Here is a 115,343-nt window from a genome sequence, read left to right as displayed (position 1 = left end):
ATGTAACTATACTAAATGACGCCATGTTTGAATACTACTTATTAGCGTTAGAGGTTGAGCAATTCTAGGCGATTATAAGTACATAGAAAAAGAGACTCAGCTAAAGATCTTTTCTTCACCGAGTCTCTTTCATTGTTATCTATAAATTAACGATTTTTTGAGCTTCTTGTAATTGGATTGTACGAACAGATCTGGGTAAAAAGCTACGTATCTCATCTTCGTTGTAACCTACTTGTAGACGTTTTTCATCAAGTATAATAGGTCTTTTTATGATTGTAGGATTTTTTTGGATAAGGCTATATAAATCACTTATGGATAACTGATCAATATTTACATCTATCTCTTGAAACACCTTGGAACGTGTTGAAATAATTTCATCTGTTCCATCCTCAGTCAGGCGAAGGATTTCTTTAATCTCGTCTAAGGTTAATGGATCAGAAATAATATTTCGTTCTGTAAACGGGATATTATATTCTTGTAGCCATGCTTTTGCTTTCCTACAAGATGTACAGCTTGGTGTAATAAAAAGTTTTACCATTGCCCGTTCCTCCTTATCTTTTGCCGAAAAAGTACTTAATCTATCTAAAAAACTGATGAAACTCTTTGTATCGAGAATCATGTGTAATGGAAAGCTATATTATTAATTGATATATCTTTAATTAAAGATAATTTTATTACAAATATTGCTTTCAGTCAACCTACTACGCGACTAGGTCATTAGGAATTAATATAGCCTATGAAGAGAAAACCTCACTAATTTGAAGTTTCCCTTCTTCCCTTATAATACATCGTTATTATTTTGATGTGCTTCTTGAACTTGTTGACGAATATCATGTAACTCTTCATATGCCTGTTGAAATTGTGGATTCTCGGTAGCTTCTATCCCAGCCTGTTCACTTGCGTTTTGCAATATCTCGTCTGCTTGCAGAAGTAGTTCATTTGCTTGATGTATAAGTTCGGGGTCTGACCCCTGTGCTTCCAAAACGGCTCGTTGAGCATCTTTTATTTGCTTACTTGCCTGCTGTAATTGTTGATGTAGATTATGTGACATATTTACCTCCCATAATTTTGGTTGAATTATAGGAGTATTTTGCCTTAGATTTTTGGGATTATGTATGTAGACTGCATTTAGATCGCTTTTCCACCACCAAACGTGCGTTTTGCATTTGATGATGTTGTGAAATCCTAAAATCACCGGATATGATTTATATTCTCCTTTCTTTTCCGCTTTCAGATAGTAATACAATATCATATTTAAAATGGTAAAACATGGTGCAAATGTATCTTTGTTTTTAACTTTTTTCCTCCTAAAGTACTGATTTACAGGTGCAGTAGATTATATTCGATCATAAAACAATATCTACTAGTATTATTCCGATTATCCTTCCTCTTTTTCATAAAAAACCCCTTCCACACCAAATGTAGAAGGGGTTCCTATTCTAATTTATAACCTAGCAATTTTTCATTCAGAGATTTTGGTGACTTACTTTAAATCCTTCTTCAAAATCCCCAACATAGCTGCTGTTATTATCGCACCAATCACAACCGCTAATAGATAAAACAATGGATTTCCTTCAATTATTGGGAGTACGAATATGCCACCGTGTGGTGCTGGTAACCCAATTCCGAATAACATGGAAAGCGCTCCGGCTACCGCTGAACCGGCAACAACAGACGGAATTACTCGTCCTGGATCAGCTGCTGCAAATGGAATAGCACCTTCCGTTATGAAGGATGCACCCATAATGAAGTTAGTTTTTCCTGCATCTCTTTCTTGCTTCGTGAATTTTCTAGAGAATAAAACAGTAGCTAATGCGATTCCAAGTGGAGGAACCATTCCCCCTGCCATGATGGCAGCATGTGGTCCGAGAATGCCATCTGCGATCATAGCAATACCAAATGTATAAGCAGCTTTGTTAATTGGCCCACCCATATCGATTGCCATCATTCCTCCTAGGATTAACCCAAGTATTACCGCATTTCCTGTTCCCATACCTGATAACCAATCACTTAACAGTGAATTAAATCCACCTACTGGTTTTTCAACAACAAAGAACATAATCATACCTGTTATAAAAATACTTAATAACGGATACAGTAAAACAGCTTTAATACCTTCCAGTGATTGTGGTAAATTTTTCAATAACTCTTTCAACCCTACAACAATATATCCGGCTAAGAAACCAGCAATAATACCACCAATAAATCCAGAATCACCTTGTGCTGCCATAAATCCACCGACCATACCTGGTGCTAAACCTGGTCGATCCGCTATACTCATGGCGATAAAACCTGCTAAGACAGGAATCATTAATCCAAATGCATTTCCGCCACCAATGGTATTCAGCGCCTCAGCAAATTTGTTATATCCTTCTTTTCCAGGTATATGTGACTCAATTCCAAACAAGAATCCGATTGCTATTAATATACCACCACCTACAACAAATGGAAGCATGTTCGAAACACCGTTCATTAAGTGTTTATAAAATGCGTTTTGTCCTTTACCTCCTTCAATAGAGGAATCAGATGATTTTTCTCCACCTCGATAAATAGGTGCACTACCACTTATAATTTTGTTAATAAGTTCTTCTGGCTTACGAATTCCATCAGCTACTGCAGTTTGAATTACCGGCTTGCCATTAAAACGGTCCATATCAACCTTTGTATCAGCAGCTACTATAATCCCATCTGCTTCCTTGATTTCCTTATCAGTAAGGACGTTTTTTGCTCCACCTGAACCACGTGTTTCAACTTTAATATCTACACCTATTTCTTTCGCTTTTGCTTTTAGAGCATCTGCTGCCATGTAGGTGTGGGCAATTCCTGTTGGACATGCTGTTACGGCCAGGATTTTTTTGCCTTTTACTACTTCTGCACTTCCTTCCTCATCCTCTAATCTTTCTTTTTCCTTTTGATCGATTAGTGATAAAATTTCCTCCGCAGAAGTAGCATCTAATAATTGTTGTCTAAATGATACATCCATTAACATGGAAGATAATCTAGCTAGTGAATCTAAATGATCATTATTCGCACCTTCACTTGCCGCGATCATAAAGAATAAATGACTCGGCTGTTGATCTAGTGCTCCGTAGTCCACACCTGTTTTCGATTTTCCGAATACAATCGCAGGAGTTTTTACCGCATTTGTTTTTGCATGGGGGATTGCTACACCTTCCCCAATTCCTGTTGTCCCTTGTTCTTCTCTTGCCCAAATTGCTTTTTTGAATTCTTCTTTGTCTTTTAATCTACTAGCAGCGTCTAGTTTTTCTACTAGTTCATCGATAACATCTGACTTAGATGAAGCTTGTAAGTCGACGATGATTGTGTCTTGTTTTAGTAATTCTGTAATTTTCATCTCGTTTTCCTCCCCTTTACTCCGTAATTAAAACCTTTGACACCAATTTCTCCACTTCGGAATTTTTACATAGGTCATTCGAAAATGCTGTTGCGCTTCCAGATGCTACACCGTATTTAAATGCTTTTAAGAAGTTATGTTCGTTTATATAGGATGCAAGGAACCCACCTACTAATGAGTCTCCAGCACCTACAGAACTTTTTAACGTCCCGATTGGATTTTCGGCTTCTGCAGTGTGTTGATTGTTTATAAACACCGCACCTTCACTTCCCATGGAGACTATTACATTTGTTGCACCTAATTGAATAAGCTCCTTCGCACCTTCCATTGCTTCTTGTTTGGTATTGATTTCCACTCCTAATATTTCGCTTAGTTCGGCTTGATTCGGTTTGATTAAGAATGGACGATATTTCAATAATTTTTTTAATGAGCGATTTGGTATATCCAGAACAAGTGATACACCTTTTTCACTACAAATGGACGATAATGTTTCGTAAAAATCAAATGAGATAGACGGAGGTAAGCTGCCAGAAAGAACGAAGTAATCATTTTCATTCAATTGTTTTACCTTGTCTATGAGTTGGTTTTGCTCATCCACAGATATTGTAGCTCCACTACCATTAACTTCTGTTTCTCCATCCATAGTTTTTATTTTCATATTCATCCGAGTTGGTTCATTATGGATGACAAAATCAGTTTTAACTCCTTCTTCATGTAGCTTTTCAAGGATGAAAGTCCCCGTGAATCCTCCAATAAACCCTAATGCGATAGAGTCTACATCTAAGTTCCTTAGGACACGTGAAACATTGATTCCTTTCCCCCCCGGGTAAAACGCTGTATTCTCCACACGATTTAGGGATCCGAGATCTAGTTGTTTGGTTTCAATTTGATAGTCGACAGATGGATTCAATGTGCATGTATATATCATTTTTCTACAACCTCAATACTTGTTTTTTCTCTAAAGTCTGTTAAAGTTTCTTGATCTGTTTCATTTGTAATAATAACGGCATCCTCAAGTTCAGCAATTTTTGTAAATGTCACTTCGTGAAACTTCGTATGATCGGCCAATGCATAAACTTGTTGACCTTGCTTGATAGCTATTTCTTTTAATGCTGCCTCTTCAGGATCTGGCGTTGTATAACCATAATTCAGATGAATGCCATTGATCCCAATAAAGGTTTTATCAAATCGGAATTTCCGTAAGCTTTCAATGGCTAATTGTCCGATTAATGCTTCCGTTCTCGGTTTAACGAAGCCTCCTAGTAGATACGTATGAATTCCTCTTTCTAGTAAGGGCTTTAAGTGATTCGGACCATTCGTTACAACGGTAATGTCCTTTGCTTTTATATATGGAATCATTTGATATGTCGTTGTACCCGCATCTAAATAAATACAGTCGTTATCTTTTATGAGACTTGCTGCATATTTAGCAACTAGTTTCTTTTCAGATAGGTTTTTTGTTGATTTTTCCAAAACACTTGGCTCTTCCCTTTTCTGATGTAAAAGGGATGCCCCACCATGCACTCGTTTTAATTTGTTTTTCTTTTCTAATTCACTTAGATCACGACGTATCGTTGATTCGGATGAATGTAACTCCTCAACTAGCTCATGGATTCGCACTATATTGTTTTGCTCTAATAATTGTAGGATGATTCGATGTCTTTCTGCTGTTATCAATTACAACACCTCCATTAATAGTTCAGCTATGGATGTTAATGCATCTATATTTTGTTCCAGATCTTACTTACATAATATATAAAACGCTTCCAACAGTCAATCATAAACAATCATTTTCTTTCATAGTTAATCATAAACAATCAAAAATAATCACTAGGTGCCTGTCACCGGTCGAGTTTTGTCGAATGGTTGGAGTGAGTTTTATCTTGTATTACAAGGTATTATTTTGTATACTTGGAGTATATCTTGTATTGCAAGGTATATATTTCGGTCATTACCCTTGTATTACAAGGCATGTAAAGAGGTGAACGCTTGGTGTCAACGACTCAGATGCTTAAAGGTATTTTGGATGGATGTTTGTTAGCAATTATTAAAGATAAAGAGGTTTATGGTTACGAGCTTGCTGAAAAGCTTGAAGGATATGGGTTTGATTCCTTTAGCGAAGGCACAATTTATCCATTGCTCATGCGTATGCAGAAAGAAGAATTGGTAACTGCTTCTTTAAAAAAGTCGACTGCTGGTCCAAGAAGAAAATATTATTCCCTTACGCCAAAGGGAGAAAAAGAGTTAGAAAAGTTCAAGGAACGGTGGAGTTATTTAGAGACTAATGTGAATCGCGTGTTGAAAAACGAATCACATACATCAACACTATTAAAGGGGGAAGTTTTCGATGAATAATGAAGTAAACCTATCTGATAAAAGTAAAAGATTTCTAGATGACTTACGTATCTATTTATTTTCAAGTGGTAAAAAATCAGAGGAAATTGATGAAATAGCTACTGAACTTGAAATTCACCTTGCAGAAGCAGAGAAAAATGGTAAACCTATTGAAAAAATAATAGGCAATTCACCTAAAGAGTATATGCAAATGGTATCTAATGAAATGGTAATCGATTATCGTGCATGGGTGAAGTATATTTTTATTATCATCATTGGTTCTTTTTCTTTTGCTATTTATCGAGGTCTGTTGGAGGGAACACTATCCTATTCGATACTAGAGATCATCGGACATTCTTTCATTGTACTAGTATCATTGGGTATACTATTTGGTGCCTTTAAATATGTATCAGGTAACAATTTTTCAACGGTAAAGCAAATTTTAATATTAACTATTCCTGGTGGATTACCAATTATATTATTTCTTGGTTTAATATTTGCCAATCAAGTAGTTGAAACTCCAACAATTGACTTCGGGGTCCTAGGCACTATTATTATTACTAGCTTGATTACACTGTTCTTAATCGGCGTTTCCATTTGGGCGAGGACCCCGATCATAATTATTATGATAGCTCTAGTAATCATTCCTGAATATTTGTTATCATTTACAGCATTCCGAATAGACACACAAGCAATTATCAGTTCCATCCTAACATTCATCGGAATAGGTATCTTTTTAGCACTCTCATTGAGGAAAAAATAATGTCGGAATGTCGGTGCCAGGCACCTGTAAAAATATTACAGGTGCCTGGCACTTTACCGAGCTGTAAAGGTAAATGTTGATAGGGGTTTCATTTCTTGTTTTTGGATGTGGTCTTTCAGTATGGATACTTCAGATTTAATGAGTGATGCTAATTTCTCTGGCATGTCATTAAGGTGATTCAATTCTGTTTCAAATTCAGATAGAACTTGTCCGACTTCCCATTCGCCATCTTGAAGTTTAGGGGAGTAAATTGAATCCTCGTTTTCTATTTTCCACCCGGCCTCTGATGCTAGTTTTCTAATATCACTTGGTGTGAAAAGAGTTCGTACATTTGCCTCACTAGTTTGTTTGAAAGACTCATATTGCGCTTGTATGAGGACCGCCAATACATGTGGATATTGCTCAATCGTATTAATATTCGTATCCCACTCTGCGAAACATAGCTGTTTTCCCCATTTTCTTATCTTCTTTAAGATGGATAAAAGCGCTTCATGTGATTCTAAATACCACGAGCAATGAGATAGGACAATATAATCAAAGGAATTGATGGGAAATTCTACTTCTGATGCTAATATATCTATCTCAAACTCCATTTTAACTTGTTTCCCTAGCGCTGATCGCATAATATAATCCGCTGATTCACCTAATGTAATAGGCGCACCATATGCCCGGGAGCCAATATCCACCCCATGCACAAAGCCATTTTCCTTAACAAAATGTGCTAGTACTGCCGTCGTATCACCTTGTCCACAACCTATTTCTAATACTCTAGCACCAGCTTTTACCCCCCAAAATTCAGCAAGTTTTACACGGTGTTCCGTTTGTATTCGTTGTATATCAGACATATCATTATTTGACGCCATACATGTAACAATCTCATCAACCATCAAATTCCCCCTTACAAAACGTTAAGAATATTTTAGCATAATAGAGTGCCTGTCACTCGTCGAATTTTGTCATATTCTATCTCGAGGTAGAAAATTTGAATAATTTCATAATAGGGATACAATTATTTTATCTGAAACTTTTCATAGAATAACATCGTATTTGGTTGTAGGGGGAATTAAGTATGAGAGTTACAACAAAAGAGCTATTTACAATTCCAAATATCTTATCATATTTGAGACTTATTTTAATTCCGGTATTTATTTACTTTTACATAACAGCAACAGATGTAAGCGACTATTATATAGCAGCACTTATTATTCTATTGTCCGGGTTAACCGATATGTTTGATGGATTAATAGCACGAAGGTTCAATCAAGTAACAGATCTGGGTAAAGTAGTAGATCCAATCGCTGACAAATTAACGCAAATGGCCATTATTATTTGTCTCGTATTTCACTATCCACATATTTGGATTCTGATTGTATTATTTGTCATCAAAGAGCTATTCATGGGGATAAACGGACTAGTGCTTTTGAAAAAGGGAAAGAAACTTGATGGTGCTATGTGGTTCGGAAAAGTATCTACTGCAGTTTTTTATGCAGCAACATTTCTACTAATCGCAATTCCGGAGATCAATCCTAGTACAGCTGCAATATTAATGGTAACTACTGGAGTTTTTCTTGGTCTGTCATTTATTTTATATATCCCAGAGTTTTTAAAGTTGTATCGACATGCTTCATAGCAGTTGTATATGAACAGGTCACCACAGTGTTGGGACCTGTTTTTTGATTGTCTAGGAAATTATAAAATTTAATACTTGTGGATACTTCTTGGCAGGAACAGCCACGTCCAGCTCCGACGGACAGGACGTCCTAGTGTCGATGACGCCACAGGATAAGGAATTCTTCTGTGAGTAACATCGCACGCAGAAAAAGTGATTTTCTTTTTCAAGGACGTGGCGTTTTCATCGACCAGCGCCCAGCGACTAGCGCAACTTCCCTCACCTCCGTACGATAACAGTTCGACATAGTCGAACATCCTAAATCCAAGATTAAAGGAAGGCCGACTAAAATCGGGCTTTGCGCCCAACGTCGGCATACCCCTATGAAGGGGCATGTTTCCTTTATCTCCTACGGGGAATGTTCAATTAAAACCACCACTTTGCGTGGCAACATTGAACCACCAGCGTTACGCTGGCGCAGTTCGTACGTCGCTACGACGCACAGGACGTGCTAGTACAGGCGTTGCCACAGGAAGTGGTGTTTTTAGCCTGTAAGGGCGCTTACGCTTTTGTTCTTGTTCAAATGGACTTAAGCGTTGGTACAACCGTATCCTTAGACAAAGGCGTCAGGAACAGTACTACGTTTTTTTGTTCTTAATGGAGATCTCTTGAATACACTATTACTAGTTTGAACTTGAGGGGGATTTTGATGAAGATATTACGACTTGGTCACGCTATGTATGCGCTAAAAAGCAATGGTGGGAAGACCTATTTAATTGACCCATTTATTGATATGAATCCAGGGTTTCCACCAGACTTAGACAATCCATCATTTTATAAATCTATTGATGGTGTATTTTTAACACATGGACATTTTGATCATACTAGCGGGTTACCGAAAGTCCTTGAGCACAATCCCGATGTGATGGTTGTTACTCAATATGAATTAGCTATGATTTTATTACAGCAAGGAGTTAAAAATGTGATGCCCATTAATTTAGGTGGATCTATATCGTTCGATGATATGGAGGCAACCATGGTACAGGCGAAACATACTTCTTCCTATGGAGAGACTGAAGGTACACCAGTTTATGCAGGAGAGTCCGCAGGTTATATCTTTGACTTTATGGATGATTACACGCTTTATCATTCCGGAGATACAGCCTTAATGTATGATATGAAGCTCATTCAAGATGTTTTTCAACCAGACATTGCCATTCTATCTTCATCGGGGCATTTTACAATGGGTCCTAAGGAAGCTACCTATGCAGTGAAACAGCTATTAAATGTTACATATGTTATCCCCAGCCACACCTTTCCGTCAAAGGAAACGGCGACCTCTGTAGAAACGCTTGATAATTTGTTACAAGCATTCCCAGTAGTTGACACGATGATTGATAAGGATAATGATTTAGAACAATTACTAGCTGATTATGAGGGTACAGAAGTAATTTCTATTGGATATGGAGAAGAAAAGACCTTCGACAAAAAATGACAAAAACCGGGAGGTGACAGGCACCCCCCGGTTTTTGGTTAATACATGATTCCTTCTCGTGTGTGGGTTTCGGCGAAGAAGGTTGGGTCTGGGTCAAAGTAATCTTCGTTGTAGTTGAAATGGAATTGGCCATCTTGGATATAGCCTGCTCCCCAGGTTGGATCCATTTCAATCCAATCTTCATCTACGTTGACTTCCACCCACGCATGGCGTTCTCCCGCATACCCTTCTACATAATGTGCCTCCATTCCAACGGCTCGTAACAACGCAGTTGCCAGAAAAGCATAGTCCTGACAAATGCCAATCCCTGATTCTAACGTAGATAAGGCACTATCACCAATATTAAAAATGTCATTTTCAGCTTTTTCCACATCATAGGCTACATGATGGGAAACAAATTCAAATACCGCTTTAGCCTTATCACGTTCATTACTAACTCCCGCCGTAATTTCTTCTGCTTTTTGAATGATTGCCGGGTGGTCCGACTCAATTCCTCTAGAAGGAAGCAAGTCACGCTGATCTGATATATCTGTGACATGGTGATTTACTTTAGCTACCGATTGGAAATAGAACATGGATTGATCATGCTGTTCCATACTAGGTATATTCACAACTACTTCATAATCCCCGGGTCCAAATCGGAAATAGGCACTACCATCAAATTGATAATTTTCAACTGGGATGAGATATCCAGCCTCCAAATTTTCATCCATATAGTTCATCATAACGATAATATGTGTTATTTGGTCTGCTCCAGGTATCGATGGGTCTATTTCTCCTGCAACTCGATATTCCTCTTGATCCCAATTTTCCGCTGTTTTCCATGTAGGCTCATATAATGTTACACCATGTTCAATATACGTTCTATACGTTTCCATCTCTGCAAATGCCGTGTCCGTTTCGTTCTCTACATAAAATGTAGCTGCATCATAATATAATTCATCCGTTTCATTAAACAGTTGTACACGAATATAGTGGATTCCTTCTCCGAAATATAAAGGAATATCCCCAGAGAATTCATGCTGACTTACAGGTAGTATGACCTGTCTTGCCTCTTGATCCTTTTCGACTTGCACGAGAACCATATCTCCCATATATGATTCTGGCAATTCTCCCTCTATAAGTACACTATCTGTCGTTTTACTTAAACCTACTTCTGGAGAATTCAATTTAAAATTATTGGTTACACCATATTGCGTGTATTCTACTTCCCTTTGAACTTTCTTGTCCGTGTTAGTTACGCTAAAAGAAGCAACTTCATAAAAGCTACCTTCTTCTGTTTCCTTATTACTTGGTACCCGGATACTAACATCGTATTCTCCTGCGCCATAATGCATAGATATTTCCTTGGAAAATTCCATATCTGCAATAGAAACATAGTAATTAAACTCGTTTTGTTGTAGTTCTTCTATTTCCTGCTTCGGATTGATAACAATCCACAATAAATCACCGGTCAGATCATCTCCCTTTTCCACCTTACCCCGAATCTCAATGGTTGTTTGTATATCTTGCACACTATTGGTCGGCGTAACGAGTGAAAACCCTACTTCTTCTGCATAGGAGCTATATTGAATTTCAGGTATATCCTCTTCAACATCTGCTATAACTTCTTTTCCATCATCTTCATTCATATCATCTGTGGTAGCATCGTTATTACTACATCCAGAGATGACATAAAAAATAATAATCAAAGGTATCATTAACTTGAATATTCGCTTCATGAGCCCCACTCCGTTCAAGTTTTTTATTACTTTTAGAATACTATATTATGAGGTTAATAGCATTATGTAAATGAAAGCTATATTGGATTCACGCAAAAAAAGATTGCGCATATTGCCGAGGAAATGTATTAAAAAGCTAAAAAGCACCATAAAAAAACGCGAAATGAATTTTTTCATTTCACATTTTTATAAACAATCTAGTTAGGACATCTGTCAAATAAACTGAAACCAAATTGGCAATGTTATTAAACTTAGCAACGTACTAATGAGCGTTGTAGAAGAAACAAGATCTGGCTCGACATTGTATTTAACAGAAAACATCGTCGTATTTGCAGCAGTTGGCATGGCAGCAATAATAATAACTACGGAAGCTAATAACGTTCCATTTAACCCCATTAGATAAATGATTCCAATGGCAAGTAAAGGAGATACGAAGAGTCTTAAGAATACCAAAGAACTAACGGATTTAAAGGATATGCTCCGAAAGGCAATTGTAGATAACTGAATACCTAATACAATCATGATTAATGGAATTGCAGCATCTGCAAGGAAAGAAACTGTATTCTCGATTGATACTGGTAAACCGATATCCAACATTCGAGTCATTGCCCCTAATACGATAGCCGGTATGATAGGGATTTTGATCGTTTTTATGAATGCTTCCTTTTTAGAAACATTTTCATCAGCACCACTTGCCGCTATGTATAAACCAATTGTATTCATATAAACAGACATAATAACCATGATCATCATTGCATATACAAAGCCATCATCACCTATAGCAAATAGAACAACTGGTAAACCATAGTTCCCTCCATTCATGAATACACCTGCAAGGAGCATAGCGTGCTTTTTCTTCTTTTGGTACTTTAATATACTTTCGCAAGAATAACAATCAAAATATATGTACAAAACACCACTGATGAGATTGCTATAAAAACATATAGAAATTCCATTGTTATCGTATTTGTATAGAAAGTATGAAACGCAAGAAAAGGGTACAACACATTCAGCGCAATGTATGACAGCGAATTTATATCAAGTTTTTTAAGTCTTCCAACGACAAACCCTAAAATAAATATTGAAAAAATAGGCACTAAAATAGCTATAAATCCGATGTCCTTACCCCCTTTCATAATAAACAAAACTTATCAACTAAACCAGGGCAGTATCCCCGGTAGCAAATAAGTTTGTTTGTAAAAATTATCTTTTTGTTTGTGCTTTAAATGTCCTCTTTAAGCCATTGTTTTCTTTTTCTTTCTGTACTTGTTCCATAAAGGTACTACTAAGGCAATTAGTGCTAACCCTAATAATACAGCACTAATCGGACGTGTTAAGAATATGCTAAAGTCTCCATTAGCCATTTGTAATCCTCTTCGAAATTCTTCTTCTGCAATTGGACCAAGAACTAATCCTAGTATCACTGCAGCGATAGGAAACTTCATTTTATCTAAATAATAGCCGATTAGACCAAATAAGATCATAATCCAAATATCAAAAATGGAATTTCGAACTGCGTATGTCCCAATAATACAAAAGATAACAATCGCCGGGCCAAGTGTATAATAAGGCACTTTCATTATCTTAGAAAACAGTCCTATAAAAGGCTTAGAGAATGCAAGAATAAGAACATTAACTACTAATAAGGAGATAAAGATAGTATAAACTACCCCAGGTGAATTACTAATCAACATGGGACCTGGTTGTAACCCATGCATAACAAATGCCCCTAAAATAACCGCAGTTGTTGCACTACCAGGAATACCAAGTGAAAGTAATGGCACCATAGCACCCATTGCAGCAGCATTATTAGCAGACTCAGGTGCAGCTATTCCCTCTGGCACGCCTGTACCAAAATCCTTAGCGTTTTTGGACCATCGTGTTGCTTCACTATAGCTCACCATCGCCGCTGTAGTTGCTCCAACTCCTGGTAAAATACCGATAGAAATCCCTAATATGGATGAACGAAAAATAGTTCCTTTGATTTGGTTCACTATTTTACTATCAAATATCTTCGTTTTAAATTTTTCCATTTTTTGTTGAATCGTATGGTCTTCTTTACTTTTTCGAAGTACCTCGGACACAGCAAATAAACCGATTAAAACAGGAATAAGATCAATACCACTTAGTAATTCTAATGAATCAAAAGTAAATCTTTCTGTCCCTGTTAATGGATCCATTCCAATCGTTGCAATGAAGAGTCCTAACCCTACTCCAATAAAACCTTTAATTAAATCGCCGCCACTTAGTGATACAACAACAGTTAGACCTAGTACCGCTAACGAGAAGTATTCCGGAGACGAAAAATTTAAAGCAAATGATGCGAGCAAGGGGGTTAAAAATATTAAACATAACGTACCAAAAACACCACCGGTAACTGAACTCAAAATACCTATACCTAGAGCTTGTCCCGGTTTACCTTTTTGTGCCATTGGGTACCCATCAAGAACTGTTGCAACAGCTTCTGGTGTTCCAGGAGTACGGAAAAGCACAGCACTTATTAATCCGGAAAACACGGAAGATGCATAGATTGTAGTAAGAAGAATAAATGCAGGGATAGCATCTAATCCGTAGGAAATTGGAAGTAAAATAATAACAAGCATTGTCCCACTTATCCCTGGCAATGCGCCACCTAAGAAACCAATCAGTGTTGCAGCAAATAATATTAGTAATGGAATTGGTTGTAATAAATTTTCAAGTCCCATTAATAATCCATCAATCATGACTTATACTCCTTTCTCTACGTTTTCTTAATAAATCCAGAAACTTACAGTACGGAAAATACCTACTCCTCTTGGGAAAGGAATACCCAACACATAGATAAATAACAGTATAAAGATAATGTAACTTACCAGAGTTGTCATAAATAGTTGTACCTTTTTACGCATACCTAGTAACCACGCTAAAAAGAAAAACAAAAATGGCGTTACAAATAAAAAACCAACGATCGGAAGAAGAATAACATATACAATAATCGCCACTAAAATATACCAGTGACTTCCATTAATACTTTCATTAACTCTTCCTTTTACTTGTGGTAACTCCACATCCTCGTTGGAATCCATCCCACTTTTTTGCTTATCCTGTACACTTTTTTTATGTTCACGAACTGTTTTTATTATTTGAAGAATACCCAAAATGAGCATGAAGATTAAAATGATTTTTGGCCATTCTGCAGGTCCAACTACAGTCGAAGATCTAGCTTCTGGAATTTGTAATGATACAATTAAGAAAAACACAGAAAATAGAATCGTAATAATCCCCAATACCAAATTTGATTTCATTCTGTATTTCCTCCTATAAAAGAGGAGGACTCATTCATCCTCCTCTTCAATTTTAATGATTAGTAACTATTCAATTTCAGCAAGTATTTCTTCGTATTTCTTAATATCTTCTTCTAACTTCTTCGTGAAATCTTCTGATCCCATCCAACCGTCACGAAGATCTAAATAAGAGTTTGCAGCGTACTCTTTATACTCTTCTGTTTCCATTGCTTTTTTTGCAGATTCTTCTAATAGGTCAACAACTTCTTGTGGAGCATCCGCATGAATCATTAGATAACGTTCCACTCCATCAACTAAATCCCATCCATTTTCTACAGTTGTTGGTACATCTGGGAAATCTTCTAAACGCTCTTCAGCAAAGAATACTAGCGGTTGGAATTCTCCTTCTTCAATATAGGAAACCGTTGGACCAACTTCTTCTAGAATAACGTCAATATGTCCACCTAGAAGGTCTGAATGCATGTTACCTGCACCTTCTGCAGGGATATAGTTCATATCTACGCCAGCTTCCTTAATAAATCTACGTGCAGTGATTTCATCAATACCCATAGTTCCTACTGCAGCAATACGAACTTCACCTGGATTTTCTTTTGCATACGCAACTAATTCTTCAATACTTTCAAATGTTCCTTTTTTCACCTGTAAAGCATACGTATCACTCTGAATACGAGCAATAGGTTTCACTTTATCTAGTCCAAACTTGTTTGTTCCTGCAGCCGTTGTAACCGCGTAAGCTGAATCTCCTACTAATGTGTATCCATCAGCATCTTCCTTCATCGCATTTTGCATTGCGATAACACCTGATCCACCTTCTTGGTTAATGATGTTGAAATTTCCATCAATATCTTCTGACATCAATTCAGTAATAGTACGAACAAAAGTATCAGTACCACCACCAGGACCATGACCAACATATACTTCAATATCGCGTTCTGGATACTTTTCAGATGATGTATCATCAGTTCCACCAGTATCGTTAGAACATGCACTCATAATAATTAGTAATAATGCCGTCATACTTATTAATAAATAATTTTTCTTTAACATTTTAAATTCCCCCTAAGATTAATTGTTTGTTACTTTTCCTTGTTTTGCATTGGTGTTCATTCGGACAACCATCTTAATTGCCTCTTTAGTTGCTCCAGGATCTGCAATTCCTTTTCCTGCAATATCAAAAGCAGTGCCATGTGCTGGTGTAGTAAGTGTGATCGGTAGACCGCCACTCATTGTCACCCCACGATTAAATCCTAATAGTTTCATACCAGTTTGGGCTTGGTCATGATACATTGCTAGTAAACAGTCGAAAGGATCTTTATCCAATCGTAGAAATAGCGTATCTGCAGGATATGGACCTTGCACATTTACTCCATCCTCTTGCATTTCTTTAATAGCAGGGATGATATAATCTATCTCCTCATTACCTAGCATTCCACCTTCACCAGCATGTGGATTTAGAGCAGAAACAACGATCTTCGGATTCTCTATTCCAGCTTCTTTTAAAGTCTTGTTCGCAAATTGAATTCGCTGGACAATTCTCTCTTTTGTTACGTGTTCGCTTACATTTTTCAAAGGTATATGAGAGGTTGCTCGAGTAACCCAAAGATCCTGCATAACATTAATTTCACTAAATCCTTCTTCACAATCTAGTAGATCAGCAAAGAAGTGTAATTCATCTTGGAAATGATGTCCACCTCTATGCAAGGCTTCTTTATTTAATGGTCCATAAATAACACCATCAATTTTCTTTTCTTTAGCTAGATTTAAAACGTACTTCAATGTTTCACCTGTTACTTTACCAGATTCATTTGATAGCGTACCCAACTCATATTCACTAGTTTCTAAGTTTCCTAGATCAATAAAGTAAATCGAACTGTTCTTTTTTTCTACTTGATCAATATGGTCAACTTCTTTTGCATCTAATTCAAGACCCGCAATGGATTGACCTTGTTCGAATACACGCTTATCTCCAACAATTACCCATGTTGCTAAGTCACGAATTTCCGTATCTTGGAATGATTTAACTATTAACTCTGGACCAATCCCAGTTGCGTCACCTAACGTAACGCCAATGATAGGGGTTTCATTTTTCAACATTATTACCTCCGTAAAATTGTGTTAATGTGTTCCTATTGCAAAAATGGTATTCCAAACTTAACACGGTTTCTTCAGCATCTACTTAAGCCTTTCCACCAAATAACATTTGGATTTTGCTACTATACTCTTTAACAACTCCAGGCTCAATATTGGAATCTGTGACTATCCCTTTTATTTCTGTTAAGTCACACACACTTGAGAAAGCCTTTACATTAAACTTGCTATGATCTGCTAATACCCAGGTTTTCTCTGAGGCATTTACCATTAATTGTTTAATTAAGGATTTATCAAATGTAGGAGCCGTTACTCCCCGCTCTAGATCAATAGCATGTGCCCCTAGAAAGAATATATCTGCATGAATTACGCTAAGCATATTTTGTGTTGCTGCACCATATAAAGCACCAATTCCTTGTTGTAATTCACCTCCGGTTACGATCACTTTATTTGAACTATCTAATAGTTCATTCGCAATAGTGATATCGTTAGTGACAACCGTTAGATCGCTTCTGTCTTTGAGCAACTTCGCAAGCTCTAAAGTAGTAGTGCCCGAATCCAAAATAATAGTGGAATTTTCCTTAACTAAGGATAAAGCTTTTCGCGCAACCGCTTTCTTTTCTGCGTTATTTTTACTGATTTTGGACGAATATGGAACTTCTTCTGTTAAAGAATCTACCGATACCGCCCCACCGTGGGTTCGGATAACCTTTCCTTTTCTTTCTAACTCTGTTAAATCTCTTCGTATAGTCATCGAAGATACATTTAACATCTTAGATATTTCTTCAATATCTACTTTTTTGTTTCTGGTCACTTGTTTTTCTAACCATTTTTTTCTTTCAAGGGGTAGCATAAAGGATCAACTCACTCACAATATTTGTTATCTTTAAACATCCATTGTGTTATATTATGTTCGATTAGTTTGAATATGTCAATATTTTTTATTAAAAAATTAGTGAGACTTCTCAAAAATTATAAATTTCAATTGAATATTTCTATTTAGCAGTTAATGAAACCCTTTTATACCAATAGTTTATATCGCTTCTCCGTCTATATAAATCTTTTTATCAATCAAACATAAGTCTCTTGTTAAAATTAAACAACCAGAGTTAAAAATGCACAATATGAATAAAAGACATCAAAAAGACCGCATTGGATTTAATCCAAAACGGTCTTAAAATGAAGGTGGGGCATAACTAAAATTTTCAACACTAGAGACGAACGAGTATACGTTAAGTAGTTTAGAATGTTACTTTTCCAACGGTAAGATCTTCATTCTTAGTTGATGTAAAATGCGCAGTAACATATTACTCTGAATACCGCTACAGAAATACACTACGCTTTCCGCGGGCTCGCACTGAGCCTCCTCACTCGCAAAGAACGCTCGCTGTGGGGTCTCAGCGTCTTCGCTTTCCCGCAGGAGTCTCCGTGTATTTCCTTCGCTATGATCGGTCCTGTATTCAGTGATTGGAGCGTAGGGCAGTTGACTCCTTGAAAATAAAAACCAATTTTCTGCGTGCGATGCAATGCTACCGTAGCTTTTCTTGGGCCTGCGATTACTCGACCCACCGAAAACAATTGTCATGCGGGAACAGCACGAGCCTAAAGACCCGCAGATGCGCCTGCGTCTTCCAGTTTCGCTCCGAAGCATGCTTCCTCGGCGCAAGGGAACAAAGAAGCGTAATTCAAGAAGTTCCCTTGCGGAAAGCGACTGTCCGAAGCGGATATCACGTTGCTGTGCTGTTAATGCGCAGTTTATGTATGGTTAACAACAAAGTACAAAAACAACAAAAAGAAAAATCCAAACTAATTCAATTTCTACTGAAGAATTTCGAATCATAGTTTGGATTTTTCTTTGACTAAAACACTTTTGTCCCAGCTTTTCAAAATATATCAATCTATTTTGTTACTTCCTCTTCACATCAGCCTATATCGATTTTTCGGCCTACCTTTTTTTCCGTATAGTGTTTCGATTTCAACCTCACCTTTACCCTCCAAATAATTTAAATATCGGTGAACGGTTTGATATGCAATGGGTAGCGCATTTTGTATTTCATCAATGGTCGTAGCTTCTTCACGTTGTAAGAGAAAATTTTTAATGGACATCAGTGTTTCATGCTTAATTCCCTTTTCCACAAATGCATTTTGTGGATGATCTGTCAATTTACCAACTTTTAAATTTAATCTAATTCTTGAGATAAGATCTGGTGCTTTAATCGGCTTCAACGCAAAATCAGTAGCCCCTGCTTCTATAAAGGAATTTGCGACTTCTTGCCGCTCATCAATGGTTAAAATAATAATTGGTATATGTGAATTATGTATGCGCATCTCCTTGGTTGTCTTCATTCCATCCCAATCAGGAATATGGTAATCAAGTAAAACGAGGTCAGGTGTCATTTTTTGTAATAGTTCAACCGCTTCTCTACCAGTAGAAGCCTCGATAACCTCCCAGCTAGCGTACGTACATATTTCCTTTAGCGTAAATCGAATCGATTCGTTATCATCCACGATTAAGATTGTCGTACTCATTAACTTTTTCACCTTCTTTATGGATTGGAAGTAGAATATTCATTTGCGTGTAACTCCCTGGAATGCTATTCACTGATATCTCTCCACCATGATTTTCGACAATACGTTTAACAAAAGATAATCCAAGACCAGATGAATTTCTTGTGCTGAACCCATCCCGCCATATATTTTCTAAATGAGATGATCGTATCCCTGGCCCATTATCCTCAATTCTAAACAAAACTCGATGACTTATATTTTTGACATGAATATGAATATATCCTTTTTTTCCAGCAAAAGATGTAATGGCATTTTCTAGTAGATTGGAAATCGCCCTTGAAAATCGAATTTTATTAATAAACAATAAGGGTAAGTTTTCTTCTATCTCAATTCTCAATTTAATTTGTTGCTCATTCAAGCTGAGATGACTTATAACGTATTCTACTAATTCATCTACTGAGATATATCGCTTTATATCTTCATACAGAATCTCCGATATCATATCATTCATTTTTTGAATCGCTTGGCTTAATCGACTGAAATAAGCAGGAGGTGTCTGCTCGTCTTTAACATGTTGCATTTTCATCTCAAGTAATGAAATAAGTCCTTCTAAGGTCACCAATGGGGTTTTTAAATCATGTACTAGCATATTGATTTCTTGGTAAACCGTTGATTCTACCAGCGCAATTTGAGTTTCCTTTAATTCTTCCTCACGCTCTTGGTACTTTTTAAAAGTATGAAGTTGTTTGTTCACTAAATGAATAAGAAATGTCAAAATAATAGCGATTACCAAAAAGACCAGAAAAAATATTGTTGATAGCGTGTTAAGTAAATTATTATTAGTTAAATAGTGATCAGCTATTTTTATACTTAATGCTAGATCATTGGAGCCAAATCCAAAACGAGTTAGAGCAGGGATTAAATGAATCCAATGAACCGCTACTAGTGTTAGAAATAGAATAATAGAAAAAATGATATAAAAATGCTTCTGTTTCGGAATATAAAGCTGTAGAAGCAAGACAATGCCAAGTATAATCATATGCCCCAAATAGGAAAAGTTTTCATTGTAAACGTAATTGTATAAAAGAATCACTAGTATAGTGAGAGTAATAAATATGAAAGGAAAACTTAAACTATCCAGATCCTTGGCCAAAGCAGATGCGACAAGCATTGCTCCAAAATAAATAAAAAAGAAAAGGAGGACATATTTAGCAATATACGCAAAGGATGTAACTACGAGCCTTCCACTATCTAGCTGTAATATACTGCCTTGGATATAATCCATAATAAAGACGGACCATTCATCTACAAAGGATGGAAATGCTAATCCGTAAGTGATCAAGCTGAACCCCACGAAGATTATGATGGAATTCCTATTCTCTTTCAACATGGTATCCCCCCAAACTTCCTGCCATAGAAAAGAATGTTAACGGAAAACTGAGTTTAATGGAGTATGTATGTCATCGAGTTGATTCACTAGTGTAGTTGGAACATGGTGCCTTTTAAGTAATTTAAATAGTTTTTCGGTTTGTTTCGTTGTGTCCAACCCAATAAAATACGTTGCATGTGGAATCGTAAGTTCAGCTAGTTTCCAAGTTTGGTCATCTTCCCGTAGTGCTCCGGAAAGATTAATCAAAACGACTGGTATTTCCCTTCTATCAGCTTCCAGCATCAATTGTTTTACACGAGTCATCTCTTCTTGAAAGGACCTTGTTGTTTGAGCCAAGCCATTTGTACTATAACCAATTGCAATGACGACAGTCCGATAGTCATATAAATCGGTTGCTAAAGCACGTGGTCGATAATCCGCTTCGAGGTTAAGATCCTCTGAGATGGTTTGCATAATTGCAGACTCAACAGCTTGTCCTGCAGATGTGATTAGAATTTTTTCATCCCCAATCGGCGCGGGTAAATTTGGGTAGGTGTTTATGTTGGAAGCATTCGTCTGACCTAATGCAATCACCAGTAAGATGATAGCAAAAAACAGACAAATTAATACGGGTAGATATTTCTTCAAGAAAATAAACACCTCCTAATTTTTACATCAAAAAAAGGATAAAGCTTTTGCTTTATCCTCTATGATACTATAAATTTATCAGAAATGTCATTATTCTTTCAATCTTGGATCTAAGGCATCTCGCAATCCATCTCCAAATAAGTTAAATCCTAATACAACGAAGAAGATTGCTAATCCCGGAAATGTTATAACCCATGGAGCAATTTGCAATGCATTACGTCCATCACTTAGCATCGCTCCCCATTCTGGTGTGGGTGGCTGAGCCCCTAATCCAAGAAAGCTTAAACCGGCAGCATCAAGAATGGCTGTACCAATACCCAATGTTGTTTGGACAATAATCGGCGCCAAACTATTCGGTAACACATGACTCATTAATATCCTTCCATGCTTTCCACCGATTGATCTAGCAGCTTCAACAAACTCTGTTTCCTTAACAGACAAAACAGCTGAACGAACAATTCTAGCAAATTGGGGAATTCCAACTATGCCAACTGCAATCATAGCATTTCGTAAGTTTGGCCCTAAAACTGCCACAAGTGCGATTGCTAAAAGAATACTAGGAAATGCCATCATAACATCAATAATTCGCATGATGATTTGATCAATCCAGCGACCGAAATAACCGGCAACAGCACCTAACGTAACACCAATAATCATGGAGATTCCTACAGCAATGACCCCAATTTGGATGGATATACGCGTTCCATAAACAATTCGGCTAAAGATATCCCGACCTAATTCATCGGTGCCAAGGAGATGCTCTCCAGATGGGGGCTGATATCGATTAGTAATCAATTGTGTTGTTGGATCATGTGTTGCAATAAATGGTGCTAATAAAGCTGTTATAAATAAAATCAGAATAATACACAGCCCGATTAATGATGTTTTGCTTTTTACAATACGTAAAAACGCATCAAGCCATAAACCCCTCGGCTTTTTTATTGGTTTGGTTATTTCCACCGTGTTCGGGTTTGGAGTAGGATTTGGTTGAAGTGACAAAAGGCGCACATCCTTTCTATAGTCTTCCTGCATTTAGTTTGTCTAGCTGTGTAGGCTAGCTCACTCCGTTTTCCTGCGATTATTCATACTTTATTCGCGGATCAGCATATTTGTATAAGATGTCCGTTATTAAATTAACGAGAACAAATATCAATGCAATTATTAAAATCGTGCTCTGTACGACTGGATAGTCACGTCCAAGTACAGCTAAATATACATATCGACCGATTCCAGGCCAAGAAAAGATTGTTTCTGTTAACACAGCTCCACCTAGTAATAAGCCAAATTGCAATCCAATAACTGTCAATACAGGTAGGGATGCATTTTTTAAGGCGTGTTGAAAAATGATAATTGGCTTTTTCAATCCCTTTGCATTTGCTGTTCGAATATAATCTTGCTTCATGACTTCCAGCATACTTGATCTTGTCATACGAGCGATAATAGCCATAGGTATCGTTCCAAGTGCTATCCCAGGCATTAGTAAATGTATAAACACATCTTTAAATGCTGCCCAATTCCAAGTCAATATACTATCTAACAAATAAAAATTGGTGATCGTATGTAATTCCATTCCAGTTGTTAATCGCCCAGAAGGAGGTAAAAAATTTAATGTAACGGAGAAGAGCAAAATCATCATCAACCCTAACCAAAATATAGGCATGGACACCCCAAACAGCGCACCAGTCATACTAATATTATCGAACCACGAGTATTGTTTTACAGCAGCAATAACTCCAGCTAGTACACCTATTACAATTGCTAAGATCATAGCAAAAATTGTCAATTCAACTGTTGCTGGTAACTTTTGTAACAACTCTGTCGCAATGCTTTCTTTTGATTGGATTGATTCCCCCAAATCACCTCGAACGATATCACTTAGAAATCTACCATATTGCAATATATACGGGTCATTAAGACCTAATTCTTGACGTAACGCTTCTAATTGATCTTCAGTTGCCTTTTCGCCAAGCATACTTCGAGCTGGATCTCCAGGGATTAAATGAATGAGAGAAAAGGTAAGTATGGAGACACCAATTAGCACGGGGATTAGCATCAATAGTCTTCTAACAATGTATTTTAGCATGGTTGCATTCCTCCGTTTAGCAGGAAATCATGAGGATGCCCACGGATTTTTGTATCCCATTTTGGACATCCACATTCATTCTCCATTTAAAAATCTATTCTTGAATATCTAATAGGTTAAAAGGTTCACTTCCAGTTGGATGTGGCACATAATCCACAACACCGCTCTTGGCAGCTAATGGTGGTGTTGTATGTGCGATTGGGAACCATGGTGCATCTTCGTGAATCAATTCTTGCGCGTCTAGATATAGCTCTGTACGTTTGTCTTGATCCATTTCAACTTGTGCAGCTTTTAATAAGTCATGGACTTCATCACTCTTATAAAAAGCAATGTTTCCTGCAGAACCTACTTTTGCATTATCTTTATCTAACAACACATACATAAAGTTATCAGGGTCACCGTTATCGCCAGTCCAGCCTAAGAATGCCATATCATGTTCGCCATTTTCAGTAACGGATAAATGCGTATCCCAATCACTTTCAACAATTTCTACATTGATGTTTACAGCTTTTAACATTTCTTGAATAGCTTGAGCAGTTACTTTTGGTTGCGGCATATAAGGTCTTGGATTTGAGAATGTATTAAGTGTAATTTCAAACCCATCTGCATACCCAGCTTCAGCAAGCAATGCTTTTGCCTCTTCAACATCATAGCCATAATCTTCTACATCATCGTTATATCCCCATAAAGAAGGTGGTATTGGGTTTTTAGCCGCTTTTCCAATCCCCTCGTACAAGGTAATCAATTCATCTTTATCAATTGCCAAATTGATCGCCTGACGTACTAACTTATCAGACATCGGCCCTTCCTTATCCGTATTAAATGCCATATACGCTACGTTCATAGAAGGTCTGCGAATAATTTGTAGGTTTTCTTCACCTTCTGCTATCTGAATGTCCTGTGGGTTTAATCCCATCATTAAATCAATCGTTCCTGACTGTAATTCTAAGAATCTTGCTCCATTATCAGGAATTACACGGAAAACTACTTCATCTACTTTCGCTACTTCTCCAAAATAGTCCTCATTTTTTGTAACGGTAATGGTATCATCTGGTATCCATTCTTCAAATACAAATGGACCAGTACCAACAGGATTTTTAAAGTAATCTTCTCCATGTTCTTCAACAGCTGTTGGACTAGCAATTCCAAATGGTGGCATTGCTAATGTTTGAAGAAACGGCGCATTTGGTTCTGAAAGGGTAAATTGAACCTCATAATCTCCTATTGCTTCAACCTTCTCAATAATTCCACCTAGGTCATCTTCAGAAGCACCAAACATGTAACCATAGTAAATATATTCTGCTGAGGTTGCCCAGCGTTCGAAGTTAAACACAACGTCTTCAGCTGTAAAATCTGTTCCATCATGGAATTTCACATCATCACGAAGCGTAAATGTCCAGACAGTACCATCATCACTTGGCTCCCATTCCGTCGCAAGTGCCGGTTTAACATCTGTGCTCTCTTCTTCGTAGCGAACTAATGTATCATAAATTTGGTTCGTTACATAGATGGATTCTCCATCCGTCACTTTTGACGGATCTAATTGAATAGAATCTGCACCCCGTCCGAAAACAAGTGTCTTCTTCTCACCAGTTTCTTCTACGCCATTATCATCACCACTGTCAGTAGTTTCGCCATCATCGTCAGTAGTATCGTTACCTGAATCTTCACTACATGCACTAATTACCAAGATGATTGATAATAATAATGTCATTAAAAAAAATAAATTACGTTTTTTCAACTTAATTCCCCCTTGTTTTTGGTTAATGAAAAAATATTAGCTTAAATTAGCAGTGGCTTCTGGGCCAACCACCTCCTTAACAAAATGACAGGCTGCAATTTGTCCATTTTCTGAAACTTTTTTAAGAGCAGGTTTCTGCACGCGACAGATTTCTTCAGCAAATGGACATCTCGTGTGAAACTTGCAACCTTCTGGTGGGTTCGCTGGTGAAGGTAAGTCGCCTTTTAATATAATTCGCTGCTTTTCTTGTTGTGGATTAGCTTCTGGAACCGCCGATAGTAACGCCTGTGTGTATGGATGTTTCGGATTTTGGTACACTTCATGGGCATCACCAACCTCGACAATCGAACCTAAATACATTACCGCAACACGATCACTAATATGATGGACAACACTTAAGTCATGTGCGATAAACACATATGTAAGATCAAACTCTTTTTGTAAATCTTCCATTAAATTAATAACCTGCGCTTGAATGGATACATCAAGAGCAGAAACAGGTTCATCACAAATGACTAATTCAGGCTCTAATGCCAATGCTCTAGCAATTCCGATCCGTTGGCGTTGTCCCCCACTAAATTCATGGGGATATCGGTGTTTATGGTAGGAGCTTAGTCCAACAACATTTAGTAGCCGATCCAAGGTTTTCTTTCGCTTTTCTTTCGGTATACCAAATATCTTCATTGGCTCTGTAATCGTCTTTTCGATCGTTTTTCTTGGGTTTAAGGATGCATATGGATCCTGAAAGATAATTTGCATGTCTTTTCGCAGCTTACGTAACTTTTCACCACGTAACTCCGTTATATCCTCACCCTTAAAAATAATTTGCCCAGCAGTTGGTTCAAGCAACCGAAGAGCAAGCCTTCCAGCAGTTGACTTTCCGCAACCACTTTCACCAACAAGTCCTAGGGTTTCACCAGACTTTACAGATAATGAAATCCCATCTACAGCCTTTAAAACAGGCTTTTCCCTTGATAGCAACTTTTCACTTTTTAACGGAAAGTGCTTTTTTATATTCTTCAATTCTAATAATGTACTCATGGTGTTACCGCCTTTTCGGTTTCTTCATATAATAAACAGCGAACGAAATGGTCATCCTCGACTTCTTTAAAGTTAGGATCAATTGTTAGGCAGCTATCCATTGCATGCTTACATCTTGGTGCGAAGCTACATCCCTTTGGTAAGTCACTTAAATTAGGCGGAAATCCTTCAATCGCTTCCAGCTTTATTTTCTCTGGAGTTATTTTGGGAATTGAATTCATTAATCCCAGCGTGTAAGGGTGTTTCCCATGATCAAAAAGTTTTTTCGTTTCCGTATACTCTACAGGTTTCCCGGCATACATAACCATTACGCGATCACATACCTCTGTGACAACACCTAAATCATGAGTAATCATTATCACAGCCATGTCCATTTCCTGTTGCATCTTTTTGAATAATTCAAGTATTTGCGCCTGAATCGTTACATCCAGTGCAGTTGTTGGTTCATCCGCAATAAGCACCGAAGGATTACAGGATAAAGCCATGGCAATCATGACACGTTGTCGCATCCCACCACTAAACTCGTGCGGATAATTTTTTAACCGATTTTTTGGATCGGGAATCCCAACTAGATTTAGTAATTCCAATGCCCGGTTCCTTGCTTGATTTTTTGAAATACTTTCATGCGCAAGAATAGTCTCTATCATCTGCTTTTCAACCGTGAACACAGGATTTAAAGATGTCATTGGATCCTGAAATACCATTGAAATCTCTTTTCCTCGGATTTTCCGCATCTGCTTTTCCGACTTATGAACAAGGTTTTCCCCTTTGAAGAGAATTTCACCATCAACAATTTTTCCAGGAGGAGATGGGACTAATCCTAAAATCGACATGGCAGTTATGCTCTTTCCCGAACCGGATTCCCCAACAATACCTAATGTTTCACCTGGTTTAATATCAAAATTAACACCATCTACCGCTTTGACAACGCCTGCCTTGGTAAAAAAATGTGTATGTAAATTCTTCACTTCCAGGAGCGGTGATTCTGATTCCATATGTATCCTCCTTTGATGGGTATTCTGAACTAATAGACTTTTTAGAATTAACTATATTATACATATATTTTAAACTATTATGTTTTTTTCTCATTTTTCTCTTAAAAAAAATAAAAACGCCATGTAATAAAAGAAACCGCATTGAAGTATTAATCAACGCGGTCTCTGGAGATATGGAATCTCCCTCATTATATGAACTATATTTTATCGCTAACTTTCACAGGATCACACAATAACACATCTACTTCTTGCGGATTCTCCCAATCATTATATATTTCTAATGACCAATAATTTGTCAATCTTTCCTGTCCGTTTTTTACATTCCATTGATGTATCTGAGCATATGCTCCAAAAATACCCGATGCCTGACCGGTGTAAGGTAAAATCGCATATGTTTGTTCTGGAATGGTGAGTGAAGTCATGTCTGTAGGAACATCTTCTAGCTTTGTCACTTCAAACCCTACCCAATAACCATCCTCATCATCCGTACTCTCCGCTGCTTTAAAAGCTCCAATTTGCTTTATCGGTTGAACGAGATGGTTGATTTCATGTAACCGCTCTGTTACTTCCTTTGCAGCTTTAGGAATTTTTTCTGCGTATTGATCACCTGGACATTGAACCCGAAAACCTACTATAATTAATTCCTGTAATTTATTTGTGACTATGTCTGATATTGTATTATTCGACACTTCAATTACTCCCTTCAAAATCCCTACACTATTTATTTATTGCAACATAAACTCCAATCTCATTATCCCATTCTTCTGGCTTATATCGCTCATCCCATAATTCAAAATCATATCCGAGAGGCATACAGCGATTTTCTACCATCCACTTCCCATACAAGTAATCGTAAGTTTTGTATAAATCTGTTTCAAATCCTTTGTGAGTCACATTTACATATGTTCCCTCAGGTACAGTGTGAAGTATTCCTCCCTCAGGCACCTCTCCTGGTTCATATACCTCATAACCAATAATCTGCGTGAATTTATCCTCAAAAGGGTTGAAGTACTCTCTCATTGGATAAACCTGAATAAGATAAACGTGGTCCCCTTTTCTATTGGGAATCCATTCCGCATTTGACTGTAACCTATCTAACGTTTTACCGCTTAAATTATTTGCCTCAATTTCTTTTAAATTCGCTACGAAATGATACCCAATTACATGAAAAGATGGTTTTTTAACTATTCTTGGCTCCACTCATATCAACTCCTATGAAAATATGAAAGACATACTGACACATCGTTACCAGTTTTCCATCTGAACCTTCAATATTAGGTACGTCATCCTTGGGAATTTATTCGAGTGAATATACTTTTCTATTCGTTAACCGGTATATAAACGCCCATAGCAAAAGGTTCTTTTGACGAACATTTATATGCAGTAAAATATGTTTCTATGTGCATTTTTAGATCGGTTATCTTTCAATATCTTCCCACACATGAAATTTATTTCCACTGATATCTTTAAAAGTAAACTTTAGTCCACATGGTCCGTCATCAAAAATCGGTTCCAGTTCTACATTATGCGCTTGTAGATTTTGATACACCAATTGGATGTCATCCACCTCAAATGTCATCGAAAACATCTCATAATTTTCTCCATCCCATTGATCAGTGAAAAAATTAGGAGTAAATTCATTTTTCGTTTCCAGCAAAAACAACCACTCACCTTCACCTAACACCATAATAGAACCATCATCTTTAAATCGTTTTAAGCCTAATACTTTTTCATACCACTCCGCTGATTCCTCCAAGCTTTTGACTGGAATATAATTACAGTGAACTTTTTTTAATAGGGGTGTTCTAACATTGGATTGAACCTTTTCCATCTCGTTACTTCTCCTCCATTACTCCTTAAATATTGTCCAGTGGTTCCCGTCTGGTCACACGATCCCCACATTCATGTGGACTTACATTACTAATGACTTCTAAATTAATTCATCTATATTACTACTTAATAAACTAGTAAATCCATTTTTCCGAGTGATAGGCCTTCATGAAACCAAGTAACCTCTCTAAAATCTTAATTCCTTGGGATTCAGCTTCTTGAGCACGTCTTAAAAGTCGAATTGCTCGATCAGCTACTTCAGGATCTTGTGGATTTCCCCCTTGTGGGAATGGAAACATGAGACGTAATTCTACCAGTGAGTCAGCTACAACGGAATAATGTTTAGAGGCTTCGGCAGCTAATTTCCGTACACTTCGTTCCACAACATTCTCACCATCCCATTTTTCCATTAATTCCTGTAAAAATTTCACCGCAAACTCCCGTGCATCAGAAACAACCGCTGCATTATACGCATTACCTGATGGATCAGCAGATCGTTTTTCCATCACATTTATCCATGCATCATAGCCCGAAAGTCCAATCGCATAGTTATCTTTAAACATATGTGTCCATTCATTCCCTCGAGTATGGTCTACTATCATATCTAGGGCCATTCGAAGCATCTCATACTTAGAATGGGGTAACTTTTCACTAATTGTTGTAGCGAAAAGAACAAAATTTACATCTGCGAATTTTTCATAGGATACAACACCATCCTGTGATACATCTTTTGCAAAGAACTCCTGTGTTTCATCATCATAGCCATAAATTAAACCAAACTCGGGTATAAATAAATCATAGCAAATTGCCGGATAGCCACGATCTATGGAATCCTGAATTAATGCGATCGTCTTCTCCAATTTATCTGGTACAATAGGGGTTTCTGAATCAGCTAGACAACTTATATATCCAAGATTACATAGGTTTCTTCGTAAAACATATCCACCGGGAAATGATGTGGGACCTGCAGCATTTACTTGAATTGGATCGATATTGATGCGAAATGCATGTCCCGTTAATCCCATTACATCGACTAGTGAAAAGTCATTATTTTCGTTGTAACTAATTGCACCATAAATTGCCCCAGCAGCAGATGTCCAGGTTCTAGTCCAGTCTTTTTTCTCCACTTTCACTTTATTTCATCTCCTACAAATTATAATATGGGAGGGGTTTTAAGAATTTTTCGTTTCGACAACCCTCGTTCTGAGCGATTGCGAACATATTCTTTTAAGGAAACTCGTATACGTTCTTTTTGAACCTTTGACCTTGAACGTGAGAGCGTGTTATATACATTTGCTGTCGTAATGCCGAATAATGCAGCTATTTCAGAAGGTGGTATTTCTCCAAAGAAATGCGCTTCGAAAATTTCTCGTTCTCGTTTGCTCAGGCAATGTAACAGCGCTTGGATACTTTGTAATATTTCCATTCGCATAATATGCTCACTCGGATCGTTTTTCTCCGCTTTTTCTTGGGCAGTATTGGAAAGAAAGAATAAAATGCGATCGATGTCCCCCCAGTCCATTTGACCTGTCTGACCATTCTCAAAATAGGGATCTGATTCAAATCCACTAAAAGGCTTTTCCTTCCCATACTGTCCACCTCTACGCAATTTCGTATAGGCCTGATTTCTTACAATTTGCTGTAACCAAGGTAAAAACTTCTTGGTATCCATTAACGTACCTAACTTTAAAAAGGCGCGTATTAAAGCATCCTGTACAATATCTTCAGCCATGAAAGCGTCATTCGTTATTGAACTTGCCCATCCAAGCACTTTTGCTCGATGGATACGAACCAATTCGCTAAAAGCATCTTGATCTCCGGCTCTCGCACGTTCGACTAACTCGGAATTTTCTTTTTTATCTTTAATTATTTGCACGCAAACAGGACCTCCTTACCCTCCTTATATGTAGATGCCATGTTTTATAAAAATCTATCATGAAAAAGAAATTTTTTTAAAATATTTGAGAATGTAATTATTTTAATATTCATTCTATCACAAATAACTTTTTAGAAAGACTTCAACAAAACACAAAAGGTGACAGGCACTTGTAAATTTTTTACAAGTGCCTGTCACCTTTATTTTTGTTTTTATTTATTTTCGTAGTTTGGCTACTTCGTCGGCTACGAATTGGACGTTGGTTCCGACTACAACTTGGATGTTGTGTTTGTCGATAACGTTAATTCCTGGTACGCCTGTAGCTTTAATTTTATCTTGATCTACTTTATCCATATCTTTTACTTCTAATCGTAAACGTGTAACACAGTTATCAACAGATGTTACATTTTCGTCTCCACCTAAGCCATCATAAATTTGAGCTGCCATAGAAGCAAATTTTTCCTTTCGATCACTTGGTGTATCGCCAGTTGCTTCTTCTGCTACATCATCATCTTCACGACCTGGTGTTTTCAAGTTGAACTTCACAATCAAGAAACGGAACAAGAAGTAGTATATTACCGCAAATACTAAACCTTGCACAACTAACATCAATGGCTGGTTAGCTAGCGGCAATCTTGAACTTAAGAAAAAGTCTACAAATCCTGCACTAAATCCAAACCCTGCTGTCCATTGGAATGTGGCTGCAATAAATAAGGAAATACCTGTTAATGCCGCATGCACTACATACAATGCTGGTGCTAAGAACATAAATGAGAATTCCAGTGGTTCTGTAACCCCAGTAAAGAATGCCGCAAACGATGCTGCAAGTAATAATGATGCAGCTTGTTTTTTACGCTTTGTTTTTGCTGTATGATACATTGCTAACGCTGCACCAGGTAGACCAAACATCATGATCGGGAAGAACCCTGCTTGGTACATTCCTGTTACACCTTTTTCACCTGTTCCAGCCCAGAAGTTACCGATATCATTAATACCTGCAACATCAAACCAAAACACAGAATTCAACGCATGGTGTAAACCTGTTGGAATTAATAAACGGTTAAAGAAACCGTATAAACCAGCGCCCGTTGCACCTAATTGAGCAATACCTTCTGCAAATGACACAAGACCACCATATACGAATGGCCATACAAAAAATAGAATTACTGAAGCAATTAGCATAGAAACTGCTGTCATAATTGGTACAAGTCGCTTACCACTAAAAAACGCTAGCGCATCTGGTAATTGCACCTGGCTAAAACGATTAAACATATTCGCAGCAACAATACCGGAAAGAATTCCAATAAAGGCATTTTCTATATTTCCGAATGCTGCATTTACACTTTCTGCTTCAATTCCTTGGAACATCGCTACAGATTCCGTAGATAAAACCGTTGTTACCACTAAGAACCCTACCAAACCACTTAAAGCAGCAGATCCATCTCTCTCCTTTGCCATTCCAAGTGCTACACCGACGGCAAATAAAATTGCTATATGGTCTATGATGGATTTCCCAGCTGTAATTAAGAAAGCTGCTATAATATTTCCTTCTCCCCAACCTGATGGGTCAATCCAATAACCAATCCCCATTAAGATCGCTGCTGCTGGTAATACCGCAACAGGAAGCATTAATGAGCGACCAAGACGTTGTAAATATTTCATCATCATAAATTCCTCCTATCATTTTTGTTAACTCTCGTACTTCCAATCTTAAGTAACTAGGCTTCACGATCCACTTGTACCTTCCTTACGTATCTACTCTGTTCGATTCTTTTACCTATATTAAATTAAAAATGCATTACACTTAGTATTTTCTCAATCGTTCAATGTGAAGGGTAATATAACCGAGTTCATCCTCAGGTAATTCAATACCATGTAAAGAGGACAGCTCCTTCCTTACTTCCATTGCACAGCGATACGCAAGCTCGAATTTTTTCTTAATCATTTCCAACATTTCTGCATCCATTGTATGTGCTTCATAATGTTGCATTCTCGTCAATGCGAAACGAAGGTGAGTAATTAGACGTTCATATGCTAAATCTTCTTCATTCATCTTGATGTCTAGATAGTTTTCGATCGTGTCTACCATATCTCTTAAAATTGCTGTTTGCCTTACCGTTTCGTGTAAATCACCTCCTTTAATTTTCATTGTATGAATATGAAGTGCGATAAAGGCAGCCTCATCGACAGGCATTTCAATATCTAGCTTTTTACTTATATGCCGGATAGCCCACAGACCAATATCAAACTCTTTTTTATACAACACCTTTATTTCCTGTAGAAGTTTATTTTTTAAATGAATCCCTTGACTTTCTCTTTCGATAGCAAAAGAAAGATGGTCTGTTAAAGCTATCGCAATATGGTCGTTAAGCCTTACTCCTAAATGCTCTTCCGCGTAGGATATAATTTCTTCCGATAGCATTAAATGTTCTTCTGGAATACGGAGTATTAGCTGTTGAAGCTTTTCATTCTCCTTTAAAACAAAGAGCTTTTCAATCTTGTCCCGATTAACAATATCATTCTTCGTTTTATTAAAAGCTACACCTGCTCCTATAGCTATTTTCTCCTGATCATCATCAATTATAATGACGGCATTATTATTTAATATCTTCTTAATTTTCACTTAGACCCTCATCCTTATGACCCCCAGATAGGGGAGCTTAACTTTCGTAGGTAAGTAAGACCGTATCACCTGCTTCACTTGCTTGATTCTGTGTTACAGTGTACGCCCTATTACTTGTATTACTATTTGTGATAACAATTGGTGTAATAATATCTTTAGCATGTTCTTTTACATATGATAAATCGACTTGCATCATCGTTTGTCCCACAGAAACATGATCTCCTACGTTCACTTGTACGGAAAAACCTTCCCCATCTAATGAAACCGTTTCTAAACCAACATGTATTAGTATTTCCGTACCATCCTCTGCTCGCACTCCAATGGCATGCTTTGTCGGAGCAACTTGTACAACTTCACCGTTTACTGGAGCAACTACTTCCCCACTACTTGGCTTAATTGCGACACCTTCCCCCATCATTTTTTGGCTGAAAACGGGATCTGGAACTTTCTCAAGCGCTACAATTTCTCCGGTAATTGGTGCATATATCTCACTATCTTTTGACTTCTTAAATAATTTATTAAACATACCTTACTCTCCTGTCTTCTTGATGATGTCCTATAATTCTTTCGTATTAGTGTTATTATTGATTTAAATGCTTACTTTTACCCTAAAAAACTTTACAAAATAAATAAGTTTTATACAACAAAAAAGGCATGGAGGTACATAAGGATGACAAAACGTCTCCTTCATCGTACCACCATGCCTAATCGAATTAGTAACATGTGATCAATATTTTATTGAATACATCGTACCATTTTCCTATAAAAAAATCAATACATCCCCGGAATCGCTTACACCTACTGTTTCTCAGGATTTCTTATCTTATAAATTAACATCGCAACCAATGTCGCTGGTAGATTGAACAAATTTCCTTGTAAATTATATTGAAGCTGTTGTTGTTCAAAACTCATTTCTTCATTTATTTCATTATGATGTTTCCCTAACTTCCGAGACTCTTCTTTAGTAGCCGCTATATTCTGATACTGGGTTGGAATTAATATAGCCCAATATATTACTAGAACCGAAGCAATAACAATGCCTAACACTAAATATTACCTCCTTTTAACAGTTTATAATGTTTTCACGCAACAATAAATAACCACCAAAATTACCTATACGTAACTTTGGTGGCTTTACCTATTATTGTTGTGCAGCTGCATATGCTAATGACTTGCTAGGGAGAGACTTCCCCAATTTATTTTGGATAAAAAATGCTGCATCCTGAATTTTCTTCTCATCAATTCCGGTCTTAATTCCCATGCCATGAAGAAGATAAAGGATGTCATTTGTCGCTACATTCCCTGCGGCACCTGGAGCATACGGACATCCACCCAGCCCACCGATCGAGCTATCAAAACGAGTAATACCGTAATCCATTGATGATAAGATATTAGCGATAGCCATTCCTCTTGTATCATGGAAATGCATAATGATTTTTTCTTTTGGATATCGTTGAAGTACCGCCTCAAGCAACTGCTCAACTTGAGATGGTACTGCAGTGCCGATCGTATCACCTAGTGATAGGTCATCGACTCCGAATTCTATTAATCGTTCACAAACTCGGATTACTGCATCTGGACTTACTTTTCCTTCGTATGGACAATCAAAAACAGTGGAAACATATCCAGTTACATGCTTACCTTCTTTTTTCGCTTCCTTAATCACTTCACCCAATATCGGATACGTATCATCAATGGACTTATTAATGTTTTTCTTATTATGTGTTTCACTCGCTGACATAAAAACCGATGCACCATCTATACCAGCTTTAAGTGCTAAATCTAACCCTTTCATATTGGGAACAAGTGCAGAGTATTGAACTTCTGGATTTCGTTTGATCTTTTGCCCAACTTCATGTGCATCAGATAGTTGCGGTACCCACTTCGGATGAACAAATGATGAAAATTCAATTTCCTTAACTCCTGATTCCGATAGCATGTTAATCCAGGCCACCTTATCAGCAGTCGGTACAAGATTTTTTTCATTCTGTAAACCATCTCTCGGTCCAACTTCTTTTATCTGCACAGCTTCTGGCCAACGTTTCATTTTATCCCCTCCCACTTATGTTTGGATGCGCTTTCATATGTCGAGTAACCACTTAATACTTCTATATTCTATTCCAGCATCGCAAAATAGGTTTATGGTATTAGCTTTATTTATATCTATATATATTCAATCAAGTTTCTTTTCATTCAACTTTGTTGAATACAATATATAATAAATATTCACACAATGTCAACTAGATTGTGTGAATCAGTTTGGATATATGCAATATAGTGTCATTCTACGTATTTACTTCTTTTAATGCATCATAATATTTCTCATGTGTTGGTACTACATTTTCTTCGATACACTTTTCAATAAGATTTCTTAAACGAAGATTTTGTTGAAACATCTGTTCATTAACCTCTTGTAAGTAATCCAATTTATCCGTACTTGAAGATGAATGATTCATAGATGAAAGTCCCATTACTTTTTCAATCGTGATATCCAACTCTTTTCGTAGTTCTTTAACTTGGGCATAAAGTGTACTATTTTTCACTTCCACTTGTTTTAATCGCTTTTCTAATAATTTCTTTCTTCTATCCAAGATTAATCACCCCTTCTTTCTACATCATATGGAAGATAAATTATTATATAACTTTCTTATATACAGGCACCTATATTACAGTGGTTAACTAAACTAACAATAACTGGGCGAAGGGAGAGGAGTTTTTTGAACAAGAATTGGCCAAAAAAATGGAATGAAAAACTTCCTAACTTCTTGGGTGATGATTTCTTTTCGAGCTTTGATTTTCTGGAAAATATGGATGAAGGATCTGAAAACGACAACGATAATAATACTAATAATAATAATAAAAATTCCAAATCCGCTAACAACTCAAGTATGAATGTTGATATGTGTGAGCTTGAAAATGAGTTATTGTTAATTTTCAGAGCTCCAGGATTAATGCTAGAAGATGTTCAAATTGATATATATGATAAGACACTTGAAATATCTGGTTATATACAAATTGACTATAAGGGATTCCGCCCCCTCCATTCAGAACTATATCAGGGTCCAGTTTTTCGTAAAGTAAAACTGCCATTCCCATGCCGTCATGACAAAATGAGCGCTTCCTACCACCATGGATATCTATACGTATGTTTACACCGATTAATTCGCACAAAAGAAACCTTGAAAAAACTTGATATTCACGATATTGAGAAAGAAGGTTAAAAGTAAAATTAATTAGAGTGCATGAAATAAGCTTCATGCAGAATATACTTAATCGATATATAAATATGACAGCAATGGAGTTTGGCAACAGGAGGTGTTTGTTTGGGTTTTTTTGATAATCATGGATTAAGTTTCCGACAAAAAAAAGCGTTAGAAAGTGATCGATCTTTTGATTTATTAGGAATTGAAAAGGCAGCTGAAGAGGCAAAAATTCCAGAAATAGAAGGAGAAAAGGAAATAGAGCGTTCTCTTCGATACGGATTAGAAGCTGCTCCTTCTATCGGCGACCGAACAATTTCAACATTTACACGCGAACCACGACCTGCATATGCAGGTATTCCAACTTTTTTACGTACTCCATTCTTAGAAGATGTTCGACGCGTTGGTGAGTATGATGTAGCATTTATAGGGGTCCCATTCGATATTGGAACAACTTACCGTGCAGGAGCAAGATTTGGTCCTGAAGCAATACGGAGAATTTCGAAATTATACACATCATATAGCTATGAATATCAAGTTGACTTAAAGGAGTCCTTGAAAATGTGTGATGTTGGTGATGTGTTTACCATCGCCAATATCGAAAAAAGCTTTGATCAAATATTTAAGGCGGTATCTCATGTATTTGCACAAGGAACACTCCCAATAATGCTTGGTGGAGATCACGCAATAGGTTATCCATGTTTACGCGCAATTGCCGATAATGTAGATGGAAAAGTTGGAATCATCCATATGGACCGTCATCTTGACTTACAGGAAAAAGACATGGACGAACGAATGCATACCACCCCGTGGTTTCATGCGACAAATATTCCAAACGCCCCACCAGAAAACCTCGTTCAGGTTGGAATTGGTGGATGGCAAGTACCACGTGAAGCAGTTAAAAACGTAAGGAAGTTCAATACAACAGTAATTACAATGGGAGATATTGAAAAGCATGGAATTGATCATATTGCAGACATTGCCTTAGAAAAAGCTTGGAACGGGGCAAACGCTGTTTATCTAAGCGTTGACATCGACTCATTCGATAGTGGTTTTGTACCAGGAACAGGTTGGCCTGAGCCAGGTGGGTTTCTACCAAGAGAAGGCATCCAATTTATTAACCGAGTAGCGAGTGAAGGTATTTGCGGTATGGAACTAGTAGAAGTTTCTCCACCATATGATGTGAGTGATCAAACTGCTCTTTTAGGAACACGGGTCATATCTGATGTGTTAGCAGCAATGGTGAAGGCAGGAAAACTAGGTAAGCAATTTTAATAAATAAAAGGAGTCCCCCAAAATCTGAAATTCGGGACTCCTTAATTTATTTTACGTACAGAAAGGAAACCATAGTCATGGATGCGATTAAAATAAAGAATGTTACCTATCAGTACGAAAATGGTATCAAAGCATTAACAGATATAACATTAAACATTCCTGTAGGTGCAAAAGTTGCACTGCTCGGACCAAATGGTGCTGGTAAATCTACTTTATTGCATCATTTGAATGGTTTGAAGGAACCGAGTGAAGGAATAATTTCGATTTTAGGAAATCCTATTACTAGAAAAAATGCCCGCTTCATTCGGCAACAGGTGGGATTAGTATTTCAAGATCCTGATGACCAAGTATTTTCAGGAACCGTTTGGGATGATGTTACATTTGGACCACGTAACTTACAAATGTCAGAGGAGGAAGTTCAAGAAATATGCACAGCTGCCCTTGGGAATGTTGGAATGCTCGAATACAAAGAAAGGGCACCTTATCATTTAAGCTATGGACAAAAAAAACGAGTTGCCATTGCTGGTATCCTTGCCATGAGACCAGATATAGTCTTGTTGGATGAACCGATGGCTTTCTTAGATCCTGCAGGTCAAGATGAGATTACTGGACTACTGCAAGGTTTACATTACATGGGTAAAACAATACTATTGTCCACACATGATGTGAATTTTGCTGCTTCTTGGGCGGATATGGTTGTCCTATTAAAGGATGGAAAAATACTTGCGGTTGGTAGTAACCAGCTATTAGCGGACGAAGAATTTATACGAATAGCTAATCTCCATTTACCTATTATTGCAAGAACGTTTAAAATGGTCCCTGAGTTTTCCTCTAGCAAACTTCCAATTAACGAACAAGAAGCTTTTCGCTTACTTTTTAAACGATTTAACGAAAATAATAAATACCAGTATTAATCTACCAACTTTCGTAGCAACTTATTACTTCATGCTACGAAAGTTGGATTATTGTTCCTCTTCATTTTGTTGGTTATCAGTTTGATGGTTCATCATGCTGTTTTGTATTTCATCTGTGTTTATATCATTAAACGTAACTGGACCATTTTCGGCGAGTAACTCTTTTAATTCCTCCGCATCTCCCCAAGAGGTAAGACCAACTAGTAATGCTCCAGATAAATCCTCAACATGTAGATCCTGAATTTTATAATTGACATTTTCCACATTGATTGTTTTTTTATTTGTTAACTCTTCCTTTATCTGCTTATTTTCCTCTTCTAGATGAGTCAATTTGTTATATATTTTATCTAAATGGTCACTGATACTCAGTGGTTCATTTTCATCATTTTGCATTTCCGTCTGGTTATTTTGTGTTGGTTGTTGCGTGTTGGGCATTATAAAATACGGACTCTGATAATAGGTATTTTGAAAAGGGAAGGGGTAATACCCTGTTGGGTAGTAAGGATGATAATGCTTTTTTTGACTCATACTATTACTCCTCCTATGATATAATTCACAATCTAGTCTGTAGGTGGAAAAGGGATATTAGGGACTAACGGTTTTATTTCTTCCTCTTCCATTTCTTGATCCTCAAAATAGGACTTAGGAAGCTGGAGTTGGCTCGCTTGATTTTTAGTAAAAAACACTTTTCCTACATTCATTGAACCTAGTGTACTTATCGAGTTAACCCTAATATTCCTAATGTTTATTTGCATTTCCATATAACTTCAGCCTTTCATCACTTATATTTGCTTCTGTAATTGATCAGTAACATCCGTATCATTTGCATAGTTCACATTATTAAATTGAAGAGGGCTATTATTTGCATCTCCATTATGCCAGTAACCTACATTAACCTTTAAATTCGCTTGTTGACCTGTATGCCATGTGTTGCCAAAGTTAACTGAACCATTGGCCACAACTGTATTGATACGTATTCCAAATATATTATTAGTATGACTACTCATACCTAGCCTCCTCAAATATGGACGCGTTATTATCTAATAAATTAATTACAAAGGGGGATGATTTGCCCCCTCCATAAAGTGAATCTTCAATCAGCAGGGTGGTGGCTTCATCCCCACTGATTGTTAGATGAACGAATCGGACACTTACGGGATAAAGAATTTTATACCTGGGCCTGCGCCTGATCCGTTACATCAGGATCGTTGGATATATTCGAGTTATTAAACTGAAGCGGACTAAAATTTGCATCTCCTGGTTGCCAATAACCTGTATTCTGTTTCATATTAGCTTGGTTCCCTTTCAGAAGAGCATTTCCGTAATTTATGGATGAATTACTATTTGCTGAATTAATCCTGACCCCAAAAATATTATTAATGTGTGTTGGAACCATAAGAACCACCTTACTTTGCTTTAATACCACATTGTATTCAGTATATAGATAAACTGTGAAGGCAATCTCTCCCCCCTAAATCCTAAAATTACTTTTAGACTATTTTCTAAAAGATTGATGATTCTCACAAGAAATGAACCTGCTACGATATAAATACAACGTGATTTTTGCTCCAGGCAGTCGCTTCCCACTGGAATAACGTACTCCACGTCCATTCCGATAGCCCCCATTTCAAGCGAAGTGTAAAAATATACAAACCCTATTAATAGCAATCAAACCTGATCATGAATACATATATACGGAATGTGTAATTAAAGGAGGAGTAGAATTGACTTACTATTATCAACCTGGGATACCTATCTATTATGGTGTTTACAACCCACGCCAACCACATACGAATATGCCAAATCAAGGATGGTCTCCATTCCCACAGCAACAACTTGTTAAAGAAATTGGCGAAAACAAAGGTAATGTTTGTGCATTTGCCCCAGATCAAACAGTGACCTATAACAAGCTAAATGTTGCTCATTGGCCATCGGACGATTATAAAACACCACATCCAAAAGGGTTTACGCACACCATGCATACACAACAATTTCCAGGTCAATATATACCACACCGCTAATGCGTACGGCCTATCAGTACTTTCCTGTTGAAAGCCACTTGTAACCTCATTTTCAGTAGGTCTATGAGTGGCAGTTTTTTTACAACTTATATCCCTATTAAAATACTAACAATCCATACACCTACTTACAGAAAAAACTCATATTCTTTCTCATCACATAATATATTTAGTTAAATTCTTTTTTAGCGTGTAGAGGAGGGTTGTTTTGCATATTGCAGATGGTGTTTTAAGCATTTCAGTTGCAGCCACTACCACAGCTGGGGCAGTTGGTATTTTAACCTATGCTTTAAAAGGAGTAACTGAGGAAGAAATCCCCAAAATCAGTCTGCTATCTGGCACATTTTTTGTTGCTTCATTAATCAATATTCCAATCGGACCCACTTCCATTCATCCCCTATTAGGCGGTTTTTTAGGTTTAATTCTTGGTCGCCGTGCACCATTGGCTGTTTTCGTAGGATTAGTACTCCAAGCTCTTTTATTTCAACATGGTGGAGTAAGTACTTTTGGTGCTAATTTATTGTTAATGTCCTTACCAGCTCTTTTAATTCACTTTTTAGTTAGACATTACACAAAATCCACTATGTTTTTAAAGGGATTTATTGGTGGTTTTTTCGCCATTTGTTTTGGAGTTCTATTACTAATAATGCTTCTTTTATTCTCAGATGAGCGTTATGGAGATGGAGCTTTTTCAGTAATTCAAATTGTCCTTATAGCATACTTTCCCCTTGCATTACTCGAAGGTGTTCTAACGGGATTTTCGGTAAAACAACTGTATTCCATGAGGCCAAGTTTGTTCAAACATATTCCTATGGAAAGTAGGGGACAAAATAATGGAGAATAAAATTAACTTCCTTATGATTTCCCTTATATCCATAGTATGCATTACATTTTCAAGTCCTTATACTGTTTTTGCTCATAAAATGATCGTAGAGCAAGTAGAAGATGGACGTATTTATGTACGATATGATAACGGAACTCCAGCACCTTTAGCATATGTTACTATTTATGACAAAAACGGAAAAATTCAACTAGAGGAAGGCGTTGATGAAAACGGGTACCTAAACTATGAAAAAGGATTAGATGTACATCGAATAATCGCTGATGATGGTATGGGTCACCGAGCTGCATCTAATCTAAATGAGAATACAACAGTCAGTACCATTCCAATCTTTATCAGAGCGTTATTAGGAGTATCCATTTTGCTTTTTATAGGGGCGAGTTACTTTTTCCGGACAAATACAAAATAAATTCGAGGTGGGAATATGCGAAAATACATAATTATTCTTTTAGCATTCTCATGTGCATTTTTTATGTTTTTGCCAAGTGTTACTGCACATGAATTGTATATTCAAGTTGAAGAGTATGAGAATAGTGGAGAACTAAGAGTAGATGTACTATGGGGACATATACGAGATTATGTTAGTGAAGCAAGTCCTGATGAATTCGAATTATATGTAAGATATCCAGAGGGTACTGTAAAACAATTAAATTTAGAAGAGGCTGGGGTTTATTCAAGAGCGAATGTCCCCATAACTAGTGATGGTACCTATACATTTTGGGCAAATAGAGAAAAAGGTACCTATACACCCGAAGAAGGCACTACACAACTAAGTAATCATATGGCAAAAGTTGTTCATCATGTTGGTAATTCCTCTTCACATGCTGTTGAATCTGTTGACATGGAATTTGAGATAGTTCCAGATGTAGATCTGACAGATTTCTCAATCGGAAAGTTTACTGGAAAGATATTACTATACGGTTCTACTATTTCTGAGTCAACCGTTACCGCATATGGTCCTGAACATGAAATTTTAGAAACTACAACAGATGACAACGGAAGGTTTAGTTTCACATTCGAATCAACTGGTAAATGGTTAATCAAAGCAAATCTCATTGAAGAAGAAGCAGGTTCGATTCAAGGTGAAAGCTATGAAGTGATCAGTAACACATCAACACTATTAGTTGACACTACTGATAAAGTAGATCAAGAGGAACATACTAATCTTTGGTCACTATTGGCAATGCTTGTTGTGGGGTTATTGCTTGGCACTTCTTTAACCCTGATTATGTTACGGAAGCGAATAAGATAAGGTGTGAGGGCATGGATAACATAGCCAAAGATAAACAAGGGACCATACAAAATTGGGCTAATTCCTGGGAATCAAGGGCTAAACTAATTGCAGCAATTTGTTATATATTTGGTGTAATCAGCTTGGAGTCTCCCCATACGTTATTCATTGCATATACTTTAGCACTTTTTTTATTTCTTCTCATAAGGATTTCTTTTTTTCTATTGCTTAAAAGGTATTTAATTATTACACCTTTTTTGTTACTAATGACAATACCGCTCTTATGGCAGTACAGTGTCGAAAATGCGATCTTCTCCATAATAATCATTATGAAGGCATATATATCGATGACTGTAATAACGATTGTCCTTGAAACTCAATCTTTAGATGACTTAATAAATGGTCTAGCTGGATTAAAACTGCCCCCGATATTAATTACCATTTTAATCTTATCCTACCGTTATGTATTTTTATTTTTAGATGACATTGAGCGTATGATAACTGCAACCAAATCACGTTTTTTCCATGGAGGAATTCGAATAAATAGTCTAAAGGTTTATGGACATTTAATTGCTTCACTACTTTTTAAGGCTATCCAACGCTCAGAAAAAATGCATGAAGCAATGGTTTCACGAGGTTTTACAGGGAGTTTGACATTTCAGAATACGAACACACCAAAACTTAGTGACATTTTTAAATCATGCTTTGCAATTTCTATAATAATTTTTTTAATTGTACTGGAGAAATGTTTTATCATATAAACAAAAAGCTTCGTTTAAAAGTTTGGTGCTTTTGACGAGGTTTTTTGTAATTGTCACAATAAGTGGTCGTATACATCATCTCGATCGATATTTCTATATTTTGGTACGAAGGTACGAAATCTATTTTTTCAGTCATGATAGCTCCTCCATCATCATAAGTATAAATTAACTAGATTAGAATGGAGGTTCGTGTTATGGAGGAGACTTTATCGATCACGGAAGAAGAAATAAAAAGATATTTTGAATTGAATAAACAAAAGAAAGACATTGAACAGGAAATGAATTACTTAAAGAAAAGATTTCATGAGTTACTGGACGATTCATTTGGTAAGGAGAAAAAAGGAGAGATACAGCGGGGAAATTATAAAGTCCAACGACAAATACGTTCAGCAATCCGGTATGATGATGAACATACGATAGAAAAATTAGAGGAATTAAATTTAAATGATTTTATTGAAGAAGTAAGGCGACCAGATACAGAAAAACTTGAATCTGCTATCAAATTAGGACTAGTGGAAGAAAAAGAATTTGCCGATTGTAAAAAATCAAAGCTAACCCAAACGATTGTGGTAAAAGAGACATTCTCAAAATAACTGAATTAATACAGATCAGGAAAACTAGTTATCATGTTACTAGTTTTCTTTTTATATATTCCTATAAAAATTAGAATATTATGATAGAATTTAAGTGGGTAATTGGTATGATATCTTTAGGGGGTGTTCTATTGAGTATTGAGAAAAAGCCTGGAAAACTAGCTCAAGCATTATTACTAACACCTATTCGGGCATACATAAATACGCGATCAAGGATTATCATTAAACGAAATGATACAGAAGACATGAATGGACCATATGTCATTCTAGCAAATCACGTGAACAATTGGGATCCGCTCTTTCTCAATTGTTATGTAAAGGAACCAATCTGCTTCATTACTGGAGAAACGTTATTTCGCCATCCCTTACTTAAAAGAGTGTTAGACTTTACTGGAGCAATACCCAAAATGAAATTTAAAAATGATACGCGTACCATTCGAAGTGTACTAAAGGCAAAAAAACACGATCGTGTTATAGGTATCTTTCCAGAAGGCAACCGCAATTGGGATGGCCGTACGGAGCCACTTATTTATTCTACTGCAAAACTGGTAAAATTACTCGACCTTCCCGTTGTAATTGCAACGATTCGCGGTGGATATCTAAGTCACCCACGCTGGGCAAATAGTCATCGTAAAGGGCTAATCTCCATTTCCTTCGTAAAAACATGGGATGTCGGAGACTTTAAAAACGAGTCCCCACAATCTATTCATAGCAAACTAACCAATGCCTTAAAATATGATGAAATCGGGTGGCAGTCAGAGGAGCAAGCCCAATACAATGGCAAGAATCTAGCAAACTATTTAGAACGCCTCCTTTTCTCCTGCCCATCTTGCCAAAGGATAGGAAACCTTTTTTCAACGAATGATATTTTTCGATGCAAACAATGTGGCTATACAGTTCGATACACACCCTTAGGAACATTCGAACCAGAACAAAATAAGTTATATTTTTCTACCGTTCATGATTGGAATATGTGGCAATTAAACCTTCTAGAAGAAACCTTGTTTGATCCAGCTTGGAGCAATGATTGGAATCAGAACTTGAGAGATTCAGTAAAGCTATTTGTTTCTGATAATGAGCGACCTTTTCAACTTGAATCATCTGGAACTATTTCATGGAACACTACTTCACCAGACTTACTTTGTTACCAAGATAATAATGGAAAGCAATATCATTTCCCCATTCAGGATATAGAAGGTATCAATATCCATTTACATCATAAGTTAGATTTTTTCTTGAAAAACAAATTATACCGAATTGTATTTTATCATCCAAGAACATCTGCTTATAAATGGCTAAAAACGATACAATTTTTACAGGCAACAAAATCGAGAAAACTGAAGGAGATATAGCATATGAATGAATCCTGGTTGTTTATTATTGATTTTATCTTATTATCTTTTTTCATTATTATAGCAACTGTGTTAAAAACCCGGATTCCTATTTTACGCAAAATGATTATACCTACTTCTATGATTGCAGGATTTATCGGATTGATTATGGGACCGGAAATACTCGGTTGGGTTCAGTTTAATATCGAGCGTCTTGGTGATCTTGTTTACCATTTGATGGCGGTAGGGTTTATTTCTTTGTCTTTGAAAAAACGCGAAGTAAAAAACAGCCCAGGAATACTTAATTCTGGGATGCTAATAGTTTCTACCTACTTAATTCAAGGGATCATTGGATTTGGATTATTCTTAGGCATGGTCTCTCTATTTTATCCGGATTTTTTCCCTGGGATTGGACTATTACTGCCACTTGGATTTGGGCAAGGACCTGGACAAGCTTATTCAATAGGATCACAATGGGAAGCACTCGGGGTAATGGGTGGTGGCAACCTCGGGTTAACGATAGCTGGAATCGGATTTATTTGGGCAACGGTTATTGGTATTATACTAATGAACTTTTTAACGAGAAGTAAAAAGTTCCAACAAGAAATCCCTAGTGAAAAAAGGAACCGTAACCAAGTTATAGAAAAGTCTGAGCCAGATGAAATTCCACTAAGCGATGCAATTGATAAGTTAACCTATCAAATCGCATTGATTGGTCTTATTTACCTCATTACTTACGTAACACTTATTGGGTTGGAACATGTACTAACACCACTAGGAACGTTTGGCGAAACACTTGCACAACTATTAATCGGATTTCATTTTTTAATTGGCAGCTTATATGCCATGCTATTTCGATTCCTTTTAAACAAATTGCAACATCATAACATCCTGATGGAACATTCACCGAACAACTTTCTTCTACAGCGAATTTCTGGATTCTCGTTCGATTATATGATTGCGGCATCTATTGCTGCCATTTCGATATATGCACTACAGGAGTATCTCATTCCAGTTCTAATCTTAACTACTATTGGTGGCTTACTTACCGCTTTATTTATCATTTGGATCACTCCTCGAATATTTCCAGAAGATCCATTACCGAATATCTTAGGTTTTTTTGGGATGCAAACTGGGACAATTTCAACAGGTATGGCACTTGTAAAATCTGTTGATCCGGAGTTTAAAACGAATACAACAGATAACCTCGTAATGGGAGGTGCAACGGCAATGATGTTCGGCTTTCCGCTTCTGTTGTTATTAAATGTACCTGTTGTAGGATATATTGAAAACCAGCCAGTTATGTATGTATATACGTTGTTAGGGTTATGTTGCTATTTTGTCATCTTGGTTGGTTTATTACTTTATCGAACGAAAAATAAGGGACAATAGGGGGCTCTGAACCCCTATTCTATTTCTTTCATGATACGTACTCGTTTTATTGTTCTACCTTCCACTCCTAAAATTGAAAAAATTAAACCATCACGTTCAAGAACTTCACCTTCATCAGGAAAATAATTAAATTCCTTCAGCAAATAGGCAGCAAGTACATCCTCCTCTTCCGGAATATCCGAATGCAGAAGTGAGTTTAATCGATGTAGCGTTATTTTCCCATTACAAATAATTTCAGTTTCTGTGAGCTTTTCAATAAGTGATTCCCCAGCAAGATCTGTTTCATCCTCAATCTCTAGTCCAATCATCGCTTCAATAATATCTTCTTGGGTTAAGATACCTTCCGTTCCACCATACTCATCCAATACGATTGCCATGTGCTTTTTCTCCTGCATCATTTTACGGAATACTAATTCGATTGAATGAAATTCATAGACGATGAGTGGATCCATATCGGTAAATTCCTCCAGTGGTTTTTCCGGTTCCATCGACCAGATGATTAGAAACTTGGAATGAAAAACCCCTACAATACTGTCTAATCCATCTTCATACACGGGATACCTCGTAAATGGATGACGGATGACAATACTTCTTACCTCTTCATACGATGCTTCGAGTGGAAGTGCAATCACATCTACACGTGGCGTCTTTAATGCATCATTCACATTCAAATTATAAAAATCCAAAACCCCTTTAATACGATGAGACTCTTCTTTCTTAAATGTCCCCTCCGTACCAGCGATATCAACCATTGCTCTCAATTCTTCTTTGGATATCGTATTATTATCCTCATCCCCTCTAGATAATAGCCGAACGATAAGTCCAGTCATGCCGTTTAGTAAAATCGTAAGTGGTTTGAAAAGGATAATAAAGAACCGGATAATTGGGTATATCAAATATGCAATTCGATCAGGAAATGCAGCTGCTATCGATTTTGGAATTACTTCAGCAAAAATGATGATGACAATCGTCAATATTCCAGATGCAATAGCAACATTAATACCATAGTCGAGTGCAACCATTGTGACGAGGGTTGGTAGCAATATGTTTGCAATATTATTACCAATTAGTATCGTTGTGATGAAAACATCTGGCTTAGATACTATTCCTAATAGCTTTTCCGACTTTATATCATCATTATTTGCCTTTGTCTGTAATCTCATTCTATTAATTGCCGTTAGAGCAGTTTCACTACCTGAGAAGAAAAGTGATACGAATAATAAGATGATGATGGCAATAATCACGAGCAAGCTCCTTCCTCAGAATGGACCTTTTCTTTCCTATTTTCCCCGCTAATTCTTTTCCTATGTTAACAAGTATGCAATCAATGTCCTAAATCAATTCATTTCCTTTTCATTAACTTTTTGTATATAATTATTTTTCTCTGTCTGTCTTTTCCCCCACCCGTCAGATACCTTGAATTATTAAAACAAAAACGCAGCAAACTACATATTAATCGTTTTAGAAAAACATTCACTTTTTTATTTAGATTGGGAGGAATTTTTATGAATGATTTTTCCGTATGGGATCTTTTGATAGATATTAGTATTATTTCTGGTTTATTGTTAATCGGAACTATTCTACGGGCAAAGGTCACGTGGATTCAGTCACTCTTTTTACCAGCTAGTATGATTGCTGGATTTATCGGTCTACTGCTCGGACCAAGTGGTTTGCATATACTACCTTTCTCAACACAATTTAGTACGTACCCAGGGTTGTTAATCGCAGTCATTTTTGCTGCGTTCCCAATTGGAGCAGCTAAAGTAAATCTAAAAGAGATTATTCATCAGGTTAGAAACATGTGGTCTTTTTCCATGTTAATTACGGTGCTCATGTGGGGTGGTGCTGGGTTGTTTGGACTTATTGTTCTTGTTCCACTATTTACTGATTTGCCAAGTGGCTTCGGTCTAATTTTGAGTGCAGGATTTGTAGGTGGCCATGGGACCGCTGCAGCAATTGGGGATGGTTTCCTTCAATATGGCTGGGAAGAAGCCATGGACTTGGGAATGACATCTGCTACAATTGGTCTACTAGTAGCCATATTAGGAGGTCTTTTCCTTGTAAAACGGAGTACGGAAAAAGGCCATACACATTTTATTTCTAGCTTCAAAGACCTGCCAGAGGAACTGAAGACGGGACTAGTATCTGAAGATAAAAGGCATAATATGGGGAAAGAAACTGTATCTCCGAGCTCGATTGACCCATTTGTACTTCACTTAGCAATTATTTCATTTGTTGTTGGTGTCGCTTATTGGCTAACAGATGTATTAAACAACCTTATTCCAGCAGTTTCCTTCCCTTTATTTAGTATTGCTTTTGTTGTTGGACTACTCTTTCAGATGATTAGCAGAAACGTAAAAGCTGACTCGTATATTGATCAACGTGTTATCGACCGTATAGGAGGTACAGCAACAGACTTTTTAGTTGCATTCGGGATTGCGTCCATTAATATTACCGTTGTTCTAGATTACGCCTTGCCACTAACCATTCTCTTTATATTCGGTATTATTTGGGCATACCTCATTTTCCGTATTATTGGACCAAACATCTTTCAAGATTTTTGGTTAGAAAAATCCCTATTTGGATGGGGATGGAGTACCGGAACAGTTGCGATGGGAATAGCTTTACTTCGCATTGTAGATCCTGAGTTAAAAAGCAAAACGACTAGTGACTATGCATTAGCGTATATCGGAGTTGCCCCGTTTGAAATTATTATTATTACATTTTCTCCGATACTATTTTCTATCGGATTTTCATGGGTTATGCCATTAGCTTTATTGCTTACAGCAGTCATTATTATTGGTTTTTATAAACGAACTGGTCAATGGGGAGGAAATATATAATCTTCAACAGAAATCATTCTTGTTGATCTGTTTAAAGTTGGAAACGGTTTGCATCATGATGTAAATTTTGTTAGCCATGTATTTAAATTACCCGAGTCCAAGATGTATGATTCAAATGCTTAGAGGTAAAATTATTACTAACGCCTTTATTCAGGAGGAGGGATCTCATGGAAGATACTACTCAATTTGTTGAAAAATTTAACGAAAGAAAAAGGAAAAACGAACAAACAAGGAAGAGGCAAGCGAACGGTAATAAGGCAAACAGACTCCCTAGTAAGCGTCACTAACAAGCATAAAAATGGCCATGACAACATACGTCATGGCTTTTTTTCTAAACACCTAATAACCAAAAATTCCCCTGGATAGTAGCGTCTTTCAAGTAAAAAATAATAACAAGACGTTGTTACAAAGGAGATGGGAAAATGGATAAACAGCGTGCACAAGAAATTATAAGTTCTCCAACAATGATAAACGTCTCCTATCATGGAGTACCTGTGTATTTACAAGAAGTACCGTTAAATGGTGAAAAGGCTAAGGTTTTCCCCCTTGATGAAATGCATAACGAACAAGAGGTCGATTTAAACGGTTTATTCGAAAATGGTCCACATTAATTGGAGGGGATTTAGATGCATAAACAACGTGCTGAGGAGATTTCTCAATCTCCAGAAATGAAAAACGTGGTACACAATGGTAAACAAGTTTATATCCAACATGTAAACAACCACAATGAAACTGCTAGAGTTTTTCACCTCGAAGAACCTGAACAAGAATTTGATGCACAATTATCAAGCCTTTTTGAAAGATAATTGTTAACCTCCCTTTGTGGAGGTTAACTTACATAGCAAGATGGAAAGCGAACTTGGCGGTTATTAAAGGCTGTTCTCTTAATGTGGTGCTTTTCCAGGAGATGAATATTGTTCGTAGTTGATGTAAAATGCGAAGTAACTTTCGCTTGGATTTACTTTCTTTCACACTTTCGAAGGGATTGCTATACAACCGCTCCGGCAGAATACTTCGCTTTCCGCGGGCACGGCCTCAGCCTCCTCAGAAGAAAACCACTTCTTGCGGGGTCTTCGGACACGTGCTGTTCCCGCAGGAGTCTACGTATTCTGCCTACGCTGATGGTAGTAATCTGGTTATGGAGTGGTATGGTAGTAACCCATGCTATCAACATTCAGTGAGGCTCTTCTATACAATACATGTAATGAAGTTGTAATCCACNAAAACCACTTTTTCTGCGTGCGATGTGTCGCTGACGTAGCGTTCCTTGTCCTGCGGGAGGAAAGGCATCGGTGAGACCCCACAGTGCGTAGCACGAGGAGGCTCACCAGCCGCCCGCGGAAAGCGAAGTGTATTTCTGGAGCGAGGTTTGGTGCAGTACATTTAATCTCAAGTTTAACCACGATTTCATACTATTTACTTCGCAGTTTATATAATTGACGAAACAAAAGAGTGGACAGGTTTCGTTCTGAACTGAAGGTGACAGCACGGACATGGTGGACGTTATTACATAATCATCGATTTCTCCTTCCTGACCTCTTTATGTTGACCGAGAATAGAGCCTTATTAAAATAATCTCAATATGTAATACTTTCTCCCATTTCACCTAAAATGAAAGCAATCAAAGTAAAGCAAATCCAATCAATAGAACAAAACTATTAGAGAAAAAAAGAAAACACCGCGGACCCTTCATCCCAGTGTTTTCCTTTTTTATGCCATCCATTTCGGCGGTGTATTTTTATCCCAATATATTTCTCCAATTGTGTGATGTTTTTCGTAACCATCTTCACTTACATGATAATGAAAATTAAACCAATACCCTTCCTGCGGTCGAACGTCACGTCTTACGTGAAATCTAGCAATATCCTTTTTTAATTGATTATCATAAACATTAAATATCTTTTCTCCATAACCCTCTGTTGGCTGCTCTGTAATGGATACGTATGATAAATTTTCATCCCCAACATTCGTTAAGATGGTTTGTAGTGCTTCTTCTATGTTCGGTAAAATAGTCGCCATGAATTCATCTTCTACTTTTTCAATTATTCTCGGCCCCATCTTAGCAATCGTTTGATCCTTTGCCTGTTCAGTCATATTACGAAGGGAATCGTATTCCGTATCGGTAGTGAGATGAATATCAAGATCGCCTGCATTTTCTACAGAACCTTTCGAATCTGTTATTCCTCCATCTTCATTTACCTTTGGTGATACAACTTCATTTTCCTCGTCAGTAATTAAATACGTAGGTGTATAAATCCCCAATGTAAGAATGGCTATAAGAACGACAGCTATTTTTCTCATCCAAAGTTTCATCTACGTTCACCCTCAGCATTTTACTTATTAAAATTTTACCATGTTCATAGAAAATGTCTATTAAATTTCAAATCTTTCATAAAAAAATTACTATTTTAGTTCCTAAGCACTATATAAAACTTCAAATCTTAAATTTACATAATATTTACATTGGCTATATATTCATTTAATACTAGAGTACTATACTAGCAATTGAGAGAGGGGTCATACCTCCTTTCCCAAAAAATATAAATCGCAAATATAGGGAGGACAATTTTAATGAAATTCAAAAAGTATCTTATGTTCCTTTTCGTAGCTGCACTTGCTGTTGTGCTTGTAGCATGTGGAACAGACTCAGAAGAAAGCAATGGAGATGGTGATGAGACAGAGGACACATCATCAGAAAATAATGATACAAATGAAGAAGAAAACAATTCGTCAGACGAGCTAGAAGGTAGTGTTGTCATTGACGGATCTGGAACAGTTTATCCATTAATGTCTCGATTGGCTGAAGAATATATGGTGAACGAACAACCTACAGTCTCTGTTGAAGTTAGCCGCGCTGGTACAAGTGCTGGATTTGAGAAATTCTTAGTAGAAGACGGAACAGATTTTAACGATGCTTCACGTTTCATTAAAGATGAAGAACAAGCTAAAGCAGATGAACTTGGAATTGAAGTAAAAGAATTAAAAGTTGCTTTAGATGGACTAACTTTTGTTACTCACCCTGATAACGATTGGGCTACTGAAATGACACCAGAAGAGATCAAAAGCATTTTCTTGGCTGATGGTGGCGTTACAAAATGGTCTGATATAAACCCAGATTGGCCAGATGAAAAAATAAACACGTATGGTCCAAATGAAAACCATGGAACGTATGAATTTTTCTATGAAAGTATTTTAGAAGAACAAGATTTAGTAAGTGATGTAAACCTTCAACAAGAATATTCAACATTAGTAACACTAGTATCTGAAGATGTAAATGGAATTGGATTCTTCGGGTTTGGATACTATGTGAATAATCAAGACGCATTAAATGCAGTACACGTTGATTTTGGAGAAGGACCGGTAGAACCATCTCTTGATACCATTGCAGAAGATGGAGATTACGCTGGCTTCACTCGCCCAGTATTCACTTATCTAAATGTGAATCACGCGAAAGAAAAGCCACAAGTTTTAGACTATGCAATTTATGTTATGAATAGTGCTAACGACTTTGCAGGTGAAACAGGATTTGCTCCGATTCCGGCAGAAGAAGCACAAACACTAGTTGAAGAGTTAGAGGCACTTAAATAATAAACATTGATAATAAAATATACAGATTGAAGATGAGGGCATCATGCTCTCATCTTATTCTGACTTATAAGCTCTGAAAGGAGTGCTCATTATAATGGCAATTAACAGCAATGCGAACAAAGGAAACGCTGTTCAGGTTAAAGAATTAATCGAACAAAAGAAAAAAAAGAAAACCATGCTTAATGTAGTTGAAAAAGCCGTTCCTGCTCTCCTTTTTCTATTTGCAGTAATTTCTATCCTAACAACAGCTGGAATTATATTTACGTTATTGACGGAAACCATCGAATTCTTTAAACAAGTACCAATATGGGAGTTCTTTACTGGGAAAATCTTAAAGCCACTGAGTCAAACACCCGAATTTGGTGTACTACCATTATTAGCTGGTACGATAATCTCGTCGGTTATCGCCATGCTAGTTGCTGGTCCGATTGGTTTAATGGCTGCAATTTATTTAAGTGAATATGCATCAAACAAAGTAAGGAGAGTCTTAAAGCCACTTCTCGAAGTACTTGCAGGTATTCCAACGATTGTATATGGTTTTTTCGCTTTTACTTTTGTAACACCTGTTATCCGATCCATATGGCCAGCAGTTGAAGCGACCAATATCCTTAGTCCTGGTATCGTAATGGGAATCATGATTATTCCAATGATTGCTTCTCTGTCTGAGGACGCGATGAATTCTGTACCAAATTCGATGAGGGAAGGCGCATTAGCTTTAGGGGCAACTAAACTAGAATCAACATTTAAAGTCGTTATCCCTGCTGCTTTATCTGGAATTATTGCATCTTTTGTTCTCGGAATCTCTCGAGCAATTGGTGAAACGATGATTGTAACGATTGCAAGTGGAAGCTCTAAAAACTTCACCTTTGATCTAACACAATCAATGCAAACAATGACTGCATACATTGTGGAAGTTTCCGGCGGAGAAGCACCTGCCGGCTCAACAATCTATTACAGTCTATACGCAGTTGCAATGACATTATTTGTATTCACACTTATTATGAATTTACTTGCAAGATATATCTCTCGTAAATTTAGGGAGGAATACTAACATGAAACATGTGGATTCAGCACAAGTTCAGAAAAGAATGAACGGGCGTATTTACAAGAATAACACGCTAAAAGGAATATTTTTTCTAGCTACTTTGTTTGGACTTATTGTACTTGGCTTACTCATCTACCGTGTCCTGGCAGATGGTATAAGTTGGATTGATTGGGATTTTATCATAGGTAGACTTTCAACTGATGCGAATAGAGCCGGTATCATGGGGGCAATATTAGGGACCGTTTGGTTAATGGCTGTCGTTGCACCAGTTACTCTCATTATCGGAATAGGTACAGCGATATATTTAGAACTGTATGCCAAAAAAGGCCGTCTACAAGCACTTATTCAGACAAATATTGCAAATTTAGCTGGGGTACCTTCTATTGTTTACGGTATTTTAGGTCTTACAATATTTGTTCGCGCGTTAGATTTTGGAAATATTATTTTAGCTGGGGGATTCACCTTATCCTTACTAGTTCTGCCTATCGTAATTGTGGCGGCACAAGAGGCAATTCGTTCTGTACCACAGCATTTAAGTGAGGCTTCCTACGGGATGGGTGCAACCAAATGGCAGACGGTGAAAAATATCATCCTACCTGCAGCATTACCTGGTATTCTTACCGGTGCGATATTAGCTTTATCACGCGCAATTGGGGAAACTGCACCACTGACGGTTATTGGTATACCTGCCCTAATCATTCCGTTTCCTGGTGGGATATTTGATAAATTCACAGCACTTCCAATGCAGATATATTATTGGACGTTAGATTCATCTTTAGTAGCTGAATATGCAAACTTAGCTGCAGCAACAATTGTAGTCTTACTGTTACTATTATTCGTTTTAAATTCCGTAGCCATCATTATTCGAAATAAATTCCAACATCGCTACTAAGAAAAATGATTTCAAGGAGGGAAAATAATGAGCCTATCAATAGCAAAAGACTCGGTTATTCCAACAGAATCACTACACACCGATAAAAAAATCGTTTTTGATACGAAGGATTTAAATTTATGGTATGGCGATACACATGCATTAAAGGATATAAATCTATCTGTATACGAAAAAGAAGTAACTGCCATTATCGGACCATCCGGATGTGGTAAATCCACCTATTTAAAAACATTAAATCGTATGGTTGAGCTTGTCCCTACTGTAAGTACCTCTGGGGTTATTACGTACAATGATAGGGAAATTCTAAATAAAAACTTTAAAGCGGAAGAACTACGGACAAATGTAGGAATGGTCTTCCAGAAGCCCAACCCATTCCCGAAATCTATATACGATAATATTGCCTACGGACCAAAGATCCATGGTATTCGCAACAAAAAAGTGCTTGATGAAATTGTAGAGAAAAGTCTTCGTGGCGCCTACATTTGGGACGAAGTGAAGGATCGTTTAAAAGAAAATGCCTACGGACTATCTGGTGGCCAACAGCAACGAATTTGTATCGCTCGGACATTAGCAATTGAACCAGATGTGATCCTAATGGATGAACCAACATCTGCACTCGATCCAAAATCAACTCATAAGATCGAGGACCTAATCCAAGAACTGAAGCAAGATTATTCCATCATTATCGTAACGCATAATATGCAACAAGCAGCACGAATCTCTGACCGTACTGCATTCTTCTTGAATGGAGAAGTAATTGAATACGATAAGACAGATACGATTTTCACCAATCCATCAGATCAAAGAACCGAAGATTATATTTCTGGACGTTTTGGGTAAAACTAATAAAAGAACTCCTCCCGTTCTATATAAAACAGTTGACTGGCTATCGAATAGCCAGTCTTTTTTTAGGTGCCTGTCACTTGTAAAAATTTTACAAGTGACAGGCACCTAATCAATTTTAAATTGCTTGGTATGATTTGCTAGTGATTTGGAGGCTTGGATTAGTTTTAGTCCAATGTCATGTGTTGCTTCCATTTGTTGAACTTGATTCTCACTACTTGCAAGCATTTCTTCTGCACTAGCTAACGTTTCTTGGGATACTGATAAAAAGCTTATCGTTTCTTTTTCTAGTCCCGGTAGGATATGCTTTAGATCATTTAACTCCACTTGCATTCCTTTTAGGTCATTACTTACCCCTAAAATCTGATGCATAAGATCATCATTCGATCGCTTCGACTCCTTCGACTTTTCTAATGTCGAGTTTGTCTTTACCAGCATATTATCAAATTCATTAGATGCACTTTTCGTCATACTCTCCATATTCGTTATGGAATCTGTAATTTGGACTGCCGCAACTGATGATTGTTCAGCAAGCTTCCCAACTTCGTTTGCCACTACAGCAAACCCCTTCCCGGCATCACCAGCACGAGCAGCTTCAATTGCAGCATTAAGTGATAATAATTTGGTTTGTTCTGCTATTCCCTGGATCAACCCGACAAGTTCACTGATAGCATTGGAGTTATTTTGCACCTGCTTTATTGTTTTTGTTAACTTTTCAAAGTCTTGTTCAAATGTTTGTATCGTGGTGATTAACTCCGTCATATTTTTATCTCCACGAATGGCTGAAGAATTCATATTTTCTGCGCTATGGAATACTTCATCCATGTTTGATATCATTGCCCCTACTTTTTGATTCATTATTTTGAAGCTCTCCACACTACTCTCGGAGCTGCTTGCAGTTTGTTCTGCACCCTGCTTAACAACTTGAATTGCTTCAATAACATCATGACTTGACGCAAGTGTACCACTTGATGATTGTTGCAATTCTCCCCCTGTTTGCTCCAGGTTAGATGAAGTACCTTTAATTTCATGCAAAGTCGTTTTCATATGCTGAATCATCGTATTGTAACTTTTATGTAATGACGTTATTTCTGGAATCGTTGTTTGAATCTCAGAAAGCTGAAAGTTTCCATCCCGTACCTTTCTCATTGTTTTGCGAAGCATCGTTAGTGGTCTGGAAATACTCCGAACAAATAAAAGAATGACAAGCGTCGAAATTAAGATACTTGCTACCATTACACCAATTGTAAAATATGCCATTTGATTTACTTCTCCCATATAGGAATCCGTTGGAACAAGTAGCACATAAATTCCTGATAATTCTTCCATCTCCTGAAACGTAAACGTGTAATTATTACCGCTAATAGTTTGATGAAAGCTCCCATTCTTTAATTCATTTATTTGGTTAATTACCGATTCTGGAATGTCTGGAAGAGATTCATTGCTTACTTTAAAGGGAGTGACATCCTCATTCGTAACATAGAAATATTCAGAGTCTATTCCTTCCTCCAGTAGTTTATCGCGTTGAGAACGAATACTTATTTCTAGCTGTTGCATGAAATACGCATCATCACTTACATAAGTAAACTTTAAATTATTGGTTATGTAACCCATTAAGTCCACTTCTCGCTCAAGCCGATTCTCAATCGTGTTCATCGTTATATCCTTAGCTTTCATATAAGAAGAAATCCCAACAGAAATAATAGATATGATTAATAACACACTAAATATAAACACTAATCTCGTTTTTAAATTTACATCCCTTATGCTCCTACGCATATACAACCCCACCATTTCCAACAAAATCCATTCATATAGTAAAATTGTACCAACCCAATATTAAAAACATGTAAACCCCATGTGAAAAATAATTAAAGGTGCCTGTCACCACCCGAATTTTGTCGTTTACTGTCGAAAGCATCTCCGGAACACCATAATTAATGCATAGATTAATTATATTAATTTTAAAATCATAATTAATTAATTATAATTATATATTTTTAATATATATTAATTTTTATGTTTACTTTTCAAATGAATAGTTATATAATAAATTCAAAATTACGAAAGGATAATATTATGACACATCCAGTACTAACAAATTGTCCCGTTTGCAGCGAAACATTAACAATTACAAAATTACATTGCAACCATTGTCATACAACGATTGAAAATGAGTTTGAGTTAACCAAACTATCCACGTTGTCAAAGGAACAACTCCATTTCATCGAAACGTTTCTTGTATGTCGAGGGAACATCAAAGAGGTCGAAAAAGAGCTTGGCGTATCCTATCCTACTGTGCGTGGCAAGTTAAATGACATTATTGGCGTTTTAGATTACAAACCTAAACAGCATCATAGTGGTGATGAACGAAAAATTATTGAAAGAATGGAAAAAGGAGAAATAAATCCTGATGAAGCGATTAAAATGCTTAAAAAATAAGGAGGAAATAAAATGAAAGAAGAAATCGCAAAAGTGTTGCAAATGATGGAAGCAGGGAAAATTGATGCTTCCAAAGCTACAGAGCTTATTCAATTACTTAAGGAAAAGGAAGAAGCACCTAAACAAAAGAAAACAAATTACATGGATAAGACATTAAAAATCCGCGTTCTATCTGATGAAAAAGATACGGTCACTGTCAATTTACCAATTAGACTAGTAAATGTAGTTTTAAAAGCTGGTCACGGAATTGCAGCAAGTCTCCCGGAATCTGAAAAGTATGTGAAGGACTTAGATATTGACCTCATTTTAGAGGCAATTGATCAGGAATTAGAAGGACAGATCGTCGACATTAATTCTGCAGAAGGTGAGAAAGTAGCTATTTTTGTAGAATAGGAGTGGAAAAAGATATGATAAAAGTTAAGATTAAAACCAAAGGTAGATATAAAATCACCATACCCATCCCATACTTTGTACTAAAATCGTCTAGTTCCATTCTTTGCTCCAACTTTATATTTAAAAAAATTGTTTCTGCGGAGGAATACACCACGACAAATAACCCAACTAACACACCCTTCCCAGTTAATAAAGAAATTATAAAACCCCTGCTAAAAACAACCATCAATGAATTACAAAATCATCGAGGGCTAACCATCGTAGACACAAAACTACATGACGGAACAAGCATTTCTATTCACTTATAAGTAAGGGTGCCTGTCACCTGTAAAATATTTACAAGTGACAGGCACCTATTTGAGCGATCGAAAGACGAAGAAGAAGTATAGGGATGCTATTAGGTATAGTCCGGCTGTTATGGTGAAGACGTGTGCGTATCCCCAGTATGCTCCTGATACAAGAACGATTGATGTAGATACTGGACCCATAAATGCCCAGCCTAGCTGGAATACCATTTGATTTATGGAATTAGCCAACCCCTTCATCGAGTCATCGACCTTCGACATTATTAACGATGCCTGAATTGGATTCCCTGCATTCATCAAGGCCTGTCTAAATAGGAAACCAATACTCGCTATCCATATATTCTGTGTGTAAGCAGTTAATAAAAGAAACGGCAAGGATAGTAGCTGTAACGTAACAACTGCTCGAACTTCCCCAATCTTTTTAACTACTAATGGACCAATAAACATCGCGATAGCTGTAGCTCCTTGCCCTAATGAGATTACTAGACCAACAATGGCATTAGATGCATCAAATCGATCAGCAAAATATAGGTTCAAGTATGGCACAACTAATCCACTTCCAAACCCAATTAATAATTGAGCAAATGCAAACAACGCGATTACTTTAAACCCTGTTTTATTGTTGTTAAAAAAGGCTTTAATATTTATCTTTTCCTTTTTCTCAACAACAGGTTTTTGACGTTCAGTCATTTTCATAATTGGAAAGAATGCTATTAAATAAAAGATACTCCCAATAATAAGGGTAAACCGAATACTCAGTAAATCCGTTGTAACCAACGCAAATAAATCGGTTAGACCACCACCTAGCAAACTACCAATTACTTGTGCTCCGGTCATAATTGCAGCATGCAAACTAAATAAGTGAACCCGCTGTTTAGGGGTGGAGTTTTCCGCGAGTCACGGTATCGATGAAACTTGCAAAAACGCAGTGAAAAGCCCAGTTGCAAAACCAGCCCCCAGCAAGAGGGTTTGCATTTCTACCACACTACGAAAAATCAGGATTGCTCCGGAAGCAACGACACCAAATATCATCACATTTTTCCGTCCCAATCGGTCACTTAAAATCCCTGCAGGAACTAAAATAATTGCTGTTGCAAGTGCCGTTAAAGAGATGACCTGACCATTAACGTCCTGACTCATTCCAAGCTCTCGAATATAAAAATTATATATAACCATAAACATTCCCAAACCAATTTGGGAAAAGAGATTTGCTATAATTGCCAGTTTAATATTTTTATTATACGTCTTAAACTGATCCGACCATTCCTGAAAGAATAGACTCATTATTGAATCGCCGCCCTTAATATTTCGTGCCCCTAAGTATATTAGCTTCATTTCTATAAAAAGTAAACAAAAATGCCCGTTGAACAGTGCACATCAATTCCACATGCGAGTTCACTGTAGTTGATGTAATTGCACTTGGTATAGTATTGCCGCAGAGAAGTATTGCAGCGGTCATTTGATTCCTTATTTGTTATACTTGTGGCTATTTTTGAAGCTAAAGGACAAGAGTTCCGTATATCTCCTCAAAAGAGCTCCGTCGCACCTTTTCAATAATTCCTAGCTACCAACTTAAAAATATTTGACTTTTGATGTATACTTAAAAATGGGAATACAACAAGTACCTATTACTTGATTACACATATGCAGAAAGAGAGTGTTAACTATGGGCCGTAAGTGGAATAATATTAAAGAAAAGAAGGCGGCAAAGGATAAAAACACGAGTCGCATTTATGCTAAGTTTGGACGCGAGATTTATGTTGCTGCCAAACAAGGAGAACCAGATCCAGAAGCAAACCAAGCACTAAAATTAGTCTTAGAGCGAGCTAAAACATATAATGTACCGAAATCCATTATCGACCGTGCAATTGAAAAGGCAAAAGGTGGAGATGAAGAAAATTACGATGAGTTGCGATACGAAGGTTTTGGACCGAATGGTTCCATGCTTATAGTTGATACATTAACAAACAATGTGAACCGTACAGCTGCAGATGTACGAGCAGCCTTCGGAAAAAATGGTGGGAACATGGGAGTAAACGGTTCTGTTGCCTACATGTTTGATGCCACTGCGGTATTGGGAATAGAAGGAAAATCAGAAGAAGAAGTACTGGAAATATTAATGGAAGCAGATGTCGATGCTCGTGATATCTTAGAAGAAGAGGATGTTGTCATCGTCTACGCAGAGCCGGATCAGTTCCATGCTGTACAACAAGCTTTTAAAGATGCAGGAGTTACCGAGTTTACCGTTGCAGAGCTAACTATGTTAGCGCAAAATGATGTAACTCTTCCAGAAGAAGCACTGACACAGTTTGAAAAACTAGTAGATGCCTTAGAAGATTTAGAGGATGTACAACAGGTTTATCATAACGTTGATTTAGGAGAATAATAGGAAAAGCAGACCCTATCAAAGGTCTGCTTTTTTATATTACAAGTTCTGAATAAACAACCGTACAACATCCGCGCCACCAATAAATGTTCCTAGCGAGCTACCAATGTTAGCAAATACAACAACAAGTAGTATACGAGTTACTTTATTTCGCCAAAATCCTTTTACGGTAAATGCGTCCTCTGTTAGATTTTGAAAATCTCTTACATTTGGTTTGGTGATGTATGCTTGAACAAACCCTGCAAACCACCCTGCTGCCAATAGCGGATTTAATGAAGATATCGGTGCCACAACCAGCGCAGTAAGCACTGCAAGTGGATGTCCTAACGCTACCGCTGTACCGATCGCAGATAAGCCTCCATTCCATATGACCCAACTAATTGTTTGTTGGATTCCATCGGATGGATTAGACAAAAACGTGTAAAGAATTACTGCTAAGATAATAATTGGTATAGCCCAAGCAATTACTTTCGGAGCTTGGGACTTTGGTGGTAGTTTTGATAGCTTCCCTAAGTCATGGTCTCGTTTAATTTCTTCTTTAATACCAGGTACATGGGCAGCACCTAAAACAGCTACAATCTTTTTCCCTGGAGCCTCTTTAATCTTTTGAGCTAAATACTGATCTCGTTCATCAATGAGTGGCTTTTTTAATTTCGGAAAGCTTTCCGTAAATTCATGCAGCATGGAATCAATCATATCCTGAGATTTCATTTTTTCCAATTCTTCTTCTGAAATCGTCTCTTTTGTAAAGATACTGGCTAGTACCTGTGTAAGTAACATCGCCTTTCCTTTTAACCCGATTCCCCGCCAAATTCGAGAGAAAGTGATTTGGATATTTCGGTCAGCCAAAACAAGTTCAGCACCAATTTCTTTAGCTGAATCGATTCCTTGAATCATCTCTTGTCCAGGGTTAATCCCAAACTGCTTTGCCATCCTTTTTTGGAAAGAAGAAATAACAAGGTTCATTAATAATAATGTTGCCTTCTTATCCTTAATAACCTTAAAAATATCTGTATCCTGCCATTTACTTCCTTCCATAACAGATTTATAACGTTGCTCATCTAATTCCACACAGACCGAATCAGGTTTCTCTGCTTCAATAACATCTTTCACCTGTTCTGCACTATTTTTAGAAACATGGGCAGTTCCAATCAAAATCAATTCTTTACCATCTATTTCTATTCTAGTTATATTTTCCTCCGACATAAACTACCTTCCTTTTCGTGAACATTAGCTTAATCGTAATCCTATTTCGTATTCTATTATTAATAATAAACTAGAACAGAATAAAATTGAATATATTTCGTAATTTCTATCTTTCCATCTAACCCTTTACCACTTGAAAATTGTTTAATCTCCATTTTAAAAATTGCTGTTCACGTGTTTTCCTTGGTAGGAATTGTCTTATATCATCTGCATGAAAGCCAACCTGCAGCCTTTTTTCATCAATAATAATCGGACTTCTTAATAGTCTTGGGTGTTCATGAATAAATGAAAGCAATTTTTGCAAAGGTAGTGCATCAATATCTAAATCTAATTCTTTGTACGTTTTCGACCTCGTTGAAATGATTTCCTCTGTTCCTTCGATTGTCATACGAAGGATTGCTTTTAGTTCATTCACAGTTAATGGTTCTTTAATGATATTTCTTTCTACATAACTTATTCCTTGTTTCGTAAACCATTCTTTCGCTTTTCTAGTTGATGAACATGCTGCTCCAAAAATCATAACAGTCATTTAACATTCTCCATTCTCTACATTTTTATCGTATGATACGGTTACTATCCTCTCCTTAAGTTCTGTTCATATAGTTCTTACACAGCTCTATAAATGGCTGTGGTGATGTTTTAACGGTATAGGAGAAAACGCCACTATTTGTGTGTAAATAAAGTAGACCACCTTCTCCTCCAAGCTTCCTGTATGATATGTCTAATACTTCTTGCAGCAGGAACACCCTGTGCTTGGATTCAATTCGGTCATTGTACAAATAAAGTTTTCTTTCATGTTCAATATCCACTTGCTCGATACTATTCACTTGACGCTCTGTCTTATAATACGTTTGCTCTGCTATTGACTCCATGCAAGTCCCCCAATATACCTTTAGCCATTACTAACGAAACCATTTTGCTCTATTTAATCGATCCTCTTCTTCAAGAAACTTTACAAAATGATCCATCGCACGTACCGGTTGATTTATCACACGCTTAATGTAGTCTTCTCTAAACCGGTCGGATACGAGGTCACTTTTCTTCATTCGTTCAATAATATAATCACTACTTATCTTTTGAATCTCTTTACGTTGCAATTTCGCCTCTTTTGACAACGCCATACCAAATGCGCCAAGTATGGCATAGAAAATCAATGCCACTAACATCCGGTCCTCGCTAGGGATAAGGAAAAGTAAGAAAAACAAGTTAACAATAGAAAAGGTAATTAAAGGTAATGACCAGAACGCATACTTTGAAACTTTCTTCACAAATGGCGATAAAAAATCATTTAATTTTTCAATTTCCTTTTTTACAAACGCCGGCATATCTGTCATAGGCACATTCATTTAAATTCCCTTCCTTCCATTAATTAGTTACTAAACCCCTTCACCTTTCACTTAAAGCATTTGCATTTAAAAATTCATAAGGGAGACGGAACTTTTGATTGTAAATCGAGAATCCTTGAAAGTCTTCTTCATCCTGGTCAGTTTCTTTTAGCTCACTTATTTCTTTATGAATACTCTCCATCTTCTTATCAAGTTGTGTTGCCGTGTTAGCTGCCTCTTTTAGCTCATCTAACATTTCTGCTGGAACTTCTTTCTTATATTTATAGTAAATTTTATGCTCTAGGCTAGCCCAAAAATCCATGGCAATTGTACGGATTTGAATTTCCACATAGACATGGTCTACACGGTCAGACATAAATATTGGGATTTGTATAATTAAATGTAAACTTCGGTAGCCATTTGGCTTTGGACGTTTAATATAATCCTTACACGCGACAACTGTGATATCTTTTTGCTGTTGTAGCATATTGCTAATTTCATAGATATCGGAAATAAACGAGCACGTGATCCGAATTCCTGCTATATCACGGATATTCTCTCTTACACATGGTAATGAAAGATCGTACCCCTTACGTTGAACTTTTTTCAAAATACTTTCTGGTGATTTCACACGTGACTTCACATGCTCAATTGGATTGTAATCGTGAATATATTGGAATTCTTGTTTTAAAACATCTATTTTTGTATTTACTTCTTGTAAAGCAAATTTATAAGACATCATAAATCGAATTAAATCAGTTTTTAATGTTTTGGTCTGCTGTTCAATATCATTTGGTGTATGCTTTTCCATGATGCATTCTCCTTTTCACAGACAAGCTTAACGTCTATTGTTAAAAATCATAATAAATTTTACTAGTTGTAAAACTGCAATCAATGTACTAGCGAGATAGGTTAAGGCAGCTGCGTTTAATACTTTTCCAACGCCTCTCTCTTCCTGGTTCGTAATCATCCCTAACTCAAGCAATTTTGTCTTTGCCCGGCTACTAGCATTATATTCTACTGGCAAGGTTACGACTTGAAAAAGAACGGCTGCTGCAAAAAGTAAAATGCCAAATCCTATTAAGTTTACTCCAGACTGATCTAATAAAAGTCCTGCTATTAATAAAAAAGGCGCAATTTTTGAACCTAAGTTTGCCACAGGGAACATCCGATGGCGCAGCACTAACATGGAATAGTGATTTGCATGCTGAATGGCATGACCTACTTCATGGGCAGCAACAGCTAATGAGGCAAGCGAACTTCCTCTATATACTGGTTCTGATAATCGAACTGTTTTCGCTGAAGGGTCATAGTGATCAGAAAGGGCTCCACGACGAGATAACTCAATTTTCACATTGGACAACCCTTCGCTATCCAATATTTTTCGTGCTACTTCAACTCCAGTTATTTGTGATGATGCTTGTATTTTTGCACCCTGTTGAAAACTTCCCTTTACTCTTGACTGTGCCCACATTGCTAATATAAAAGCAATGATGATTAAAAAATCCATTGGATGAAAAAACAACCTGCATTCCTCCTGTAACTGGTAAACAAGGATAATCGTTCTTATTCCATTTCTAACAAGTATTACCTATCTATACATCACTTCATTCATTTTTTTGTCATGATCCACTTCATAACCTTGCTTTTACACCTTGTATTACCACTCTTGAGAAAGTACAAGAATACTTACCTATACATATACATATACATATACGTTTCATACATACGATTGGTTGCACTTCTTTTCAGAAATTTAAACTAGCTTTATAAAAAGACTAGAGTGGTGGTGTAAATTCAGTATACAAAACAAATATGAACTGAATATGAACTAAAAAACACGCTAAGATTTAGTGGGTAAAGTCATCACTGATGATTCTGCCCACTATTTTTCTTTCTATAGGGACACAGGTTTCTGTGGTCCGAACTGATGTAAGTATAATTATCGGACACAGTGAATGAATATTTTCCAAATTAACTATTCTTATGAAGAAAAAGCAGAATGATTATTTTTGCAAGATTAAAATATTTGAAAAAAGTACCAAAACCATATATCTTTAATATAAATACAAAAAAAGAGGTAATAATGAGGTATCTGAGAACGTATTAAAAGTAATAAGATATTAATAAAACAGACAAAATTACTTATGAATCAACAGACTTTGCTTCATTATATATAGTTGAAATTTGTACTATAGTTGGCTTAATAATGCGAAAGCCCAAATTTCTATTCGATGGGGATCAAGTGCTAAAGAATTATTGTTATGATTATGACCCAGTGGTACACCTTTATCTAGTGGAGTGATTGAGAAGTAGATTTTATTTTGAAGAAATATAGGGCACTATTTCTTTATTTTAAAAAGAGAGGTGATCTAAAAATGATACAACCCATTGATACCGGAACGATGATGCTTAATGTAATTATTTATATATTAGTACTGGCTTCAATTATGGGTGGAGGGATATTTGGAGGTTACAAATTAATAAAGAAAAAGAAAGAGAAGTAGATTTAATTTTTAATATTCCCCATGTCCGAATATTCCCTCCTATTCACCCGTCTCCTAAACATAAGTCAAGTCAAATAATGGACTACACCAAGGCTTGTTATCCAACTGTTTCTTCAACCAGTGTTCAAGCACAAAAAGCTGATACCTTGCCACGACAAAGTAGTCACCGCAAAAGCGACCTAAAGGAGCTTGAACAGATGTCGCACTTGTGCTGGAACTGCTTTGTAGCTCTCGATTGAATAAGAGCGGGAGAGAAGATTCAAAGTTACTGCGTTACGAAATCACTCCAAGAGAAAAATCCAAACTAATTCAAATTCTAATTGAATTTTGAATCAGTTTAGATTTTTCTTTGCCTAAAACACTTTTTTCCCAGCAGTTCCTATCACTTGGTTTGCGTTGGAATGATGACCGTAAAAGTAGAACCAATACCTTCCTTACTATCAACCCGAATATTGAAGTTATGAATAGATAGGATTTTTTTAACTATAGATAATCCGAGGCCATTTCCTTCTACAGACCGATTTCTAGATTGATCCACCTTATAAAACCTGCCGAAAAGGTTGGGAATCGCTTCTTGTGGAATCCCAATGCCGTTATCTTTAACAAGTACTTTTATTTCGTCCTCTGTAATATTCAGAGAAATGTTAATCTCCCCGGACTCCGGGGTATAACGGATCGCATTCGTTATAAGATTTAACCAAACATGTTCCATCAAATCCTCATCTGCATATATCTCTACTGGCTCAACCTCTAATATGATTTGTAATTTTTTCCTTTGCCATTGTGGCTCTGTAGTAAGAACAGAATTTCGCAATTGTTCATCCAAACGATAAGATGATGGGTTATATGGGTGATGCTCTGAATCAAGTGATGCAATTCGTAGTAAATTGTCACTGAGCCTTGATAACCTTTCTATCTCCTGATGAATAATATCTAAATATTCTTTTTGGTTTTCGATTGGTATGACATCATCTCTTAATGCTTTGGTAAATCCTTTAATTGATGTTAATGGTGACTGAATTTCATGGGATACATTACTAACGAAATCGTCACGCATCTGGTCAAGCTTTTCTAATTCTGAAGCCATGTGGTTAAAGCTCGTAATTAATTCTCCAACTTCATCTAAATTTCTGTTACGTTTCTTTTTAACTCGAACGGCAAAATCTCCTGTAGCTACTTTTTTCGCAGCAATCGTTAATTTCCTAATGGGATTTACTAAATAGCGAGAAGCCAATAGGATTAATAAACTCCCTACCAATAGTACTAATAGCAAGGAAATAAATATCCCCTGCTGTAAATCATCAAATTCATCTTCATAATCAATTTGGATGATTAAAGCATATGGCTTTCCTGCTAGTGTAATTGGTACTCCAACTGTCCGTACCGGATCCCTACCATGCTTTAACATTTGAGGTTCCCGATTGGATTTATTAATTATACTTTTAATCGTACTATCCGTAATATTCATGGGAGCGTTTTGCGATGCATAAAAGACTGATGATTCATCTGCAATTAACACATCAAAATTAATATCGTCGAACGTATCCACTAAGTACGGAATGTTTTCTGGTCTAGTTATTTCCACTAGATCAGCAACTCCCGAGGTGATTTTAGAAATCTCTTCTTGAAAAATATCTTCTTGTTGAAAGGAAAATGGGGTTATGAAATACGAAACAACAATACTAATTAAAACAACACTTATAAATGTACCTACAATCTTTAAGTATAAACTTTTTTTAATCAATCAACTTCCTCCAACCGGTACCCTAATCCTCTTACTGTAGTAATGATAAGCTTTGGAAACGGTGATAACTGTTCCCTTAACCGTTTGATATGAACGTCCACCGTTCTCTCATCTCCTTCATAATCATAGCCCCAAACTTTTTCAATCAGTTGGTTACGAGTGAAAATTTTGCCAGGTGAATTTGCTAACACAAATAACACTTCACATTCTTTCTTTTTTAAATTAACAACGGTATTATCAGGAGACTCAACGATTAGCCTATCTAAGTCAATAGTGATAGCTCCCAAGTGAAGTGTTTTATCAGAACGAATATTATATCGTTTTAATAACGCCTCCACACGTAGCGTTAACTCTACAGGATCAAAGGGCTTTACGACATAATCATCTGTACCAGCACGAAATCCTTTTACTTTATCCTGAGACTCCCCTTTTGCTGTTACCATCAGAATTGGAATATCAAGAAAGGATCGAATATCCTCAGTAAGTTCATAACCATCTATTTTAGGCATCATCACATCAACAATGGCAAGATCAACGTGTTGATGTTCGAGCAAATCCAATGCTTCTTGTCCATCTTCTGCTTCCAGGACATCGTACATGCTATTTTCAAGATATAAGCGAATAAGCTTTCGAATATGTGGATCATCATCCACTACTAGTATCGTATTCATCGGATCCCCCCTACCGATTTTATTTACTATTATTTTACCATTTTTTCTCTGACATGCCTTCGATATCCTTTCCGATTTTTACATCTTCATAAATATTTTCTCCACAAAACGAAAAACTAAGATAAAAATTAAAGGAGTTTATGAATATGCAAAAAACAAAACAACTTTTTATTCCATTATTGCTGATAATTTTTGGATTAGTATTAACGGCATGTGCCAATAATGATGCAACGAATGACCAAAACGGTGGTGATAATGGAAATATCTCAAGTATAAGTACAAATTCACCTGATGAGGATTATTCCCAAACGCAACGTCCAGGTCAACAAGGTCAAGGGTATGGTAATAACCTCCGTGACATTGGCATGCATTCCGGCGAAGGTAATCAGCAACGCCAACAGCAATACCCGCCGATTCCACAACAACCAAACCAAGGGCAAGGGGATCAGCCACCACAAGAACAACAAGTTCCGAGAACGGAAACACCAGATGAACCAGGAGCAGGAGATGCTCAGCAAGGTCAAGGACATAACTTAAATGAATTTGAACGAACTGTAGTTGAATTAACAAATCAAGAAAGAAGAAATGCCGGTCTCAATGACTTACAAATCGATAATGAGCTAAGTAGAGTTGCTAGAATGAAGTCAGTGGATATGCAGGAAAACGATTATTTTTCACATAATAGCCCAACATATGGATCACCATTTGATATGATGGCACAGTTCGGTATTGACTACCGTTCTGCAGGTGAAAATATTGCAGCTGGTCAGCGTTCCCCAGAAGAAGTTGTCCAAGCGTGGATGAATAGTGAAGGACATCGGGAAAACATTTTAAATGGTGGCTTTACACACATTGGTGTTGGTTTTGAAGATCAAGGTAATAATTGGACACAGATGTTTATTCGTAAATAACTACGGTAGCCCTTCTAATCAAGAGGGGCTTCTTTAAATTCTACTCCCAGTTGAACAGCAACATAGCCAATTCAACTATTGGTTGATAGGCGAATTTTCACTGCTGTGCTATGCTTTGAATAGAACAGGGCGCGCTGTTTACTTTTTAATCTAGGGAGTGACAATATGTTAAACAGTCAATTAATCGGATCGTACATTTCTAAACAAAGAAAAGAGAAGGATTTGACACAAGTAGAGCTTGCTGAACAACTCAATGTCAGCCACCAAGCAGTATCAAAGTGGGAAAGAGGTGACTCTATTCCTGATATTGGTACCCTCTTAACACTTGCTGAACTATATGATACTTCTGTCGACGATATTCTAAACGGTGGTAAAAATGATGGTCATTTTAGAAATATTGGTAAGGTTGTTCAAAAAGTAGCCCACGATGAACCAAAGGAAGCAGCAGATTTATTAAATGAAGGTGAAGCTGATGTTGATGGACTTCTTTCCATCGCTCCGGTATTGAAATCGAGTACGCTTAGTAAGATTACAAATAATATTAACGATCAGACATTTACGTTTGAACACATGGCTATACTTGCTCCTTTTTTAGATAATGATTCATTAGACAAGTTACTCCATAAAATAAAAAACGATGACAGTCTAACGATGGAACACACGCTAGCCATAGCACCATTTATTCATAGCGAATCTTTGTACAACTTAGTAAAAGATCAAAAAGAAACGCTGAGTCTGAAACATATCACTCGCATTGCCCCATTTTTAGATGATTATATTAATAAATTAATTGAAGAAGAGAATATAGAAGATATAAGGTGGGAGTTATTAGTTGGGTTAGCTCCTTTTGTAAAAAGAGAAGTATTGCACAATTTAATCCTACATGCGGACGAAAAGATTCTTTCTAGTGAAAAACTCGTAGCTATCGTTCCATTTTTGGGCCAATCTTTTCTTGATGAATTAGTGGAAAAGGTTGAAATTACCCAATTGACCAAAAAAAATCTTACAGCATTAGCACCATTTATGAGTGAAAATACGCTAGGGAAATTAGCAATATCAGTCGATTTAGATGATCAATCCTTGATCGCACTTGCTCCATTTCTAGGTAAAGATACACTCAAATCCATTATTGAAAAAGCTAATTTAGAAGAGCTGGACCCAAATGTAGTTGTAAGCCTAGCACCATTTATGGATAAGGATACACTGGTTACGTTATTTGAAAAAACTCGATAAAATAAAATGTAGTCCCAAAATTTTTAAAAATTTTGGGACTTTTTTTGTGCTTCATCGTCTTTAATAATACAATCGATTGTAATAGCAAGTTCAAAAGAGGTGGATGTATGAATGAAATGGTAGAACCCACCACCTCCATTCATTCCGTAAGCAGAGAAGATGCCATTGAATGGATTATGGAGGAATATGGGGAAAGTCTTAAACGTTTTATATTTTTCTATGTCAAAAACAGAACCCAAGCAGATGACATATTTCAAGAAGTAATGATTACGGTTTATCGGAAATTAGATACGTTTCAGGAGCGTTCAACACTTAAAAATTGGCTATACCAAATAACGGCCAATAAATGTAAAGATTATCTACGTTCTCCTATTCATAGATTCGCTAGCTGGAAAGACCAAGCTTTGGAAAAGTCTGATGAACATACACCGGAAAAATCTTTTATTGTAGATGAACAAAAGAGAACTGTCATTGAAAATATGATGAAACTTCCAGTAAAGTACCGAGAAGTGTTGATATTACAATATTATAAGGAATTTAGCATCCAGGAAATCAGCGAGCTTTTAAAAGTCAATCCTTCGACCGTAAAAACCCGCATTATGCGAGCAAAGGAAAAATTGAAAGTAACGTTAAAGGAGGAATTTCTCCATGAGTAAGCTATCTAAAAAGGATTTCGATGAATTTCTTGGTAAAGATAATCATTATACACGAAAGGATAAAGATCGATTTTTCAATAATATGGATCACTCGAAGCAAGTTAAAAAACATTGGATTCCACAACTAGTAACTTCTGCCTTATTAATTTGTGTTCTAATCATTGGTGTACAGCTGTTACAAGGAGACTCTTCACCTCTTTCAACAGCGGATCACGTTAAACAAGCGGAGTATGACTTTGGCGAGGGAGTAGTAACGGTAGATACCTGGGAAGAGGTGGAAGAATATTATCTAAAGACAGCTCCTGGCTTAAAACGAGCGGAAGAATTAGGTCTTACTTCAAAAGTAGATAAATTATTCACCATAAGCGATGATTCTAACCTTCATATTGAAAAGGTTTGGTATAATTCTAACGGGATGGATATTTTTTACAGCATCAGTTTACCTGATCCTAGTACATTAACAGGGTATCCAACTGCTCCAACAATTAGCAATATTTGGGTAAACCGCGCTGACGATGAGGCTTTCCCGAAACAGCCTATGGATAATTCTACTAGCGATCCTTTAGAAGGAGTCATATATAATGGGCGTTTTTATCATCACACAAGTACAAATAGCATATTAAACAATGAGCTGGAGCGGTTGAATGAAATTAAGCACCTGGTTAGTACGGATTTAACGGTTTATATGTTTAATGATTTTATAAAAATACCAAATGTTGAGATTCCAATTGATTATGATAAGGAAAAAGAAAAAATTATTTCAACTACTATTGATCAAGAAATTAGTAATGAGTATATTACATTAAATTTCGATCAAATAGATATTGGTGTCCATCAAAATTATATATATGGATCGCTCCATACATCAGATGAATATCAATTAAATAGTTTAAGTGGATCATTTTCCGACCAACTAGAGAACGAGAATGTAAACTTTGGAGGAATAGCATCCTATCCTGATCCCAATTCTTTCACTCTATCTTTACCTGCTTTTAACACCATACCGAAAGAGATGGATGTAAATATTGATAGTATCATATTAACAGGAAATGAATCTTTTGAATTTTCATTAGATGTTTCTGATTATATCGAGAAAATATCTGATTCAAAAGTTAGGTACGAAGAGACCCCACACGAAAAAATTGGGGAAATAAAGGATACAAATATCTATTTAGAACAACTGACATACGCGTCAACCGGGATTGTGTTAACGATTCAATATGAACCACATGCCGAAGATCAGATGATGACACTTCATGCGCGACGGCCAACAGTACCGGCTATTAATGATCCTGACACCGATCGCCCTCTTTTATTATCGGGGGTAAATGAGAACGGGGATCCGGCAGTATTTGGACCACGTGGAAGTGATTCAGGTAATCGTTTTAACATTCTTCTTGAGAAAGACTTTATCTATGCATCCAAAGTTGTAGATATCAAGATTGAAAACCTACTTTATAAAGTGAAAGTGGATGAAACGTTACATTTTCCAATTTCTGATGAAAAATAACGCCATATTATGGACTTAGGAAGTAATTCCTAAGTCCAATTTCTTCTTCTATGTATTTATTAGCTCCCCATATCTGATATAGAAACGCAAAATAAATACGTGATTTCTATTAATTCTTTTTCGTAGCTTTGATAATAAACGTTGCTGGTAGCACTGTTGCTTTTTGCGTCGAATACCATTTCGAATAATCTTCCACTACTTTTCCTTCTGGAAGCGACACATCATCAATTACCCTTTCTATCGTAAACCCTGTTTCAATTAACGTGTTGATATATGTGCTTAATTTTCGATGAGAAATAACTACATTATTTTTCCAGGCTTCGTTTAACTCTGGACCCTCCGTATTATAGGATTTTCCGAATACATATGCTTCCCCATCAAAATTTATCCGATCATGTATTGGATGTTCCCAACTAAAAATAAAAGTGCCACCAGGTTTTAAATAATTGTAGATATGTGATAATGTGCGCTCTAAATCTAAAGTCCATCCGAGGGCATAAATGGAATAGACAATATCAAAATAACCTTGTGGTAAACCTGGATCTTCTTCCATTGCCGACTCAATGAGTGTGACTTCTGCCTGTTGATTTTTTAGAAGCTCTCGGGCTGTTTCAATTTGTTTCGTCGTTAAATCCACCCCCCATAGTTCAACCGCGCCATTTTCCCCCATGTATTGCAAGGAATGTCCGCTTCCACAGCCGATATCTAGTACCTTTTTTATTTGATATTTCCCCAATGAGATGTAATTGGTTCTCCGTTGGTGTTAGAGGTCCATATTCTGGAAGGGCAGTACGGCCAAAAAATCGTTCAGCTGATTTCTCCCAGCTATCTTTATTCATCTTTAAAATTGCTTCTGCTTCCATATATTTTATCCCCCTATTTTTTAGCACCCCGATATTTTGCAAACATGATTTCACCATAATATTGTTCATAACCAGCCAATCCTAATTCCTTTGCCATCTTAAGCTCTGCTTCTCGATCATATGGCACTCGTACAAATTGGACGGAATTAGTAGCATATGATCCATCTAAAATAGCGTAAGATGCCGACGTTAAATCTAGTGAATTACCTACACTCCCGACATTACAGAGTGTACCAATTTCATAGGTTTTTAAGAGTGTCGTATGGATGTCTCCATAGAAAACCATGTCTGGCTTACGAACACCTGAACTTGTTTCTTTACTATTTTCAAACATCGACAAACACGTTTCTTCCGGATGATATTCTGGTGCAATCCGCTCAAAGACACTTCTAGGCGAAGCGTGAATACAACGTACCAGCTGACCGTTTAACTCGACATCAATATGAAAAGGAAGAGATGCAAGGTATTCGTTGTCATCCTCTGATAATCGTTCCTGAAACCAATTAATAAACTCATTATCCGTTTCATCCCGGATAAAAACATCCCAATTTCCACGAATTACTTTTTCACAATGCTTTTGTATAAGCTCAATACACTCCGATCCTCGTGGTCCTTTTCCAACAAGATCTCCTAAACAAAAGATACGTTCAATGCCGCGCGTGTGAATATCTTCTAATACAGCTTCTAGTGCCGTTTGATTGCCATGAATGTCTGAAATGAGTGCAATTTTCGTCAACCTAATTCCCCCAATTTTTAATTTCGTAATTATTATTGTAACGAATATTCCCTAAAAGTTGTATAAGTAGTATGAAATTTATACAAAATTTAAAATGCAGATAAATGACAATCTCTTTTTTAATTGAATGGTGATTCATTTTGTGTTGCATGTTGCTAACGTGTCCTGTCCTTCATTCTCATTATGAAGGACTTTTCTTCATATATTTCGTTTCGTATGGTACTCCACCTTTTTCTATTAGCCGCCAACTTTATTTCACAATCATTACCGCACAATTCGCACGCTTGGCAACTTTATGGCTGACACTTCCTAATACAAATTCCTGCAGTACATTCAATCCCCTGCTACCAATGATAACCATATCAACGTTGTTATCATTTACATACGCAACAATTTCCGGTCCGGGATCTCCGTGCAATATTTTAGTCTCATGCTGAATACCAGTTGCATCAGCCATTTTTTCTATTTCAATAAAGAATGTCTCCCTTTACATTGCCAAACCATGATTGTTTATACGTAAGTTGCTCCAATGTAATTCCTCCTTCTTATCGTTAGTACGAACCTCTTGGAGAAATCCATTTAGATAAAATTCAAGCAGCTTATGTCATGAAAATATTTATAAAAATTTACAGAATATTTATGATGGATTTGTTAAAATTGTAGGAAGAAGTAGTGAAGGAGGAAATGTTTTGAGTAGGTATCAAAAAGCAAACGTATTAATCTCTTTATTTGTGTTACTTTTCTTTCTAACCTTATCTATAATCACAAGTCAATGGGGATTTTTCTTATGGAGCTTATTACCAATATTCATTGTAAATATGACTGCTTTCACGAATAAAAAGCAAAGAAATTAATTTTCTATTTTTATTAAAATTCATGTAAAAAAAAAATCCAGTTAGAAACAATGATTATTTTACGTACAAAGGAGAGTTCCTATGAAACGAAAAATACGAATGTCCGAGAAATTATTAATTTTTTGTTACAGTATCGTACTATTATTTCTACTTCTGCATGATTGGGTTCCATTAGGTACATTAAATGATGTGGAAGCGGTAAAAGCTGATAAATCTACAAATGAATTATTACTTACTACCTTAATTGGTGTTACACAGATTCTATTATTAATGGGGATTGTACTTTTTTACTTTGGCAGAAAACACCCCTTATGGATCAAGCTATGGCTAATTATCCATCCTGCTTGTATATTTGCAGGAGCTATTATGGATTGGTGGTTACCGTATTTATTTGGTATTGGAGCAGAAGAACGAGTTGAGAGATACTCACAAATGTTTGGGGATACACACGCTTTCCTCCCTGTCATGCATGGTATTGTCCCAAATACACTTCATACCATCTTTCATATGTCATTATTCTTTTGCATTATACTCATGATTTATATAAGTTTGACGAAGAACACAAAACTCGAACATATTAAAAAGCTATCTGCTTAGGTTTTAATAACATAAAATAATTATTTCTGTTCATACTAACTTCTATACTATGTCAACTATGGAGGCTTTTGGATGGAAGAAAAGAGTATATACCTAACATCAAGTGAAATAAGTTCATTATGGACTACCTATATGAATGATAGCATGTCTAAGTGCATTTTAAGTTTTATGTTAAAAGATATTAAAGACCCAGAACTTAAGCCTATCATTCAATTTGCTTACGATTGCGCATCTACTCATATAGAGAAACTGACTCGTATTTTTCATCAGGAGGAATTTGCTATACCGAACGGTTTCAGCGAGGAGGACGTCAACAAAAATGCACCTTGGCTCTTCACTGATATATTCTGTATTACTTACGTTAGTCACATGGCGAAAATTGGAATGCTAACACAAAGTGGATTTCTCAGTATGAGTACAAGGACTGATATACGCAACTATTTTTCCGATTGTATAAAGGAAACATCAATGCTCTATAATAAAGCAACGGAAGTTATACTATCAAAAGGAATCAATATTAGACATCCAATCATTGAGGTTCCTAAAGAAACGGATTATGTTGATAGTAAGAAGTATCTTAGTGGACTCAACCCATTTAACGAGAAGCGTCCATTAAATTCCATAGAGATTACTCATTTATTTTTCAATTCACTTACCAATTCAATCGGAATTAAATTGTGTTTAGGCTTTGCTCAAACCTCTCCATCTGTAGAAGTTCAAGATTATTTATTACGATTAAAGGAAGTAGCAACGAAACATACTAAATTATTCACCGATACGTTATTAAAGGAAACAATTGAAGCTCCTAGACTACCTGATGTTGGTGTGAGTAGTTCAACTACCCAAACATTCTCTGACAAATTAATCATGTTCCATATGTCTCTCTTAATGTCCTCTGGAATAGGGAACTATGCAACTGCTGCTTCCGTTAGCCAAAGACTGGATGTAGCAACTAACTATGAACGGTTATCTGTTGAAGTCGCAAAGCTTGCCAAATCTGGGGCAGATATTATGATTAAACACAATTGGTTAGAACAACCACCAGGTATTAAAGATCGAAATAAATTAATTAGAAATAAAAATAACAACTAAACCAAACCCCACTTTCTGTTGAAAGCGGGGTTTTCTATCGCTAATTATTTTTTGTTATATATACTTGGTGTGGATAAGGTATTTCAATACCATTTTGATCGAGCGCTTCCTTAATTGCTTTTCGAAGTTTCCGTTCAACCGCCCATTGCTCCATATTTTTCGTTTTAGCAATGACCCGTATTACAACATCAGATGAACCTAAAGCTTGGACTCCAACAACATCTGGCCCCTCCATAATATCTTCTTCCTGACTTGCAACCTGATCACATACACTTTGAATGACATCCATGGCTTGTTCTATGTTATCGTCATACGAAATCCCGATATCCACAAGTGCTCGCATATTTCCCCTGGAATGGTTGCTTACACTTGTAATTTCTCTATTAGGGATATAATGAAGAGTCCCATCAAAACCTCTTAATTTCGTTGTTCTTAAACCTATCTCTTCTATAATTCCATCATTTCCCGCAACAGTAACATAATCTTCCACATCTATTTGTTTTTCCAATAAAATAAAAAATCCTGTTACTACATCATTTACTAAACCTTGTGCTCCAAATCCAATCGCTAGTCCGATAATACCCGCCCCAGCTAATAATGCCTTAATATCAAAGTTAAATAATTCAAATACAATCCCAAGAAAAATAAATAATAGGAAGTATGAAAATATATTCACACTTATGGACTGAAGTGTTTTCGTACGTCCTGCTGATAAATCATTCGTTCTTTCAAAACCCTTTTTAATAGCCCTCCTACCGATGGATTTCACAATGAAATATACTATTAAAATAGCCAATAGTTTTATAATAATAATTCCCCATTCGACTATCTACTCTGACCAATTTACTTGTTCTATCCAATCTACCATCAACTCACCTCAAAATCTTTTTTATAGTTTCAATATTATTTTAGCGCATTCTAATATCCGATACAATCAAGTGATTTTTCGGATACTACTAGATACCCTATTTAAAAATTTCATAAACTCAGAAACTATGCCAATACTGATTAACTGTACAGATACATACGAAATAAAAATGAGCTCGAACTAGTAAGTTCAAGCCCATTTTAAATTACATTCAAATTGATTCATGAGAAGGATTCCATTGATGAAAAATGTGCGTAGTGAAATTTATTTGTCCTTCGCAATATCTTTTCTATTAGGGGCAAGTGGTGGTTGTTCTAACCATTTGTTTTTTGTCATAAGATTAAACCATTCTTTCGTCACCATAAGGTTTTTTAAAATGGTTTGCTCGTATGTTACGATAAGGTCTGTTCGCATGGATGATGCAAGTCCTGCTCCATGATAGGCTTGTGACGATTGAAGTAAAAAGCCAATATGATACAACATTAACTTATCCGAAAAGGGAGATTCCTGAGATATAGTAACTTCTGATTCCCAAGACATAGGTACCGGTAAATTATCTTGGTGTAATATTCCCCCTAAAGTTTGTATTTGATTATCGGATGTTTTTTGTAACGACTTTAAAAATTTTCTTACCTCTTTTGATTGAGCAACTTGGCTAAAAGCAATAGCAAGTGTCTTTTCCATTATTTTCTTTTTCATGTTAAAAGAAAGACTAATGATTTCCGTTGCTGCTAAAGGTCGTTGATTTCCAAAGTAGCCATCAAGAAACTGTTGTCCGGAAATAAACTCTGGATTGTTTTTCGGATAAAAGTAAGGATCTTTTTGGAAGTGTCCTTTTTCTAGTAATAATTCAATCGTTTGATGATACATTTTCTTTGCACTATTATCGCAAGCGTCATAAAAATCCCTTAAATCTTTCCTCACCGAGGAACTAAGGGATGTTGTATGACCTAACATCCCATGCAATGTCATAATATGTAAATAATGCAAACAAAAAATATCTGAAAATAATCGTTTCGCCCCTTCATTTAGGTCAGATTCCGTAAATCCAATTGGAACAGGAAATCCTTCATTTTCAATAAATATTTTAATTTGACTTTTTTGGGATTCAAATGTTTGAATAGCTTCTTCAAACAACATTTTAATTTTCTCATCTTCAATTGTGGATAGCATATATTTATTCACTATATTTATAGCTGTCCCTGTAACATATTCTCCCCATAACGTCCCTATTTCAGCAGATGTGAGCTTCAATTCCTCTTTATCCATGCAAATCACCTCAAGTATATATTTCCCAAAGTTTGCTTAAATATGATTGTATAATAAGAATGATTATTACATTCCACATCATACATAGTTGTTGACATAATAAGGAAGGAAAAATTATATAAAAAGAGTATGAAACATTTTTTGTTCCATACTCTTCTTTTTAATTATTCACCAGTTTCCGCAAAGCGCTTTATACGCTCACCAATTTCATCACGAACACTTCTGAATACTTGCCATTTTTCTTCTTCTGTACCTTCTGCCTTTGCTGGATCATCAAATCCCCAGTGCTCTCGCTTTACACTTGGTGGTGTGACCGGACATTTATCCGCGGCATCACCGCAAAGTGTAACTGCTAATGTTGCATTGTTTAAGATATTTGGATCAATAACGTCAGACGTTTGATCCGATATATCAATTTCAACTTCTTTCATTGCTTTCACGGCATTTGGGTTTAACCCATGTGCTTCAATTCCTGCACTTTTCACTTCCCAATCGTCTCCAAGATGTTTTTTCGCCCATCCTTCTGCCATTTGGCTTCTGCAGGAGTTACCTGTGCATAAAAAATATATTGTTTTTTTAGTCATGTGATTTTCTCCTTTTTAAAGTATTGTTAACGTGAAATATAGTCCTAATAATGTAATAAATAAGATCGGAAGTGTTAAAATAATTCCTGTTTTAAAATATGTTCCCCAAGAGATTTTCACACCTTTTTGAGATAACACATGGAGCCATAATAGAGTTGCTAAGGAACCAATCGGCGTAATTTTCGGGCCTAAATCCGAGCCAATGACGTTGGCATAAATTAAAGCTTCTCGAATTACACCAGTCGTATCTGTTTCAGCAATCGCGATGGCATCAATCATTACCGTAGGCATATTATTCATAATAGAAGATAGTATGGCTGCAATAAATCCCATCGAGATAGTTGCGACAAACAATCCCTCTTCCGCTGCTAATTGAATCAAACTAGCCAATAAATCGGTTAACCCTGCATTACGTAATCCGAATACGACAACATACATTCCAATAGAGAAAAACACGATTGCCCATGGAGCACCTTTAATGACCTCGGTTGTATTCACTACCGCACTATTTCTAGCCATTAGCAAGAAGAAAATTGCAATAATACCAGCTACAATTGAAACCGGAAGATTGATGAATTCACTGACAAAGTACCCGACTAATAACACACCCAGAACGTACCATGATAATTGAAACATCTTTTTATCTTTTATTGCTTCAACAGGTATCTTCAATTGGGATAGATCATAATTCCTTGGAATACTTTTTCTAAAATAAACTAATAAGACACCTATTGTTGCAACAAGTGAAAATAAGTTTGGTATAATCATTCGCGTTGCATATTCTACAAACCCGATTTGAAAGAAGTCTGCAGATACGATGTTTACCAAGTTACTAACGACAAGTGGTAAAGAAGTTGTATCGGCGATAAATCCACTTGCCATTATGAAAGGAAAAACCATTTTTTCTTTAAAATTCAAGTTCCGAACCATCGCTAATACGATTGGTGTAAGTATTAGTGCGGCACCATCATTAGCAAAAAAAGCAGCTACAATAGCACCTAATATACTTACATAAACAAACATTTTTATTCCATTACCTTTTGCAGCTCTTGCCATATGCAAGGATGCCCATTCGAAAAAGCCAATCTCATCTAAAACTAATGAAATAAGGATAATTGCAACAAATGCTAGTGTTGCATTCCAGACAATTCCCGTTACCTCAATGACATCCTGAAATCCTACGACACCTACAAGTAAGGCTAGGATCGCTCCGCCACATGCCGACCATCCAATGGATAATCCTTTTGGCTGCCAAATAACTAAAACTAAAGTGATCAAAAAGATCAATATTGCTAGAATAACCGTTGATGACAATTCCGTTACCTCCAATTTAACAACACGTAATTCGTGTACCTTGTTCTTCCAATTCTTTTAATCTTTCATCTTGACTAGGTAGTTGAGTAAGAATCTGTTCAATAAATGGATAATACGCATTTGTTTTATTAATCGAATAAAAAATCCACTGACCTCTTCGCTCTTCTTGAACTAATCCTAGATCTCTTAGTTTACGTAAGTGCTGACTGATTGAAGGTTGACTTGCTTTAAATATTTCTACAAATTCACACACACAACAATCATGTTGATCGAGAATTTTCATCATGGTTAAACGTGTTTTATCCCCCAATAACTTTAAAATACCAGTAGCTTTATCCATTTCTATTGCCGTTTTTAACATATCTTAACACCACCCATTCCATTTATACATTATTATATAATGATATGCTTATATATACAACAGAACTAATAGTTAAGTTTTTGTAAATGGTATCTAGCTATAAAAAATTCATTCCCTTCCCGTAATTGATGATACGAAAGGACATTCTCCATTCTCCAAATAATGAGGATACAGCTCGGTTCCTTCATCGATTTAAAGCTAAATTCGTATAATTCCCCTTAAAAAGACAATATTGTCTACATATTTACAATTTTTTCACTTTCCTATATACTCTAGCCAATGGAATACTCTGTAAATTAATTCCTTTCCACGTTTTTTAGAAGATAAAATATATGTACTTTTAATTTAAGTCAAGATTGCACTAAAAGGGGAATTCAAGATGAATAAATCTATGATAATACATGAATTCAAAATGATAAGCAAAAGCAAGAAAAATAATTTATTTATTATCGCACTTATTAGTATAATTTTAAGTTATTGCTTTTTAGTTCTTCCATCAAAAGTAACTCCAGATTCCTTTGACTCTATGGAGATGGAGCAAGAAATTAAAAATCTTGAAGCATCTCAAGATGGGAAAATTGCTAGAGGGGCAACAGGATTTGTTGACATGGCTGGTAGGTCACCCTATGCCGAAGACGCATATGCTTATAAAGTGCAATCTAGAATAGTTACTGCCTTTGAAGACCAGAATTTCAATCGTTTTATACATTTACGAATGAAAGGTTTCGGTTTTAATGAGATGAACATTAGCCGTGATTGGATGTTAATTTCGAATGCTCCATTCCCAGCTTTAGATGATGGACGCGATCATAGTTTAAGGAGTCTTCGCTATCAAGGATACTTAGATGCAAATATCCCAATTACATATGAAATGATTGAGCAAAAGACAGCATTACAGACTATACAAAATTTCCTTATGGGAACGACAGCCTTTATGATTCTGTTTTGTGCTATTTATTTTAGTAGTGACATGATTTCAAAAGACAGACAGCACCGGACAATTTTACAAGGTATTCCTACAGGCTGGTATCGATTAATCAATATAAAATCCTCGGTTGCTTTTATGTATACGATTTTCATTTTAACAGTCCTATTACTACTAGCTACCGTCATTATATCGATACAAAATGGTTTTGGTTCTTTTAAGCTTCCCGTACCAGTAACACAACCAAGTTCAGATACTGATCATTTCGGCTATCAATTTAGCGAGTATGATACCGTATCTATAGCTAAATTTCTCCTTTTAGCTCTTGGAATAATACCAATCCTTGTTTACCTATTTATTCGTTTAAACGCTATTTTAGGTCTATTATTCAAAAATTCCTGGCTTGTTCTTATGTTCGGCACAGTTATTTTGTTTTCAGAGCGTATCTATTATTCTAGAACATTAACAGAACTTTTTGGTATTGATATAAGTAATTTGCCACTGACTTATTTTGACTTTGGACGAGTTATTTCTGGTGAAAAATACTATTTGGTTCACTTAGAATCAATAACATATGAAAAAGGTATTCTTGTTTTACTTATTACGATACTAATTTTGGAGATTATCCTTTTTGTAGTTTCTCGAATTGTTAATAAGCGGCGTTTTTATCAGGCAGCATGAGGTCATGTTAAGAAAGGCGCAAGTGCCTTGGCTGTAGGAGTTAGAGTTATACATCTCTGTATATATTATATCCACCAACAGAAAGGAAAGTCGATATGTTCTGGAAATATACACTCTTTGAAACGAAGTTATTATTACGCAATCGAAAAAGCTGGTTTATAGCCGTATTCCTTCTTCTCTTTTTTCTTTTGTTTTTTATGTACTATAAACAGGATGTACCCCTATCATTAGTTGAGCAAAAAAGAATAGAAGCAAGTAAGATGCATGCCACCTTTGAACACGTGGATAATTTACGTCACGATATACCTGAAGTGGCCGAGGTTTACGATTACCTTACAGAACAATCATCCTTAATCAATTTTCAAGTTTGGTATTTAGGTAACGGTGATGACAGTGAACAGTATATCGAGAATGGGCTGGAATTAAACCAATTACGTCTAAAAGTACATGAGTTAGGAAACGAGGGAATTCCCGATCATCTTATTACAACAAAGGAAGAAATACAAAAAGATGATGCCCTACTTCATTATATCAAAGATAATCAGTTACCAATTGAATCGGATTCATTTGCGACAAATCATTATTTCACGAAAGCACTGCAAATGATGACAGGGTTATTATTTCTTATTGTTGTCTTAATTAGTGGCAACGAATTACTAGTGTATGAACAGCGACACCAAACCGTAATGAAAGGATTTCCATTATCATTCATGAAAAGAGTAACAAGTAAAGTTTCGATTCATTTTGTTTATCTTTACACTTTTCTACTTCTTGGTTTTTTCATTGGGAGTCTCTATGTAGCAAAAAGTCTAGAAGCTAGTGAATTCTCTTTTCCTGTTTTAATTTATAAGAATGGAGATTATGTCGCTGCTTCAACTCAACAGTATCTTCTATACATATTCATAGGATTGGCACTAGTTACTATATTACTATTGTTTTTATCCATTTTGCTAAACATGTTAGTAAAAAATGCATTTGCAAACATACTCATTGGTCTAGGAATCTTTCTACTGCCAGACTTAGTTATGGCGGCAGGATTTAAAACAACTTTATTACATCCTATAAAATATATTGATATAACGAAAGTATTATCCGGTGACCTTGCAATTGAATTAGGAAATAGTCAAATTGATTATTGGCATGCCATGGCTTCGTTAGGTGTTATTACGATTCTCTTGATTGGTGGCATTTATACCATCAATAAACTCGTAAATCATAGAGTTCCAAAAGACTCAACATTGGAAAAAGCCTCCTAGATACTTTACCCTTTCGAAAATAAGAAAAGGTTGAAAATTATTGAATAGAAATGAGGATTGTAATGCTTAAATTAAAAAATGTTTCTGTTAAGTATAAGGACAAGGTAGTATTAGATAACTTATCTTTAACCGCTGAGGGTGGAGAAATTATTGGATTGGTTGCCCCAAACGGTACAGGTAAAACAACATTATTTAATGTGATTGCAAATTTTATAAAACCTAATTCAGGAAATGTTACATTTAATGGAAACATTCAATACAAAACAGAAAGAAATGAACTATCCATCCATAAACAACTTGCAACTTTCCCTGATCAGGGTGATCTATTCGAAGAACTGTCTGGTGTAGATCATATGAAACTTTATGCTAATATGTGGAATGGGACATCCAAGCATGTTCAAGACATATACAAGCAATTGCTAATGGAGAGTTATGTAAAGAAAAAAGTTAAAACGTATTCCTTAGGTATGCGACAAAGATTGTGTTTTGCTATGATCGTTGCAGCTGATACACCCATTATGCTCATGGATGAAGTAATGAATGGGCTTGATGTAGCCAATGTTTCTCTCATTTCCAAACAATTGATGCAAATGAAAAAAGAAGGAAAACTAATTTTCGTTGCATCTCATTTATTAGCGAATCTTGATTTATATGCAGACCGTGTCCTTTATTTAAAAGATGGTAATATCGTACATCAGCAACAATTAAATGAATCTACCAGAGAATATATAAAGATAGAATTAACGCCGGTTCAGTATGAGAAGTTGATCCAGAATTATTCATTACCAGATGATCACCTTTATATCGCAAAACGTCTATGCTGCATCCCAATAGCACAAATGGATTTGGATGAACAGAAAGATTGGATAGAAAGGTTATTTGCTTACAAAGGAAAAGAACTAACAATTGGACCACTTGGAACGGTAGAGCATTATGAAAAGTATTACCATGAAAGTTAAGACTTGTTATATTACTAGGAGGGGAAATAAATGAAACGAATTGTTCTACTTATTTTTATCGCTTGTTTATTCGTTTTAAGTGGCTGTCAACAACAACCCTCGGAAAAAGTATTACGGTATCAAGAGAACTCTGAAATTATTGGAACGGAAAAAGATGAAATTATTGGTGAAATTAGTGATACCATTTACGAATCCATTGATCGTAGTAATTCGGGAGCAGAAGAGGTTGTCCTTTTTCCAATCGACAGGGAAGGTGAAGATATCATTCTTCCAGAAGGTAGATATATGATTACTGGTGGCCAGTCAGGAAATGTCATTGTTAATGATGAACATGGCGTTCTTTTATTCCACGGTATCTTGGATCAAGCTTATGGAGTAGCAAGTGTAACAGTTGATGTTAATGGTTCACATAGTGTTCATGTTGACGGTTTAGAAGAAGCTTCCATAACCCCGGTAACGACACAACTATCTAATCAGTTAAGCACAGGCATATGGGAAGTTGGGAAGGATATCGAAGAAGGAGACTACTCTGTTATGGCTGATTCTGGTTATGCCTTCGGAGATTTACAAATATTTGAGGAAGGGGAATCCACGAAAGTATACGAGATTATTGATAGTTCCCCAGATTCAAAGATTAAAGTTCACTTACAGGATGGGCAAAAAATAAAGATTACTGGTGTGTCTAATCTCCAATTTGAACCTCAATCATAAGTAATAGTAATTAAATATCGAGCAAGATTTTTTCCTTACTTAATAATGAAATACGTGTCTATAATGGCGGAAGATTTGAAATGAATAGTAAAGAGTACGATTTAAATATACACTTTTATGGCATTATACATAGGTATATTGTTGCCGAAGGATATATTAAAACATTTGATGGGAATTACAAAGTTTTAGATGATAATAATAAAATATTTGATTATATAGATTCCTTGTATAGTGATAAATAATGTAGATAGAAAACAAGCACTACATAAAAAGGAGTTTGGATATCCAAACTCCTTTTTCATCGATTGATAACTACTTCTTATTCAACTAACCTGCTCTCGATAGTGTAGTTACAGGGAATCGCATTTATTAACTAATTGTTATTGAATGCGCCTCTAGTTCTTTTTTTAGTTTGGAAAAGTTATCGTATGATATCCAGTCATTTCTTAGTTTAATAATTTTGCCATTTTTCAAGTGCAATTTAATTTCTTTTCCTATTACTTCCCCTTTACTTATATCACCATATATAATTCTTTTTTTACCTAGAGGCAACTTCCTAAGGTGTATAGTCAGTATTTCATTTTTTAAAGTTAAATAAGTAAGGTTAGTCATTCTTGTTAAAAAATATATTCCTTGAATAGCACCGAGTATTCCCGCAATTAGATAAACAATAGAATCATATAATACAAAACCCCAAAACTGTATTACTGAAAAAACAAACCATATTATTGCACTTATTTTCCAACGAGGAGTATCAGCTAACTTAATCTCCATTCCTAACCCTCCTTTGTTTTGCTTTTGAACTACCTATTAGTTTAAAAAAGCTTCTTCGTATATTTTTTAAATTTTATCATAAAATTCCTCTTTTCAAAAAATATATTACAGTAAAACGTTCTTCATCTTTACATGCCATGTCCTCGCTTAAAAAACATCCACTATAATGTAGTTTTCCTATGGGTAGTAAGAATTTGATGGATTGTATTCATTAAAGAAAAAACGTGATGGATTAATTTCCACCACGTATTATTTATATAGACACTTTTATTCTAACAATCTATAACAATGGGAAAAAATGAATAGCTAATTTTAATAAAATGCTCACAACAACCGCCGATAAACCTTATCCCCATTATACGAATACACAACCTCTTTATCATCCACTACCGTCTCCATATACACTTTACGACCCCATAATTGATGAATATATGGTAGAACATTCTCCAAATAATGAAGATCCAGCTCGGTTCCTTCATAACTGTGCACTAAATATAACTCACCATTACGCATATAATCACCGTTCTCTACCGTGATATATGGGAAACCGCCGTTTACACGCATGGACACAAGTTGGTCTCTTACATTTTCATAGTCTTTATCCGTAATCCGGTAATATTCACCTTGTTTTTCAAACAGGTACATGTCTTCTTGTTTAACAAGGTCCTTTGTAAGATAGTTGCGAATAAAAGAAATATCGGACTCGATTTCTCGAACTTCAAAAATTTTTTCTCTCCCAGCCCCAACTTCTATTCCTTGTTCCTTCATTTCATCTGTAGGATTGTTGTATCGTTCTTCGATGTCTTCAAAGATTTTCAGCCCAAGATAGTATGGGTTAATTTGCTGTTTTGAAGGTTGCACCACACTAGCATTTAGTTTAGCAAACTCTATGGTTTCCTCTGTTGTTAGGTCCATTTCTCGAAGGATGCGTTGGTGCCAATAGGTTGCCCAGCCTTCGTTCATGATTTTCGTTTCCAACTGTGGCCAAAAATATAGCATTTCCTCACGCATCATAGTTAAAATATCTCGTTGCCAATCTTCTAGTTCACGACTGTATTCTTGAATGAAAAGTAGTAGATCCTTTTCTGGTCGTGGGGGTATTTTTTTTCTTTTCTTCACAATGGGTTCCCGTTTGGATTCTACTTTTTCATCCAGATTCCACAAATCATCATAAGGGGTTTTGGGAGTCGTTTTTACCTCTTCCTCTTCTTCTAACTCATAAGATGGTAATTTGGGCCTTACAATGGACGGATCAATATGCTCCTGGATCGATAATACAGCATCCAAAAAGCTCTCTACTTCACTTTTTCCATGAATCATCTCATAATTTGCAATCCTTTCAGCAGTTGCAGTCATGCTTTCTACCATATCTCGTCTTGTATTGGAAAATCGTACGTTGTTTTTGAAAAAATCACAGTGTGCAAGGACATGGGCGATTATTAATTTATTTTGAATCAATCTATTAGTATCCAGTAAAAACGCATAACAAGGATCAGAATTAATAACCAGTTCGTAAATTTGGCTCAACCCAAGGTCATATTGAAGCTTCATTTTATGAAACTGTTTTCCAAAACTCCAATGGGAAAAGCGTGTCGGCATCCCATAAGCACCAAACGTATAAATAATATCTGCAGGACAGATTTCATAGCGCATCGGGTAAAAGTCTAATCCAAACCCTGTCGCAATCTCTGTAATCTCATCGATCGCATGAGTAAGTTCTTTTGATTCCTTCAAGTTGGATCCCTCCATGTTTGCTTTTTATAGTTTATGATATTCAAAAAGAAATGATGAACAGGAAAAATTGTGGATAAAAACAATGGTTATACATATATTTATATTGTTCACCACAAATCGTAATCATTACTATTTACAAAACGTAATCATTACGATATAATCTGTGTTATGAAATAAAAAGGAGATGAACAATACACATGAAGTATCTAGCAACTTTGTTTGGAATCTTATTACTTTCTTTATTTTTAGTAGCATGTACCAGCCAAACCGAAAGCAGCCAAGACGAAGATAAAGCTGCAGTAGAAGAGGCTTTAACTATCTATACCACGCTTTATCCGTTACAAGACTTTGCAGAAAAGATCGGAGGAAGTTATGTAAAAGTTGAAAGCATTATTCCTCCTGGATCAGATAGCCATACATATGAGCCGACCTCAAAAGAAATGGTGGAAATCGCCAAGGGTGATGTGTTCATATACAACGGTTTAGGAATGGAAACCTATGCAGAAAAAATTTCATCTGCGTTAGAAAATGAAGATGTTCTTATTGTTGAAGCAACTACAGACATTGAAACAATAGAACACTCCCATGATCATAGCGAGAATACAGAGGATGATGGTCATGACCACGAGCATGGTGATGATGCTGAAACCGAAGATCATGGCCACGACCACGAGCATGGGGACGATGCTGATGCTGAAGATCATGACCACGATCACGAGCATGGAGAAAATGCTGATGCGGATGAACACGAGCACGATCATGAGCATGGAGAAAATGCTGATGCTGAAGACCATGACCACGAGCATGGCGAAGATAATGCGGATGAAGATAAAGATCATGAACATGATCACGCCCACGGAGACCTTGACCCACATATATGGTTGGATCCGTATCGCTCAATTAAGCTTGCTGAAAACATTAAAAATGCACTTGTAGAACTGATGCCAGAAGCTGCTGAAGAATTCGAGCAAAACTATGAATCTTTGAAGACAGAATTAGAAAAACTTGATCAAGATTTTCATACATTAGTAGATTCAAAGAGTAATCCGGAAATGATTGTTTCTCATGCCGCTTATGGATATTGGGAGGATACCTATGGCATTCATCAAATTCCAATAGCTGGATTGTCTTCAAGCGATGAACCATCTCAAAAAGATTTAATTGAAATCGTGAATCTTGCCAAGGAAAAAGAAATTAACTATATTGTTTTTGAGCAAAATGTATCACCGAAAGTTGCTGAGGTAATTCAAGAAGAGATAAATGCAGAAGCAATTCAGTTACACAATTTATCGGTTCTAACGGATGAGGATATTGAAAACGGTGAAGATTATTTCAGTCTAATGAAAAGAAACCTGGAAAACCTAGATAAGGTTTTAAGATAAACAAAACACATCAACAAAGTATAAAGGGTTTGATTTTGGAGTATAAAAATTAAATAAACATTAAAAAAGGAATGCAATTTGGCATTCCTTTTTACTTGTAAAATAACAAAGGATTTAGCATTCAATGTATACATTATTACCCTCATAGATTCTTTAGCTTACAGTATTATCATTATCGGATTAGCGGAGGAAGTACAAGCCTCTACCGTTACTGATAAGCCGCTTGTTCTTCTCATTATAGTTTTACTATCTGTTGGTGAATAAATAGCAAACAAAAAACTTTAACAATCTATCATAATTTTACAGGTACACATATTTCGCAATAAGGGTTGTAAATCATATCACCAGTGTATCTTTCCATAATAGGTTTGCTATCAATTTGATATCCATTACTTTGCAGAGAAGAAAAAATATCAACATATGCTTTTTGAATAACTTCTGCTGTATGTTTGACCTCGTATATAAGGTATTTCCCACCAGAAAGTTCACTTTCGCAAATTGAATCATCCATTTGATAATCCTTTGAAATAACAATACAAGCATCAAATCTGCAATTTTCAGGAAGTGTTGTCTCCGGGTTATCTTGTGGAATTGCAAGTAGGGTTGCCGATTCAAGAAGATGTTTCTCTTTAGCCCATTTTTTTAACTTCTCCATTACTTCAATATTAGCAGGACCATATGGACCAACTCGTCGCATATAAGCAATACGATAGTTTGGAATTGTTTCTACTTTAAAATTCATGATTTATTACTTCCTTTCTTTTTTATATTTGTTTGCTACATTTCGAATGTAGCATGCTTTAAAATTAGATACATTACATTTTTTAAAATATATTATTTCTCGGGGGCTTTTGTTGGTAGAAAAAAATAATGGCTTATATTGAGGACTCGTATTCGCATATGAAGTGGCAAGCACATATGAAGTTACTTTGCCTTTGTATCATTTCAAATGTTATCGCTATACAACCCCTTTCATAACAAATTAAAAGGAGATACGAATTCAATTGCGAATTGTATCTCCTTTTAATTTTTTTATTATATTACGATTCAATCGGAACTTATCACAATCCCAGCCTTTACACTTATACCATTACCTTACACATATTATTTGTAAATTCTACTGGATCTTCAACTGGTAAGCCTTCAATTAATAAAGCTTGGTTATATAGAATCGTTGTATACAGATCGACTTTTTCTTTATCCTGTTCAAATGCTTGTTTCAAGCTTGTAAAGATCTCATGATTAGTATTGATTTCAAGCACTTTATCTGCTTTTATCTGTTGGTTATCAGGCATTGCATTAATGACTTTTTCCATTTCAATGGAAATATCACCATCAGCAGATAAGCAAACAGGATGTGTTTTTAATCGCTTAGAAACTCGTACATCTTTAACTTTATTTGAAAGTACCTCTTTCATATAGTCAAATAGATCTTTGTTTTCGGTATCCTCTTTCTCCGATTCCTTCGTTTCTTCCGAGTCAATTCCGAGGTCTCCACTGGACACTGATTTAAATTCTTTATCGTTATAATTCACTAACATGCGAATTGCAAATTCATCTATTTCTTCTGTGAAGTACAGAATTTCATACCCTTTATCTGCAACCATTTCTGTTTGTGGAAGTTTATCAATTTTTTCATACGAATCACCAGTTGCATAATAAATATACTTTTGATCTTCCGGCATTCTAGATACATACTCGTCCAGCGTAACTAATTTCTTCTCCTTAGAAGAGTAGAACATTAGTAGATCTTTTAGTACATCTTTGTTTGCACCAAATTCATTGTAAACGCCAAATTTCAATTGTCTTCCAAAGGCATCATAAAACTTTTCATATTGCTCTCTTTCATCTCTTTGTAAACTTAGCAACTGACTCTTAATCTTTTTACTAATATTTTTTGCAATTAGCTTTAATTGTCTATCATGCTGCAGCATTTCCCTGGAAATGTTCAATGATAGATCTTCTGAATCAACAAGACCTTTTACAAAACTGAAATGGTCTGGAAGTAAATCGGAACATTTTTCCATGATAAGAACGCCATTAGAATATAGTTCTAGGCCTTTTTCATAATCTTGAGAGTAATAGTCAACTGGTCTATTTTCAGGAATATAAAGAATAGCATTATATCGGATAGTACCATCCACACTGACATGAATATGTTTTAAAGGTTTATCAAAACCATATCTTTTTTCTTGGTAAAAATTCTGGTAGTCTTCATCTGTTAACTCTTTCTTATTTTTACGCCAGATAGGTACCATACTATTGATCGTTTGTTCTTCTATAATATCTTCGTACTCATCATCGCTTCCTTCTTTAAGCTTACGTTCAGTAACATCCATTTTTATTGGATAACGGATAAAATCAGAGTACTTTTTAATAATATCTTTTAAACGGTATTCTTCCAGGAATTCATCATATGATTCTTCTTCTGTACTTTCTTTTATCTTCAAAATCACTTCTGTTCCGACCGTTTCTTTCTCCGTTGTCTCAATGGTATACCCATCAGAACCTTGTGACTCCCATTTATAAGCCTCTTCACTTCCTAAGGATCTACTAATAACCGTCACAACATCAGCAACCATAAATGCTGCATAAAAACCAACACCAAACTGACCAATGATATCGTGACCATCTTTAATTTCATTTTCATTTTTAAAAGATAAAGAACCACTTTTGGCGATGGTACCAAGATTTTTTTCTAGTTCCTCTTTTGTCATTCCAATACCTGTATCGGTTATAGTTAATATTCTTCTATCTTTATTCGCATCTACTTTTATGTAGTAATCCTCTGGATCAAAGCGAAGCTTCTCATCAGTTAATGCCTTGTAATATATTTTGTCAATGGCATCACTTGCATTTGAAATAAGTTCTCGTAAAAAGACCTCACGCTGTGAATAAATGGAATTAATCATTAAGTCTAACAGCCGTTTCGACTCTGCTTTAAACTCTGTTTTGCCCATAATAACCTCTCCTTTCAGTTTGAATTAGCACTCTAACCTCTCAAGTGCTAATCTATATTTTAAATATCATAATCCAGTATGGACTGTCAATTGTTATACTTCACCCAGTTCAAGTTAAAAATTACCACGATTCAAACGCGAAACCTTCGTATGATTGCTTTCATTGAGGATAGCCTACTAATAGGAGGGATTATATGGAACAGAAATTTTTATCTATTGAGGAATTTAATGATTTATTACAACAGTGGAACGGACAAACGGTTAAAGTAACAAAGCATGAGATGGATGACCTTGATCAAACTGTATTACATTTACGAGATGTTTCCTATGCTCGAAATACACGTCGAATAGATGACTATGAGCCGATGCATTCCCTTCACTTAAATGGGGATGGTGATATTACAACCGGTGTGACCAATAGTACACATCAGCCGCTTCCAACATCCATGTATGAAATTCCGTTACAGGATGACTCATTATATGAGTATGACGGCCAGAAGTTTTTAATTAGTACGGATCGTGGGGTTTATAAAATAGAGGTTGTGGAGTGAACCTGTTAGTGAGATGAGTTAATGTAAGTGTATTGATTCGGTAAATGGAGCGATTCGCTGTTAAGTTCAATTATTCGCTCAGAAAGTACACCAATTCGCTCATAAACTTAAATATTAGCTCACAAGAGAAAATTTACCTGCGTCCTTGAAAAAGAAAATCACATTTTCTGTGTGCGATGTTTCACTCAGAATATTTTCACATCCTTGGCAGCATTAACACTAGGATGTCCTGTACTTCGTGGCTGGGCGTAGATGTTCCAAATAAATTAAGCCAATTATTTTCTTACAACAAAAAACCCCCATCAAGGGGGTCAATTAAACAACTAATGCCTCTTTTTGAAAGAATTTTTTCATTGCATGGTACACATCTTTCTTCTCTTTCATAATATAATGACGAAACTTCGGATCTTCCAATGACTGATATGCTCGCATTAATGTGGAAGGACGATTATATAAATTCACTTCAGCATACCCAAACATATTGGAAACATCCATTATTTCATTCACCAGCTGAATACACTTCGGGTTATCCGAGGTGATATTCTCTCCATCTGAAAAATGAAAAGGATAAATATTAAAGCGAGATGGATTATATTTTTCATCGATGAGTTCTAATGCTTTATCATATGCTGAGGAACAAATCGTACCTCCACTTTCACCCTTGGAAAAGAAATGTTCTTCTGAAACAACCTTCGCCTCCGTATGATGTGCGATAAATGCGATTTCTACCGATTCATACTTGGTTCGCAAAAATCGCGTCATCCAAAAGAAGAAGCTTCGAGCCATATACTTTTCGAATGTACCCATAGATGCACTCGTATCCATCATTGCTAAAACAACTGCCTTTGATTCCGGCTTAATCTCTTCATTCCACGTTTTAAAGCGCAAATCATCATTATATATTGGTGTTATTTCTGCATTTCCCTCTGTCGCATTACGCTTTAAAGCAGTTAAAATCGTTCGTTTTTTATCAATATTACCCATTAAACCTCTTTTACGAATATCATTAAATTCTATTTTCTCGGTAACAATCTCTGCCTGTTCCTTTTGCTTTAAATTAGGTAGTTCAAGTTCTTTGAAAAGCGCATCCTCTAGCTCTTCCAATGACACTTCCGCTTCATAATAATCTTTACCAGGCTTATCTCCTGCCTTTTTTCCTTGGCCCGGTCCATTTTTTCCTTTTCCAGGCTCACGACCGACCACATCACCAACCTGACTGTCACCATCACCTTGGCCTATATGCTTCGATTTGTTGTGATTGTAGCGTATTTTGTACTCATCCAAAGAACGAATTGGAATTTTCACTACATCGCGACCATTAGACATAATAATGCTTTCTTCACTTATTAAATCCGGTAAATTATTTTTTATGGCTTCCTTTACTTTGTCCATATGACGCTGTTGATCTTGAAAGCCTTTGCGATGGAGGGACCAGTCTTCTTTGGATACGACAAAATTCTTACTCTGTTCCTGCATGCCTTTCCCTCCTATATTTATTTTTAAATATCATATTACCAAAAATGGTATAACATGATATTTTATTTATCTTATGCATCAACATGCATAAGATTGCACTTAAAAACCCTATTTCTTTTGAAAAAACAACAAGACTAACAATATGTCAGTCTTGTTGTCATTCTTTTGTTTATCGATTTAATAAACTTCCGACATAACGGAGTAACTCGTTCGCCGATACGGAATTATATCCATACTCATCGATTAATCTCGCAATGACCTCGTTAATTTTCTTAAGCTGTGATTCATCTGGCGTCTTGGATGAAGTAGTAATCTTAACGACATCTTTTAAGTCAGCAAACAGTTTTTTCTGAATAGCTTCACGCAATCGCTCATGTGAATTGTACTCGAATTTCTTTCCTTTTCTTGCATATGCAGAAATTCGGATTAAAATCTCTTCGCGGAATCCTTTTTTCGCGTTTTCGGAAATTCCGATTTGTTCTTCTATTGAACGCATCAGTTTTTCATCTGGATTCATTTCCTCGCCAGTCAAAGGATCACGCAGTTTATTTTTATTGCAATATGCTTCCACATTATCTAAATAATTATCCATTAATGATTTCGCCGATTCCTCATAAGAGTATACAAATGCTTTCTGAACTTCTTTCTTCGCAATTTCATCATACTCTCTTCTTGCAATAGCGATATAATTCATATATCGCTCTTTATCTTCCTGTGAAATGGACGCATGTTGGTTTAACCCATCCTTCAATGATCGCAATACATCAAGTGCATTAATAGAAGAAATCTCTTTTCGAATAATTGTAGAGGAAATCCTGTTAATCACATAACGCGGATCAATTCCATTCATACCTTCATCAGAAAATTCTTTGCTAAGTTCTTCAACATCTACTTGATTAAATCCTTCGACACTATCTCCATCATACAGTCGCATCTTTTTCACAAGGTCTACACCTTGTTTCTTTGATTCCTTTAGTCTAGTTAAAATCGAGAATATGGCAGCAACTCTTAATGCATGTGGCGCAATATGCACATGTGCCATATCACTTTCCTTAATCATTTTTCCGTAAATTCGTTCTTCCTCACTTACTCTCAGGTTATAAGGGATTGGCATTACAATAATCCGAGAGTGAAGTGCCTCATTCTTTTTATTCGAAATAAAGGAACGATATTCTGCTTCATTCGTGTGCGCCACAATCAATTCATCTGCAGAAATTAGCGCAAACCTACCAGCCTTAAAATTTCCTTCCTGTGTCAGTGATAGCAAATGCCATAGAAATTTTTCATCACATTTAAGCATTTCCTGAAATTCCATCATACCTCGATTTGCTTTATTCAATTCGCCGTCAAAGCGATATGCACGTGGGTCGGATTCTGATCCGTATTCTGCAATCGTAGAGAAATCAATACTCCCTGTTAAATCGGCAATATCTTGGGATTTTGGATCAGATGGGCTAAATGTTCCAATACCTACTCGTTTATCTTCAGAGAAAAATATTCTCTCCACTGTTACATTTTCTATTTGCCCACCATACTCTTTTTCCAAACGCATCGTATTTAATGGTGATAAACTTCCTTCGATACGAATACCATACTCCCCAAAAAAGTCCTCTCGCAAGTGACTTGGTATGAGGTGTAATGGATCTTCATGCATTGGACAGCCCTTAATCGCATACACCGCGCCTTCATCTGTCCGTGAGTATTGCTCTAGACCTCGCTTCAGCATGGTAACAATGGTTGATTTTCCTCCACTCACAGGTCCCATCAATAGCAATATGCGCTTACGTACATCTAGTCGCTTCGCAGCTGGGTGAAAGTATTCTTCTACTAACCTTTCAATTGCTTCTTCTAGCCCAAAAATTTCTTCACCAAAAAAATGGTACATTTTCTTACCATCTCTCTCGGTTAATCCTGATGCTTTGATCATATTATACACACGGGAATGTGCGGTTTGGGCTACTTCTGGTCGTTCTTTAACAATTTCCAAATACTCCGCGAAAGTCCCTTCCCACTGCAAGCGTCTTTCCTCTTCTCGATAGCTCTTCACTTTTCCTAGAATGTCCATGGTATTCCCTCCATATAGGTCGCGGTATTTATACATCTTATGCAGAAGTTTAGTACATGATTCCGAAGTTTTTCCCGCTTCATCCGCTAACCTTTTTAAAAATTAGTTTCATAGGAATAAATTATTGTAAAATGCCAAAACTGTTAATAGAAATATAGTTTCTACTTTGTAGATTTAGGAGAGGGCAATATGGAGTTAAGCTTTATCGACGTTTCTTTGAAGATCATCATTGGATTCTTTCTTCTGTTTTTTATTACGAAGATTTTAGGAAAAACCACTATTAATCAATTAACCCCCTTTGACTTTATTACTGCAATCGTATTATCAGAGTTGCTAGGAAATGGTATATATGAAGATAAAGTAAGTATGATATATATCATCTACACCGTACTCTTATGGGGTATTTTAATGATTTCAATGGAAAAGATTCTGTTAAAATATAAAAGTTTAAGAGGATTATTGGAGAGTAACCCCTCCATTATTATTCGTGATGGAAAAATTGATAGACATCAATTAAAAAAGAACCGGATGAATATCAATCAACTATTAAGTTTACTAAGGCAAAGTGAGATTTTCTCGATTCGGGAAGTAGCATTCGCCATACTAGAATCAAATGGAGCGATCAGTGTATTAAAGAAGCATTTATATCAAAAGGTAACCATAGAAGATTTAAAATTGCCACCACAACCTACTGATCTTAGTACCACGTTAATTATGGATGGAGAAGTTATTGAAGATAACATTCGAAGCCTAGGGTTTGATGAAACATGGCTGCAGAAGCAACTTGTGACAAAAGGGATAAATAGTAGTGAGAAGGTTTTATATGCCGATTGGATCCCGAATAATGGTATATATGTCATTCCTTACGAATAACTAGTTGCCTTTACATATAACGCCTCTTATAACCAAGCTCTTCTAAAAGTGAATCCTAGTATTTCATTCAGTGAGGTTTTGCAGAGTTGCAATTTACCTCACTGAATTTTATGCTTGTCTCAAGATAAAGATACTTAGAGGAAATAGGAAGGAGTAGTACATACATATGCAGCCTTTACCAGAAACCTTTTACGATCAACCTACACTAGAATTAGCAAGATCCTTACTTGGTTGTGTGTTAGTGAACGAAACAGAGGAAGGAAATACTTCCGGTTATATTGTGGAAACAGAGGCGTATTTAGGTGCAACCGACCGCGCAGCCCATAGCTTTCAAAATAGGAGAACGAAACGTACAGAAATTATGTTCGGAAAAGCTGGAATGGTGTATACATATACAATGCATACGCACTGTCTAGTAAATGTTGTGAGCGGAGAAATAGGTCAACCGGAAGCAGTCTTGATTCGTGCAGTTGAGCCTAAGCAAGGACTACATTTAATGGAAAAAAGAAGACCTGTCACAAAGATCGAAAACCTAACGAGTGGACCAGGGAAGCTTACAAAGGCGATGGGGATTTCGACTGCTGATTACGGACGTTCATTCCTAGAGCCACCACTTTATATTGCGGAAGGTTTTACTCCAGATAGTATTACACAAGGAAAACGAATAGGTATTCATAATTCCGGAGAAGCAAAGGATTATCCTTATCGGTTTTGGATAACCGGCAATAAGTTTGTTTCAAAGTAAAGAAGCCCGCTAATGATTAGTAGCGGGCTTCTTTATTCCACAAACGATGTCACTCAGAAATAGCAATTTGGTTTTTACCGTTTTGCTTTTTCCACTGCTGTCATCATCTATTATATATATATTTCATTTTATAATGTAGTATTTGATAGATAAAGGGTGATTTTCCTCCAAAAGAAAAACCTTTCTCATCCAGAAAGGTAAGGTCCAATCCATTATTTATTTCTAACTTTCCTACACACGGATCTCTTTCTCGGTATGTAAAAAGAAATTCTTAATACCCTTTTCCTGGAATAACGCTCTAACTTCCTCCAAGGTCATCCCCATGTCCTTTGCTTCTTGAATCAGTTCCACCCACTCTTGATCAAGCCTCACGTTTACAGAGTTAATCATAGTTCCCCCCTAAAATACAATTGTATTTCAGGTAGCCCAGCCATCATATTGTTCCCAACTGTAGATCTGTGACTTTGCGTCCCTACTTTTCAATAGGTTTGCCTTTTTCTGAACAGCGGAATAAGATTTCAAATATTTATACCCTGAATTATAGCAAATGACTCGTTACAGTATCATTACACATGAAAAAAATTATATAACTATGATGAACTGCACCCTTTTTCAGAAGCTAGAAAATGTCTTAAACCATGCGTTGTTCTAAGATATTCACACGTTCATTCAAGTGAAAATCATCTATTTTATACTTTAATGCTGTCTTTAAATAATACAAAGTGTTTTTCATCTTGCCTTGTTTTTCATACCAATCAGCAAGGAATATCGACATATCTCCCCATTTTTCTTCAATGCAATTTCTTTTATTTAGAAACCACTCTTCATAAAGTCCAGGTAACGGATTATCCGTAATTTCTGCTAGTATTTTTTTATATTGCATAGCTTTTTGATTGTCATCTTCAAGTAATTGCGCATTTTCTATCGCTTCTAAATGACTGTGTAAGTCAGACTTTACTTTCCCTTGTAAAAAAACATGCTCTCTTTCGGTCACCAGAATAGAAGCACTAGTCTTACGGTCCGCTTCTAGCAAATGCTTTAAATGGTGCAAGGCTACCCTTAAACGGTTACGAGCATGGATAAGATCTACTTCTGGCCAAAATATGTCACAGAGCTCATCACGTGTAACCGATTGTTGAAGGATTAGGTAAACAAGAATTTGTTTAGCCTTTCGTTTTCCCCATCCTTCATGGATTCTTTCCCCATTTACAACGACACCGAAACCGTTCATAATATGGACGTGTAATTCATTATAATGTTCTCTTTTTTCACTAAACATCCCTCTTATCTCTGAATACATTTCCGAAGTTAATTCTTCTTGATAATTATTCTCTGATACGTTTCTTTGGTTGTTGTTTTGTTTCTCAATAAAATTGTGAATCCATTCCGATGTAATTTCTGGTTGATCCATCTGTATTAAAAACGAAGCGAATGGTACGGTATAATATCTGGCATTCGGATTAAAGTTGAGACTCGCACTATTTAATTCGGGAGGAAATACCTCATCCTCTGAACCAGAAAGGATTAGTATTGGTTTATCTACTTTTTGTAAATACATAATTGCATGATGCAAATCCTTTGTATGAAATAAATCAAAGTAAACTTCCGGTGACACTTTTTCAAAAGCATGTAGTAAAATCTTTTCCTTGTCTTCTGTAAGGTCATAGCATATGTTGTTGACTAACTTCTTCCCCATTTCTAATACATTACGCTGCCCATTTACAAATTCTTTTCGTTGATTAATAACTTTGTCTCCAAGTTTCTTTGGGTAATGAAATGGCACACTGAATAATATCAAGGAACGTAACCGTTGTTTCACTTCTTCATCTTGCGCAGCGAGGTAGACTGCAACTAGTCCACCAAAACCTTGTGCGATAAAATGATAGTTTTGTATGTCCAATTCAGATAATAGGTATTTCAAATCTTCACTAAGAATTTCAACGGTTCTCTTTTGTTCGCCAGCATCACTATCACCATGGCCACGCAAATCGTAAACAACTACATCATAGTGTTTACGAAAATATGGTATTACGAAATCCCATGAATGCATGTCTAGACCAGTACCGTGAATTAAAATAAGTGTTTCCTCCGCATATGGATCTTCGGATTGAATCCATTCATAATTTATATGAATATTATCACGTTTCATCCAGACCAAATTACATCATCCCCATTTGAATTTATGTAAAACAATCTATCTGCTCTAGTTATATATAACTAATTTCGTTAAAATATGGTAGAATTCCTTCTTTTTTTCTTATATTTACTTGATCGTTTACGTAGATATATATTTATTTACATTGTTACTGGAATCATATTACTATAATATGGAAAGTATTCTTACGGGAATTGTGTGGTGAATCAATTGTTTAAAATTATGTTAATCGAAGATGATACAACCCTATTTCAGGAAATAAAAGAAAGATTGTCTCAATGGTCCTACCATGTGCAAGGTATTTCTGATTTTGCGCATGTCATTGAGGAATTTACTACAAATAAACCTGATTTAGTTATTATTGATATACAGTTACCTAAATTCGATGGATTCCATTGGTGCCGAATGATTCGCTCTCATTCGAATGTGCCAATTATCTTTTTATCTTCTCGTGATCACCCAACAGATATGGTAATGTCCATGCAGCTAGGTGCAGATGATTTTATCCAAAAGCCCTTCCATTTCGATGTACTAATTGCTAAAATACAAGCCGTTCTTCGACGAGTTTATAATTACAATACGGAGCAGCAATTAGACCTAAAGACATGGTGCGGTGCAACAATTGATTATGCCAAAAACATCGTAACAACGCATACGAACTCTGTTGAACTCACAAAAAATGAGATGTATATTTTAAAGATTTTAATCGAAAAGAAAAATGAAATTGTTTCTCGTGACGAATTAATAAAGAGTTTATGGGACGACGAGCGGTTTGTCAGCGATAATACGTTAACCGTTAATGTAAACCGACTAAGAAAAAAATTAGAGGATCTTGGATTAGGACAATATATTGAGACAAAAGTGGGACAAGGATATATCGCTAAGGAAGAGGCTACCTTATGATTCGTAAGTTTTTAAGAGAAAGACGAAGCTGGATCATCTTCTTCATTGCCATACAGCTATTACTCATATTTATCAGTTTCATTGATCCGTCAATTGCGCTGATGCCGATGATATATATTGTTTTCCTATCTCTCATTAGCTGGGGTGCCTTTGTCATCATCCGTTATAACAAAGAATCAAAGTTCTATCGAAGTGTACAAGAATCAGATCGTACTATTGATTTATCCAGTATACCAAAAGCAGAAACACCATTTGAAACATTAATCGAAGAACATCTGAAGCAATTGACAGAATTCTATAAAGAGGAAATTAATGACCAACTAACGAGTCTGGAGCAAGAAAAAGATGAATTATTATCTTGGATTCATGAGGTAAAGACACCATTAACAGCCATGCAGTTAATGATTGATCGAGTGGATGACGAAAACCTGAGATCACAATTACGATACGAGTGGCTACGTGTCCATTTATTAGTGGATCAACAACTACATCAAAAGCGTATTCCATTCATTAAAAATGATTTATATATCGAAAAAACAGCTATCGAGCCATTAATCTTTCAGGAAATTAAAGCGTTAAAATCATGGTGTATCCAAAAAGGAATTGGTTTTGATGTCTCCCTTGAATTTACGGAAATTCTCACCGATGTAAAATGGCTTGGATTTATTATACGGCAACTTCTTACGAACGCTGTCAAATACAGCGACTCAACCGACATTATAATAAAAGGCTATCAGCAGGAAGGCATTGATCATTTACAGATTCAAGATTTTGGTCGTGGTATTGACCCCAAGGACCTGCCACGAATTTTTGATAAAGGTTTTACTTCTACGCTCAACCATAAAGACAGTGCCTCAACTGGAATGGGCTTATACTTAACGAAAAAAGTAGCCGAATCGTTACATATACGCCTTCATGTACAGTCAATCGTCGGTAAAGGAACCACCTTTACGTTATCATTCCCAAAAAAGAATGATTTTGTAACTATCACAAGCATGTGACAACATTGTCACATGCTTTCCTTGTATTGTTATATCATATAAAGGTAAATACGCTATATTTTGTCTAAAATAGAAGCAAGAAGGAGTGAATCAAATGAAAATACTTGAGGCAAATAAAATTTATAAAAGTTATGGAAATAAATTTAATAAACAAGAAGTGTTAAAAGGAATTGACATTCATGTAGAAAAGGGCGAGTTCGTTAGTATTATGGGAGCATCTGGTTCCGGAAAGACAACATTACTGAATGTACTATCATCTATAGATCATGTTTCAAAGGGTTCGATTAAAATTGAAGAAAAAGAATTCACTAGAATGCGGGACAAACAACTAGCCGAATTTAGGAAGCATCATTTAGGATTTATCTTTCAGGAATATAATTTACTAGATACATTAACCGTGAAAGAAAATATTCTATTACCTTTATCCATTAAAAAAGTTTCCAAAAAAGAGGCAGATAATAAGTTCCAAACCTTAGCAGCTGAGCTAGGTATTGATGACATTAAAGATAAGTATCCAAATGAAATATCTGGTGGACAAAAGCAGCGAACTTCTGCAGCTCGTGCATTTATACATGAGCCCAGCATTATTTTCGCAGATGAACCTACTGGGGCACTCGATTCCAAATCTGCCTCTGATTTACTCAATAAACTAAGCGAACTGAACCAAAAAAGAGAAGCATCCATTGTAATGGTTACCCATGATCCCGTAGCAGCAAGCTTTAGCAAAAGGGTTGTATTTATAAAAGACGGTCAAATATACACACAATTAAACAAGGGTGAGGAAACAAGACAATCATTCTTTCAAGATATTATTAAAACCCAGGGTGTGTTAGGTGGGGTAAACCATGAACATTAAGCATCTCATCTATCGAAACTTAAAGAAAAACCTGAAAAACTATTATCTTTATGTGTTTGCGTTAATTTTTAGTGTTGCCTTATATTTTGCCTTTGTCACATTACAGTATGATCCATCGATGGATGAAGCAAAAGGGTCCATTAAAGGAGCAGCAGCAATTAAAGCGGGTTCGATTATATTAATCATGATCGTAACTATTTTCCTTTTATATGCAAACAACTTATTTATTAAACGTCGTAGTAAAGAAATTGGGTTATTTCAACTAATTGGTATGACAAAGGGTCAAATATTTAGAATCCTTAGTATGGAAAACATTATGCTATATTTTGGATCTATGTTCGTAGGAATTTTTATTGGGTTCTCCATGTCTAGGTTAGCTATGATGATTTTGCTTAAGGTAATAGGCATTGAAGCAGTTGCTACCTTACGATTCTCGACAGAAGCATTAACCCAAACCATCCTTGTCTTTGCGTGTATCTATGTTTTAATCTTGTTAATGAATTTCATTTTTATCAGAAGACAAAATATCTTATCCTTGTTTCGAGTAAACTCCACAACCGAAGATACAGTAAAGAAACTGTCACTCACTCAAGTTATTTTAGGTGTCTTGGGGATTGGATTCATTGCTTTCGGATACTATTTATCCACAAGACTATTTAGTGGAGACTTTGTCGGAATGAATGAGTTATTCATGGCAATGATAGCTATTCTCGGAAGTGTCATTTTAGGGACATTTTTATTCTACAAAGGCTCGGTGAGCTTTATTTTTAATATTATCCGTAAAAAGAAGGACGGCTATGTAAATGTAAAAGATGTATTATCACTTTCATCTATTATGTTTCGGATGAGATCGAATTCTTTGTTATTAACGATCATAACAACCGTATCCGCTCTTGCTCTCGGTTTATTATCTTTGAGCTATATTTCTTATTATTCTGCAGAAAAAACAGCGGAGCAATCCGTTCCTAATCATTTTTCTATCCCAGATGAGGAGCATGCAGAACAATTTACAACTACATTAGACAACCACGATATAGCTTATACTACGACCAAAATGAACTTATTAGAAATAGAAGTAGATATATCCGACATTTTAGGTTCCTATGATGAGATGAACTTAAATTTCGACCCTGGCTTAACAGCAATGACTGTTGTAAGTGATGAATTTATCGATGATTTGGATATTTCAACGAAAGAGACTATTTTTATTAATTCAAATGAAGCTTTGTTGCAATTCTTAACATTAGAAGAATCCGGTCACGTCAATTTCATCGGAGATCATAACACCATTGAGTTGGCGTATATTGGAATAGAAAATAAGAGTATCTTACCGTTACGTCTTACGCAAGGTGGATTCCCAGCTGCTGTTGTTGATCATGAAATCTACCAACAGCTTGAAGAAGGGCTAAATCCAGACACTTTGGAAGAAATGGAATTTCCTGTTTATGTTGGCATTGATATTGAAAGGTCTAGAGATTTAGAAGAAGCAAATGATATCTTTCAACAAGATGTAAGTAAGTGGGCAGGTCATGAATCTCGATTAGAATTAAGTCAAAATCAAAAACAAACGATGGGCCTTATCATGTTTATCGTTGGATTCTTAGGTTTAACCTTCCTTATTACTTCTGGGTGTATTCTTTACTTTAAACAAATGGACGAAAGTGAAGATGAAAAATCTAATTATACAATTTTACGAAAGCTAGGATTCACACAACATGATTTATTAAAAGGCATACGTGCAAAACAAATTTTTAATTTTGGAATACCTTTAGTCGTAGGGTTGAGTCATAGTTATTTCGCCGTGAAATCTGGTTGGTTTTTCTTCGGCACGGAAATGTGGACACCGATGATTATGGTCATGATCTTTTATACCGCTTTGTATTCCGTCTTCGGATTTCTTTCGGTGTTGTATTATAAGCGAGTGATTAAAGAGGCTCTCTAAATATTATGTAAGGCTCCAGTTCCGTAAACTGGAGCTTATTTCTATGCTAATGGTATTGTTTTTTCTGCGTTTATATAACCTGCCCCATATACATTTGGATCACCGTTTCCCCATGCATCTGCACTTCCCATCACCATTCGTTTAACCTCATTCGGCGTTAACGTACGATTGTATTGTAGCAATAAAGCTACTAAACCTGCACATATAGGAGTTGCCATCGAAGTGCCTGATAGCGTCGTATAATATTTATCCACTCTAGTATCTCGCTGCTTATCTATATAAGAACGTGGTGACCTTAAAGAGACAATATTAACGCCTGGAGCAACGACATCTGGTTTGATTTCATTGTACAACGTTGGACCTCTACTTGAGAAACTAGCAATCTCATCCCCTGTACGTGAAACGGTGTTTTGATCATCTATTGCTCCAACTGTAATGACTTTGTCACTAATCCCTGGACTTGAAATGGTACCACTATCTGGACCTTCGTTACCAGCAGCTACACAAACTACCATCCCGGCATCCCACGCCGCTTCTACCATTTGTACCATTGGGTCATCATTTTCATTTGGATAAACGGAGCTCGCTGGACTTCCAATGGACATCGATAATACATCAATACCCAATTCATCTTTATGATCAATCGCCCATTGAACCCCTTCCATGACTGTTTCTAATGAACCGGATCCAAGTTTATCAAGCACTTTTATACCAACTACTTCGGCTTTTGGAGCGGGTCCTTTATACTTCCCGTCTGATGCTGTTCCATCGCCTAATGCACACCCTGCACAATGGGTCCCATGACCATTATCATCATAAGGTTCCCTACGATTGTTTATGAAATCGCGAAATCCTTTCATGCGCCCTCGTAAATCCTCATGTGGAAATATTCCGGTATCGATTACCGCAATCGTTACATTTTCCCCTGTTAATTGGGCATCATTTCTAATGAGGTTGTCCGCATGGATTGCAGGTGTAGCCACATCCAATAACGCACGAACCTCTCGATTGTAATAGACTTTATGAACATGATTACAAGATGAAAGTATGTCCTTCAGTGCAGTCGGTGTAACAATAGCACTACAGGACTTAATACTCTTAAAGTCCTTTCTATGCTGACAACCTGTGTAACGAGAGACGATATCCTTTACTAGATTCATATCATTTTGACAGCTAATAGATTCAGTATCTTTAAACTTAATAATCACCGGTAGTTTCTTTTTTTTATTTAAAAATGCTTCATAGGGGCGGTGCAAATAACAGGGAGTATGCTTGAACGGACGATACAATGCCAGAAATTCTTCACGCAAATGACGGTCTAGTCGCGCTGCGTTGTTTCTTATCATTTCTATCATTGAAATACCAACCATCTATTTCTCCTCCTTTTCTATGAGATACTGATAATCTATGAAAAAGGCTAGGAGAAGAAACGGTGTTTGTTCCCTATTTGGAGAAATTGATCTAACAGACCCTGTCTTTCAACAAAACTAGTTGATTTTCTCAACATAATCTGACAAGTTTTATGAGATATATCCGATATAATGATGAAAAAGCAGAGTTGGGAGAGACATTATGGCGATAAATTTTAGTTTATTCAAAATGGATACCGACTTTTCCGATAGGGAACAGTCTGTTATTGCAGACCTTCAAAGAGAAGAATTGTGTTTTTATAGATTTATAGGAGGAAACTCTAGTGAAACCGAGGATCTTAGTCGAAAGTTACAAGTATTAAAGGAGAGAAAAGCACTTTTAATTGGTATATTCCGCTTTCCATTCCGATTTGAAGGAAAAAAAAGATTTCAAACTGCAACGGAGCAATATTTCCAAATGAAAGAAATTTGTGATGCTGTTATATTTTTTGATAGTGATGCCTTAATGGAAACAATTGAATCAACTACAAGCATTCGTGAAGCCAATCTTACCTTCAATGCTATTGAGGAACGTACGATTCATACACTACGGGAAATGGTAGAACAGACAGGTGAAATTAATATCGATTTCCAAGATATCGATACATTTATAAAAAGGAAAAAGGGACCACTTTTTCTACATACTATTGAGGGAGATTCCTTTGATGAACCACTGAAATACTTAATCTCTACTCCATATTTACCAGAGGATTTTACAGACGGGGAGCAATTAATAATCAATATTGGATATACGAGAGATGTAGATATGGAAGCTTTCCGTCAAATCAACTTACGGCTTAACGACTTATTTTCTAAAGCAGATCTGTTTAAATTAGGATCGTACTTTATTGATGAACCTGGTCAACAATTTATAATTACGTTGCTTGTAAATGGCATCAAAGACCCAGTTGTTACACCAGTTGTAGATAAAAAAATGCCAAAATACAAGGAGCTATTCAAAAAATGGCAAAACTATTCAGAAGGCGGTAAGAAAAAAGTTAATTTTTAAGACTGATCAAACAAGAAAATATTGTTGGTCAGTTTTTTTACATACATGAATCGACGGAATTTATGTATAGTTCTACTTCAGTTAAAAATAATATTAGAAACGCGATTGGGAAGTAGGGCAAAGCTAATGTATGAAACGATAAAAGAAATAGGTGTTACGTTAGGAAGAATAGCAACTATTTTACCGTTACTATTATTTGTCACCTTATATATGGGGAAGCGTGCAATAGGAGAGTTACCAATATTTGATTTTTTAATCGTCTTAACACTCGGTGCAGTTGTTGGTGCAGATATAGCTGACCCGAACATTCACCACCTCCCAACAGCTGCAGCAATTATTTCTTTAGGAGTATTTCAACGCCTTGTTAGTAAGTGGAAAATTTCCAACCGAACCATTGGAAAACTCATCACTTTTGAACCGACTATAGTTATTTACAATGGCAAACTACTAGATCAAAACATAAAGAAAATCCGATATTCCATCGATAACATTCTTCAAATGTTACGAGAAAAGAATGTATTTGATATTGCGGAAGTAGAAACCGCTATAATAGAGTCAAATGGATCATTAAGTGTTTTAAAAAAGCCAGGAAAGAACCCAGTAACTGTAGAGGACATGAATATTCCAAACAAATCCTCTACCATTACTTTTCCTGTTATAATAGAAGGAAACATTTATTCTACAGTGCTTGAACAATTTCATCTAAATGACGAATGGTTAGAACAACAACTTTCCGCACTAGGAATAAAAGATAAAAAAGATGTATTCTATGCGTCAATTAACCGACATTTACAATTACAGATTTCATTAAAAAACGAGACCACACCTAACATCCCTAATATTCGACACTAGGCTAAGTATGTTTTCTTTTATACTTACCAATCGTAATAACAAAAAGGACGATACTAGCCAAGAAAACAACCTCTAACAGTGGATATGAAGTAATATATTGATGTACAATTTTTTCTTTTACGATCATCTCACCTGCCGTCCATGCAAGAAGTGCTGCACCGAGATAAATAATAAAGGAGTATTTATCCATCAAACGAAGTATATACTGGCTTGCAAAAAGGATAATAGGAATACTAAGAATTATTCCAAGCATAACTAGAAGGATATCATTATTAGAAACAGCTACAATAGCTAAAACATTGTCTAAGCTCATTAGTAAATCAGCAAAGATAATAATGATGATGGCATCCTTAAGCGTACTACCAACCTTAATATTATTTTCTTCCCCATGGTTGTCCACTAATAATTTATAGGAAACAATTAAAAGAAGTATTCCACCGATCAAATGAATAAAAGGTAGCTTTAACAAGTAAATCACAAGTAACGTAAATACAATTCTGAATCCAACTGCTCCAATCGTTCCCCACAGTACCGCCTTTTTCTTTAACTTATCTGGCAGGTTTCGACTTGCCATAGCTATTACTACTGCGTTATCGCCACTTAGAATTAAGTTTATTAATAGAATCTTAACTAAAGGCTCAAAAAAATCCAAGGTCATCCCCCACTCTCATTTCCCTTATCACTTTTATGACATTAATTTGGCAATAGCTTGTCCAAAAGAAAAGATGGATAATTTTTTTTGACTACTAATAAACCTATGTTTTCGTGAGTGGTTACATTACTTTTTTATTTACCTAAAAAGATCGATTGAATTGTTGCTTGTGAGCGAATATTTTTATTTATGAGCGAATCGTTGCTGGTTCTGAGCGAATATTTCATTTTATGAGCGAATTGCTGCTGGTTCTGAGCGAATATTTTATTTTATGAGCGAATCGCTACTGGAAGCTAAAGCGTGTTTTTCTGCCGGAGTGGGTTTGTGGCACTTGATTCAATAAGATTAAAAGAGGAAAACGTTAAAATTAGCTACCGTTTAAAACTCGGTCATTAGAATAAATCATATGTAACCTGTGAAAAATAAGCATGAATGGTGGTGAATTCATTTGGCATTTAAAAATTTCATGTTCCGAATTCGTTCTAGCTTTTGGTATTTACCTAGTGTATATGGTTTGATTGCAGCGGTTCTAGCATTTCTAAGCACTAAACTGGATGCATTCATTTTAAAATTCAATGCCATTTATTCGGCTATTCCATCCATGCTTTTTGCCGATATCGATCTGGCTCAAACAATACTCAGCTCTATTTCCGCTTCACTTCTAACGATGACGACCATTACTTTCTCTACCATTCTTGTCGTATTAACTACATATCTATCTGAATTCTCTCCAAGGACGTTACAAAACTTCATTAGAGATCACCATACACAGCGTGTCCTTGGTATTTTTGTCGGAGGAATTATTTATTCTCTACTTTTATTATTACTCTTGCGTGAGACGGTTGAAGTAAATCAATTCATTGTCCCTTTTTTTGCTATCATTATTGCAATTATTTGTTTGATCGTTTTCGTTTTCTTTATTCACCATGTTACAAGCTGGATACAGGTGAGTAACTTAATTCATAACATTACATTGGACACAATCAAAAAAATTAATAATGACCTAAAAGATGTGGAAAATGTAAATAAAGATGCACCTTGGGATGATTGGGAAAGTGAAGAAATTAAGCAGATAAAACCAAGACCTATTACTGTAAAAAAGGCAGGCTATATACAGGATATTGATGTAAAGGGAATGGTAGGACAAGCTAGTAAGGATGAAAGTATTATCCGTATTGAAAAGCGAATTAATGATTATGTGGATCCAGACACACCACTCCTTTCACTGTGGACATTTGGAGATAGTAATGTCCAAGATAATTATGAAAGATTTGTAACCATTGGAACGAAACAGGCTGCTTATAACGATATTGAAACTGGACTAACAAAGATTGTTGAAATTGCGTTACGAGCATTATCTCCCGGTATAAACGATCCTAATACAGCTATTAACTGCATTGATAACCTGGGAAAGATTTTAACAAAATTAGGTAAGAAACATTTACCCAGGTCATTTCATAATGATAAGCAACGGAACTTACGGGTAATTTATAAGCAACCCAACTTTTCGGACTATCTTTATCAATGCTTTTACCAAATTCGCCAAAGCGGTTTTCATGATATATCTGTACTTTCTGCAGGAATTAAAGCATTGACAATTATTGCGGAAAGCAACTCAAAGGAGGTTAAGGAAATCGTTTGGGAATTTACCGAATACATTGTGGAAGGAATCGACAAAGAATCATTACTATCATTAGATAATCGTTATATTAATGAAAAACTAGAATTACTTGCTCAAGCCACAGATCATCGTATGGATTTTAAACCATTGTAGAATAATAAGAGATTTTTGTGTTTACCTCCCATCATTGATAAGATAATAATTATTTAAATGAATGGAGCGGTTTCATGAGAATAGGGATTATCGGATTGGGAGATATTGCAAAGAAAGCCTACTTGCCTGTACTTTCAGAAAGAGAAGATATTGAACTTGTGTTTTGCACACGAAATGCGGATACCCTCAATCAGTTAGCGAGAAAGTATAGAATCAGAGAAAAGGTTCAAACTGTGGAAGAACTAATCGAACAAAACATTGATGCAGCATTTGTGAGCACTGCTACAGAAGCTCACTATGAAATTACGAAAAGGTTATTAGAAAATGGGATTAGCACATATATTGATAAACCGATATCCTTGAATTTCCAGGAAACAGAAGAAATAGTCAAACTCGCTAAAGATACTGGAAAAATTGCAATGGTAGGATTTAATCGAAGGTTTATTCCTCGAGTAAAAGATCTCAAGGAACAAGGGAGTCCAAATCTCATTATTATGCAGAAAAATAGATTTTCTGCTCCCGATTTTCCAAGAAGATTTGTGGTGGAAGATTTTATTCACGTGGTAGATACACTGCGTTTCTTGATGGACACGGAAGTAAATAACGTGCACGTTACGTTTCATCAAACCGGGGATAAGCTTGACCGGCTAGTAGTACAGCTTATTGGAGATGGGTGTATTGCATTAGGCGTAATGAACAGAAATGGCGGGGTGACCGAAGAAACCATTGAATATAACACTGGAACTAACAAATATGTTGTAGATCGCCTAGTTGATACCACACATTTTCACCATAAAGAAATACGTATATCTAAATTTGATGATTGGGTGCCAACTCTGTATAAACGCGGATTTTATCAACTTATCGATCATTTTATAGACTGTGTTCAACATCAAAAGCAACCTGATCCATCCATAGATGACTCCTTTATTACGCACAAAATATGTGAACAAATTGTTCAAGAGATACAATCTAATGGTTAAAAAAGTTATCGCCAACCCGACCCGGATTGGCGATTCTTTTAATACGTGTAAATAATATTGCTACTAGTTAATACCCATCATAAATTAAATATAGGAGTCTTTCTTTTTAGGTAGGTTTTGTATTCCATGAGCAATTAAATTAAACGTAAATATGGTTAGGGTCATAGCAAACGCTGACCAAAACGGAATCCAAATTGGACCACGTATATCAAGCGTAGAATTCATGAGCAGCATCGGCCAAGATATGGAATCATTTCTCATTTCAAAGACGCCAATCTCTACTTGAATAAGATCCTGTGAAATAAATATTCCAATGAGTCCTAACTGACCTAATAAAAACATAACTTTACTGATATCAGAGATGAAATAAACAGATACTTTTCCATAAAGAAATGGTAAGTAGTATGATTTTAATAACGTAAAAGAGTTTGCTCCCACTGCCAGCCCACTCTGAATGAATTCTTTCGAAGCAATCTCATCCAAATCCACTTTGATCATCTCTGCTGCTCTACCCACTTCAACAAAAGCAATAATCAGTATTAATAAATAGGGTCTTGTATCTGAAAATAAAAAAGGAGGTAGTGTAGCAAGTAACACAACCATTATTATCGTCGGTACATATGAAAAAAATTGATTCAAACCCTTTAAAAATACATTCGCACCTAAAAACTTTTTATGCGCTAAATAGGAAAGAGGAATAGCCAAAAGATAGCGAATCAGTGTAACGAGAATTACAATGAGTAAAGTTTCTTTTGCTCCCATCACTATTAGACTTAGCATATCCCTACCTTCCCGGTCTGTTCCTAAAAGATGCTCTTTAGAAGGTTCAAAAGGTGCTACTGAAAGACTACCTTCTGTCATAACAAAATCTATTTTCTCCAAATCTTCATCAATAAATGGTAAGTATTGCCCAAAGAACGCCATAAAGAAAAGGAAAATCAACAGTAGTAGACCAAAGCAGAATATGAAATTATTTTTGATGTAATATATTCCTTTCCTCATGCCTCTCTCACACCCTTCGGCACCAACCAATACTTCATTGCTAATGATAGAATCGTAACCGTGAAGACTATTACTAGCAATGGCAGCATAAATGCCAACGCCCGTACATCTTCATCTTCTAATATGCTTTGCAACAGTTGATAACCTGCTCCATTGTAATTGGATAGTTTTTCAATGATCGGCAAACTAGATAATATGTAAATAATGACTAATTGAGACTGGTTAATGATTGTGGACCAGCAATTCCATACCATATGAACAAGCGCTTTATACCTTGTTAGACCTTTTGATAAAACCGTTCTTACATATTCTTCGCTCATTTCATTTTCCATCGCCACGGAGGTTACCTTCACCATATGTGATAGCGGGAATATCATGATAGCTACTAAAGGAATAATAAAGCTATACCAGTCATCATTACTATAAATATTAAATCGAGGTAACCCATGACGCATTAACACAAGTAACAAATAATGACAGGATATAAACAAGAAAAAGTCTGGTATAGAAGAGAAGATCCAGGAGAAAAACGAAAGCACTCTTCCTCGTTTTCTTTTTCGATTGTAAAATTGCAAAACTCCTATTAGAGGACCGATTAGCATCGTCAAAATAAACCCAGGAATAATAATCTTCAAGCTTCTCACTAAGAACCTTTGGATTTCCTCCATGATTGGCGTTCCAGCTTTTGTTGTTCCAAATCCATTATTTGTTTGAAAATGATCGATAAATTGACTGATATTTTCTTTATAAAGTTCCATCGTAAACGGATAGTCTGCAACTTGGTGTGTAGGACGAAACACTTCAATCTCTCTTTCTCGTGGTAGTAATAGAATGAGCATAATTCCTATTAAAACGAGAAGAAAGGTTAGTATATTTTTACTGACCTGCCATACCAAAAGCAACCACCACCAATAATGTTTTAATTATTCGAATTGAATGAAATTAAAATTATCTTACCTTGAAAGACTGTTTTTGTCAAAATAAATCTAGTAAATTTTAACTATATCAACAAGTTACATTGATGATTGATCACTGTGACAATGGAGGGATCTCACCTTTGTACATTATAATTGGTGCTGCCCAGTCTTCAGAGGACCAGGTGCACCAATCATGACTGTATATAGGCATGTTTTCATCGATTTTTCAAATTGTCTAAATAAAGAGCAATACCGGCCCCAACTACAGCAAAAATTAGTTTTTCTATTTCAATTCCTATTCCCCTGTCGCCGAATAACAAAAACCCTACCAAACCACCAATAATAAATCCTATAATAGCTTTTATCATTTTACTCATTATAGCTTTCCTCCTTTACTCTCTTTTTATCTATTAAGGGCAGAGCAATTGCTAAACCAATAGCAGTAAGATACGGGAGAATCAAAATAACAAAAGGTATTTTCGTTACATCTATATGAAATAAAACTAGACATATTTTTATCATTCCACTGCCTAAGAGATTACCAACAAACCAACCTAATAATACTAAGGCAATTGTTCTCATCGTTTCATCCTTCCTCTCAAATTTTTTTAAAAAGCAATTAATTTTTTGAATTGCTTATGGGATCATATTAGATGTAAAAGGTTAATACTTTCTTATATAACTATTAATTATTTATTAAAATAAAAAATGTTGTGACTGCTAAACTAAATGTAACAGTTCTTGCTTGATAAGATTTAACACTTCTTGTCCATTAAAATTCTGGTAACTTCCAAGAGATCCAGAAAAAATACTAATGATTCTTCTTAGACACTAGATAT

At 36.1% G+C, this 115,343-nt stretch carries 118 protein-coding genes, 3 pseudogenes and 1 riboswitch; of the genes and pseudogenes, 52 read left to right on the top strand and 69 right to left on the bottom strand.

Features of this window, described 5'->3' with window-relative positions; genetic code table 11:
* Positions 1 to 139: 139 nt before the first annotated feature.
* The 5 genes from spxA to ACFSTA_RS04180 all read right to left on the bottom strand — a co-directional run bounded on the left by spxA (position 140) and on the right by ACFSTA_RS04180 (position 5,032).
* Positions 140 to 538: a transcriptional regulator SpxA gene (gene spxA / locus ACFSTA_RS04200; protein ID WP_377555299.1), complete on the bottom strand. Its 399-nt coding sequence runs from the start codon at positions 536 to 538 to the stop codon at positions 140 to 142.
* Between the two features lie 240 nt (positions 539 to 778).
* Positions 779 to 1,051: a hypothetical protein gene (locus ACFSTA_RS04195; protein ID WP_377555298.1), complete on the bottom strand. Its 273-nt coding sequence runs from the start codon at positions 1,049 to 1,051 to the stop codon at positions 779 to 781.
* A 432-nt stretch (positions 1,052 to 1,483) separates the two neighbouring features.
* A complete protein-coding gene (locus ACFSTA_RS04190; RefSeq protein WP_377555297.1) occupies positions 1,484 to 3,355 on the bottom strand; it encodes a PTS fructose transporter subunit IIABC in 1,872 nt (623 codons plus the stop codon).
* A 16-nt stretch (positions 3,356 to 3,371) separates the two neighbouring features.
* On the bottom strand, positions 3,372 to 4,283 hold the full coding sequence (gene pfkB, locus ACFSTA_RS04185) for a 1-phosphofructokinase (RefSeq protein WP_377555296.1): 912 nt from the start codon (positions 4,281 to 4,283) through the stop codon (positions 3,372 to 3,374).
* Positions 4,280 to 5,032 carry a DeoR/GlpR family DNA-binding transcription regulator gene (locus ACFSTA_RS04180; protein WP_377555295.1) on the bottom strand — a complete coding sequence of 251 codons (753 nt, stop codon included), beginning with the start codon at positions 5,030 to 5,032 and terminating at the stop codon, positions 4,280 to 4,282. The genes pfkB and ACFSTA_RS04180 overlap by 4 nt, the downstream gene beginning before the upstream one ends.
* Before the next feature lie 312 nt (positions 5,033 to 5,344).
* Between ACFSTA_RS04180 and ACFSTA_RS04175 the strand changes: the two genes are divergently transcribed.
* Both ACFSTA_RS04175 and ACFSTA_RS04170 read left to right on the top strand, forming a co-directional pair.
* Complete coding sequence (locus ACFSTA_RS04175; RefSeq protein ID WP_377555294.1) at positions 5,345 to 5,710, top strand: PadR family transcriptional regulator; 366 nt, start codon at positions 5,345 to 5,347, stop codon at positions 5,708 to 5,710.
* Positions 5,703 to 6,452, top strand: a complete 750-nt coding sequence (locus ACFSTA_RS04170; protein ID WP_377555293.1) for an HAAS domain-containing protein — start codon at positions 5,703 to 5,705, stop codon at positions 6,450 to 6,452. Before ACFSTA_RS04175 ends, ACFSTA_RS04170 begins: the two co-directional genes overlap by 8 nt.
* 53 nt (positions 6,453 to 6,505) lie before the next feature.
* Here the strand turns inward: ACFSTA_RS04170 and ACFSTA_RS04165 are convergent, their stop codons facing one another.
* On the bottom strand, positions 6,506 to 7,339 hold the full coding sequence (locus ACFSTA_RS04165; protein ID WP_377555292.1) for a class I SAM-dependent methyltransferase: 834 nt from the start codon (positions 7,337 to 7,339) through the stop codon (positions 6,506 to 6,508).
* 182 nt (positions 7,340 to 7,521) lie between these two features.
* Between ACFSTA_RS04165 and ACFSTA_RS04160 the strand changes: the two genes are divergently transcribed.
* Both ACFSTA_RS04160 and ACFSTA_RS04155 read left to right on the top strand, forming a co-directional pair.
* Entirely contained in the window at positions 7,522 to 8,082 is a 561-nt protein-coding gene (locus ACFSTA_RS04160) for a CDP-alcohol phosphatidyltransferase family protein (RefSeq protein WP_377555291.1), read from the top strand.
* A 688-nt stretch (positions 8,083 to 8,770) separates the two neighbouring features.
* Entirely contained in the window at positions 8,771 to 9,556 is a 786-nt protein-coding gene (locus ACFSTA_RS04155; protein WP_377555290.1) for a metal-dependent hydrolase, read from the top strand.
* Positions 9,557 to 9,594: 38 nt separating this feature from the next.
* Here ACFSTA_RS04155 and ACFSTA_RS04150 read toward each other — a convergent pair whose 3' ends face one another.
* The 26 genes from ACFSTA_RS04150 to ACFSTA_RS04025 all read right to left on the bottom strand — a co-directional run bounded on the left by ACFSTA_RS04150 (position 9,595) and on the right by ACFSTA_RS04025 (position 35,954).
* On the bottom strand, positions 9,595 to 11,277 hold the full coding sequence (locus ACFSTA_RS04150) for a transglutaminase domain-containing protein (protein WP_377555289.1): 1,683 nt from the start codon (positions 11,275 to 11,277) through the stop codon (positions 9,595 to 9,597).
* 213 nt (positions 11,278 to 11,490) lie between these two features.
* Positions 11,491 to 12,189 (bottom strand): AEC family transporter, encoded by a 699-nt coding sequence (locus ACFSTA_RS04145; RefSeq protein ID WP_377555288.1) that lies wholly within the window; start codon positions 12,187 to 12,189, stop codon positions 11,491 to 11,493.
* Positions 12,190 to 12,512: 323 nt separating this feature from the next.
* Positions 12,513 to 14,000 (bottom strand): tripartite tricarboxylate transporter permease, encoded by a 1,488-nt coding sequence (locus tag ACFSTA_RS04140; RefSeq protein WP_377555287.1) that lies wholly within the window; start codon positions 13,998 to 14,000, stop codon positions 12,513 to 12,515.
* 27 nt (positions 14,001 to 14,027) lie between these two features.
* Positions 14,028 to 14,561 carry a tripartite tricarboxylate transporter TctB family protein gene (locus ACFSTA_RS04135; protein WP_377555286.1) on the bottom strand — a complete coding sequence of 178 codons (534 nt, stop codon included), beginning with the start codon at positions 14,559 to 14,561 and terminating at the stop codon, positions 14,028 to 14,030.
* A 66-nt stretch (positions 14,562 to 14,627) separates the two neighbouring features.
* Entirely contained in the window at positions 14,628 to 15,608 is a 981-nt protein-coding gene (locus ACFSTA_RS04130) for a Bug family tripartite tricarboxylate transporter substrate binding protein (protein ID WP_377555285.1), read from the bottom strand.
* Between the two features lie 18 nt (positions 15,609 to 15,626).
* A complete protein-coding gene (locus ACFSTA_RS04125; protein ID WP_377555284.1) occupies positions 15,627 to 16,652 on the bottom strand; it encodes a PdxA family dehydrogenase in 1,026 nt (341 codons plus the stop codon).
* A gap of 85 nt (positions 16,653 to 16,737) precedes the next feature.
* Positions 16,738 to 17,502: a DeoR/GlpR family DNA-binding transcription regulator gene (locus ACFSTA_RS04120; protein WP_377555283.1), complete on the bottom strand. Its 765-nt coding sequence runs from the start codon at positions 17,500 to 17,502 to the stop codon at positions 16,738 to 16,740.
* A 1,064-nt stretch (positions 17,503 to 18,566) separates the two neighbouring features.
* A complete protein-coding gene (locus ACFSTA_RS04115) occupies positions 18,567 to 19,178 on the bottom strand; it encodes a response regulator (protein WP_377555282.1) in 612 nt (203 codons plus the stop codon).
* Positions 19,150 to 20,544, bottom strand: coding sequence for a sensor histidine kinase (locus ACFSTA_RS04110; RefSeq protein WP_377555281.1), 1,395 nt, complete (start codon positions 20,542 to 20,544; stop codon positions 19,150 to 19,152). The genes ACFSTA_RS04115 and ACFSTA_RS04110 overlap by 29 nt, the downstream gene beginning before the upstream one ends.
* A gap of 39 nt (positions 20,545 to 20,583) precedes the next feature.
* Positions 20,584 to 21,174: a DUF6305 family protein gene (locus ACFSTA_RS04105; protein WP_377555280.1), complete on the bottom strand. Its 591-nt coding sequence runs from the start codon at positions 21,172 to 21,174 to the stop codon at positions 20,584 to 20,586.
* A 90-nt stretch (positions 21,175 to 21,264) separates the two neighbouring features.
* Positions 21,265 to 22,206 (bottom strand): nickel transporter permease, encoded by a 942-nt coding sequence (gene nikC / locus ACFSTA_RS04100; protein ID WP_377555279.1) that lies wholly within the window; start codon positions 22,204 to 22,206, stop codon positions 21,265 to 21,267.
* A gap of 46 nt (positions 22,207 to 22,252) precedes the next feature.
* Positions 22,253 to 23,257, bottom strand: a complete 1,005-nt coding sequence (locus ACFSTA_RS04095) for an ABC transporter permease (RefSeq protein WP_377555278.1) — start codon at positions 23,255 to 23,257, stop codon at positions 22,253 to 22,255.
* Positions 23,258 to 23,351: 94 nt separating this feature from the next.
* Positions 23,352 to 24,998 carry an ABC transporter substrate-binding protein gene (locus tag ACFSTA_RS04090; protein ID WP_377555277.1) on the bottom strand — a complete coding sequence of 549 codons (1,647 nt, stop codon included), beginning with the start codon at positions 24,996 to 24,998 and terminating at the stop codon, positions 23,352 to 23,354.
* Between the two features lie 36 nt (positions 24,999 to 25,034).
* Positions 25,035 to 26,039, bottom strand: a complete 1,005-nt coding sequence (locus ACFSTA_RS04085) for an ABC transporter ATP-binding protein (RefSeq protein WP_377555276.1) — start codon at positions 26,037 to 26,039, stop codon at positions 25,035 to 25,037.
* Positions 26,036 to 27,034 (bottom strand): ABC transporter ATP-binding protein, encoded by a 999-nt coding sequence (locus ACFSTA_RS04080; protein ID WP_377555275.1) that lies wholly within the window; start codon positions 27,032 to 27,034, stop codon positions 26,036 to 26,038. The genes ACFSTA_RS04085 and ACFSTA_RS04080 overlap by 4 nt, the downstream gene beginning before the upstream one ends.
* A 197-nt stretch (positions 27,035 to 27,231) precedes the next feature.
* Positions 27,232 to 27,723 (bottom strand): GyrI-like domain-containing protein, encoded by a 492-nt coding sequence (locus tag ACFSTA_RS04075; protein ID WP_377555274.1) that lies wholly within the window; start codon positions 27,721 to 27,723, stop codon positions 27,232 to 27,234.
* Positions 27,724 to 27,751: 28 nt separating this feature from the next.
* On the bottom strand, positions 27,752 to 28,234 hold the full coding sequence (locus ACFSTA_RS04070; protein WP_377555273.1) for a GyrI-like domain-containing protein: 483 nt from the start codon (positions 28,232 to 28,234) through the stop codon (positions 27,752 to 27,754).
* Between the two features lie 217 nt (positions 28,235 to 28,451).
* Positions 28,452 to 28,865, bottom strand: coding sequence for a VOC family protein (locus tag ACFSTA_RS04065; protein WP_377555272.1), 414 nt, complete (start codon positions 28,863 to 28,865; stop codon positions 28,452 to 28,454).
* A 133-nt stretch (positions 28,866 to 28,998) separates the two neighbouring features.
* Positions 28,999 to 29,997 (bottom strand): hypothetical protein, encoded by a 999-nt coding sequence (locus ACFSTA_RS04060; RefSeq protein WP_377555271.1) that lies wholly within the window; start codon positions 29,995 to 29,997, stop codon positions 28,999 to 29,001.
* Between the two features lie 20 nt (positions 29,998 to 30,017).
* The gene (locus ACFSTA_RS04055; RefSeq protein ID WP_377555270.1) at positions 30,018 to 30,740 is read right to left on the bottom strand and encodes an RNA polymerase sigma factor; all 723 of its coding nucleotides are present in this window, start codon (positions 30,738 to 30,740) and stop codon (positions 30,018 to 30,020) included.
* A 216-nt stretch (positions 30,741 to 30,956) separates the two neighbouring features.
* Entirely contained in the window at positions 30,957 to 32,405 is a 1,449-nt protein-coding gene (gene nagE / locus ACFSTA_RS04050) for an N-acetylglucosamine-specific PTS transporter subunit IIBC (protein WP_377555269.1), read from the bottom strand.
* Between the two features lie 139 nt (positions 32,406 to 32,544).
* Positions 32,545 to 33,363 carry a PRD domain-containing protein gene (locus ACFSTA_RS04045; RefSeq protein ID WP_377555268.1) on the bottom strand — a complete coding sequence of 273 codons (819 nt, stop codon included), beginning with the start codon at positions 33,361 to 33,363 and terminating at the stop codon, positions 32,545 to 32,547.
* Between the two features lie 37 nt (positions 33,364 to 33,400).
* Positions 33,401 to 33,889, bottom strand: coding sequence for a PTS sugar transporter subunit IIA (locus ACFSTA_RS04040; protein WP_377555267.1), 489 nt, complete (start codon positions 33,887 to 33,889; stop codon positions 33,401 to 33,403).
* A 272-nt stretch (positions 33,890 to 34,161) separates the two neighbouring features.
* Complete coding sequence (locus ACFSTA_RS04035) at positions 34,162 to 34,410, bottom strand: DUF3949 domain-containing protein (RefSeq protein ID WP_377555266.1); 249 nt, start codon at positions 34,408 to 34,410, stop codon at positions 34,162 to 34,164.
* Between the two features lie 94 nt (positions 34,411 to 34,504).
* Positions 34,505 to 35,410, bottom strand: coding sequence for a hydroxymethylglutaryl-CoA lyase (locus ACFSTA_RS04030; protein WP_377555265.1), 906 nt, complete (start codon positions 35,408 to 35,410; stop codon positions 34,505 to 34,507).
* Positions 35,411 to 35,648: 238 nt separating this feature from the next.
* Complete coding sequence (locus ACFSTA_RS04025) at positions 35,649 to 35,954, bottom strand: hypothetical protein (protein ID WP_377555264.1); 306 nt, start codon at positions 35,952 to 35,954, stop codon at positions 35,649 to 35,651.
* 126 nt (positions 35,955 to 36,080) lie between these two features.
* Between ACFSTA_RS04025 and ACFSTA_RS04020 the strand changes: the two genes are divergently transcribed.
* The 3 genes from ACFSTA_RS04020 (at position 36,081) to ACFSTA_RS04010 (ending at position 38,752) form a co-directional block, all read left to right on the top strand.
* Positions 36,081 to 36,584 (top strand): Hsp20/alpha crystallin family protein, encoded by a 504-nt coding sequence (locus ACFSTA_RS04020; RefSeq protein WP_377555263.1) that lies wholly within the window; start codon positions 36,081 to 36,083, stop codon positions 36,582 to 36,584.
* A gap of 102 nt (positions 36,585 to 36,686) precedes the next feature.
* The gene (locus ACFSTA_RS04015; RefSeq protein ID WP_377555262.1) at positions 36,687 to 37,838 is read left to right on the top strand and encodes an agmatinase family protein; all 1,152 of its coding nucleotides are present in this window, start codon (positions 36,687 to 36,689) and stop codon (positions 37,836 to 37,838) included.
* A 77-nt stretch (positions 37,839 to 37,915) separates the two neighbouring features.
* On the top strand, positions 37,916 to 38,752 hold the full coding sequence (locus tag ACFSTA_RS04010; RefSeq protein ID WP_377555261.1) for an ATP-binding cassette domain-containing protein: 837 nt from the start codon (positions 37,916 to 37,918) through the stop codon (positions 38,750 to 38,752).
* 48 nt (positions 38,753 to 38,800) lie between these two features.
* On the opposite strand, the gene gerPC is transcribed toward ACFSTA_RS04010, so the two are convergent.
* The 3 genes from gerPC to ACFSTA_RS03995 all read right to left on the bottom strand — a co-directional run bounded on the left by gerPC (position 38,801) and on the right by ACFSTA_RS03995 (position 40,148).
* Positions 38,801 to 39,280, bottom strand: a complete 480-nt coding sequence (gene gerPC, locus ACFSTA_RS04005) for a spore germination protein GerPC (RefSeq protein ID WP_377555260.1) — start codon at positions 39,278 to 39,280, stop codon at positions 38,801 to 38,803.
* A 254-nt stretch (positions 39,281 to 39,534) separates the two neighbouring features.
* Positions 39,535 to 39,759: a spore germination protein gene (locus tag ACFSTA_RS04000; protein WP_377555259.1), complete on the bottom strand. Its 225-nt coding sequence runs from the start codon at positions 39,757 to 39,759 to the stop codon at positions 39,535 to 39,537.
* 161 nt (positions 39,760 to 39,920) lie between these two features.
* Entirely contained in the window at positions 39,921 to 40,148 is a 228-nt protein-coding gene (locus ACFSTA_RS03995; protein ID WP_377555258.1) for a hypothetical protein, read from the bottom strand.
* Positions 40,149 to 40,476: 328 nt separating this feature from the next.
* On the opposite strand from ACFSTA_RS03995, the gene ACFSTA_RS03990 reads away from it, so the two are divergent.
* From ACFSTA_RS03990 to ACFSTA_RS03955, 8 genes are all read left to right on the top strand, one after another.
* Positions 40,477 to 40,773, top strand: coding sequence for a hypothetical protein (locus ACFSTA_RS03990; protein ID WP_377555257.1), 297 nt, complete (start codon positions 40,477 to 40,479; stop codon positions 40,771 to 40,773).
* 205 nt (positions 40,774 to 40,978) lie between these two features.
* Entirely contained in the window at positions 40,979 to 41,614 is a 636-nt protein-coding gene (locus ACFSTA_RS03985) for a CbiM family transporter (protein WP_377555256.1), read from the top strand.
* Positions 41,604 to 42,020, top strand: coding sequence for a hypothetical protein (locus tag ACFSTA_RS03980; protein ID WP_377555255.1), 417 nt, complete (start codon positions 41,604 to 41,606; stop codon positions 42,018 to 42,020). Before ACFSTA_RS03985 ends, ACFSTA_RS03980 begins: the two co-directional genes overlap by 11 nt.
* Before the next feature lie 15 nt (positions 42,021 to 42,035).
* Positions 42,036 to 42,863: a DUF4198 domain-containing protein gene (locus ACFSTA_RS03975; RefSeq protein ID WP_377555254.1), complete on the top strand. Its 828-nt coding sequence runs from the start codon at positions 42,036 to 42,038 to the stop codon at positions 42,861 to 42,863.
* A gap of 11 nt (positions 42,864 to 42,874) precedes the next feature.
* A complete protein-coding gene (cbiQ, locus tag ACFSTA_RS03970) occupies positions 42,875 to 43,603 on the top strand; it encodes a cobalt ECF transporter T component CbiQ (protein WP_377555253.1) in 729 nt (242 codons plus the stop codon).
* Between the two features lie 194 nt (positions 43,604 to 43,797).
* The gene (locus ACFSTA_RS03965; RefSeq protein ID WP_377555252.1) at positions 43,798 to 44,196 is read left to right on the top strand and encodes a hypothetical protein; all 399 of its coding nucleotides are present in this window, start codon (positions 43,798 to 43,800) and stop codon (positions 44,194 to 44,196) included.
* 131 nt (positions 44,197 to 44,327) lie between these two features.
* Positions 44,328 to 45,548: a lysophospholipid acyltransferase family protein gene (locus tag ACFSTA_RS03960; protein WP_377555251.1), complete on the top strand. Its 1,221-nt coding sequence runs from the start codon at positions 44,328 to 44,330 to the stop codon at positions 45,546 to 45,548.
* 3 nt (positions 45,549 to 45,551) lie between these two features.
* Complete coding sequence (locus ACFSTA_RS03955; protein WP_377555250.1) at positions 45,552 to 46,919, top strand: S-layer homology domain-containing protein; 1,368 nt, start codon at positions 45,552 to 45,554, stop codon at positions 46,917 to 46,919.
* 14 nt (positions 46,920 to 46,933) lie between these two features.
* On the opposite strand, the gene ACFSTA_RS03950 is transcribed toward ACFSTA_RS03955, so the two are convergent.
* Positions 46,934 to 48,163, bottom strand: a complete 1,230-nt coding sequence (locus ACFSTA_RS03950; RefSeq protein WP_377555249.1) for a hemolysin family protein — start codon at positions 48,161 to 48,163, stop codon at positions 46,934 to 46,936.
* A 261-nt stretch (positions 48,164 to 48,424) separates the two neighbouring features.
* On the opposite strand from ACFSTA_RS03950, the gene ACFSTA_RS03945 reads away from it, so the two are divergent.
* The 4 genes from ACFSTA_RS03945 (at position 48,425) to ACFSTA_RS03930 (ending at position 50,568) form a co-directional block, all read left to right on the top strand.
* Entirely contained in the window at positions 48,425 to 49,762 is a 1,338-nt protein-coding gene (locus tag ACFSTA_RS03945; RefSeq protein WP_377555248.1) for a sodium/glutamate symporter, read from the top strand.
* A 167-nt stretch (positions 49,763 to 49,929) separates the two neighbouring features.
* Positions 49,930 to 50,049 (top strand): DUF4023 family protein, encoded by a 120-nt coding sequence (locus tag ACFSTA_RS03940; RefSeq protein ID WP_377555247.1) that lies wholly within the window; start codon positions 49,930 to 49,932, stop codon positions 50,047 to 50,049.
* A gap of 135 nt (positions 50,050 to 50,184) precedes the next feature.
* On the top strand, positions 50,185 to 50,373 hold the full coding sequence (locus ACFSTA_RS03935; RefSeq protein WP_377555246.1) for an H-type small acid-soluble spore protein: 189 nt from the start codon (positions 50,185 to 50,187) through the stop codon (positions 50,371 to 50,373).
* 15 nt (positions 50,374 to 50,388) lie between these two features.
* Positions 50,389 to 50,568: an H-type small acid-soluble spore protein gene (locus ACFSTA_RS03930; RefSeq protein WP_377555245.1), complete on the top strand. Its 180-nt coding sequence runs from the start codon at positions 50,389 to 50,391 to the stop codon at positions 50,566 to 50,568.
* Positions 50,569 to 51,472: 904 nt separating this feature from the next.
* Here ACFSTA_RS03930 and ACFSTA_RS03925 read toward each other — a convergent pair.
* Positions 51,473 to 52,075, bottom strand: coding sequence for a YpjP family protein (locus ACFSTA_RS03925; protein ID WP_377555244.1), 603 nt, complete (start codon positions 52,073 to 52,075; stop codon positions 51,473 to 51,475).
* A 258-nt stretch (positions 52,076 to 52,333) separates the two neighbouring features.
* On the opposite strand from ACFSTA_RS03925, the gene ACFSTA_RS03920 reads away from it, so the two are divergent.
* The 4 genes from ACFSTA_RS03920 (at position 52,334) to pstB (ending at position 56,127) form a co-directional block, all read left to right on the top strand.
* Positions 52,334 to 53,350, top strand: a complete 1,017-nt coding sequence (locus ACFSTA_RS03920) for a PstS family phosphate ABC transporter substrate-binding protein (RefSeq protein WP_377555243.1) — start codon at positions 52,334 to 52,336, stop codon at positions 53,348 to 53,350.
* 94 nt (positions 53,351 to 53,444) lie between these two features.
* Positions 53,445 to 54,401 (top strand): phosphate ABC transporter permease subunit PstC, encoded by a 957-nt coding sequence (pstC, locus tag ACFSTA_RS03915; RefSeq protein WP_377555242.1) that lies wholly within the window; start codon positions 53,445 to 53,447, stop codon positions 54,399 to 54,401.
* Position 54,402: 1 nt separating this feature from the next.
* Positions 54,403 to 55,287, top strand: a complete 885-nt coding sequence (gene pstA / locus ACFSTA_RS03910) for a phosphate ABC transporter permease PstA (protein WP_377555241.1) — start codon at positions 54,403 to 54,405, stop codon at positions 55,285 to 55,287.
* 27 nt (positions 55,288 to 55,314) lie between these two features.
* The gene (pstB, locus tag ACFSTA_RS03905; protein WP_377555240.1) at positions 55,315 to 56,127 is read left to right on the top strand and encodes a phosphate ABC transporter ATP-binding protein PstB; all 813 of its coding nucleotides are present in this window, start codon (positions 55,315 to 55,317) and stop codon (positions 56,125 to 56,127) included.
* Between the two features lie 111 nt (positions 56,128 to 56,238).
* Here the strand turns inward: pstB and ACFSTA_RS03900 are convergent, their stop codons facing one another.
* Positions 56,239 to 57,909 carry a methyl-accepting chemotaxis protein gene (locus tag ACFSTA_RS03900; RefSeq protein WP_377555239.1) on the bottom strand — a complete coding sequence of 557 codons (1,671 nt, stop codon included), beginning with the start codon at positions 57,907 to 57,909 and terminating at the stop codon, positions 56,239 to 56,241.
* Positions 57,910 to 58,209: 300 nt separating this feature from the next.
* Here ACFSTA_RS03900 and ACFSTA_RS03895 point away from each other — a divergent pair, with 300 nt between their 5' ends.
* From ACFSTA_RS03895 to ACFSTA_RS03885, 3 genes are read left to right on the top strand one after another with little or no spacing between them, the layout of a single operon-like run.
* Positions 58,210 to 58,572, top strand: a complete 363-nt coding sequence (locus tag ACFSTA_RS03895; RefSeq protein ID WP_377555238.1) for a DUF2089 domain-containing protein — start codon at positions 58,210 to 58,212, stop codon at positions 58,570 to 58,572.
* A gap of 12 nt (positions 58,573 to 58,584) precedes the next feature.
* On the top strand, positions 58,585 to 58,965 hold the full coding sequence (locus tag ACFSTA_RS03890; RefSeq protein ID WP_377555237.1) for a hypothetical protein: 381 nt from the start codon (positions 58,585 to 58,587) through the stop codon (positions 58,963 to 58,965).
* Positions 58,966 to 58,979: 14 nt separating this feature from the next.
* Positions 58,980 to 59,273 (top strand): hypothetical protein, encoded by a 294-nt coding sequence (locus ACFSTA_RS03885; protein ID WP_377555236.1) that lies wholly within the window; start codon positions 58,980 to 58,982, stop codon positions 59,271 to 59,273.
* Positions 59,274 to 59,318: 45 nt separating this feature from the next.
* On the opposite strand, the pseudogene ACFSTA_RS03880 reads toward ACFSTA_RS03885, so the two are convergent.
* Positions 59,319 to 60,554 (bottom strand): annotated as a pseudogene (locus ACFSTA_RS03880) (MFS transporter).
* A gap of 382 nt (positions 60,555 to 60,936) precedes the next feature.
* On the opposite strand from ACFSTA_RS03880, the gene ACFSTA_RS03875 reads away from it, so the two are divergent.
* Positions 60,937 to 61,656: a YebC/PmpR family DNA-binding transcriptional regulator gene (locus ACFSTA_RS03875; protein WP_377555235.1), complete on the top strand. Its 720-nt coding sequence runs from the start codon at positions 60,937 to 60,939 to the stop codon at positions 61,654 to 61,656.
* A 39-nt stretch (positions 61,657 to 61,695) separates the two neighbouring features.
* Here ACFSTA_RS03875 and ACFSTA_RS03870 read toward each other — a convergent pair whose 3' ends face one another.
* The 6 genes from ACFSTA_RS03870 to ACFSTA_RS03845 all read right to left on the bottom strand — a co-directional run bounded on the left by ACFSTA_RS03870 (position 61,696) and on the right by ACFSTA_RS03845 (position 65,712).
* Positions 61,696 to 62,862, bottom strand: a complete 1,167-nt coding sequence (locus ACFSTA_RS03870; RefSeq protein ID WP_377555234.1) for a TraB/GumN family protein — start codon at positions 62,860 to 62,862, stop codon at positions 61,696 to 61,698.
* A 118-nt stretch (positions 62,863 to 62,980) separates the two neighbouring features.
* Positions 62,981 to 63,391: a transcriptional regulator Spx gene (gene spx, locus ACFSTA_RS03865; protein WP_377555233.1), complete on the bottom strand. Its 411-nt coding sequence runs from the start codon at positions 63,389 to 63,391 to the stop codon at positions 62,981 to 62,983.
* A gap of 55 nt (positions 63,392 to 63,446) precedes the next feature.
* Positions 63,447 to 63,734, bottom strand: a complete 288-nt coding sequence (locus ACFSTA_RS03860) for a hypothetical protein (protein WP_377555232.1) — start codon at positions 63,732 to 63,734, stop codon at positions 63,447 to 63,449.
* A gap of 30 nt (positions 63,735 to 63,764) precedes the next feature.
* A complete protein-coding gene (locus tag ACFSTA_RS03855) occupies positions 63,765 to 64,208 on the bottom strand; it encodes a DUF5392 family protein (protein WP_377555231.1) in 444 nt (147 codons plus the stop codon).
* Positions 64,209 to 64,248: 40 nt separating this feature from the next.
* Positions 64,249 to 64,998: a GTP pyrophosphokinase gene (locus ACFSTA_RS03850; protein ID WP_377555230.1), complete on the bottom strand. Its 750-nt coding sequence runs from the start codon at positions 64,996 to 64,998 to the stop codon at positions 64,249 to 64,251.
* Between the two features lie 27 nt (positions 64,999 to 65,025).
* Positions 65,026 to 65,712, bottom strand: a complete 687-nt coding sequence (locus ACFSTA_RS03845) for a zinc metallopeptidase (protein WP_377555229.1) — start codon at positions 65,710 to 65,712, stop codon at positions 65,026 to 65,028.
* Positions 65,713 to 66,565: 853 nt separating this feature from the next.
* Between ACFSTA_RS03845 and ACFSTA_RS03840 the strand changes: the two genes are divergently transcribed.
* Positions 66,566 to 66,694: a hypothetical protein gene (locus tag ACFSTA_RS03840; protein ID WP_377555228.1), complete on the top strand. Its 129-nt coding sequence runs from the start codon at positions 66,566 to 66,568 to the stop codon at positions 66,692 to 66,694.
* Between the two features lie 382 nt (positions 66,695 to 67,076).
* Here the strand turns inward: ACFSTA_RS03840 and ACFSTA_RS03835 are convergent, their stop codons facing one another.
* Both ACFSTA_RS03835 and ACFSTA_RS03830 read right to left on the bottom strand, forming a co-directional pair.
* Positions 67,077 to 68,438, bottom strand: a complete 1,362-nt coding sequence (locus ACFSTA_RS03835) for a sensor histidine kinase (protein ID WP_377555227.1) — start codon at positions 68,436 to 68,438, stop codon at positions 67,077 to 67,079.
* Positions 68,435 to 69,109: a response regulator transcription factor gene (locus ACFSTA_RS03830; RefSeq protein ID WP_377555226.1), complete on the bottom strand. Its 675-nt coding sequence runs from the start codon at positions 69,107 to 69,109 to the stop codon at positions 68,435 to 68,437. The genes ACFSTA_RS03835 and ACFSTA_RS03830 overlap by 4 nt, the downstream gene beginning before the upstream one ends.
* 146 nt (positions 69,110 to 69,255) lie before the next feature.
* On the opposite strand from ACFSTA_RS03830, the gene ACFSTA_RS03825 reads away from it, so the two are divergent.
* From ACFSTA_RS03825 to ACFSTA_RS03810, 4 genes are all read left to right on the top strand, one after another.
* A complete protein-coding gene (locus ACFSTA_RS03825) occupies positions 69,256 to 70,020 on the top strand; it encodes a CAP domain-containing protein (RefSeq protein WP_377555225.1) in 765 nt (254 codons plus the stop codon).
* A 165-nt stretch (positions 70,021 to 70,185) separates the two neighbouring features.
* Entirely contained in the window at positions 70,186 to 71,253 is a 1,068-nt protein-coding gene (locus ACFSTA_RS03820) for a helix-turn-helix domain-containing protein (RefSeq protein ID WP_377555224.1), read from the top strand.
* A gap of 107 nt (positions 71,254 to 71,360) precedes the next feature.
* Positions 71,361 to 71,909, top strand: a complete 549-nt coding sequence (locus ACFSTA_RS03815; protein WP_377555223.1) for a sigma-70 family RNA polymerase sigma factor — start codon at positions 71,361 to 71,363, stop codon at positions 71,907 to 71,909.
* Positions 71,902 to 73,419: a hypothetical protein gene (locus ACFSTA_RS03810; protein ID WP_377555222.1), complete on the top strand. Its 1,518-nt coding sequence runs from the start codon at positions 71,902 to 71,904 to the stop codon at positions 73,417 to 73,419. Before ACFSTA_RS03815 ends, ACFSTA_RS03810 begins: the two co-directional genes overlap by 8 nt.
* A 109-nt stretch (positions 73,420 to 73,528) precedes the next feature.
* On the opposite strand, the pseudogene ACFSTA_RS03805 reads toward ACFSTA_RS03810, so the two are convergent.
* From ACFSTA_RS03805 to ACFSTA_RS03795, 3 genes and pseudogenes are all read right to left on the bottom strand, one after another.
* A pseudogene (locus tag ACFSTA_RS03805) lies at positions 73,529 to 74,282 on the bottom strand (class I SAM-dependent methyltransferase).
* A 13-nt stretch (positions 74,283 to 74,295) separates the two neighbouring features.
* Complete coding sequence (locus ACFSTA_RS03800) at positions 74,296 to 75,018, bottom strand: metallophosphoesterase family protein (protein ID WP_377555221.1); 723 nt, start codon at positions 75,016 to 75,018, stop codon at positions 74,296 to 74,298.
* A gap of 250 nt (positions 75,019 to 75,268) precedes the next feature.
* Positions 75,269 to 75,484, bottom strand: a pseudogene (locus tag ACFSTA_RS03795) (universal stress protein); the annotation flags it as partial.
* 223 nt (positions 75,485 to 75,707) lie between these two features.
* Here ACFSTA_RS03795 and ACFSTA_RS03790 point away from each other — a divergent pair.
* The 3 genes from ACFSTA_RS03790 to ACFSTA_RS03780 all read left to right on the top strand — a co-directional run bounded on the left by ACFSTA_RS03790 (position 75,708) and on the right by ACFSTA_RS03780 (position 77,561).
* A complete protein-coding gene (locus ACFSTA_RS03790; protein ID WP_377555220.1) occupies positions 75,708 to 75,872 on the top strand; it encodes a hypothetical protein in 165 nt (54 codons plus the stop codon).
* An 81-nt stretch (positions 75,873 to 75,953) separates the two neighbouring features.
* Complete coding sequence (locus ACFSTA_RS03785) at positions 75,954 to 76,469, top strand: hypothetical protein (protein WP_377555219.1); 516 nt, start codon at positions 75,954 to 75,956, stop codon at positions 76,467 to 76,469.
* Positions 76,470 to 76,541: 72 nt separating this feature from the next.
* A complete protein-coding gene (locus tag ACFSTA_RS03780) occupies positions 76,542 to 77,561 on the top strand; it encodes a DUF3231 family protein (RefSeq protein WP_377555218.1) in 1,020 nt (339 codons plus the stop codon).
* 40 nt (positions 77,562 to 77,601) lie between these two features.
* Here the strand turns inward: ACFSTA_RS03780 and ACFSTA_RS03775 are convergent, their stop codons facing one another.
* From ACFSTA_RS03775 to ACFSTA_RS03755, 5 genes are all read right to left on the bottom strand, one after another.
* A complete protein-coding gene (locus ACFSTA_RS03775; protein WP_377555217.1) occupies positions 77,602 to 78,330 on the bottom strand; it encodes a mechanosensitive ion channel family protein in 729 nt (242 codons plus the stop codon).
* A gap of 363 nt (positions 78,331 to 78,693) precedes the next feature.
* Complete coding sequence (locus ACFSTA_RS03770; RefSeq protein WP_377555216.1) at positions 78,694 to 79,698, bottom strand: DUF3231 family protein; 1,005 nt, start codon at positions 79,696 to 79,698, stop codon at positions 78,694 to 78,696.
* Between the two features lie 164 nt (positions 79,699 to 79,862).
* Positions 79,863 to 80,282 (bottom strand): arsenate reductase (thioredoxin), encoded by a 420-nt coding sequence (arsC, locus tag ACFSTA_RS03765; RefSeq protein WP_377555215.1) that lies wholly within the window; start codon positions 80,280 to 80,282, stop codon positions 79,863 to 79,865.
* A 15-nt stretch (positions 80,283 to 80,297) separates the two neighbouring features.
* The gene (locus tag ACFSTA_RS03760; RefSeq protein WP_377555214.1) at positions 80,298 to 81,596 is read right to left on the bottom strand and encodes an arsenic transporter; all 1,299 of its coding nucleotides are present in this window, start codon (positions 81,594 to 81,596) and stop codon (positions 80,298 to 80,300) included.
* Between the two features lie 16 nt (positions 81,597 to 81,612).
* The gene (locus ACFSTA_RS03755; RefSeq protein WP_377555213.1) at positions 81,613 to 81,957 is read right to left on the bottom strand and encodes an ArsR/SmtB family transcription factor; all 345 of its coding nucleotides are present in this window, start codon (positions 81,955 to 81,957) and stop codon (positions 81,613 to 81,615) included.
* Between the two features lie 379 nt (positions 81,958 to 82,336).
* On the opposite strand from ACFSTA_RS03755, the gene ACFSTA_RS03750 reads away from it, so the two are divergent.
* The 4 genes from ACFSTA_RS03750 (at position 82,337) to ACFSTA_RS03735 (ending at position 86,489) form a co-directional block, all read left to right on the top strand.
* Positions 82,337 to 83,563, top strand: a complete 1,227-nt coding sequence (locus tag ACFSTA_RS03750) for a hypothetical protein (protein ID WP_377555212.1) — start codon at positions 82,337 to 82,339, stop codon at positions 83,561 to 83,563.
* 95 nt (positions 83,564 to 83,658) lie between these two features.
* Complete coding sequence (locus tag ACFSTA_RS03745) at positions 83,659 to 84,819, top strand: hypothetical protein (protein ID WP_377555211.1); 1,161 nt, start codon at positions 83,659 to 83,661, stop codon at positions 84,817 to 84,819.
* A gap of 62 nt (positions 84,820 to 84,881) precedes the next feature.
* Entirely contained in the window at positions 84,882 to 85,778 is an 897-nt protein-coding gene (locus ACFSTA_RS03740) for an ABC transporter ATP-binding protein (protein ID WP_377555210.1), read from the top strand.
* 30 nt (positions 85,779 to 85,808) lie between these two features.
* Entirely contained in the window at positions 85,809 to 86,489 is a 681-nt protein-coding gene (locus ACFSTA_RS03735) for a hypothetical protein (RefSeq protein WP_377555209.1), read from the top strand.
* Between the two features lie 369 nt (positions 86,490 to 86,858).
* Here the strand turns inward: ACFSTA_RS03735 and ACFSTA_RS03730 are convergent, their stop codons facing one another.
* Both ACFSTA_RS03730 and ACFSTA_RS03725 read right to left on the bottom strand, forming a co-directional pair.
* A complete protein-coding gene (locus tag ACFSTA_RS03730) occupies positions 86,859 to 87,263 on the bottom strand; it encodes a hypothetical protein (RefSeq protein ID WP_377555208.1) in 405 nt (134 codons plus the stop codon).
* Positions 87,264 to 87,587: 324 nt separating this feature from the next.
* Positions 87,588 to 88,997, bottom strand: coding sequence for a SpoVR family protein (locus tag ACFSTA_RS03725; RefSeq protein WP_377555207.1), 1,410 nt, complete (start codon positions 88,995 to 88,997; stop codon positions 87,588 to 87,590).
* A gap of 197 nt (positions 88,998 to 89,194) precedes the next feature.
* Here ACFSTA_RS03725 and ACFSTA_RS03720 point away from each other — a divergent pair, with 197 nt between their 5' ends.
* Positions 89,195 to 90,379: a metal ABC transporter solute-binding protein, Zn/Mn family gene (locus ACFSTA_RS03720; protein WP_377555206.1), complete on the top strand. Its 1,185-nt coding sequence runs from the start codon at positions 89,195 to 89,197 to the stop codon at positions 90,377 to 90,379.
* 78 nt (positions 90,380 to 90,457) lie between these two features.
* Complete coding sequence (locus ACFSTA_RS03715; RefSeq protein WP_377555205.1) at positions 90,458 to 90,643, top strand: hypothetical protein; 186 nt, start codon at positions 90,458 to 90,460, stop codon at positions 90,641 to 90,643.
* Between the two features lie 28 nt (positions 90,644 to 90,671).
* On the opposite strand, the gene ACFSTA_RS03710 is transcribed toward ACFSTA_RS03715, so the two are convergent.
* Positions 90,672 to 91,121: an AraC family transcriptional regulator gene (locus tag ACFSTA_RS03710; protein WP_377555204.1), complete on the bottom strand. Its 450-nt coding sequence runs from the start codon at positions 91,119 to 91,121 to the stop codon at positions 90,672 to 90,674.
* Between the two features lie 340 nt (positions 91,122 to 91,461).
* The gene (htpG, locus tag ACFSTA_RS03705; protein WP_377555203.1) at positions 91,462 to 93,339 is read right to left on the bottom strand and encodes a molecular chaperone HtpG; all 1,878 of its coding nucleotides are present in this window, start codon (positions 93,337 to 93,339) and stop codon (positions 91,462 to 91,464) included.
* A 194-nt stretch (positions 93,340 to 93,533) separates the two neighbouring features.
* Between htpG and ACFSTA_RS03700 the strand changes: the two genes are divergently transcribed.
* The gene (locus tag ACFSTA_RS03700; protein ID WP_377555202.1) at positions 93,534 to 93,890 is read left to right on the top strand and encodes a hypothetical protein; all 357 of its coding nucleotides are present in this window, start codon (positions 93,534 to 93,536) and stop codon (positions 93,888 to 93,890) included.
* A 315-nt stretch (positions 93,891 to 94,205) separates the two neighbouring features.
* Here the strand turns inward: ACFSTA_RS03700 and yhbH are convergent, their stop codons facing one another.
* On the bottom strand, positions 94,206 to 95,366 hold the full coding sequence (yhbH, locus tag ACFSTA_RS03695) for a sporulation protein YhbH (protein WP_377555201.1): 1,161 nt from the start codon (positions 95,364 to 95,366) through the stop codon (positions 94,206 to 94,208).
* Between the two features lie 169 nt (positions 95,367 to 95,535).
* Positions 95,536 to 97,431 carry a PrkA family serine protein kinase gene (locus ACFSTA_RS03690; RefSeq protein WP_377555200.1) on the bottom strand — a complete coding sequence of 632 codons (1,896 nt, stop codon included), beginning with the start codon at positions 97,429 to 97,431 and terminating at the stop codon, positions 95,536 to 95,538.
* 189 nt (positions 97,432 to 97,620) lie between these two features.
* Between ACFSTA_RS03690 and ACFSTA_RS03685 the strand changes: the two genes are divergently transcribed.
* The gene (locus ACFSTA_RS03685; RefSeq protein WP_377555199.1) at positions 97,621 to 98,304 is read left to right on the top strand and encodes a DUF421 domain-containing protein; all 684 of its coding nucleotides are present in this window, start codon (positions 97,621 to 97,623) and stop codon (positions 98,302 to 98,304) included.
* 166 nt (positions 98,305 to 98,470) lie between these two features.
* Complete coding sequence (locus ACFSTA_RS03680) at positions 98,471 to 99,049, top strand: DNA-3-methyladenine glycosylase (protein ID WP_377555198.1); 579 nt, start codon at positions 98,471 to 98,473, stop codon at positions 99,047 to 99,049.
* 231 nt (positions 99,050 to 99,280) lie between these two features.
* On the opposite strand, the gene ACFSTA_RS03675 is transcribed toward ACFSTA_RS03680, so the two are convergent.
* Positions 99,281 to 99,439 (bottom strand): anti-repressor SinI family protein, encoded by a 159-nt coding sequence (locus tag ACFSTA_RS03675; protein ID WP_377555197.1) that lies wholly within the window; start codon positions 99,437 to 99,439, stop codon positions 99,281 to 99,283.
* 27 nt (positions 99,440 to 99,466) lie between these two features.
* A riboswitch (cyclic di-GMP riboswitch) is annotated at positions 99,467 to 99,552 on the bottom strand.
* Between the two features lie 128 nt (positions 99,553 to 99,680).
* A complete protein-coding gene (locus tag ACFSTA_RS03670) occupies positions 99,681 to 101,198 on the bottom strand; it encodes an alpha/beta fold hydrolase (protein WP_377555445.1) in 1,518 nt (505 codons plus the stop codon).
* Positions 101,199 to 101,414: 216 nt separating this feature from the next.
* On the opposite strand from ACFSTA_RS03670, the gene ACFSTA_RS03665 reads away from it, so the two are divergent.
* From ACFSTA_RS03665 to ACFSTA_RS03650, 4 genes are all read left to right on the top strand, one after another.
* Positions 101,415 to 102,107, top strand: a complete 693-nt coding sequence (locus tag ACFSTA_RS03665; RefSeq protein ID WP_377555444.1) for a response regulator transcription factor — start codon at positions 101,415 to 101,417, stop codon at positions 102,105 to 102,107.
* The gene (locus tag ACFSTA_RS03660; protein WP_377555196.1) at positions 102,104 to 103,108 is read left to right on the top strand and encodes a sensor histidine kinase; all 1,005 of its coding nucleotides are present in this window, start codon (positions 102,104 to 102,106) and stop codon (positions 103,106 to 103,108) included. Before ACFSTA_RS03665 ends, ACFSTA_RS03660 begins: the two co-directional genes overlap by 4 nt.
* Positions 103,109 to 103,202: 94 nt before the next feature.
* On the top strand, positions 103,203 to 103,964 hold the full coding sequence (locus ACFSTA_RS03655) for an ABC transporter ATP-binding protein (protein ID WP_377555195.1): 762 nt from the start codon (positions 103,203 to 103,205) through the stop codon (positions 103,962 to 103,964).
* Complete coding sequence (locus ACFSTA_RS03650) at positions 103,954 to 105,906, top strand: ABC transporter permease (protein WP_377555194.1); 1,953 nt, start codon at positions 103,954 to 103,956, stop codon at positions 105,904 to 105,906. The genes ACFSTA_RS03655 and ACFSTA_RS03650 overlap by 11 nt, the downstream gene beginning before the upstream one ends.
* 41 nt (positions 105,907 to 105,947) lie before the next feature.
* Here the strand turns inward: ACFSTA_RS03650 and ACFSTA_RS03645 are convergent, their stop codons facing one another.
* Positions 105,948 to 107,276: a S8 family peptidase gene (locus ACFSTA_RS03645; protein WP_377555193.1), complete on the bottom strand. Its 1,329-nt coding sequence runs from the start codon at positions 107,274 to 107,276 to the stop codon at positions 105,948 to 105,950.
* A gap of 202 nt (positions 107,277 to 107,478) precedes the next feature.
* On the opposite strand from ACFSTA_RS03645, the gene ACFSTA_RS03640 reads away from it, so the two are divergent.
* Positions 107,479 to 108,324 (top strand): cell division protein FtsZ, encoded by an 846-nt coding sequence (locus ACFSTA_RS03640; RefSeq protein WP_377555192.1) that lies wholly within the window; start codon positions 107,479 to 107,481, stop codon positions 108,322 to 108,324.
* A 126-nt stretch (positions 108,325 to 108,450) separates the two neighbouring features.
* Positions 108,451 to 109,176 carry a DUF421 domain-containing protein gene (locus tag ACFSTA_RS03635; protein WP_377555191.1) on the top strand — a complete coding sequence of 242 codons (726 nt, stop codon included), beginning with the start codon at positions 108,451 to 108,453 and terminating at the stop codon, positions 109,174 to 109,176.
* 1 nt (position 109,177) lies between these two features.
* Here ACFSTA_RS03635 and ACFSTA_RS03630 read toward each other — a convergent pair whose 3' ends face one another.
* Positions 109,178 to 109,828, bottom strand: a complete 651-nt coding sequence (locus ACFSTA_RS03630) for a TerC family protein (RefSeq protein WP_377555190.1) — start codon at positions 109,826 to 109,828, stop codon at positions 109,178 to 109,180.
* 448 nt (positions 109,829 to 110,276) lie between these two features.
* Here ACFSTA_RS03630 and ACFSTA_RS03625 point away from each other — a divergent pair, with 448 nt between their 5' ends.
* On the top strand, positions 110,277 to 111,602 hold the full coding sequence (locus tag ACFSTA_RS03625) for a DUF2254 domain-containing protein (RefSeq protein ID WP_377555189.1): 1,326 nt from the start codon (positions 110,277 to 110,279) through the stop codon (positions 111,600 to 111,602).
* Between the two features lie 74 nt (positions 111,603 to 111,676).
* Positions 111,677 to 112,585 (top strand): Gfo/Idh/MocA family protein, encoded by a 909-nt coding sequence (locus tag ACFSTA_RS03620; RefSeq protein WP_377555188.1) that lies wholly within the window; start codon positions 111,677 to 111,679, stop codon positions 112,583 to 112,585.
* Between the two features lie 84 nt (positions 112,586 to 112,669).
* Here ACFSTA_RS03620 and ACFSTA_RS03615 read toward each other — a convergent pair whose 3' ends face one another.
* From ACFSTA_RS03615 to ACFSTA_RS03600, 4 genes are all read right to left on the bottom strand, one after another.
* Positions 112,670 to 113,587 carry a peptide ABC transporter permease gene (locus ACFSTA_RS03615; protein WP_377555187.1) on the bottom strand — a complete coding sequence of 306 codons (918 nt, stop codon included), beginning with the start codon at positions 113,585 to 113,587 and terminating at the stop codon, positions 112,670 to 112,672.
* Positions 113,584 to 114,483 (bottom strand): ABC transporter permease subunit, encoded by a 900-nt coding sequence (locus ACFSTA_RS03610; RefSeq protein ID WP_377555186.1) that lies wholly within the window; start codon positions 114,481 to 114,483, stop codon positions 113,584 to 113,586. Before ACFSTA_RS03610 ends, ACFSTA_RS03615 begins: the two co-directional genes overlap by 4 nt.
* Before the next feature lie 236 nt (positions 114,484 to 114,719).
* Entirely contained in the window at positions 114,720 to 114,881 is a 162-nt protein-coding gene (locus ACFSTA_RS03605; protein ID WP_377555185.1) for a hypothetical protein, read from the bottom strand.
* Positions 114,874 to 115,086, bottom strand: coding sequence for a hypothetical protein (locus tag ACFSTA_RS03600; RefSeq protein WP_377555184.1), 213 nt, complete (start codon positions 115,084 to 115,086; stop codon positions 114,874 to 114,876). Before ACFSTA_RS03600 ends, ACFSTA_RS03605 begins: the two co-directional genes overlap by 8 nt.
* Positions 115,087 to 115,343: the final 257 nt, after the last annotated feature.

Origin of the sequence: Ornithinibacillus salinisoli (assembly GCF_042684965.1) — a bacterium.
GTDB classification, from domain to species: domain Bacteria; phylum Bacillota; class Bacilli; order Bacillales; family Amphibacillaceae; genus Ornithinibacillus; species Ornithinibacillus salinisoli.
Note: the sequence above shows the minus strand (reverse complement) of the source record. Positions and strands in the feature narration are given on the sequence as shown.

Coding starts and splice junctions, on each gene's coding strand:
- ACFSTA_RS03955 (WP_377555250.1), top strand. CDS start 45,552: ATGAATGAATCCTGGTTGTTTATTATTGATTTTATCTTATTATCTTTT.
- ACFSTA_RS03815 (WP_377555223.1), top strand. CDS start 71,361: ATGAATGAAATGGTAGAACCCACCACCTCCATTCATTCCGTAAGCAGA.
- ACFSTA_RS03685 (WP_377555199.1), top strand. CDS start 97,621: ATGGAGTTAAGCTTTATCGACGTTTCTTTGAAGATCATCATTGGATTC.
- ACFSTA_RS03855 (WP_377555231.1), bottom strand. CDS start 64,208: ATGAATGTGCCTATGACAGATATGCCGGCGTTTGTAAAAAAGGAAATT.
- nagE (WP_377555269.1), bottom strand. CDS start 32,405: ATGATGAAATATTTACAACGTCTTGGTCGCTCATTAATGCTTCCTGTT.
- ACFSTA_RS03900 (WP_377555239.1), bottom strand. CDS start 57,909: ATGCGTAGGAGCATAAGGGATGTAAATTTAAAAACGAGATTAGTGTTT.
- ACFSTA_RS03730 (WP_377555208.1), bottom strand. CDS start 87,263: ATGGAGATTAAGTTAGCTGATACTCCTCGTTGGAAAATAAGTGCAATA.
- spxA (WP_377555299.1), bottom strand. CDS start 538: ATGGTAAAACTTTTTATTACACCAAGCTGTACATCTTGTAGGAAAGCA.
- ACFSTA_RS03870 (WP_377555234.1), bottom strand. CDS start 62,862: ATGTCGGAGGAAAATATAACTAGAATAGAAATAGATGGTAAAGAATTG.
- ACFSTA_RS03605 (WP_377555185.1), bottom strand. CDS start 114,881: ATGAGTAAAATGATAAAAGCTATTATAGGATTTATTATTGGTGGTTTG.
- ACFSTA_RS03980 (WP_377555255.1), top strand. CDS start 41,604: ATGGAGAATAAAATTAACTTCCTTATGATTTCCCTTATATCCATAGTA.
- ACFSTA_RS03675 (WP_377555197.1), bottom strand. CDS start 99,439: ATGATTAACTCTGTAAACGTGAGGCTTGATCAAGAGTGGGTGGAACTG.
- ACFSTA_RS03600 (WP_377555184.1), bottom strand. CDS start 115,086: ATGAGAACAATTGCCTTAGTATTATTAGGTTGGTTTGTTGGTAATCTC.
- ACFSTA_RS04080 (WP_377555275.1), bottom strand. CDS start 27,034: ATGGAATCAGAATCACCGCTCCTGGAAGTGAAGAATTTACATACACAT.
- ACFSTA_RS03785 (WP_377555219.1), top strand. CDS start 75,954: ATGAAACGAAAAATACGAATGTCCGAGAAATTATTAATTTTTTGTTAC.
- ACFSTA_RS03965 (WP_377555252.1), top strand. CDS start 43,798: ATGGAGGAGACTTTATCGATCACGGAAGAAGAAATAAAAAGATATTTT.
- pstB (WP_377555240.1), top strand. CDS start 55,315: ATGAGCCTATCAATAGCAAAAGACTCGGTTATTCCAACAGAATCACTA.
- ACFSTA_RS04165 (WP_377555292.1), bottom strand. CDS start 7,339: ATGGTTGATGAGATTGTTACATGTATGGCGTCAAATAATGATATGTCT.
- ACFSTA_RS04065 (WP_377555272.1), bottom strand. CDS start 28,865: ATGGAAAAGGTTCAATCCAATGTTAGAACACCCCTATTAAAAAAAGTT.
- ACFSTA_RS03860 (WP_377555232.1), bottom strand. CDS start 63,734: ATGGAGTCAATAGCAGAGCAAACGTATTATAAGACAGAGCGTCAAGTG.
- ACFSTA_RS03635 (WP_377555191.1), top strand. CDS start 108,451: ATGTATGAAACGATAAAAGAAATAGGTGTTACGTTAGGAAGAATAGCA.
- ACFSTA_RS04115 (WP_377555282.1), bottom strand. CDS start 19,178: ATGAGTACGACAATCTTAATCGTGGATGATAACGAATCGATTCGATTT.
- ACFSTA_RS03650 (WP_377555194.1), top strand. CDS start 103,954: ATGAACATTAAGCATCTCATCTATCGAAACTTAAAGAAAAACCTGAAA.
- ACFSTA_RS03755 (WP_377555213.1), bottom strand. CDS start 81,957: ATGTTAAAAACGGCAATAGAAATGGATAAAGCTACTGGTATTTTAAAG.
- ACFSTA_RS03875 (WP_377555235.1), top strand. CDS start 60,937: ATGGGCCGTAAGTGGAATAATATTAAAGAAAAGAAGGCGGCAAAGGAT.
- ACFSTA_RS03890 (WP_377555237.1), top strand. CDS start 58,585: ATGAAAGAAGAAATCGCAAAAGTGTTGCAAATGATGGAAGCAGGGAAA.
- ACFSTA_RS03720 (WP_377555206.1), top strand. CDS start 89,195: ATGAAGTATCTAGCAACTTTGTTTGGAATCTTATTACTTTCTTTATTT.
- ACFSTA_RS04170 (WP_377555293.1), top strand. CDS start 5,703: ATGAATAATGAAGTAAACCTATCTGATAAAAGTAAAAGATTTCTAGAT.
- ACFSTA_RS03750 (WP_377555212.1), top strand. CDS start 82,337: ATGAATAAATCTATGATAATACATGAATTCAAAATGATAAGCAAAAGC.
- ACFSTA_RS03700 (WP_377555202.1), top strand. CDS start 93,534: ATGGAACAGAAATTTTTATCTATTGAGGAATTTAATGATTTATTACAA.
- yhbH (WP_377555201.1), bottom strand. CDS start 95,366: ATGCAGGAACAGAGTAAGAATTTTGTCGTATCCAAAGAAGACTGGTCC.
- ACFSTA_RS04155 (WP_377555290.1), top strand. CDS start 8,771: ATGAAGATATTACGACTTGGTCACGCTATGTATGCGCTAAAAAGCAAT.
- ACFSTA_RS03820 (WP_377555224.1), top strand. CDS start 70,186: ATGTTAAACAGTCAATTAATCGGATCGTACATTTCTAAACAAAGAAAA.
- ACFSTA_RS03975 (WP_377555254.1), top strand. CDS start 42,036: ATGCGAAAATACATAATTATTCTTTTAGCATTCTCATGTGCATTTTTT.
- pstC (WP_377555242.1), top strand. CDS start 53,445: ATGGCAATTAACAGCAATGCGAACAAAGGAAACGCTGTTCAGGTTAAA.
- arsC (WP_377555215.1), bottom strand. CDS start 80,282: ATGACTAAAAAAACAATATATTTTTTATGCACAGGTAACTCCTGCAGA.
- ACFSTA_RS03825 (WP_377555225.1), top strand. CDS start 69,256: ATGCAAAAAACAAAACAACTTTTTATTCCATTATTGCTGATAATTTTT.
- ACFSTA_RS03780 (WP_377555218.1), top strand. CDS start 76,542: ATGGAAGAAAAGAGTATATACCTAACATCAAGTGAAATAAGTTCATTA.
- ACFSTA_RS03670 (WP_377555445.1), bottom strand. CDS start 101,198: ATGAAACGTGATAATATTCATATAAATTATGAATGGATTCAATCCGAA.
- ACFSTA_RS03620 (WP_377555188.1), top strand. CDS start 111,677: ATGAGAATAGGGATTATCGGATTGGGAGATATTGCAAAGAAAGCCTAC.
- ACFSTA_RS04120 (WP_377555283.1), bottom strand. CDS start 17,502: ATGCTACCCCTTGAAAGAAAAAAATGGTTAGAAAAACAAGTGACCAGA.
- ACFSTA_RS04150 (WP_377555289.1), bottom strand. CDS start 11,277: ATGAAGCGAATATTCAAGTTAATGATACCTTTGATTATTATTTTTTAT.
- ACFSTA_RS03745 (WP_377555211.1), top strand. CDS start 83,659: ATGTTCTGGAAATATACACTCTTTGAAACGAAGTTATTATTACGCAAT.
- ACFSTA_RS04030 (WP_377555265.1), bottom strand. CDS start 35,410: ATGAAACGTTGGCCAGAAGCTGTGCAGATAAAAGAAGTTGGACCGAGA.
- ACFSTA_RS03655 (WP_377555195.1), top strand. CDS start 103,203: ATGAAAATACTTGAGGCAAATAAAATTTATAAAAGTTATGGAAATAAA.
- ACFSTA_RS03680 (WP_377555198.1), top strand. CDS start 98,471: ATGCAGCCTTTACCAGAAACCTTTTACGATCAACCTACACTAGAATTA.
- nikC (WP_377555279.1), bottom strand. CDS start 22,206: ATGCAGGAAGACTATAGAAAGGATGTGCGCCTTTTGTCACTTCAACCA.
- ACFSTA_RS04135 (WP_377555286.1), bottom strand. CDS start 14,561: ATGAAATCAAATTTGGTATTGGGGATTATTACGATTCTATTTTCTGTG.
- ACFSTA_RS03895 (WP_377555238.1), top strand. CDS start 58,210: ATGACACATCCAGTACTAACAAATTGTCCCGTTTGCAGCGAAACATTA.
- ACFSTA_RS03830 (WP_377555226.1), bottom strand. CDS start 69,109: ATGAATACGATACTAGTAGTGGATGATGATCCACATATTCGAAAGCTT.
- ACFSTA_RS03660 (WP_377555196.1), top strand. CDS start 102,104: ATGATTCGTAAGTTTTTAAGAGAAAGACGAAGCTGGATCATCTTCTTC.
- ACFSTA_RS04000 (WP_377555259.1), bottom strand. CDS start 39,759: ATGAGTAGTCATACTAATAATATATTTGGAATACGTATCAATACAGTT.
- ACFSTA_RS03940 (WP_377555247.1), top strand. CDS start 49,930: ATGGAAGATACTACTCAATTTGTTGAAAAATTTAACGAAAGAAAAAGG.
- ACFSTA_RS03740 (WP_377555210.1), top strand. CDS start 84,882: ATGCTTAAATTAAAAAATGTTTCTGTTAAGTATAAGGACAAGGTAGTA.
- ACFSTA_RS03935 (WP_377555246.1), top strand. CDS start 50,185: ATGGATAAACAGCGTGCACAAGAAATTATAAGTTCTCCAACAATGATA.
- cbiQ (WP_377555253.1), top strand. CDS start 42,875: ATGGATAACATAGCCAAAGATAAACAAGGGACCATACAAAATTGGGCT.
- spx (WP_377555233.1), bottom strand. CDS start 63,391: ATGACTGTTATGATTTTTGGAGCAGCATGTTCATCAACTAGAAAAGCG.
- ACFSTA_RS03810 (WP_377555222.1), top strand. CDS start 71,902: ATGAGTAAGCTATCTAAAAAGGATTTCGATGAATTTCTTGGTAAAGAT.
- ACFSTA_RS04190 (WP_377555297.1), bottom strand. CDS start 3,355: ATGAAAATTACAGAATTACTAAAACAAGACACAATCATCGTCGACTTA.
- ACFSTA_RS04095 (WP_377555278.1), bottom strand. CDS start 23,257: ATGCTAAAATACATTGTTAGAAGACTATTGATGCTAATCCCCGTGCTA.
- ACFSTA_RS04130 (WP_377555285.1), bottom strand. CDS start 15,608: ATGTTAAAGAAAAATTATTTATTAATAAGTATGACGGCATTATTACTA.
- ACFSTA_RS03645 (WP_377555193.1), bottom strand. CDS start 107,276: ATGGTTGGTATTTCAATGATAGAAATGATAAGAAACAACGCAGCGCGA.
- pfkB (WP_377555296.1), bottom strand. CDS start 4,283: ATGATATATACATGCACATTGAATCCATCTGTCGACTATCAAATTGAA.
- ACFSTA_RS04010 (WP_377555261.1), top strand. CDS start 37,916: ATGGATGCGATTAAAATAAAGAATGTTACCTATCAGTACGAAAATGGT.
- ACFSTA_RS03710 (WP_377555204.1), bottom strand. CDS start 91,121: ATGAATTTTAAAGTAGAAACAATTCCAAACTATCGTATTGCTTATATG.
- ACFSTA_RS03615 (WP_377555187.1), bottom strand. CDS start 113,587: ATGAGGAAAGGAATATATTACATCAAAAATAATTTCATATTCTGCTTT.
- ACFSTA_RS04140 (WP_377555287.1), bottom strand. CDS start 14,000: ATGATTGATGGATTATTAATGGGACTTGAAAATTTATTACAACCAATT.
- ACFSTA_RS03735 (WP_377555209.1), top strand. CDS start 85,809: ATGAAACGAATTGTTCTACTTATTTTTATCGCTTGTTTATTCGTTTTA.
- ACFSTA_RS03850 (WP_377555230.1), bottom strand. CDS start 64,998: ATGGAAAAGCATACACCAAATGATATTGAACAGCAGACCAAAACATTA.
- ACFSTA_RS03885 (WP_377555236.1), top strand. CDS start 58,980: ATGATAAAAGTTAAGATTAAAACCAAAGGTAGATATAAAATCACCATA.
- ACFSTA_RS03925 (WP_377555244.1), bottom strand. CDS start 52,075: ATGAAACTTTGGATGAGAAAAATAGCTGTCGTTCTTATAGCCATTCTT.
- ACFSTA_RS03840 (WP_377555228.1), top strand. CDS start 66,566: ATGATACAACCCATTGATACCGGAACGATGATGCTTAATGTAATTATT.
- ACFSTA_RS03640 (WP_377555192.1), top strand. CDS start 107,479: ATGGCGATAAATTTTAGTTTATTCAAAATGGATACCGACTTTTCCGAT.
- ACFSTA_RS03770 (WP_377555216.1), bottom strand. CDS start 79,698: ATGGATAAAGAGGAATTGAAGCTCACATCTGCTGAAATAGGGACGTTA.
- ACFSTA_RS04160 (WP_377555291.1), top strand. CDS start 7,522: ATGAGAGTTACAACAAAAGAGCTATTTACAATTCCAAATATCTTATCA.
- ACFSTA_RS03690 (WP_377555200.1), bottom strand. CDS start 97,431: ATGGACATTCTAGGAAAAGTGAAGAGCTATCGAGAAGAGGAAAGACGC.
- ACFSTA_RS03920 (WP_377555243.1), top strand. CDS start 52,334: ATGAAATTCAAAAAGTATCTTATGTTCCTTTTCGTAGCTGCACTTGCT.
- ACFSTA_RS03945 (WP_377555248.1), top strand. CDS start 48,425: ATGAATGATTTTTCCGTATGGGATCTTTTGATAGATATTAGTATTATT.
- ACFSTA_RS04085 (WP_377555276.1), bottom strand. CDS start 26,039: ATGAGTACATTATTAGAATTGAAGAATATAAAAAAGCACTTTCCGTTA.
- htpG (WP_377555203.1), bottom strand. CDS start 93,339: ATGGGCAAAACAGAGTTTAAAGCAGAGTCGAAACGGCTGTTAGACTTA.
- pstA (WP_377555241.1), top strand. CDS start 54,403: ATGAAACATGTGGATTCAGCACAAGTTCAGAAAAGAATGAACGGGCGT.
- ACFSTA_RS04040 (WP_377555267.1), bottom strand. CDS start 33,889: ATGTTTAATAAATTATTTAAGAAGTCAAAAGATAGTGAGATATATGCA.
- ACFSTA_RS04195 (WP_377555298.1), bottom strand. CDS start 1,051: ATGTCACATAATCTACATCAACAATTACAGCAGGCAAGTAAGCAAATA.
- ACFSTA_RS03995 (WP_377555258.1), bottom strand. CDS start 40,148: ATGGTTCCAACACACATTAATAATATTTTTGGGGTCAGGATTAATTCA.
- ACFSTA_RS03930 (WP_377555245.1), top strand. CDS start 50,389: ATGCATAAACAACGTGCTGAGGAGATTTCTCAATCTCCAGAAATGAAA.
- gerPC (WP_377555260.1), bottom strand. CDS start 39,280: ATGAGTCAAAAAAAGCATTATCATCCTTACTACCCAACAGGGTATTAC.